Genomic DNA, 114,100 nt, shown 5'->3' on the forward strand with positions numbered 1-114,100 from the left:
TGCGTCCCCTGAGACACCTCCGATGACCCGCGGCCCCGCCGCGCTCGGCGATCGCAACTTCCGCTGGTTCTTCCTCGCACGGGCGATCACGCTGATCACGGGCTCGATGTCGTCGATCGCGCTGGCGTTCGCCGTGCTGGGGATCGACAACGACCCCGTCAGCCTGTCGCTCGTGCTCGCCGCGTTCACGGTCGCGAACATCGTGTTCGTCCTGTTCGGCGGGGTCGTCGCGGACCGGCTGCCCCGGGCTCTCGTCATCCAGGCGTGCTACGTGCTCGACATCCTCTCGATCGGCACGATCGCGGCGCTGCTGTTCACCGGCACCGCGAGCATCCCGGCGCTGATCGGACTGGCCGCGCTCAACGGCGCGTCGACCGCGTTCGTCATGCCCGCGATGCAGGGCCTCATCCCCCAGCTGACCACTCCGGCCCACCTGCAGCAGGCGAACGCGATGATCTCCTTCGTCCGCTCCGCGGTCACCATCGGCGGCCCGGTGATCGCCGGCGTACTGGTGGCAACGGTAGGACCCGCGTGGGCGATGGTGGTGCAGGTGATCGGCTGGCTCGCCGCGATCCCGATCCTGGCGCTGGTGAAGCTCCCTCCGCCCGCGGGTGACGGCGAGTTCTCGCTGTTCGCCGATCTGCGCGCCGGCTGGGGGAGTTCTGGAGCCGCTCCTGGCTGTGGACCATCGTGCTCGCCTTCATGATCATGAACGCGATCCACGTCGGCGCCTGGGGCGTCGTCGGACCGTACATCGCGAAGAACGACGACCGGCTCGGTATCTCCGGCTGGGGCTGGGTGGTCAGCGCGGAGGGGCTCGGCGTGCTGCTGATGACGCTGATCCTGATGCGCTACCCGCTGCGACGGCCGCTGCGGTTCGGCATGATCGGCATGTCGATCTTCGCGATCCCCCTCACGGTGCTCGGCGTGCACCCGGCCGTCGTGCTGCTCGCGATCGCCGCCTTCCTCGCCGGCACAGGTCATGAGATCTTCGGCACCGCCTGGAGCGTCGCAATGATGGAGAACATCCCGGGCGACAAGCTCTCCCGTGTCTCCAGCTACGACATGCTCGGCAGCTTCGTCGTGATGCCGATCGGCACGCTCGTCTACGGCTGGCTGATCACGCGCGCCGACCCGGCGACGGTGCTCGTGACCTCCGGCATCCTGTACGCCGTGATCGCGCTGTCGGCTCTCGCTGTGCCGAGCGTGTGGCGGATGGGACGTGCGGAGGGTGCGATCGCGCCACGTTCATAGGTAGCACGCGGGAATCCCAAAGGCCTCCGGGGTGCGATTCATAGCGAGGGCGCGCACACTGAGTGCATGACCTTCGATGCCCTCCGCCCGCTCGCCGCACGGGCGGCGCTCTTCTCCGCTCTCCGCCAGGACCAGTTCGTCATGGTCGTCGACGCCCTCGGCGAGCACCGCTGGGATGCGGATCTCCCGGCGGGGACCATCACGTTCGCGTCCGTGGCGGACCCGTCGCGAAGCATCACCGCGACCGCGCATCTGATCGCGTCGATCGCCCCGGAGGCGCACTCCGTGCTCTGGGGATGGGCGCACCCGATGGGCGCGGTCGACGGCATCGCCGCCAAGCTGCGCGACTACGGGTCGCAGTACGGCATGCCTGCACTCTCGGAGGGCGAGACCCCATTTCCCGAGGGCATCGCCGACGTGGACGCCTGGGTGATCGACGCCGCGCACGTCGTGGGCGGTGTCGCGGGCGAGCTCACCGGTCGCGCGCCGTACTTCGCCGCGGATGCCGGTGGCGGGACCCGCGCGGTCTTCGTCCTGGACGGCGTGCTGGGCCCGCTCACCGTGGCCGATGCCGTCGTCGCGCTGCCCCGCATCCTCGCCTCCGCCGAGCTGTCCGACCCGCGCACCTCGGTGTGGGATCTCGCCCGGCTCGCCGCCTGGAACCTGCAGTGGACGGATGAGGCGTTCACCGGAGCCACGGTGAACGACGCGAGCGGGTCGGCCACGTTCCGCTTCGACGAGTTCGCCCGGATCGCCGGCATCGAGAGCTCTCTCGCCCCGGCCTGACCTCCCTCGCGAGCACACGGTGTGCGAAGCTGGGCTCATGCGCAACGCCATCGTCCGTTTCGCGGCGCTCTACGTGTTCAACGTCGCCGTGCTGCTCGTGCTCGGGCTCGTGCTCCGCTCGGTGCACGTCGGGTGGAACGCCTTCTGGGCCGCGATCGTCCTCACCGCGGCCGCACTGGCGCTCAAGCCGGCGCTGCTGAAATGGTTCCGCTCCTCGGCGGCGAAGTCGTCCGATGAGCGGTCACGCTTCGGCGAGAAGCTCGTGCAGTACGCGATCGTGTTCGTCGTCGAGCTGATCATCTGGGCGGCCACCGTGCTGCTCAGCGGCGTGTCGGTGAGCGGGTTCTTCTGGGGCTGGATCGTGCCCCCGATCGTGCTGCTGATCGGCTGGGTGATCTACGACCGGTTCGACGACCGGCTGCGCGCGAAGGCGGGACAGGTGTACGACGCGACGTCGTCGAAGGTGACGGGCAGGCCCGCAGCGGGCTCGCCTGCGCCCGCCCCGGAGTCGCCGGCGACCACGGCCGCCCGCGAGGAGCTGTCCGACGGACTCACCCCGGAACAGCGCAGGATGCTCGACGACCTCTGAGCACGACGGCGCTCACGACGTCTCCGTCCGGGACGCGCGCCCCAGTCTCTGACGGGCGGTCTTGGCGCCGGGCCCGACCGGCACGTGCGCCGTCGCGGCCGCCAGGCCGAACACGGGCATGTCGACGTAGACGGCCTCGAGGTCTGCGACGGGAACCTGGTAGGTCTCATGCCAGACGCCCACGCTCCCCGTGCCCTGCAGGGTGCGCATGAAATCGCGCCAGGGCTGCAGGTGCGGCGCATCGCGGTCCGCGGCGAACCGCTGCAGGTGCTCCGGGCTCTCCCAGTAGGACAGCAGGAGCGTCGTCCGTCCGAACCAGCTGTGCGCCCGAGCATCCCGGCATCGGGATGCGTGGCGAGATGGCGCAGCATGGGCGCCATCCTGCTCGCCGTCCACCCGACCCTCCCGACCTGCCACCAGCGGTTGGCACGCATGCCGATCAGGAAGACGGTGACGTCCGTGCGGTCGGGTGCGGCGGTGAATCGACCGGGGTGTACCTGCTGAGCCATGGGCCTCTCCTCTTCCGAACAAGTTTTGTAACGTCGTTATGCAACAACGTTACGGTAACATCGTCACCATGGCAAGACCGATCGTCCACACCGCAGAGCTCCGCGACCGACTGCTCGACGTCACCGCCGCCATGGTCGACGCGAAAGGACCCGAACGCATCAGCCTGCGCGAGATCGCGCAGGCATCCGACACCTCGACCTCGGCGGTCTACGCCCTGTTCGGCGGCAAGGCGCAGCTGCTCGTCGCCGTGATCGATCACGGCTTCACATCGTTCGGCGCCGCCCAGGCCGAGACCGAGTCCGCCGGACTGCGCGCTCTCGGCCGGGCCTACCGCACGTGGGCGAAGGCGAATCCCGCGCTGTACCGGCTGATGTTCGGCGGAGCGATCACCGCCGCAGCGGACTGCGCGACCGATGCGGATGTCGCCACGGCTGCGATGACGCCCCTGGTGCGCGCCCTCGCCCTCCGAGTACCGGCTACGCAGGTGATGCCGGCTGCGATGACGGTGTGGGCCCAGGTGCACGGAGCGGTCAGCCTCGAGCTCGCCGACGTCGCCCCTCAGGTGAGCGATTGGGACGCGCTGTACGACGCCGTCCTCGACACCGTCGAGCGCGCGTTCCCGCTGCCCGCGCCCTCCTCCTGACCGCTCCCCCGGGAGCGGTCGGCCCGGTTCGGACTCAGCCCGGCGGTGCGGTCCCGCCCGCACCACGCATCCGCACGCCTGCCGAATGCCGACGCCCCTCCTGAATCACGTTGTTCAGGAGGGGCGTCGGCGACCGAGCGGGGCCTCGACGGTGGAGGTCGCGTCAGCCGAGCGTGCGCTCGGCGGCCTCCACCACGTTCGTCATGAGCAGCGCCACGGTCATCGGCCCCACGCCGCCGGGGTTCGGCGAGAGCCAGCCCGCCACCTCCGCGACATCCGGATGCACGTCGCCGTGGACCCTGTTCTTCCCGGTCTCGGGATCGACCTCGCGCGTGACGCCGACGTCGAGCACCGCGGCGCCCGGCTTCACGTCCTCGGCCCTGATGAGGTGCTTGACCCCAGCGCCCGCGACGATCACGTCCGCCGTCCGCAGGTACGGCGACATGTCGGGGGTGCCGGTGTGCACCTGCGTGACCGTCGCGTTGATGTCGCGGCGGGTCAGCAGCAGCCCGATCGGACGACCGATCGTGACGCCGCGGCCGACGACCACGACGTGCTTGCCCTTGAGGTCGTAGTCGTTGCGCAGCAGCAGCTCGATCACGCCGCGGGGTGTGCACGGCAGCGGCGTGTGGATCGGCGCATTGACGTTCAGCACCAGCCGCCCGAGGTTGGTCGGATGCAGGCCGTCGGCGTCCTTGGCAGGATCGATCCGTTCCAGGACGGCGTCGGTGTCGAGGTGCTTCGGCAGCGGCAGCTGCACGATGTACCCGTGGCAGGCCGGGTCGGCGTTGAGCTCGTCGATCAGCGCCTCGACCTGCTCCTGCGTGGCATCCGCCGGCAGCTCGCGCTGGATCGAGTTCATCCCGATCGCCTCGGACTGCCTGTGCTTCATCCCCACGTACAGCTGGGATGCCGGGTCGGCCCCCACCAGCACGGTTCCGATGCCCGGCACCACACCGCGCTCGCGCAGTGCGGCGACGCGCTCGGCCAGCTCGGTCTTGATCGCCGCCGCCGGCGGCCTTGCCGTCGAGGATCTTCGCGGTCATGTCATGTTCCTCTCATCGAGACTGCAGGCCCGCGCCGAGACCGAGGTGCTACGCCCCCGTCTCGGCGCGGGCCTGCAGATTCGAAACGATTACTGCTGCAGGTCGGGGTACAGCGGGAACGCGGCGGCGAGCGCGTCGATGCGAGTGCGCAGCGCATCGATGTCGGCACCGGGCTGCAGCGCAAGGGCGATGACGTCGGCCACCTCGGTGAACTCGGCGTCGCCGAAGCCGCGCGTCGCCAGCGCAGGCGTGCCGATCCGGAGGCCGCTCGTCACCATCGGCGGACGCGGGTCGTTCGGCACCGCGTTGCGGTTCACCGTGATGTGGATGTCGTGCAGCAGATCCTCGGCCTGCTTGCCGTCGATCTCGGCGTCGCGCAGGTCGACCAGCACCAGGTGCACGTCCGTGCCGCCCGAGCGCACGGCGATGCCGGCATCCTTCACGTCCTGCTGCGAGAGACGGTCCGCGATGATCGCGGCGCCGCGCAGCACGCGCTCCTGGCGCTCCTTGAACTCCGGGGTGCCGGCGATCTTGAACGCGGTCGCCTTCGCGGCGATCACGTGCATCAGCGGGCCGCCCTGCTGCCCGGGGAACACGGCCGAGTTGATCTTCTTCGCGATGTCGGCGTCGTTGGTGAGGATGAAGCCGGAGCGGGGGCCGCCGATGGTCTTGTGCACGGTCGACGAGACGACGTGGGCGTGCGGCACCGGGTTCGGGTGCAGACCGGCGGCGACGAGACCGGCGAAGTGCGCCATGTCGACCCAGAGCAGGGCGCCGACCTCGTCGGCGATCGCGCGGAAGGCGGCGAAGTCGAGGGTGCGGGGGTACGCCGACCAGCCGGCGATGATGACCTTCGGCTTGTGCTCGATGGCCAGGCGGCGCACCTCGTCCATGTCGATGGTCGACGTCTCGGGGTTCACGCCGTACGCGACGATGTCGTAGAGGCGGCCGGAGAAGTTGATCTTCATGCCGTGCGTGAGGTGACCGCCCTGGTCGAGCGACAGACCCAGCAGCGTGTCACCGGGGCGGGCGATCGCGTGCAGCACGGCGGCGTTCGCGGTGGCGCCGGAGTGCGGCTGCACGTTGGCGAACTCGGCGCCGAAAAGGTCCTTCGCCCGCTGGATGGCGAGCTCCTCGGCGACGTCGACCTCTTCGCAGCCGCCGTAGTAACGGCGGCCGGGATAGCCCTCGGCGTACTTGTTGGTCAGCACCGAGCCCTGCGACTGCAGCACCGAGACGGGCACGAAGTTCTCGGACGCGATCATCTCGAGGAAGGTCTGCTGGCGCTTCAGCTCACGATCGAGGACCTGAGCGATCTCGGGATCGACCTCGGAGAGGGGTGCGTTGAAGAAGCGGTCGGTCATGGCGGTTTCCTGCTTTCTCACGGGAAGAGGGGATGGTTTCGCATCGGCCCAGGCGCGCGGTCGATTCCCATGAGAAGTCGCTCCCCGGTGGTGACCCACCCAGACGCCAGTCGCGACGAGGAAGAGCCTACCCGATGGGCGCGCGCCGCGGATGCCGAAGATCCGAGCATTACGGGCCTCGGCCCCTCCCCTGCGGCGCGCCATCAGGATAGGTTTTGTTCATGGCCCTTCCTGATTCCCTGCCACTCGTCCCCTACCCCGTCGATGTCCGCAGAGAAGAGGGTGTGATCCCCCTGGCTTCCGCGCGCATCTCCGGCGACGCCGCCGTCGCCGGGCAGCTGCGCGACGCGCTGGTCACGCGGACCGGCATCCGGTCGCAGATCGTCGGCGGCGGAACGGATGCCGAGATCGCGCTGTCCGTCGATCCCGCCGTCGGCGGCCCCGAGGCGTACCTCCTCGACACGAGGGAGGACCGCGTCCTCATCACCGGCGCGGACGCCGCCGGGCTGTTCTACGGCACCCGCACGCTGCTGCAGCTGGTGCATGAATCGGATGCGGGATGGGTCGTCCCCGCGTGCGCATCGAGGATGCTCCGCGCTTCGCGTACCGCGGCGTGATGCTCGACGTCGCGCGGCACTTCTTCGGCGTCGACGATGTGAAGGCCTACATCGACCGCGCCGTCGACCTGAAGTTCAACCACCTGCACCTGCACCTCACCGACGACCAGGGCTGGCGTCTGGAGATCGACTCCTGGCCGCTGCTCACCGAGCGAGGGTCGGGCAGCGACACCACCGGCGGCGAGGGCGGGTTCTTCACGAAGGACCAGTACCGCGAGATCCTCGCCTACGCCGCCGACCGCCACGTCACGGTCGTGCCCGAGATCGATCTGCCCGGTCATACGCACGCGGTGGGCGTCGCCTACCCCGACCTCGTCGAGCAGCCCTGGCTCAGCGAGCAGTCCGTCGCCGAGCAGGCGGCGCTCGGCATCCCGCTGCCGGTTCACGGCGAGTTCTACCGTCGGCGCCGCGGTGGGGCACTCCTCGGTGCGCATCCACGAGGAGCGCACCTACGACTTCGTGGGCGACGTGCTGAGAGAGGTCGCGGAGATCACCCCCGGCCCGTACCTGCACATCGGCGGCGACGAGTGCCTCGGCACGCCCGCCGCGGACTTCGCGCTGTTCTTCGAGCGGGTCAGCCGTATGGCCGCCGACACCGGCAAGATCCCCGTCGCCTGGCACGAGGCGGGTGCCGTCGCCGGCATCGCCGAGGGCACGATCGGGCAGTACTGGGGCAGCGTCGAGCCGAAGGGCTCGCATGCCGAGGAAGCCGGGCACTTCGTGGAACGCGGTGGCTCGCTGATCATGTCGCCGTCCGACCGCACCTATCTCGACATGAAGCCCACTGCGGACTTCCCGCTCGGGCTGGTCTGGGCGGGGATCGTGCCGGTGCGCGCCGCCTACGAGTGGGAGCCGACCGCGGTCGTGCCGGGCCTTCCCGCCGAGGCGATCCTCGGGGTCGAGGCGCCGCTCTGGACCGAGACCGTCACCACCATCGCCGCGGGCGACGCGCTGGTCTTCCCGCGCATCGCCGCGCACGCCGAGACCGCCTGGTCGCCGAAGGACGGCGCCGAGCGCAGCTGGGAATCGTTCCGCACCCGAGTCGCGGGCCTGGCTCCCGCGTGGGAGGCTTCCGGTATCGACTTCACCCGTTCTGAGGAGATCGCATGGGCATGACCGACAGCTCGGCACAGGGTTCCCTGCTGATCCATTCCGCGCGGCTGGTGAACGACGGCCTCATCGTCGACGACGCCTGGGTCCTCATCGAGGACGGCCGTGTCGCCGAGCTGGGCGTCGGGCAGGACCGGGCCGATGCCGACACGATCGTCGACGCCACCGCCGTCGCCGGCAGCGGCGCGATCCTCACCCCCGGATTCATCGACATCCACGGTCACGGCGGCGCCGGTGTCGCCTTCGATGACGGCGTCGCCGCCATCCGCACCGCCCGTGACATGCACCGCACCCACGGCACCACCAGGGCCGTGGTCTCACTGGTGACGGGGTCGCTCGACGCGCTGGCGGCGCGGGTCGCCGAGATCGCGGACCTGCGCGAGACGGATGCCGACATCCTGGGCAGCCACCTGGAGGGCCCGTTCCTCGATCCCGGACACAAGGGCGCACACGATCCGGAGCTGCTCCGCGAGCCGACCGGCGGCGACGTCGAGCGACTGCTCGAGGCCGGCCGCGGCACCGTGCGGCAGATGACGATCGCGCCGGAGATCCCCGGCGGTCTCGAGGCGGTGCGCATCGTGGTCGCGAGCGGCGCGGCCGCCGCGATCGGACACACGGACGCCGACGACGACACCGTGCGCGCGGCGTTCGATGCCGGCGCATCGATCCTCACGCACGCATTCAACGCCATGCGGCCGATCCACCATCGCAACCCGGGGCCGGTGCTCACCGTCGGCGGCCGACCATCGCGTGACGCTGGAGGCGATCGTCGACGACATCCACCTGCATCCGCATGTGACGAAGCTGCTGTTCGACGAGGCCCCCGGCCGGGTCGCTCTCATCACCGACTCGATGGCGGCCGCCGGATCCGTCGACGGCGAGTACTCGCTGGGCGGGCTGCATGTGACCGTGCTCGACGGCGTCGCACGCGTCGACTCCGGGTCGATCGCCGGATCGACCCTCACCCAGGATGCCGCGCTGCGCAACGCGGTCGCCGCCGGCGCCACGCTCTCCGAGGCGGTGCGCGCGCTCACCGAGACCCCGGCGGCGGCGGTCGGATTCGGCGAGGAGCTCGGCGCACTGCGACCGGGGATGCTCGGCGACGCGGTGCTCCTGAACGCGGACCTGCAGGTCGTGCGGGTCTGGACCGGCGCGCGCACCGCGCGCTGATCCGCCACAGGACGGAACAGGCCGTCGCACCCCAGATGCGACGGCCTCGGTCCCTGTTTCGGGCAGTTTCCCCAGTTCCAGAGCCGGTGGGGCTCGGGAGCTCCTCCCCCGAGGATCCCGAGCCCACCGACCGGCGCATCGCTCTGCACCGGCTGTCGTCCGCGACCGCCCCCCGGTGGCGCGTGCGACATGCTCTACGGATGAGACGACGGTCGTCGTGATTCATTACGCGGGTTCTGCAGAAACTTTCCCGAGAGGTTGATCCGCAGTCGCCGGGAGTTGTGCACAGGGGCTTTCCGAATCATGGAGTTGGGGTGAGAATGGATGAGGCGCGTGACGAATCCGGAGTTCACGCGTCTCTTCTTGTGAGACCGCTCCCGCGGCCCTGGAAGCTCTATCAGCCTGGGAAAGATCTGTGCACGACGACACCACCGACGACCTGACGGCAGACGCCGATCTCGTCCTCCGCACCCGCTCGGGTGACGCCGCAGCGTTCGGCGAACTCTGGCGTCGGCACTACCCCTGCGGGGTCGCGGTCGCCCGCTCGGTCACCTCGACGATCGACGCCGACGATCTCGTGCAGGAGTCGTACGCCCGCATCTACCAGGCGATCCTCAAGGGCGGTGGCCCGAACGGTTCGTTCCGGGCGTATCTGTTCACCAGCATCCGCAACACCGCCGCCGCCTGGGGCCGTGCCCGCAGGGAGACCGCGATCGACGAGCTGGACACCGTCGTCGACCCGAGCAGCACCGACCAGGCTGCCGAGGAGGCCCTCGACCGGGGTCTGACCGCCCAGGCGTTCCGCAGTCTCCCGTCGCGCTGGCAGGAGGTGCTCTGGTACTCGGAGATCGAGCAGATGAAGCCGGCCGAGATCGCGCCGCTGCTCGGGATGAAGGCCGGTGCCGTCTCGCAGCTCGCCTTCCGCGCGCGCGAGGGTCTGCGCGAGGCGTGGATCCAGGCGCATCTGCGCAGCGCTGAGCCGGGCTCGGACTGCCAGTGGACGATCGAGCATCTCGGCGCCTACTCGCGCGGCAACCTCGGCGTGCGTGACCGCAAGCGCCTCGAAGCCCATCTGGACGACTGCGCGCGATGCATGATCGTCGCCGCGGAGGCGAAGGACGTGTCGAACCGGCTCGCCCTGGTACTGCTCCCTCTCGTGCTCGGAGTGGCCGGCGCGGGTGGCTACCTGGCTGCCCTGCAGGGCGGCGGAACCCCGATCGTGGCTCTCGCTGCGATGCCCTCCGACGTCGTCGAGGGCGCCGTGGTCGCCGGCAGCGCGACGGCCGGCGCCGCCGCAGGTGGCAGCCAGGCGGCAGGATCGGCGGCGGGCACCGGCGGCACGGCCGGTGGCTCGGCCGGCGGGGCGCTCACGGGTATCGGAGCGCTCGTCGGTGCGGGTTCGGCCGCGCTTCTCGTGGCCGGGGTTGTGGCCGCCGTCGCGGTCGTCCCCAGCATGCTGAGCGCCGCGCCTGCCACGTCGCAGCCTTCGGCCGGCGACGACGACCCGTCGTCGATCTCGTCGGAGGTCTCGCCCGACCAGTCGGTGCTCGACCAGCAGCCGGTCGTGATCGAGGTCGAGGACGAGCCGCAGCCGGATGCTCCGCAGCCGGAGGAGCCCCCGGCGACCGATGCCGATGCGCTGCCCGCTCCGGCGCCCGAGGCATCCTCCGCACCGTCGGCCGATGCGGTGAAGCCCGCTCCGCCGGCCGCTCCGACCGATCCGGGGACGGAGCCGGGCACCGATCCGGGGACGGAGCCGGGCACCGACCCCGGAACCGACCCGGGCACCGACCCCGGAACCGACCCCGGAACCGACCCCGGAACCGACCCGGGCACCGACCCCGGAACCGACCCGGGCACGAACCCCGGAACAGATCCCGGCACGGACCCCGAAACTGACCCGGGCACAGACCCCGAAACCGACCCCGGAACAGATCCCGGCACGGACCCCGAAACTGACCCGGGCACAGATCCCGGAACCGACCCCGGCGCCGACCCCGGCACCGACCCCGGCACCGACCCCGGCACAGACCCCGGCACAGACCCCGGCACAGACCCGGGAACCGACCCCGGAACGGACCCGGGAAGTGAAGTTCCGGCCGCACCGACGGTGACTTGGGGGCCGGCGAGCGTCTGGATCGACGGCAACTTGGTGACGCACGTATCGATCCCGCTCAGCGGTACCCCCGGCGCGACGGTCGAAGTGCGGGTCCTGCTGGACGGTGCCACGGAAAGCAGCACGGACATCACTCTGGACCAGTCCGGCAAGGGCACCGCCGAGTTGCGCCCCACGCTCGAGCAGATCTTTCGCAATGCGTCAGTGACATTCCGCGCCGTGATCGACGGCTCCGCCGGGGATCTGCACACCACGCGGCTGCGCGCCCTGGGTGCCGGATCGACACTGCAGTCCGCTCCAGCGGACACGGCGGCGCTGGCTGCTGCCACGCAGACCGATGCTCCCGCTGCTTCTGTCGAGTCGAAGGTCCCGGCGAACGAGACGGCGGCACCCGCGGCTCTCCAGTCAGAGGATGCCGCCGCGCCCGCTTCCAATGCCGAGCCGGCGCCGCCCGCCTCCGCTCCGGCTGCCGCGGCTCCGGCCGTGACCGAGGGATCCGCACCGAAGTCCGAGCCGTCAGAGGCTCCTGCCCCGTCCGACGCGCCCGAGTCGGACGACGCCACGTCGGCCGACTCGAGCCCCGTCGGCGATACTGCATCGACCGACGGCACAGCCGCCCTGGACTGATCCGATCGAGGGTCGGCATCCTCCGGACGTCGACGTGATCGTGCCGTACATCGTAGGGCTCCGGCATGAAATGATCGACGGCGCGTGCGCCTGACGAGCGCATCGAGTCCGCCGTTCGCGCGCGCCGGTGCGACAAGACCCCGCGGCAAACACCCCTGACGGACGGTCGTCCGAGACCCGCCTAGACTTGAGGCATGCCCCAGGACTCCACCGCCGTTCCGGGCGTGAACCGCCCGAACATCACCCCGCTCGACGTCGTCCGCGCGATCGTGCTGGTCGTCGCCCTGTTCTCCCTCGGGCTGTGGGGCTTCGTGTCGTGGCCGCTGCCGATGAACATCGTGTTCGGGATCGGCCTGCCTGTGGTCGTGCTGCTGGTGTGGGCGCTGTTCCTCTCGCCGAGGCCGGTGCTGCGGCTGCATCCGTTCCTGCGCGCCGTCGTCGAGCTGCTGATCTACGTCGGCGTGACCCTCGCCTGGTGGGCGATGGGGCAGGGCTGGGCGGGTATCGCCTTCGCCGTCGTCGCGGTGGGCGCGGGTTTGGTGGCCGGGCGCCGTTCGCTCTCATGACGGTGCTGGAGCGGCTCCGTGCCGAGCTGGGCGGGCTGGTCGACACCGGCGCCACCGTGCTCGAGGCGGCACGCTCCGATCGTTCCGGCCATGCCGCGCAGGGCCGCCCTCTGGCGGTGGTGCACGCCGAGACCGTCGAGCACGTGCAGCAGACCATGCGCATCGCCACCGCGACGGGCACGCCCGTCGTCGTCCGCGGCGCGGGCACCGGCCTCGCGGGCGCGGCGAACGCCGGCACCGGCGAGATCGTGCTCTCCACGGCGCGGATGATCCGCATCCTCGACGTGCGCCCCGATGATCTGCTCGCGGTCGTCGAGCCCGGCATCCTGAACGCCGATCTCAACGCCGAGCTCGTCCGGCACGGACTGTGGTGGGCGCCCGACCCGGCCAGCCGGGAGATCTCCACCGTCGGCGGCAACATCGCCACCGGCGCCGGCGGCCTGCTGTGCGCCAAGTATGGGGTGGTCCGCGACGCGGTGCTGGCCGTGGACGTCGTGCTCGCCGACGGACGTCTGCTGCACCTCGGGCACCGCTCTGTGAAGGGCGTCACCGGTCTCGACCTCACCTCGCTGGTGATCGGCTCCGAGGGCGTGCTCGGCGTGATCGTGGGGGCCACCCTGCGCCTGCGTCGCCGCGTCGAGGGCGAGGTCTGCACGCTCGCCGCGATCTTCCCCGGCGTGCGCGCCGCCGCTGCGGCATCGGCCGCAGTGACGGCCGCCGGCGTGCAGCCCGCGATCATGGAGCTGATGGACGCTGCCAGTCTCGAGGCCGTGCACGCCCTGCTCGCGCTCCCGGCGCCTGCGGATGGCGCCGCGCAGCTCACGATCCGCACCGACGGCCCCGCAGCCCGCGCCGAGGCCGAGCTCATCGCCGATCTGCTCCGCGCGGCCGGCGGCGAGGTGGCCTGGAGCGCGGATGCGGAGGAGGGTGAGCGGCTCCTGTCGATCCGCCGCTCGATGCATGCCGCGATGGCGAGCCTGGGCACGACGCTCATCGAGGACGTCTCGGTGCCGCGCAGCGCGATGCCGGCGATGTTCGACGAGATCGCCCGGATCGAGGCCGCCTACGGCATCCGCATCCCCACCGTGGCGCACGCCGGCGACGGCAACCTGCATCCGAACTTCATCGTCGACGGCGACGAGGTGCCGCCGCGCATCTGGGACGCCGCAGGAGAGCTGTTCCGCGCTGCGCTCAGCCTCGGCGGCACGCTGACCGGCGAGCACGGCATCGGCACGCTGAAGAGTCGCTGGCTGGCCGAGGAGCTCGGCGACGACCAGTGGGAGCTGCAGCGGCAGATCGTGCGCGTCTTCGACCCGCAGGGCATCCTCAATCCAGGAAAGGTGTTCGCTCCCCATGCCTGACATCCACGTGAGTGCGGCCGTCATCACCGACAGCGAGGGCCGCGCGCTGCTGGTGCGCAAGAACGGCACCGAGCGCTTCATGCAGCCCGGCGGCAAGCCCGAGACCGGCGAGACCGCCGCCGAGACGCTGGTGCGCGAGCTCCGTGAAGAGCTCGGCCTCGTCGTGTTCCAGGACCAGCTGCGCCCGCTGGGCACATTCGTGTCGGATGCCGCCAACGAGCCCGGTCACCGCGTCGTCGCGACCGTGTTCGCGATGACCGCCGAACCCGAAGAGGTGGTGGTGCAGGCCGAGCTCGCCGAACTGCGCTGGATCGCCGAGTCCGAGCAGGGCTCGCTTCCCCTCGCCCCGCTCAGCGAGGAGCACCTGCTCCCGATCGCCTGGGCCTGATCCTCCACCCCTTCGACAGGCTCAGGGACCCACTTCGACAGGCTCAGGGGCCCACTTCGACAGGCTCAGGGACCCACTTCGACAGGCTCAGGGGCCCACAGGACTGGGTCGCTGGGGCGTGGGGATCGAAGCGTCGTCAGATGCCCTGCCAGGCGGGCTTGTTCGCGTAGGTGTAGCGGTAGTAGTCGGCCAGCTTGAGCTTCGAGGCCGCGGCCTCGTCGACGACGACGGTCGCGTGCTCGTGCAGCTGGATCGCGGAACCGGGAGGATGGCCGACAGCGGTCCCTCGACCGCGTCGGCGATCGCCTGCGCCTTGCCCTCGCCGAAGGCGAGCAGCACGAGGTGCCGAGCGCGCAGGATCGTGCCCAGGCCCTGAGTGATGCAGTGCATCGGCACCTGATCGATCGAGTCGAAGAAGCGCGCGTTGTCCTCACGGGTCTGCTCGGTGAGGGTCTTCACCCGGGTGCGCGAGGCGAACGACGATCCCGGCTCGTTGAAGCCGATGTGCCCGTCGGTGCCGATGCCGAGGATCTGCAGATCCACTCCGCCGGCGGCGTCGATCGCCGCCTCGTAGTCGGATCCCGCGTGCTCGATGGTCGCCTCGGCGCCGTTCGGAACGTGCACCCGGGCCGGATCGAGACCGAGAGGCTCGACGACCTCGCGCGTGATGACCGACCGGTAGCTCTCGGGGTGCGCCGGGTCGAGACCGACGTACTCGTCGAGCGCGAAGCCGCGCACCTGCGACAGGTCACGGCCACGGACGCGCTCCGCGAGCGCCTGGTACACGCCGAGCGGCGTGGAGCCGGTCGCGAGCCCGAGCACGGCGTCGGCCTTGCGGTCGAGCAGCTCGACGATCTCCTGGGCGACCAGCGCGCCGGCGGCGGCCGCGCTCTTGACGATGACGACTTCAGCCATGAGCGGCGGTCTCCTTCTCGGTGATGGGGTAGCCGGCCGGCGCCGCAGTCAGCAGGGCGGCGCCGAGGGCCGCGACCGGAGAACCGATCGGCAGCAGTTCGATTCTCTCATCGAGGTGCAGCGATCGCATGAACGGCGAGTTCTCGGCGTCCGCGCGCAGCGCCCGCACGATGTCGTCCTCGAGGCGTGTTCCCAGCGCCGTCAGCCCGCCGCCGATGACGACGGTCTCGACATCGACCGAGAGCACCAGGATGCGCACGGCCGCGGCCGCTCCCCTGGCGAGATCGGCGCGGAGGGCCGCGGCCACGGGATCACCGGCCTCGGCGGCGTCGAAGATGTCGCGGACGGGCAGTTCGCCCGGGCGTCCCCACGCCCGGGCCAGTGCTCCGCCGCCGCACAGCGTCTCGACGCAGCCGCGCTGACCGCAGCCGCACACCCGGCCGTGGGGGTCGACCGAGATGTGCCCGACCTCACCGGCGCTGCCGTGGGTCCCGCGCCAGATGCGACCGCCCGCGACGATACCGGCTGCGACGCCTGTGCCGAGGTTGAGGTAGGCCATCGATGCGTCGTCTCCGCGCAGCGAGGCCGCGCCCAGCGCCGCGGCCTTGACGTCGTTCTCCACGGCGAACGGGGCGTCGATGACCGATCCGGCGCGTTCCGCGATGTCGAGCGACTCGACGCCGAGGTTCACGGCGTGCAGCACCCGGCCGCTGCCGCTGTCCACCATCCCCGGGATGCCGACACCGACCGAGCGGATGTCGGCGGTGCCGAAACCGGCCTCACCGGCGAGCGCGAGGGTGGTCTCGACGATGCTCTGCACGACGGCGTCGGGTCCCCAGCCGGTGGGCCGTCTGACCCGCCCGAGGATCTCTCCCGAGCCGTCGATCGCGACGGCATCCGTCTTCGTGCCGCCGACGTCCAGGCCCACTCGTATGGCCCGGCCTCCCGACCGGGCGCTCCCCGCCGTCATCTACGAGACTCCCAGCTGACCGGACAGGACCATCACAGCGGCACCGCGGAGCACGATGTCGTCCTGATGAGTGAGACGGATGGCGACATCGTCGAAGATCCCCTCCAGTGTGCGGGCGCGCAGCGTGTCGATCGCCGCCCCGATGAGGACGTCTCCGAGCAGCTCCGGCGGACCGGACAGCACGATGTCGGACAGGTCGAGCGCGGCGACGATCGGAGCGATGCCGATGGCCATCCGCGCGCCGGCGTCGCGGAGGATGTCGTCACGGTCGGACGGATTCTCCTCGATCGCGGCGGTGAGTCGCGTGCCGTTCAGCCAGGCCTCCAGGCAGCCGTCCTTGCCGCAGACGCAGCGCGGACCGCCGTCTGTGCCGACCACGACGTGGCCGATCTCCCCGCGGCGAAACGACTGCCCAGCAGCGGCTGGCTTCCGGTGATCAGCCCGGCGCCCACGCCGCGACCGATCTTGATCAGCATGAAGTCACTGCGCTCCTCGCCGAAGGTGTACTCGGCGAGCACTGCGGCGTTGGCGTCGTTGCGGACGATGACCGGCAGGTCGAGCTCCAGGCTGAGGCGCGACTCCAGGGGGAAGCCGTGCCAGCCGAGGTTGGGCGAGCTGAGCACGACGCCGTCGGGCCGGACGATGCCCTGTGCGCCGATGCCGACGCCGAGCAGCGGCCGGCTGGACGCGGCGATCAGCTCCCGGACGAGCTGCAGGGTCGCCGCGTAGGACGCATCACCGTCCTTCTGATCGGGCCGGGTGACGGTGCGCCGCTCCACCACGTCGCCGTCCAGGCCCATCACCGCACCCTCGAAATGGGTGGGTCCGGAGAGGTCGATGCCGATGATCTGATGTCCGCTGCGGTCGATGTCAACGAGGATCGGCGGCTTGCCCGGTCCGACGGTCTCGCGCACGCCGATCTCGACGACGATGCCGTCCGCGATGAACTCGGCGACGAGGTCGGAGATCGTCACCCTGGTCAGGCCGGTCTCGCGCGAGAGGTCCGCGCGGCTCATCGCCCCGGAGTGGTACAGGGTCTGCAGGACGAGGGCGCGGTTGTGACCGCGGGCGTGCTCGGGGAGAACCTTGGCGCGGGACCTCAGCCGCCGCACGGGTCCGAAGGCGTGCGACGGTGCGCCGATGTGTTCCATCGACGCCGACGCACGCAGTTCATCCGATTCGGACATGTTTGTTCAGTAGACCTTACGAACAAAATTTATGCAACCCACCCCGCCCTCAAGGGCGACCAGGTTACCGAAACGTTACTTTACTCCGCTCCTTCCGCGCCAGGGGTGCGACCGGCCGACAGACCAGCCACGAGCTCCGCCACGATCGACTCCCTCTGAGTGCGCGTGAGCGGCTTGCCCGGGATGCCGGGACGACGTTGCGCGGGCATCGGGCCGTCCAGCGGACGGTACCGCACGCCGGCCGTCGCCAGCCGGCGCAGCTGCACGGGGAGTCGCCGCGCGAAGCCGTCGAAAGACATCGCCTCTCCCCGTCCCAGAGTCGCTCCGCGATCGCCGACAGCCGAGGGAAGACGGCGAAGTCCACCCGTTCGCGCGTGGGCAGGTGCTCGCTCCACACGTTCGCCTGACCGCCCTCGGCGCCGTCGGGCACGCGCAGTGTGTAGGCGCGCTCGATCGGCAGCGGCGGGCCGACGCGGATCGGCTCGTCCTCGGAATCGGACTGCGGGTAGTCCAGGTAGACCTCGAGATCGGGGCAGGCGACGACCGGGATGCCCCGTCGCAGCGCCTCCTCCATCGCCACCGTGCCGCGCCAGGCGAGCAGCCGCACGCCCTCCGGAACGGGACCGGCGAGCGCCTCGTCCCAGGCCAGCGCGGTGCGCCCGCGCGACCGCACATGCGCCACGAACGCGCGCGTGAACCACGGCTGCACCTCCTGCGGCGACGACAGTCCGAGCTCCCGCATCCGCACCTGCGCCGCGGGACTCGCAGACCACTCATCGGTCGGCACCTCATCGCCGCCGATGCCGATCCACTCCGCGTCGAACAGGTCGCACAGCGCATCGATGGCGGCGCGTCCGAAGGCGAGGGACTCCTCCGTGGGCGCGAGCACCCGACGGTTCACGCCGAACCGCTCCCACGGGCCCGTCGGCGGCGTCGAGACATCGGAGTTGCCGAGCTCGGGATACGCGGCGAGCGCGGCCTGCACGTGCCCCGGCAGCTCCACCTCGGGCACGATCGTCACGAACCGGTCTGCGGCGTAGGCGACGAGCTCGCGGATCTCATCCGCACGGTAGAAGCCCGCATGCTCGCCCGGCTCGACCGTCGCCGTGGGGCCGTGTCCGAGCTGAGTGGCCTGCCGCACCGCCCCCACCTCGGTCAGCCGGGGATACCCCGGCACCTCGAAGCGCCAGCCCTGGTCGTCGGTGAGGTGCAGGTGCAGCACGTTCAGGTGATGCGTGGCGAGCAGGTCGATCATCCGGCGCACATCGGCCACGGGCCGGAAGTGCCTGGCGACGTCGAGCATCAGTCCGCGCCACCCGGCGGCCGGCTCGCCCCACCAGGTGCCCGCCGGGATGCGGCTGCCGAGCGGATGCTCCGGATCGCAGAGCTGCCGCAGGATCGTCGTCCCGCGGAAGACGCCCTCTGCAGAGCCGCCCGCGACATCGATGCCGGTGGGGCCGACGCGGATGCGGAACGCCTCCGGACCGCCGACCTCGGACTCGACGCGCAGCGCGACGGCGGGCGCCGCCGGCATCCGGTTCGCCCAGGGCGAGTGCGCCGCGCAGCAGTGCGGCGACCGATCCCAGCCCCTCCTCCGCGTGCACGGCGGCGCCCGGGCGCAGCACGAACGGCCCGGCGTCGGAGTCGATCTCACAGGCGGTCCGCGGCACTGTCGCGCGGTGCGGGGGTGGCGACATGCGCAGCGCCCGCCCCGGCGTCGCCCCGGTGACCTCGCCGCCCGACAGCACGGGCACGCCCGACACGAGCACGTCGACGATGCCGGTCGGCGCCGCACGCGGGTCGTCGAACGACGCCGCGCTGCCGATCGTCGCGGGGTCGAACAGTACCAGGTCGGCGGCGGCGCCCTCACGGACCACGCCGCGCGGACGATCGCCGCGGTGCAGCCCGAGTCTCGCGGCAGGAGTGCCGGACAGGTGCTGCACCGCCTGCTCCAGCGTGAGCACGCCCAGCTCGCGCACGTAGTGCCCGAGATAGTGCGGGAAAGTGCCGTAGCCGCGCGGATGCGGCTTCCCTCCGACCAGGATCCCGTCGCTGCCGGCCGTGTGCCGGGGGTGGCGCATGATCTGTCGCACGTTGCCCTCGTCGCCGATGTGCATCAGCACGCCGGTCGCTCCGCCGTCGGCGATCACGGTGTCGAGCACGATGTCGACGGGCCTGCGCCCTTCGGCCTCGGCGATCTCAGCGACGGTGCGACCGACCAGAGCGCGCAGCGCCGGGTCGCCGACACCCGAGATCTCGATCAGCGTCCAATCCGCTCGTTCGCCGTGGAACCCGTCGCAGCCGATCTCCTCGAGCTCGACCCGCACCTTCTCGCGGCCGTCCGCGTCGAGGGCGCGGAGCGCGCCGCCGAGGTCCCCGCCCTCCGCCAGGCGGCTGGGCAGCAGCGCCGAGAGCGTGGTGGCGCCGGGCAGGTAGGGATAGGTGTCGAGCGTGACCTCGACGCCGTCGGCGAGCGCGGCGTCGACGAGCGCGAGCAGCTCGCCGGCCCTGCCCCGGTTCGGCGCGAAGTTCATGGTCGCGTGGGTGAGATGGATCGGGCATCCGGTGCGCCGACCGATGTCGAGGGCCTCGCGGAACGCGTCGAGGGCGCCGGCACCGTAGCTGCGGGTGTGCGGAGCCCAGTAGCCGCCGCGCTCGGCGACGACCCGGCAGAGCGCCTCGAGCTCGGCCGTGTCGGCGTACATGCCCGGCGCGTAGGTGAGCCCGCTGGACATGCCCGTCGGCTCCGGCGTCCAGCGCCTCGCCGAGCATCCGCTGCATCTCGGCGATCTCGGCGGCCGTCGCCCGCCGGTTCGCGTGCCCGATCGCGAGCATGCGCAGATTGCCCTGCGGCACGAGCACGGCGACGTTGGCGACGGTCGCCGCATCGATCGCCGCGAGGAAGTCGTCCATCGTCCGCCACGGCAGGGCGGTCTCGGGCAGTCCGTTCCATCCGGCGATCTGCACCGGCACGGATGCCGCGATGCGGTCGTCCAGAGGCGCATAGCCGATGCCGTCCTGGCCGATCACCTCGGTCGTCACGCCCTGACGGATCTTGGCGTCGTGCGCCGCGCCGGTGAGCACGGCGAGATCGGAGTGCGCGTGCATGTCGATGAACCCCGGTGCGAGCACCAGGCCCGCCGCGGGCACCTCGATCGCCCCGTCGGGCAGCCCGAAGTCGTCGTCGCCCGGCCGGCGGACTCCGACGACCCGCGGTCCCTCGACCGCGACGTCCGCGACGTAGCGGGGCTGTCCCGTGCCGTCGACGACGGTGGCGTCGCGATACACCCGTACCTGGCCTTCGGCGGCGAGCGAGGGGCTCAGAAGCACGTGGCCACCGCTCCGATCACTCGAGGATCGGCGCCATCCGGGTCGTCGATGATCACCGCGACCCGCCATTTGTCGAACGCCGTGCACGGGTGCGACAGTCCCAGGCGCACCACCTGCCCGATCGAGACCTCCTGCTCCGGTGCGAGCGTCAGGAACGCGTGCTGATCGTTCAGCGCCGTGACTTCGCCGCGCACACCCTGCGGCACGGGCAGATCGAGGTCGAACGGCGCGTCCCTGCGGCCGGCGTCGAGCAGAGCGAGCGTGGGCTCCGGGTGCGAGACCACCCGCGCCCAGACATGCATCGCCGAGCGCAGCGGCCCGGTGCCGAGCACCTCTCCGAACGGCGAGATCCGACTGTAGAAGCCGTCGTCGTGGATCTGGAATGCACCCGAGCGCAGCACCACCTCGGCGCGCTCGCGCCGGGTCGCCAGCACGGCGGCCGCGCGGTCCGGGAAGGCGCTCCCCCGGCGCTCAGCACGGGGCGGAGGCCCGCCGCCTCGAGCTCCGGGTACTGCAGCAGGTCGTGCAGGGCGACGAGCGTGCCGAGATAGGCGTCCACCCGGGCGATCGACTCCTCGCCGCGTCCGGATCCGATCGCGCCCTCGTAGCCCGCGACACCGGCGAGCCGCAGCCCGTCCGTCGCCGCGATCGCGTCGGCGATCGCCTGTCCCTCCCCGACGGTGCGCGCACCGGTCCGACCACCGTGACCGCCGAGCTCGACGAGCACGTCCAGCGTCGCCCCCGAGCTGCGGAGGGCGCCGCCCAGCAGCTGCACCGTGTCGACGGAGTCCGCCCAGCACAGCACGCGCAGTCCGGCGTCGCGCGCCAGCGCGGCCCCGAGATCGGCCGCCGCCGCGGCATCCGTGACCGCGTTGGCGATGAGCACCCGCCGCACCCCGGCCTCGATGGCGACGCCCGCCTGCCACGGCGTGGCCACCGAGATTCCCCAGGCCCCGGCGTCCAGCAGCCGCTGCCAGAGCGCCGGCGCCATCGTCGTCTTGCCGTGCGGTGCGACCTGCACACCCTGCTCGCGCGGCCCATTCGAACATCGTGCGCTCGTTGTGGCTCAGCGCGTCGTGATGCAGGGTGAAAGCCGGTGTCGGCAGGTCGGAGAGATGCAGTCCGGCGCCGTCCAGCTCGGACAGCCGCAGGCCGTGCGCACGTGCCGGCAGGCCCTTCGTCCAGGCGCCGATGACCGGATCGGGGATAAGGAGAGGCATCTGACAAAGCTACGAGGGTGAACGCATGAGCCAGAAGACCCGCGTCGTCACCGACGCCGCCCCCGCACCCGCTCACACCTTCTCGCAGGGCGTGCGTCGCGGACCCCTCGTGCAGGTGTCAGGGCAGGGCCCCGTCGACCCGGTCACCGGTGAGTACCTGCACCCCGGCGACGTGGCCGCGCAGACCACGCGCGTGCTGGAGAATGTGAAGGCGATCGTCGAGGCCTCCGGAGCGACCTTCGACGACGTCGTGATGCTCCGCGTGTACCTCGCCAGCCGTGACGACTTCGGCACCATGAACGACGCCTACGGCGCTTTCGTCACAGCGAACACGCCGAGCGGCGTGCTGCCCTCGCGCACCACGGTCATCACCGGGCTCCCCCGCGAGGAGATGCTGGTCGAGATCGACGCTCTGGCCTTCATCGCCGACTGACCGGCGTCGCGTCCGGTTCTCGTTTCCCGCGCCTCCTGTGCTTGACTTGGCGCCGTTCGTTTTCGCGGGGAAGCGCCCCGCGAGGGAGGGAAACGTACAGATGAACCGCCGTATCGCCGCCATCACCATCGCCGCCGTCGCGATCCTGGGCCTCAGCGCCTGCTCCGGCCCCGCGTCCAGCGACTCGTCCGGTTCCGACACGTCGAATTCGGCGTCGAAGGATGCTCCGAAGACGTCCGAACAGTCGGTCGCGGACGCCTGCAAGGTCGCCGGAGAGAAGGTCTCCGCCGCCACCGGCGAACTGCAGAACATCGACATGTCGAAGGCCGCCAGTGACCCGCAGGGCACGATCGACGCGCTCAGCGCGCTCGTCGACGGTCTCGGCGAGGCGTCCGACACCGTGAGCAACGCCGACGTCAAGGCCGCTCTGACCGACTTCCACGACGACTACGCGAAGCTGCGCGACGTCTTCAAGAAGGTCGTCGTCGACGGCGACACCTCGGCCGCGTCCGACATCGGCACACTGACCTCCGACATGAACGACTCGGTGAAGGCGTTCACGAAGCTCTGCACGGCCTGAGCCGCCGGATCCCTCGAGGGCGGGCGTCGCACTGCGCGGCGCCCGCCCTCGACCGTTGCCCGCTCGTTATCAACCATCCTTTACCATGGAGTACGGAGGGTTCTTCGAAGACCGGGGTGAGTTCGTGACCGATCTCGTTTCTGCGCCGAACACAGGCGCGCAGGACGCGGTGACCGACGGCGCTGCGCCGACGGTGCCGCTGAGCGGTGCCCTGCCGCCGTCCGACGGCGGCCAGCCCCTGGCCTGGGCGCCCATGGAGCCCGCGCCGAAGAAGAAGCACCACGTCGGGCTGTGGATCGGCATCGGCGCCGGTGCGCTGCTGCTCGCCGCGGCCGGTGCGTCGACCATCCTCATCGCACCCGGCACCACCGTCGCCGGCATCCCGGTCGGCGGGATGACCGCGGGTATGGCGGCCGATGCGATCAGCACGCACCTCGCCGAGACCGAGATCGTGCTCGCCGGCGCCGGATCGGATGTCACGGTCAACGGCGCGTCCCTGGGCGTGACGGCCGATGCGAAGGCCCTCGCCGACGCGGCGTTCGCCGCGCACCCGATGTGGAACCTCGGCTCCTGGATGGGCGAGCCCCTGAAGGCCGACATCACCCTCGATCCCGTCGCGGCCGACCGCTCGCTGCGCGCCGCTGTGCCCGCGAGCTACAAGGACGGAGTCGACGCGGTCGTCGCCTTCGACGCGAAGACCGGCACCTACGCAGTCACCCCCGCGGTCGACGGAACCGGCCTCGACCTCGACGCGCTGAGCAAGACGTTCGTCGCCGCGGTCGCCGACGGCAAGCCCTCCGCGCAGTTCGACGCCACCGGCATCCCGACCGCAGCAGACATCACCACCGACGAGGCGAACGCCGCAGCCGAGAAGCTCAACACCATGCTCGGCACCATCGGCTTCTACGTGGGCAAGGAGCGCACCGTCCCGGTCGCACCCGCCGTCGCCGCCACCTGGCTGACCGTGGCGCCGGTCGACGGCGACCTGGTCATCGACGCCGACGCCGGCGCCATCCAGAAGACCGTCGCGACCCTGCCTGAAGCAGTGAACCGAGCGCCGGTCAATGCCACCACCGTCGTGGACTCCGACGGCAAGGTGCTGCGCACCGAGACCGCAGGGCGCACCGGTCGTGCACTCGGCGACACCGCCGGCATCGCCGCGGCATTCGCGGCCCAGCTCGGCCAGGGCGACAGCGCCTTCGCGCTGACGGTCGACGAGACCCCGTTCACGACCACGCCGCTGTACCGGCACGCGGTCGTCGACCTGTCGAAGCAGCACGCCTACTTCTACGAGAACGGCAGGCTCGTCCGCGACTGGGCGGTCTCGACCGGACGGCCCGGATTCGACACGCGCCAGGGCCACTTCCGGATCCGCGCGCACGTGGCGAAGCAGGACATGGTCGGTGAGACCTACGTCACGAAGGACGTGCCCTGGGTCACGTACTTCAACGGCAACCAGGCCTTCCACGGCACCTACTGGCACAGCAACTTCGGTCATGTCATGAGCCACGGCTGCGTGAACATGCCGATCTCGGCGGCCAAGTGGGTGTACAACTGGGCGCCGGACGGCTTCCAGGTCACTGTCCAGCAGTAGCCCCGGCAGCGTCCGTCCCGTTCGAGCGGACCGGCTGCTGGTGTGTGCTCGGCCGCCGTGCGCATCTCCGGATGCCGCGCGCGACGCGCCGCTGCATCCGGCCTGCTTGCGGCGTGTCGCGCCGCGCGCTCCGAAGCCGAGTACGGAGAAGGGCGGGGATGCCTGGCATCCCCGCCCTTTCTCCTCTGCGATCAGAGCGAGTCGATCACGGCGTTCAGCGTCGAGGAGGGGCGCATCACAGCGTCGACCTTCGCCGCGTCGGGTCGGTAGTAGCCGCCGATGTCGGCGGCCGACCCCTGAGCGGCGTTGAGCTCGGCGACGATCGTCGCCTCTTCGGCCGCCAGCTTCTCCGCCACAGGGGCGAACGCCGCAGCCAGCTCGGCGTCCTTCGTCTGCTTCGCCAGTTCCTGCGCCCAGTACAGGGCCAGGTAGAAGTGGCTGCCGCGGTTGTCGATCGTGCCGAGCGCGCGACCGGGCGACCGGTCCTCCTCGAGGAACGTTCCCGTCGCAGCATCCAGCGTCTCGGCCAGGACGCGGGCCTTCTCGTTGCCCTCCGCGTCGGCGAAGTGCTCGAGCGAGGCGGCGAGCGCGAAGAACTCGCCCAGCGAGTCCCAGCGCAGGTAGTTCTCCTGCACCAGCTGCTGCACGTGCTTCGGAGCCGAGCCGCCCGCGCCGGTCTCGAACAGGCCACCGCCGGCGAGCAGCGGGACGATCGAGAGCATCTTGGCGCTGGTGCCGACCTCGAGGATCGGGAACAGGTCGGTCAGGTAGTCGCGCAGCACGTTGCCGGTCACCGAGATGGTGTCCAGGCCGTGACGCATGCGAGCGAGCGTGTAGCGCGTCGCCTCCTCGGGGGCGAGGATGGTCAGCGTGAGGCCGTGCGTGTCGAGCGTGGCGAGACCCTGGTGCACCTTGGCGATGATCTGGGCGTCGTGCGAGCGGTTCGCGTCCAGCCAGAACACGGCCGGAGCGCCGGTGGCGCGGGCGCGCGTCACCGCCAGCTTCACCCAGTCCATGATCGGGATGTGCTTGGTCTGCGTGGCGCGCCAGATGTCGCCCCTGCCGACCTCGTGCTCGATGAGCACGGTGCCCTCGCTGTCGAGCACCTGCACGATGCCGTCCGCCGCGATCTCGAACGTCTTGTCGTGGCTGCCGTACTCCTCGGCCGCCTGCGCCATCAGGCCCACGTTCGGCACGGTGCCGATGGTCGCGGGATCGAGGGGCCCGTTGGCGATGACGTCGTCGATCACGGCCTGGTAGACACCGGCATAGGACGAGTCCGGGATGACGGCCAGCGTGTCGGCCTCGCCGCCGTCCCTGCCCCAGAGCTTGCCGCCGTTGCGGACCAGCGCCGGCATCGAGGCATCCACGATCACGTCGCTGGGTACGTGCAGGTTGGTGATGCCCTTGTCGGAGTTCACGTACGACAGGCGGGGACCCTCGGCGATCGCCTTGTCGAAGGCCGCGGCGATCTCGTCGCCGCCGGCGACGCCGGACAGGCCGTTCAGGATCGAGCCGAGGCCGTCGTTCGCGCTGAGGCCGGCGGCGGCGAGCTGCTCGCCGTACTGGGCGAAGACGTCCGTGAAGAACGCCTTCACCACGTGGCCGAAGATGATCGGGTCGCTGACCTTCATCATCGTGGCCTTCAGGTGCACCGAGTAGAGCACGTCGTCGGCCTTGGCGGTCTCGAGCGTCTCGGCGAGGAAGGCGTCGAGGGCCTTCGCCGAGAGGAACGTGGCGTCGATGATCTCGCGCGGCAGGACCTTCAGGCCCTCCTTGAGCACGGTGACGGTGCCGTCGGTCGCCGTGTGGCGGAAGCTGAGGACGTCGTCGTGCGCGGCGACCCACGAGCGCTCGTTGTTCTTGAAGTCGTCGTGCCCCATGGTCGCGACGCGGGTCTTCGAGCCGTCCGCGAACGGCTTGTTGCGGTGCGGGTGCTTCCTGGCGTAGTTCTTCACCGCGAGAGGTGCGCGGCGGTCGCTGTTGCCCTCGCGCAGCACCGGGTTCACCGCGGAGCCCTTGATGCGGTCGTAGCGGGCGCGGACGTCTTTCTCCTCGATCGAGGACGGCTCGTCCGGGTAGTCCGGCACGTCGTAGCCCTGCTGCTGCAGCTCGGCGATCGCGGCCTTCAGCTGCGGGATCGATGCCGAGATGTTCGGCAGCTTGATGATGTTCGCCTCGGGCAGCGTGGCGAGACCGCCGAGCTCGGCCAGTGCGTCGCCGACCTGCTGCTCGGGCGTGAGCTTCTGCGGGAACGCGGCCAGGATGCGGCCGGCCAGCGAGATGTCGCGCGTCTCGACCTCGACGCCGGCCTTGCCGGTGAAGGCGGAGATGATCGGCAGGAACGAGGCCGTTGCCAGTGCCGGCGCCTCGTCCGTGTAGGTGTAGATGATGGTGGAGTCAGTCACCGCATGCCTCTTCGTTCGTCACTGGTATGGGTCGATTCAGCTTACCGTGTGCGGAGAGATATCTTGATATCGAGATATCTGGGCCTGTGGCCGCGAGCATGGACCTGCCCCGATTCTGCCGAGGAGCAGACGAATGGGACTAGCCTGGGGTCATGTCGGAACTGAGCCTGGTCGAACTCTCGGCCGCGACGATCGTCGCGGTCAACAACCTGTCCCTCAAGCCCGGGCAGGAGCAGTTCCTCGCGCCTGTCTCGTACGGCATCGCAGCAACCGTCATCAACCCGCAGACCTCATGGCAGCGGGTGGTCCTCGATGGCGATCAGGTCGTCGGTTTCGTGAGCGCGAGCTTCGACCCCGAAGCTCCCGAGGAGCACTTCCGCAGCGTTCTCTGGCGGATCAACGTCGACGCCGACGACCAGGGTCGCGGCGTCGGCCGATTCGCCGTCGAGGCGCTTCTCGAAGAAGCGCGAAACCGTGGCGTGGATCACCTGGATGTGATCTATGAAGCCGGAGAAGAGGGCCCGGAGGCGTTCTTCCGCCGGGTGGGCTTCCTCCCCGTCGGCGAGACCGAGTACTCCGAGGTCATCGCCGAGATCCGGATCGCCGACTAGAACGGCGGCGGGGCCTCGAATCCCCTCCCCCATCGAGGTCTCGTCGCCCCCTTCTCCGGTCGGCGCAGCGGTCGGCGCGCGCTCTGCGGTGTACGGATCAGCGCGGGTCCTCACGGCGGCGGGCCGTGCGATCGGTCACGGAGCGGATGGCCTCGGCGCCGAGCTCGATGACCTGATGCGCGGTGTCCTGCCAGGCCGGGCGGGGTTCGCGCACGGCGCCCGCCGCACGCTCGGCGTCGACGAACGCGCGCTCCAGCTCGGTCACGGCATCGCGGTAGGCCGCGAACTCGGCGGGCGTCACGCGTCTGGCATCCGCCGCAGGTCTGGCATCCCTCGCCCGCAGCTGCGCGGCGAAGAACGCCGCGGTCGCGGGCGCTTCGACATCGCTCATCTGCGGGAAGGCGATCGCTCGCGCCGGATCGGTCTCGTACTCCATCCACCGCACGTTCAGCGCATCGTGCGCAGCCCACAGCCGCTCGAGCGGGTCGCCCGGTGCGGCGAGCTCGGCGCGTGACGCCGCGACGCGTGCGCGCCGAGCGCGCACCAGAGCGGATGCCGCCTTGGCGTGCTGCTCGGCCTCGCGCAGCGCGCGTCGTGCGCGGGTGACGTCGATGTCCGACGCGCGTCCCGCCCCGCGCTCCGCGTTGGCGTGCGCGACCTCCGCCCTGGCCGCCTTCAGCGCTGCAGTCGTCGCGACGGCCGCGTTGCGGGCCTCGGCGAGCTGCATCCGGGCGGCGTCGAAGCCGAGGCGCCTGCGGCGGCGACCACCGCTGCGCGCGCCGATCACGGCCGCGCCCGCCCCGCCGGCCACGACCGGCAGGACCCACCAGAGCTCGAGGAGCATGTCCACTCCTTCATGCTAGATCTCCGCCGCCGAGAAACCACGTCCCGCTCGAGGAACCACGTGTGCGATGGTTCCTCGAGCAGGAGATGATGTCTCGCTGAGGAGGTCAGACCAGCGTCTCCTGCCAGGCGGCATGCAGCTGGGCGAACTTGCCCGTGCCGCCGATGAGAGCGGCCGGGGTGTCGTCCTCGATGATGCGGCCGTGCTCCATCACCAGCACCCGGTCGGCGATCGCGACCGTCGACAGGCGGTGCGCGATGATGATCGCGGTGCGGTCGGCGAGCAGAGTCTGCAGCGCGTCCTGGATCAGCCGCTCCGAGGGGATGTCCAGCGACGCGGTGGCCTCGTCGAGGATCAGCACCGCCGGATCGGCGAGGAAGGCGCGCGCGAACGAGATCAGCTGACGCTGACCCGCCGAGACGCGACCGCCGCGCTTGTTCACGTCGGTGGCGTAGCCGTCCGGCAGGGACTCGATGAACCCGTCTGCGCCGACCGCACGCGCGGCGGAGCGGATCTCCTCGAGGGTGGCATCCGGCCTGCCCAGCGCGATGTTGTCGGCGACCGTGCCGCTGAACAGGTAGGCCTCCTGCGTGACCATCACGATCGCGCGGCGGAGGTCCTTCGGATGCAGCATCCGCAGATCGACGCCGTCCAGCGTGACCCGACCCTCGGTCGGGTCGTAGAACCGCGAGACGAGCTTGGCCAGCGTGGACTTGCCGGCACCGGTGGTGCCGACCAGCGCGATCGTCTGCCCGGCGGGGATGTCGAGCGAGAAATTCGGCAGGATCGTCTTCTCGCCGTTGTACCCGAAGGTCACCTCGTCGAAGCGGATGCCGCCGCGCGACTCCCACAGATCGACCGGCTTCGCGGGGTCGGGCACCGTCGGCACCTCTTCGAGGACGCCCGACACCTTCTCCAGCGCCGCCGTGGCGGACTGATAGGAGTTCAGGAACATCGCGATCTCCTGCATCGGCGCGAAGAAGTTGCGCACGTAGAGCACCGCGCTGAGCAGCACGCCGACGCCGAGAGCGCCGGTCGAGACCCTGATGCCGCCCCACAGCACGACGAACGTGGTGGTGAGCGCCGCGACCGCCATGAGCCCCGGCTCGAACGTGCCGAACAGCACCATCGAACGGCGGTTCACGTCGCGGTAGTCACCGGCGAGCTTCTGGAACGTCTCGTCGTTGCGCGGCTCCTTGCGGAACGACTTCACGGCGCGGATGCCGGTCATCGTCTCGACGAACTGCACGATCACCTTCGCGCTGATCACGCGCGACTCGCGGTACACCAGCTGTGAGCGCTGGTAGAACCAGCGCATCAGGAACGCCAGCGGGACTCCCGCGATCAGCAGGATCACACCGGACTGCCAGTCCGCGATCACGAGTGCGATGAACGTGAAGATGCCGAACAGCACTCCGGAGACGAGGTTGTTCAGACCGCCGTCGAGCAGCTCGCGGATGGAGTCCAGGTCGCTGGTCTGCCGCGAGATGATGCGGCCCGACGTGTACGACTCGTGGAACTCGAGGCTGAGCCGCTGAGTGTGCAGGAAGATGCGCTTGCGCAGGTCGAGCAGCACCGCCTGGGTGATGCGGGCCGCGACGACGACGTACCAGCCGATCAGGGCCGCGGCCGTCGCACCGGCCAGAAGGTAGACCGCGCTGACCATCAGCGCCGGCATCCAGTCGCCCTGTTCGAGCAGCACCGGCAGCGCCCTGTCGATCGCCACGCCGATGAGGATCGGGCCGGCGACCTGCAGCGCGGTCGAGACGACCAGCACCACCGCGGCGAGCGCGATGCGCGCGCGCAGCGGCGAGATCAGTGAGCCGAGCAGCCGCAGCGAGCGCTGCCGGATGGCACGGCTCTCCTCGCGGGTGTAGTTCGAGCGGTCCTCGCCCTGGGTTCCCGTGATGGTCATGCCTGCACCTCCTCTTCCTCTCCCCGGGTCGCTGAGTCCGTCGAAGCGTCGTCCGGCGGCCCTTCGACGGGCTCAGGGTCCCATCCGCTGTCGGTGATCACCGGGATCGCACCCGTGCGCGCCGCTTCCTCGGCCTCGAGGCTCGAGATCACGTGGCGGTAGTGGCTGCTGGTCTTCAGCAGCTCGGTGTGGGTGCCGACCGCGGTGACCCGCCCGCCCTCGAGCAGCGCCACCCGGTCGGCGAGCGCGACGGTGGACGGCCGGTGCGCCACGATCAGCGCCGTGGTCTCGGCGAGGACGTGCCGCAGCGCCTCCTCGACGAGAGCCTCGGTGTCGACGTCCAGCGCCGACAGCGGGTCGTCCAGCACGAGCACCTTCGGCGCGGCGGCGACCGCACGGGCCAGCGCCAGGCGCTGCCGCTGGCCGCCGGAGAGACTCAGCCCCTCCTCGCCGATGATCGTCTCGGTGCCCTCCGGCAGCGAGTCGACGAAACCGGCCTGCGCCACGTCGAGCGCCTCCCGCATGACGCGCTCGCCCTCTTCGCTGTGCAGGTCGAGGTCGGCGCGGCCGAGCAGCACGTTCTCGCGCACGGTCGCGGAGAACAGCGTGGCGTCCTCGAAGGCCATCGCGACGTGCCGGCGCAGCTCCGCCAGGGGCAGGTCGCGCACGTCGACACCGTCGAGGGTGACACGACCGCCGGTGACGTCGTACAGACGCGCGGGAAGCGTGGTGAGCGTCGTCTTGCCGCTGCCGGTCAGGCCGACGAGGGCCATGGTCTCGCCGGGGCGCAGCACCAGGTCGATGCCGTCCAGCAGATCGCGCTCCGCCGCACCGGCATCCTGATACCGGAAGTGCGCGCCCTCGAAGGCGAGCTCGCCGCGCGGCTCTGCGATGTGCAGCGGCTTCTCGGGATCGGTGATGCTGTTCGTCTCCTGGAAGATGTCGAACACGCGGTCGGTCGCGGTGCGGGCGTCCAGCATGAACGAGAACAGGAACCCGATCGACTCGATCGGCCAGCGCAGCACGGTCGCCATCGCGAAGAACGCGAACAGCTGGGCCTCGTCGATCGCCCCCTGCCAGATCAGCCAGATGCCGGTGAGCAGGCTGAGGCCGAACGCGATCTGCGGCATGAGGTCGAGCCAGAACCAGATGGTCCCGACCGCGCGGGCCTTGCTCAGCTCGGTCTCGCGCAGCGTCTCGGCCTGCGAGCTGAAACGCCGCAGGGCGTGCTTGCCGCGCCCGAAGGCCTTCAGCACGCGGATGCCGTGCACGCTCTCCTCGACGCTGGTGGCGAGGTCTCCGGCCTGGTCCTGGCTCTGCCTGGCCAGCACGCCGTAGCGCTTCTCGAAGAGGTAGCCCTGGATCCACATCGGCACGCCGGTGACGAGGAAGATCGTGCCAAGCATCCAGTGCCACTGGAACAGCAGCACCGCACCGATGATGATGGTCAGCAGGTTGACGACGAGCAGGATCAGGCCGAACGCGATCCAGCGGCGGATGAGGCCGATGTCCTGCATCATGCGGCTGAGCAGCTGGCCCGAGCCCCAGCGGTCGTGGAAGGCGACGGGCAGGGTCTGCAGACGCGAGTAGATGTCGGCGCGCATGCGGTACTCGACCTCGGTGGCCGGGGTGAGCACGAACCAGCGCCGCAGCCACACCATGGCGGCCTCACCGAGTCCGAGCAGCAGCACGATGGCCGCGCCGCCGACGATCGCAGTGATGTCACCGGACTTGATCGGGCCGCGGATGATCTGCTCGAGCACGATGGGCACCATCAGGGCGAGCACCGCGGCGGCGAGCGCGCTGGCGGCGCCGCCGGCGAGGCGGCCGATGATCGGCTGGACGAACGGCTTCAGCCGCCACAGCGCGGCAGGAGTGGAGAGAGACGAGGAAGGAGTGGGGGACGCAGACATGTGAGGTATCGATGATTCTCGAGAGAGGGTGGAACGGCGACGATGAGGGGCGGATGCCCAGGGGCACCCGCCGGTCGGTAGACGGTGACTGCGGTGTGGACTAGCTCAGACGAGGAGCGTAGACCGAGCCGGGGACATCCGTGACGGCCGGCAGTGCGGTGGTCGTGAACATGGCGTCCTCCTCGAAACTCGGCGATGTCGGCCGATCGGCGCGACAGCCCACCAGCCTATTCCTGTGAACCAGCTGATTGCAAGCGTATTCCCGAACGTCGTGGTCGTCGAGCGAGCGATGGTCGTTGCGCGAGCGGAGCGAGACGAAACGCCTTCCGCCATCCGGGGCATTCGTCTGCGTTCCGTCTCAGTCGCTCCGCTCCCTCGCTCAACGACCGGGGACGGCGGCCTCCCGCGCGAGCAGCGACTTCTTGACGTCGACACCCCACGCGAAGCCGCCCATGCTGCCGTCACCGCGCAGCACCCGATGGCACGGCACGAACAGCGCCGGTGCGTTGCGCGCGCAGACGGATGCCGCCGCGCGCACCGCCCTCGGATTGCCGAGCTCGATCGCGAACTCGGAGTAGGTCAGCGGTTCTCCCGGGGTGATCCGCCGCAGCGCGTCCCATCCGCTGCGCTGCCGGTCGGTGCCGAACTGACGCACGGGAACGCTGTCGATGGCGGCGAGGTCGCCGTCGTAGTACGCGAGCACGGCGGATGCCGCATCCGTCTCTCCCTCGGCGATGTCGGCCGGACGGTGCGCTGGAGCCAGCCGCGCGATGATCTCGTCGCGGGAGTCGGTCCAGCCGGATGCCAGCACGCGCTGCTCATCGTCGGCAAGGATCGTGAACGGTCCGTCAGGGGTCTGGACGGTCTGGATTGTGGCGGTCATGATGCGCGTTCTCCTTCTCGTTCTTCTTCGAAGTTTGGGGCGGATCCTCGCGTTCGGGGCGCCACTTTCCCGCCCCGAACGCGGGAAGACGCCCCAAACGCGGCGTTGCGCCACAGGTGCGCGGTGAGGTAGCTGCGCCAGGGGGCGGTGCGCGCCGCCCAGGAGTCCAGCGGGCGGGCGTCGGCGGGCAGACCCGCGGCGGCCGCACCGGCGCGGGCCGCGACATCGCCGGGAAGGAACACGTCGGGGTCGCCGATCACGCGCATCCGCACGTAGTCTGCGGTCCACGGCCCGATGCCCGGCATCGCCAATAGCGCTGCCCGCTGGTCGACGGCGTCATCCCCCACGGTGAGCGTCAGCTCGCCGCTGGCGAGTGCGGCGGCGGCCCCGGTGATCGCCCGGATGCGGGCGGCGGGGCCGCGCAGCACATCCGCGCCGTGCTCGGCGATCGCCGTCATGGTCGGGAACAGCACTCCCCGGTCTGCGGTGCGCTCGCCGAGCGCGTCGGCGAGCGCGGCGAGCGCGGTGCGTGCCGCGACCACCGTGATCTGCTGGCCCACCATCGCCCGGATCAGCATCTCGTGCGGGTCGACGGCGCCCGGCACGCGGATGCCGGGCACCCGAGCCACGAGTGGTGCGAGCTCCGGATGCGCGGCGAGCGCGGCATCCACCGCGTCCGGATCCGCATCGAGGTCGAACAGCCGTCGCGACCGCGTCACCAGCGGGGCGAGATCGCCGAGCCTGGCGAGCCGCGCGCGCAGGTGCAGTCGGGTGCCGTCGTGCCGCAGCCGGAACCAGGCCGGTCCGCCGTCCAGGCGCAGGTGTCGCTCGAAGAACCGCTCGCCGGCGGCCTCGACCCCGGGAAGCGCGCGGGCGGCCATCCAGTCGAACAGCCCGTCCAGGTCGATCGGGGCGCGGTACGGCAGCACCAGGTCGATCGTGCCGGGGACGGCCTCGCCGACCGGGGTCGCGCCGGCGCGGCGCCGCGCGCGCAGCTCGGTCGGGGTCATGCCGAACACCTCGCGCACGGTGTCGTTGAACTGCCGCAGGCTGGCGAAGCCGGCCGAGAACGCGGCATCCGCGACCGGCAGATCGGTGCCGACGAGCAGCATCCGAGCCGTGTGCGCGCGGTGCGCGCGGGACAGTGCGAGCGGACCGGCGCCGAGTTCGGCGACCAGCATCCGGTTCAGATGCCGCGGCGAGTACCCGAGCCGGCGTGCGAGACCGGGGACGCCCTCACGATCGACGACGCCGTCGCCGATCAGGCGCATGGCCCTGGCCGCCGCATCGCCGCGCAGGTTCCAGTCCGGCGAACCGGGTGCCGCCTCGGGCAGGCACCGCTTGCACGCCCGGTACCCCGCCTCGTGCGCGGCGGCGCTGGTCGGGTAGAACGTGACGTTCGCGGGCTTCGGCGTGCGGGCGGGGCAACTCGGCCGGCAGTAGATGCCGGTCGAACTCACCGCGGTCACGAACTGCCCGTCGAAGCGGGTGTCCCGCGCACTGATCGCGCGGTACCGCTCGTCGAAGGTCATCGTGGGGCTGCTCATGCCCCTACTCTGTCACGCCCCCGAGCACCGGGCTCGCGGAAATCGGACATGACCCTCAGGTCGTTGAGCGAGCGGAACTCGCTCAACGACCGGGACACCCGGGTCAGTGGAAGAAGTGGCGCTCCCCGGTGAAGAACATCGTCACGCCGGCCTTGCGGGCCGCATCGACGACCTCGCCGTCGCGCACCGATCCGCCCGGCTGCACGATCGCCGTGACACCGGCGTCGATGAGCACCTGCGCGCCGTCGGCGAACGGGAAGAACGCGTCGGATGCCGCGACCGATCCGGCCGCGCGGTCACCGGCGCGCTCCACGGCGAGGCGGCACGAGTCCACCCTGTTGACCTGGCCCATGCCGACGCCGACCGTGGCGTTGTCCTTGGCCAGCACGATCGCGTTCGACTTCACGGCGCGGCACGCCTTCCACGCGAAGATGAGGTTCTCCATCGCGGCCTCGTCGGGGCGCTCGCCGGAGACGAGCTCCCAGTCCTTCGCGACCGAGACGATGTCGTCCGGGAAGCGGTCCGCATCCTGCAGCAGCAGGCCGCCCGACACCAGGCGCACGTCCATGCGCTCCTGCTGCCAGTCCTCGGGAAGCTTCAGCAGGCGCAGGTTCTTCTTCGCCCTGAACACCTCGAGCGCGGCGGGCTCGAAGTCGGGGGCGACGATGACCTCGGTGAAGATGTCCTTCAGGTTCTCGGCCATCTTCAGCGTGACGGTGCCGTTCGCGGCGATCACTCCGCCGTATGCCGAGACCGGGTCGCACTCATGTGCACGAAGGTGCGCGCTGGCGATCGGATCGAGGGCGTTCGGCGCGGTGGTGGCGATGCCGCACGGGTTGGCGTGCTTGATGATCGCGACCGACGGCAGCACCATGTCGTAGGCGGCGCGCAGCGCGGCATCCGCGTCGACGTAGTTGTTGTACGACATCTCCTTGCCCTGCAGCTGCGTCGCCTGTGCGATGCCGTGGCCCCCGGCGCGGGTGTAGATCGCCGCGCGCTGGTGCGAGTTCTCGCCGTAGCGCAGGGTCTCCAGGCGCTCCGCCTTGATGGTCAGGTGCGCGGGCAGGTCCTCGCCTTCGCTGAGGGTGCCCTCGGCGAACCATGCCGCCACGGCGGTGTCGTAGGCGGCGGTGTGCGCGAAGGCGCGGGCGGCGAGTTCGCGACGCTGCACCAGCGTCGTGCCGCCGGCGCGCACGGCGTCGATGACCGCCGGGTACGACTCCGGCGAGACGACGATCGCGACGTTCGCGTGGTTCTTCGCCGCTGCGCGCACCATGGCGGGGCCGCCGATGTCGATCTGCTCGACGATGTCGTCGCCCTCGGCACCGGATGCCACGGTCTCGACGAACGGATACAGGTTGACGACGACGAGCTCGAACGGCTCGATGCCGAGGTCCTGCAGCTGGCGCTCGTGGTCCTCCAGGCGCAGGTCGGCGAGCAGGCCGCCGTGGATCTTCGGATGCAGCGTCTTGACGCGTCCGTCGAGCATCTCTGCGACGCCGGTGACGGCGGCGACATCGGTCACCGCGTGTCCGGCGTCGCGGATGGTGGCGGCGGTGGACCCCGTCGAGACGATCTCGACGCCGGCTTCGACGAGCGCCGAGGCGAGCTCGAGCAGGCCCGACTTGTCGCTGACGGAGACGAGCGCACGGCGGATCGGGACCGTGTCGCGGTGGCGGTAGAGCGAGGGGTCCTGACGGGGGCCGGCCATGATGATGCTCCTTGGGGGTGCGGTGTCGGGTATCGGAGAGGTGGTTCAGGGCGTGAGTGAGAGCTCGCCTGTGGCGATGCGGTGCACGACGTCGATGAGCAGCCGGCGCTCCACGGGCTTGATGCGCTCGTGCAGGCTGTGCTCGGTGTCGCCCGGCAGCACGGGTACGCGCTCCTGAGCGAGGATCGGTCCGGAGTCGACCCCGTCGTCGACCACGATGACACTGGCTCCGGTCTGGGGGACACCCGCCGCGAGCGCGGCGCGCACGCCGTGCGCGCCGGGGAACTCGGGCAGGTAGGCCGGATGCGTGTTGATGATGTGGGGCGCGTACTGCGCGACCAGTGCGGCGGGCAGCAGACGCATGAGGCCGCTGAGCACGATCAGGTCGGGCGACCAGACCGCCAGCTGGCGGCCGAGCTCCGCCCCCCAGGCATCCCGGTTCTCGTGCTCGTGCCAGGGCACGGTGAAAGTGGGGACGCCGAACTCCTCGGCATGCGCGAGGCCGTCGGCATCGCGATCGGCGCCCACGACGACCACCCGAGCCGGGAAGTCGGGGTGGCGGGCGGCTTCGAGCAGGGCACGGAGGTTCGAGCCTGTGCCCGAGATCAGAACGGCGACCGTCAGCACCCGGTCAGTCTACTGGGGTGCGCGGGGTGTCCTGACCCGATGACCGCTCATCCTCCAGCGAGGCTCCGAGTCCTGCCATCCGCTCGTTCCAGCGATCGGTGCGCTCCTCGGCGAGTTCGTCGCGGTGCCGCGGTGCGAGCAGCAGGATGGCGGCGCCCACGAGCACCTCGAGGCCGATCGCGAGCGCGAGCGCCCCCGGCTGCGGACCGGTCTCGGCGAGCCGTCCCGGTCCGATCGACCCGGAGGCCAGCACCGCCGCGAGAGCGGCGACCCCGGCGGAGAGCAGTGCGATGCCGGCGGCGATCACGATGCGAGGGCCGTACCCCTTCGCCGTGCCCTCCCAGACCAGCTTTGATCGCACCATCCAGCCGGCGAACGCACCCACCGCGATCGGGACCAGCACCACGACGAGCATCCAGAACGAGTCGACCGGCGGCAGCAGCCCGAGCACGGGGATGCCGGGCACCACGCCCAGCTGGGTGCCCGCGGGCGAGACCGCGGTGCCCGCGCCGACGGCGAACCCTGGACCGGCGATCCAGGCCACTGCCCAGACCACGAGCGTCGGCAGATAGGCGAGCTGACCGAGCGTGATCACCGTCGCCCCGAGCGCGTCGACGTGCGCGCTCTCGAACAGCGCGATCACCTCTCCCCCGCGCAGAACGGTCATGACCGCCAGGCCGAGCGCGCCTGATGCGGTGAGTGCCAGCACCACGACGGCCGTGCCGCGAAGCGCCTCGGCCGGAACCGGCGCCCAGTCGCCCCAGCCGTCCACGGCGTCCTGCACGCGGTCGACCAGTCCGCCGTCGCCCTCGGACCAGGCGTGCCGGACGGCGCCCGCGAGCAGGCCGGCGAGATAGACGGCGACGGGCAGCAGCGCCCCGGCCCAGAAGGGGACTCGGGCCGCCGTCGTGGCCGCGGTGACGGCGACCAGCAGCGAGATCGCTGCGAACGAGACCGCACCTCCGATGACGCCGGAGAGCCAGGCGCCGGCCGCAGAGGCGCGTCGTCCCGATCGCACCGCGAAGAGCAGAGTGAAGAGCAGCAGCGCGAGTGGTGTCAGCGAGAGCACGAACCGCGCAGCGTCGGGGGCGATGCCGGTCGCGCGGACGACCTGGTCGGGGATCTCGATCTGCATCGCGGCGCCGTGTCCGAACTGCCAGAGCGTGCCGCTGGCCGGCCACAGGGAGCCCCAGTCCGCGGCGGCGCCGAACGCGATGGTCCACAGCAGTGTCAGCGGCGCCAGAAGCACCGCGAGCCCGACGGCAGCGGCGATCGCGGCGTCGAGTGCGGCGAGAAGGGCGACGGTGAGGCGTTGCATGTCGTGAAAAGCCTACGATGCCGCTCGATCGCGCCCGCGCACCCGCCCGGCACACGATAGATTCTCCTGCGGAGGTCCACGATGACTACAGCCCCTGCAACCCCCGGCACCGAGCAGAAGGAGCCGACGAACGCCGTCGATCGCTTCTTCGAGATCACCAAGCGCGGATCCACCTTCGGCGCGGAGATCCGCGGCGGCGTGGTCACGTTCGTGACGATGGCGTACATCGTCATCCTCAACCCGATCATCCTCTCGTCCAGTCCGGACATCGCGGGGAACGTGCTCGACTTCGCTCAGCTGAGCGCCGTCACCGGCCTCACAGCCGCTGTGATGACGGTGCTGTTCGGCCTGGTCGCCCGCCTGCCGTTCGGCTTCGCGGCGGGCCTCGGCATCAACGCCTTCCTGGCGTTCTCCGTGGTCGGCGAGGTCACCTGGCCCGAGGCGATGGGCCTGGTCATCATCAACGGCCTCATCATCGTGCTCCTGAGCGCCACCGGTCTGCGGCGGATGATCTTCGACGCGGTGCCGATGCAGCTGAAGATCGCGATCACGGTCGGTATCGGTCTCTTCATCGCCTTCATCGGAATGGTCAACGCCGGGTTCGTGACCTCCACCAAGAGCGACTCCCCGCCGGTGGGCCTCGGCATCGCCGGCTCGGTCGCGACCGTGCCGACGCTGATCTTCGTGTTCACCCTGCTGCTGACGGCGGTGCTCGTGGCCAAGAAGGTCAAGGGCGGCATCCTGATCGGGCTGGTCACCGGCACGGTCGTCGCGGTCATCGTCGAGGCGATCTGGCACATCGGGCCGAAGGTCGCCGGCGACACGATCAACCCCGGAGGATGGGGCCTGACCGAGCCGAAGCTGCCCGAACAGCTCATCGCGGTGCCCGATCTCTCCCTGGTCGGCCAGTTCGATCTGTTCGGCGCATTCGGGCGCATCGGCGCGCTGGCCGCGCTGATGCTGGTCTTCACCCTCGTCTTCACGAACTTCTTCGACGCGATGGGCACGATGACCGGTCTCGCCAAGGAGTCCGGCCTCGCCGACGACCACGGCAACTTCCCGCGGCTGAAGTCCGCGCTGATCGTCGAGGGCGTCGGCGCCGTCGTCGGCGGAGCGACCTCCGGGTCCTCCAACACGGTGTTCATCGAGTCCGGCGCCGGCATCGGCGAAGGCGCCCGCACCGGATTCGCCAACCTCATCACCGGTGCGCTGTTCCTGATCGCGATGTTCTTCACGCCACTGGTCTCGATCGTGCCGACTGAGGTCGCCGCCGCGGCTCTGGTCATCGTCGGGGCACTGATGATGAGCCAGATCCGGTTCATCGACCTCACCGACTTCTCGGCGCTGTTCCCGGTGTTCGTCACCGTCACGGTGATGCCGATGACCTACTCGATCGCCAACGGCATCGGCGCCGGCTTCATCAGCTGGGTGGTCGTGCGGGCACTCTCGGGCAAGGCCCGCGAGATCAGCCCGCTGCTCTGGGTCGTCACGGCCGGCTTCGTGGTCTACTTCGCCCGCGGTCCGATCGAGGCGCTGCTGGGCGGCTGAGCCCCGCCATGCCGAAGGGGATGGATGCCGCCGGCATCCGTCCCCTTCGGCGTCCCAGGCTCGTTGTGCCCACACGTGGCGGACGAATCGACGCATGGCGGCGGGTTCATCGGCGTGTCGTCCCCCATCTGCAGATCCGTCCGCCAGGTGCGACGAATGCCGCACAGCTGGATGCCGGTCAGGCGTAGGCTCAGCGAACTCCGCCGACGGCTCGATCGGTTCGATCACGTCGAAAAGCACTCCGCCGGGCGCCTCGACGATGAAGTGACGCTGCCCGAAGGCCTCGTCGCGCAGAGCGAGACGCTCCGACAGTCGGAGGTCGCCGACGAGACGTGCGTGCTCGGCCGCGGCATCGGCCACCTCGACGTTCAGCAGCAGACCGGTGACCGGCCTGCGGAAGCCGTGCGGGATCGTCTCGTGCATGCTGTCCAGGATGGCCAGCTCGCCACCGTCGAACCGCAGACTGACGCACCAGCCCGCCTCGAAGGCGGTCTCGAAGCCCAGCGCCTCGGAGCGGCCGGACGACGAGGCAGCGCGCCGGACGGTGCACCAGGTGCTCGACCGGCACCTGGACGCGGTCGCGGTCGCGCTCCCGTGCATCCGCTCGGGTACGGGCCGCAGCGGTCAGGCGATCGCGCGGCCTTCGATGAGCGGCTCGACGGTGCCGAGCACGCCCGGCGCCTCCATCCGCCGCACCTCGACGGACGCGAAGCCGGCGGAGCGGATCGAGACTGCGGTGTCGCGGTGCGGATCGCATCCGTGGTCGATCATCCGCGAGATCGGCGCGTAGGCGGCCTGCAGCGCCGAGGTCCAGGTGCCGCGCTCTGCGGCGACGTGCTCGAAGAACACCAGGATGCCGCCGGGGCGCAGCACCCGCCGTGCCTCGGACAGCGCCAGGGCGGGGCGCCGCACCGAGCAGAGCACGGTCGAGGCGATCACGGCGTCGACGGATGCTGCTTCGAGCGGGATCGACTCAGCGGGCGCGGTGAGCAGCCGGGAGCCTGGGCGCCGATCGAGACGCTCGTGCAATGCAGGTTCGATGCGCCGCCGCGGCTCCAGTGCCATCCATTCGACGCCCGCGGCCAGATGGTCGGCGGCGATCCCCGACCCGGCGCCGAGGTCGAGGACGGCGCCGCGCAGATCCGGCAGCACCGAGGCGCGCCAGCGTCGGCGCAGCTCCATCGTCGACACGTCACCGGGCATCCGCCCAGGGTAGGTCCGATCCGAGGATCGCGGAAGGCCCCGGCTCAGCGGCGCTCGAGCAGGAACAGCGCGATCAAGCGGTCGGTTCGGGTCTGGTAGTCCGCGTACGCCGGCCAGGCCTCGACCGCGCGGTCCCACCACACGGCGCGCTCGTCGCCGGTCAGCTCGCGAGCTGTGTAGTCGTGGCGCTCCGGACCGTCCTGCAGCTCGACGTGCGGCTGGCGGCGCATATTGCCGGCCCACTTCGGCTCGTCGGGCGCACCGCCCTTCGACGCCACGACTACGTAGTCGCCGTCGTGCTCGACGCGCATCAGCGCGGTCTTGCGCAGTGCGCCGGTCTTCGTGCCGACCGTGGTCAGCACGATGATCGGCTTGCCCTGCATGTCGTTGGCCTCGGCGCCGGCCGTGGCCTCGAACCTCTCGGCCTGTTCGCGGGCCCAGGACGACGTGGACGGAAGATACTCTCCGGTAAGCGGCATGACTCCACCCTAAGCGCGCTCGGCGGGTGGCGGACCGATCTGCAGATGGCGACCGGACACGACGAAGGGCTCGGATGCCGGGCATCCGAGCCCTTCGAGGGCAGTGCTTACAGGCCTGCCACGATCTCGCGCATCAGCGCGGCGGTCTCGGAAGGCGTCTTGCCGACCTTGACGCCGGCGGCCTCGAGGGCCTCCTTCTTGGCCTGAGCGGTGCCGGCCGAGCCCGAGACGATGGCGCCGGCGTGGCCCATCGTCTTGCCCTCGGGAGCGGTGAAGCCCGCCACGTAGCCGACGACCGGCTTGGTGACGTTGGCCTTGATGTAGTCGGCCGCGCGCTCCTCGGCGTCGCCGCCGATCTCGCCGATCATGACGATCGCCTTGGTATCGGGGTCGGCCTCGAACGCGGCGAGCGCATCGATGTGCGTGGTGCCGATGACCGGGTCGCCGCCGATGCCGATGGCGGTCGAGAAGCCCAGGTCGCGCAGCTCGAACATCATCTGGTAGGTCAGCGTGCCCGACTTGGAGACCAGGCCGATCGGGCCCTTGCCGGTGATGTTCGCCGGCGTGATGCCCGCGAGCGCCTCGCCCGGGGTGATGATGCCGGGGCAGTTCGGACCGATGATCCGGGTCTTGTTGCCCTTCTCGATCGCATACGCCCACGCCTCGGCGGAGTCGCCCACCGGCACGCCCTCGGTGATGACCACGAGCAGCGGGATCTCGGCGTCGATGGCCTCGATCATCGCGTCCTTGGTGAACGCCGGCGGCACGAACGCGACGGACACGTTCGCACCGGTCTTCTCGATGGCCTCGGCGACCGAGCCGAACACCGGCAGTTCCACCTCGCCCTCGTGCGCGGTCTCGTGCGTGACGGTGGTGCCGGCCTTGCGCGCGTTGACGCCGCCGACGATGTTGGTACCGGCCTTCAGCATCAGCGCGGTGTGCTTGGTGCCCTCGCCGCCGGTGATGCCCTGGACGATGACCTTGGAGTCGTTGTTGAGGTAGATCGACATGTCTCTTCCTTGAAAATTGGGTCCGTGAGCCTGTCGAACGGTCAGGCGTTGGCCAGCTCGGCGGCCTTGTCGGCGCCCTCGTCCATGGTGGCGGCGAGCGTGACGAGCGGGTGGTTCGCCGCCGCGAGGATCGCACGGCCCTCATCGACCTGGTTGCCGTCGAGGCGCACGACGAGCGGCTTCGTGGCCGAGTCGCCGAGGATCTCGAGGGCCTTGACGATGCCCTCCGCGACGGCGACGCAGGAGGTGATGCCGCCGAAGACGTTCACGAAGACGCTCTTGACCTGCTCGTCGCCGAGGATGACGTCGAGGCCGTTGGCCATGACCTGCGCGTTCGCGCCGCCGCCGATGTCGAGGAAGTTGGCGGGCTTCACGCTGCCGTGGTTCTCGCCGGCGTAGGCGACGACGTCGAGGGTGGACATGACCAGGCCCGCGCCGTTGCCGATGATGCCGACCTCGCCGTCGAGCTTGACGTAGTTGAGACCGGACGCCTTGGCCTTGGCCTCCAGCGGGTCCTCGCTCGACTTGTCGGCGAGCTCCTCGTGCTCGGGGTGACGCACCTCGGAGGCGTTGTCGTCGAGGGTGACCTTGCCGTCGAGGGCGATGATGTCGCCGTCCTCGGTGCGGACCAGCGGGTTCACCTCGACGAGCGTGGCGTCCTCGCCCTTGTAGACGTCGTAGAGCTTCACGAAGACGTCGGACACCTTGTCGACGAGGTCCTCGGGGAAGTTCGCGGCCTTGGCGATCTCGACGGCCTTGGCCTTGTCGATGCCGGTCAGGGCGTTGACCTCGACCCGGGCGAGCGCCTCGGGCTTCTCGACCGCGAGCTGCTCGATCTCCATGCCGCCCTCGACCGAGCACAGGCTCAGGTACGAGCGGTTGGCGCGGTCCAGCAGCACGGAGAAGTAGAACTCCTCGGCGATGCGGGCGCCTGCGGCGACCATGACGCGCTGGACGACGTGGCCCTTGATGTCGAGCCCGAGGATCGACTTGGCCGCCTCGTACGCCTCGTCGGGGTTCTTGGCGACCTTCACGCCACCGGCCTTGCCGCGGCCGCCGGTCTTCACCTGCGCTTTGACGACCACGACGCCGCCGAGCTTCTCGGCCGCTGCCTTCACCTCCTCAGGGGTGTCGGCGACGATGCCGGCGAGAACCGGCACTTCGTACTTCTCGAAAAGGTCTCGTGCCTGGTACTCGTAGAGATCCACAGTGCAGTCCTTCGCTGGTTGCGGCGGTTGGGACGCGACAAGATTGTCGGGTGTCGATATCATTCGACCCGGTTGACAAGCGTACTACCGCGGAACACGGCCCCCTGACCGCGGCGTTAGGCTCTCGCTATGCACGAATCGGTACAGCCCCCCAACGGCGTCGTCGGGGCAGCGCTCGAGCTGTTCGCACAGCAGGGCTTCGAGCAGACCTCGGTCGAGCAGATCGCCAAGGCCGCCGGAGTCTCGCGCTCGACGTTCTTCCGCCAGTTCGGCGGCAAGGAGGACGTGGTCTTCGCCGACCACGAAGCGCTGATCGAGCAGCTGCGCTCGTTCCTCGACGAGCCGCACGACGACCCCTGGCAGGCGGTGTGCGAGGCATCCGAGCGGGTCTTCTCGTACTTCGCGCGGGATCCCGAGCTCGCGCGCCGCCGGTACCAGATCGTGCGCGACGTGCCCGTGCTGCGCGAGCGCGAGATCATCACGGTGTTCCGCTACGAGCGGCTGTTCGACGACTACCTGCGGCAGTCGCTGCCCGGCATCGACCCGCTGGATGCCGTCGGCTTCGCCGCCCTGGTCACCGCCGTGCACAACCACGTGCTGCGCCAGCTGCTGCGCGGCAGGAAGGTGCCGGTGTCGGTGCTGCAGAAGGCGCTCGCCGACGTGCGACGCCGGTACGGCGTGCTGGAGGACGCGACGGATGCGGCATCCGACGATGTGGTCGTCGCGGTCTTCCCGCGCTCGATGCCGATCGCCGAGATCACCCGGAGGATGCAGGCCGAGCTGAGCTGAGATGGATGCCTCATGGTCGCCCCGCGAGGGAGCCTGCGACCGAGACGAAACGCCCACAGGTCCGCCAAGAACATCACGACGTTTCGTCTCGCTCCTTCGTCGCTCGCTCAACGACCGAGATGCGCGCCCGTCGCGCAGCGCTTTCGCTCAGTCGCAGCCGCAGCCGCCGGAGGGCGTCCTGACCATGAAGCAGACGTCGCAGACGCCGTAGTCGCGATCCTCCTTCGGGGTGACCTTCGGAGCCTTGGGCGCGGCGGGAGCCGAGCTGCGCGGGGTCGTGCTGCGCTTGGCCTTCGCCGGAGCGAGCGGAACGTACTCGCTCGGATGCACGACGTAGAAGTACGGCGGTCGTCCCTCGCTGGGCTGCAGTCGCTGCGGGGCGGATCCCACGACGACGATCTCGTCCTCGGTGAAGCCGTTGGTGTAGGTGCGGCCGATGTGCAGCGCGGCACCCGGCCCGCGACGGATCGCCTCGATGTACCGGCCGCGGTCGATGAAGCTCGAGATGCCGACCGCCTCGACGATTTGAGTGATGAACGCGTGGTTCTCCTCTGGGATGCGCTGCGCGCGGAGCGCTTCGGCGAGATTGCGGTAGGGGCGGGAGGTTCCGGCCGGCGTGGGGCCCTGCACTTCGTTCATCACTTCAAGGATCCCACGGCTCGGCTATGGCCGGGATGCAGCTTCAGTAGGCTGGCCGCATGGCGCGCGCGACGGTGATCGGAAGCGGACCCAACGGTCTCGCCGCCGCGGTGGCCCTGGCCCGCGCGGGCTACGCCGTCGAGGTGATCGAGGCCGCCGAGACGGTGGGCGGCGGCGTGCGCACGCTCGACGGCCCGCTGCCCGGATACCGGTACGACGTGTGCTCGGCCGTGCATCCGGCGGCGCTGACCTCTCCCTTCTTCCGGGCGTTCGGGATGGCCGACCGGGTGGACTGGATCCGCCCGGAGATCTCGTACGCGCATCCCCTCGACGGCGGATGCGCGGGCATCGCCTGGCACGACCTGGAGCGCACGGCCGACGGCCTCGGCGCCGACGCCCGCGCCTGGAACGCGCTGCTGCGCCCGCTGGTGCGCCGACTCGACGAGGTGGTCGAGTTCACCGGCGGGTCGATGCTGCGCGTGCCGCGGCATCCGGTCACCGGCATCCGTTTCGGGCTGCGGATGCTGGAGCAGGGCTCCGCCCTCGGTCCGCGCGCGTTCCGCAGCGACGAGGCGAACGCGCTGCTGGCGGGGGTGCTCGCGCATGCGAACACGCCGCTCCCCTCACCGTCGTCCGCCGCGGCAGGGCTGCTGCTGGCGGCTCAGGCGCACGGAGAGGAGGGCTGGGCGTATCCTCGGGGCGGCGCGCAGCGCATCGCCGACGCCCTGCAGGCCGATCTGGAGGCGCACGGCGGAACCGTCCGCACCGGCGAGCACGTGCACGACCTGGCCGACCTCGACTGGGGCGATCCGGCCCGCGGCGACCTGCTGGTGCTGAACAGCTCCCCTCGGCTGGCACTCACTCACCCCGGCATCCCCTCCGGCTACGCCAGAGCGCTGACCGCCTACCGGTACGGTCCTGCGGCGGCGAAGGTCGACTTCGCGCTGAGCGGCCCGGTGCCGTGGACGAACCAGACGGTCGCCCTGTCACCGACCGTGCATCTGGGCGGCACCCGGGCCGAGATCGCCGAGAGCGAGAACGCGGTGGCGCGCGGCGCGGTGTCTGATCACCCCTACGTTCTCACTGTGCAGCCGTCGGTGCTGGATGACACCAGGGCGCCGGACGGCGGAGCCGCGCTGTGGGCGTACATCCACGTTCCCGCAGGATCGGATCTCGACCCCACCGAGCTGGTCACCCGGCAGGTGGAGCGCTTCGCCCCGGGATTCCGCGACCTGATCCTGGGCAGTCGTGCCGTGCCGGCATCCGCTCGCGAGGCGCTGAACCCGGCCGAGATCGGCGGCGACATCTTCGGCGGCTCGTTCACGATCGCGCAGGCGCTCCGTCGCCCGGTGCTGGCGGCGGCCCCGTGGCGCACGCCGATGAGCGGGGTGTACCTCGCTTCGGCGTCGACGCCGCCGGGCCCCGGCGTGAACGGCATGGCCGGCTGGCATGCCGCTCGCACGGCGCTGGAGGATGCCGGCGCCCCGGCGTCCCTGGATGAGCTGTTCCCCGCTTCCGGTCGTTGAGCGAGCTCCTCCGGTCGCCCCGCGAGCGACGAAGGAGCGAGACGAAACGCCCCGAGGTCCGCCACGCAGGTCGCCCCGTTTCGTCTCGCTTCGCTCGCTCAACGACCACGGAGCGCTCGCTCAACGACCCGAATGGCGCTCGCGGGGCGACCGCGGGACGAGCAGGATGGACCCATGTACGACATTCCCGCGCCGATGCTCGCCAAGGCCGCTGCGGCCATCCCCGATCCGGCCAAGACGCCGATGCTGTTCGAGCCGAAGTGGGACGGATTCCGCGGGCTCATCGCCTGGGACGGCGAGAGCCTCGAGATCGGATCACGCGGGGCGAAGCCGCTCACGCGCTACTTCCCCGAGCTGGTCGAGCAGCTCCCCGGCATCCTGCCCGGCCCCTGTCTGCTCGACGGCGAGATCGTCGTGGCGACCGGACCAGCCGGCGCGCAGCGCCTGGACTGGGAGGCGCTCAGCCAGCGCATCCACCCCGCGGCTTCGCGGGTCGCCAGGCTCTCCGTGGAGACCCCGGCGATGTTCATCGCCTTCGACCTGCTCGCCGAGGGCGATGACGATCTGCAGCAGCTGCCGTTCCGTGAGCGCCGCTCCCGGCTCGAGCGGATGCTGGCGGATGCCGCGCATCCGCTGCACCTCACCCGCGCCACGGACGACCGGGCGACCGCGCAGCGCTGGCTCGCCGAGTTCGAGGGGGCCGGGCTCGACGGCGTCGTCGCCAAGCCTTTGGAGGACCCGTACGCTCCGGGCAGGCGCACCCTGATCAAGATCAAGCACGCCCGCACGGCCGATGTGGTCGCGCTCGGGTACCGGGTGCACAAGAGCGGATCGGGCGTCGGCTCGCTGCTCGTCGGGCTGTACTCGGATGACGGCGTGCTGCGCCAGGTCGGCGGCGTGGCCGCCTGGAGCGATGCCATGCGCCAGCAGCTGGTCGAGGACCTCGATCCGCTGGTCGAGCGGGATGCCGACGGTGCGGCGGTCACCGCGGAGGGCGAGCGCTCCCGGTTCAGTGGTGCGAAGGACGTGTCGTTCGTGCGGCTTCGTCCCGAGCGCGTGCTCGAGGTGAGATACGACCAGCTCGAGGGCGCCCGATTCCGGCACACCGTGCAGTTCGCGCGCTGGCGCCCCGACAGGGACGCCCGCTCCTGCACGTACGATCAGCTGGACACCGTCGCCGGTTACGACCTGGCCGACGTGCTGACCTGAGCGGCGGCGGCCGCACCGGTCACACGGCGTCGACGGGCTCCGCGCCCAGCCGCCATCCCGCCGCCGCACGCTGCTGCGCATGGAACTCGGCGAAGCGCCCGCCGGCCGCCAGCAGTTCGTCGTAACCGCCCTGCTCCACCGCTTCTCCGTCGTCGATGAAGATCACACGATCTGCTGCGCGGATGCTGCTGAGCCGGTGCGCCACGATCACCCGGGTGCGGCTGACCGGATCACCGGACAGCGCCGCCGCGACGGCGGCCTCGTTCTCGGTGTCCAGCGCGCTGGTCGCCTCGTCGACCAGCAGCAGCGGCGCCGGCTTCAGCAGCGCCCTCGCGATGGACACGCGCTGCCGCTCGCCGCCGGACAGCGCTGCCCCGCCCTCCCCGCTCTGCTGGACCATCCGTCGGGGAGCCTCTCGACGATCCGGTCGGCCCTGGCGAGCGCGGCCGCCGCCGTGACGGCATCGTCGGTCGCCTCGGGATCGCCGACCAGCAGATTGTCCCGCAGCGTGGTGTCGAACAGATACGGCTGCTGGAACACGAAGGTCGACAGGCGACGCCGGGCCTCGGGGTCGAGCATCGCGGCATCCGCCCCGTCGATCTCGACGGTTCCCTCCGTCGGGTGATGCAGGCCCGCGAGCAGGGCGAGGATCGTGCTCTTCCCGGATCCCGACGGCCCCACGATCGCGGTGGTCGTGCCCGGCTCGAACACGAGGTCGAGGTTCCGCAGCACGTTCCTGCCGCCCGGGCCGTCGTAGCCGAACCGCACGCCGCGCAGCGCGACGCGCGGGGCTCCCGAGGCCGACCGCACGGCCGCACCGGAGGGCACGGTCGGCGCATCGAGCACGGTGCGCACCCGCCGCAGCGTGGTCAGTGTGCTCTCCATTCCCGCGGCGAGACCGGCCAGGGCGGTGAACGGCTCCAGGTAGCGCGCGATCACGACGATGAGCGCGATCGCCTCGGGAGCCGAGACCTCGCCGCGCACCGCCAGCCACACGGTCGTGCCCGCCAGCAGCACCAGCGCGACCTGACTGGCCAGGCTGAAGATGATCTGGCCGGGCACCTGCATGCTCAGCAGCCGCAGCGTCGCGCCGTGCTGGGCCTCCAGTGCTGCGCCGACGTGACTGCGCTCCGGCTCGACCCGGCGGGCGGAGCGCAGCGCCTGCTGCGTGCGGGCGAACTCCAGCACACGCTCGGTGAGCAGGCTGTTCGCATCACTCGCCTCCCGATCGGCCGCGCGGCCGATCCTGCTCGAGAGGGCGTACGCGCCGAGCAGCACGGGCACGCCCGCGAGCGCGGCCAGTCCGAGCAGCGGCGAGATCGGGATCAGCGCGAGCGCGATCATCACCGGCAGCAGGAGGCCGGTCAGCACCGGGGTGGCCAGGTAGACGATGAGGCCGACCAGTTCGGGCCCGATCGCGGCCACTGCCTGACGTGCGTCCGCAGTGCGGTCCGCGTCGAACCAGGTGAGACGAATGCGGTCGATGCGCTCGGCGACCCCGCGCTGCCCGGTGCGCAGCAGCCCGAAGCCCAGGTCGAACGCGATGCGGGCGACCAGCCAGTCGACCAGCCAGCCGGCGGCGACCACGAGGACCAGCGTCCATGTCCAGGGCCATGCCGCGGACGGATCGTCGCTGAACAGTGCCGCGACGAGGGGCACGAGCAGCACGGCGCTCGCGGCGCGGAGCACGACGCTCACGAACGTCAGCGCGAGGTGGGCGACGACACGCGGACGGCTGCCTGCCGGCAGCAGCGCGAGAACAGTTCCGATCACCGAGCATCCTCCGTCTCGATCGCGCTTTCGCCGGACGGATGACCGCCCGCCTCCCAGAGCTGCCGATAGCGGCCGTCGCGGGAGAGGAGCTCGTCGTGCGCGCCGGACTCGACGACCTCGCCGTGATCGAGGACCACGATCCGGTCCACCCCCGTGACGGTGTGCAGCCGATGCGCGATGACGAGCACGGTTCGCCCCTCGGTCAGCCGGCTCAACGCGCGCTGCACGAGGAACTCGGATTCGGGATCGGCGAAGGCCGTCGCCTCGTCGAGGACGAGCACGGGTGTGTCGGCGAGGATCGCACGGGCGATCGTGAGGCGCTGCCGTTCTCCGCCCGACAGCGCGGCATCCGGCCCGAGCACCGTGTCGTACCCGTCCGGCATGCGAACGATGCGGTCGTGGATCTGCGCGGCACGCGCCGCCTGCTCGATCCGGGCGTCATCGGCGCCCGGAACGGCCAGTGCGATGTTCTCCCGAACGGTGCCCCGCACGAGCTGGGTCTCCTGGAACACGAAACCGACCCTGGCGTACAGTTCATCGGCTGTCAGGTCGCGGATGTCGTCGCCGCCGATGCGGATCGTGCCGCGCTGCACGTCGTGGAACCTCGCGAGCAGCGCCGCGAGGGTCGACTTGCCGGAACCGGATGGCCCGACCAGAGCGGTCACCGTGCCGGGCGCGAGTGCGAGCGACAGATCGGTGAAGACCGGGGAGCCGGGGCGGTAGGCGAACTCGACGTGCTCGAACCGCACGTGCCCGTCGCCCTCCGTCTCGCGCCGCGGTTCCGGCTGCGGCGCAGACGGTTCGAGCTCATCCTCCTCGAGGACGACCTGCACCCGCCGGGCGGCGAGCAGGCCGTCGCGCAGACCGGAGAGGCCGTACCCGATGCCCAGCAGCCGGGAGCCGAATGTCGTTCCGAGCAGCAGGAACGCCAGCAGATCGACCGGCTCCATCGATCCGCCGGTGATCCACAGGGTGCCGAAGACGCAGATGAGCACGAGGAACGTGGCGGGCCTGGTCGCCAGGTCCATGAACGTCTTCAATCCCGTGAACGGCCGCTGCCAACCGTCCAGGAACCGCACGTACTCATCAAGGCGGCTGCGGAACGTGGACGCGGCGGCACCGCCGAACACGCGCACGACCGGCTGGCCCTCGAGGTAGGCGCCCGCCTCGGTCTGCATCCGCTCGGCCCATTTCAGCGCCTTCGGTGTCGCATCGTACGACCGCAGGATCATCAGGTACATGGTGACCGCGTAGACGAGCACCGGCAGCAGCATGAGCAGCGCCATCCGCCAGTCGACCGCGAACAGGTAGACGAGCACGGCGACCGGTGCGACCACCGCGGCCACCGCATCGCCGACGGCGTGCGTGACCAGGTAGTGCAGGGCCAGGGTGTCGTCCTGCACCACCTGCTTGACCTGCGCGGATCCGCGGGCGCCGAACCACCCGAGCGGCAGGCTCGCCATCTTCGTCAGGAGCCGTCGGCGCAGATCGCGTTCGAAGCGGGCGTCCACGGCATGCAGCCAGAGCAGCAGCAGCGCGCCGAGCAGCGCCCCGACTCCCACGAGGACGATCGCCCAGACACCGAGCGGCCACAGCTGCTGCCCGGTCGCGCTGCCCGAGACCAGTCGCCGCGCCAGCTCGACAAGCAGGAAGTACGGCGCGAGCTCGATCAGCGTGACGATGCCCTGCAGGATGCCCGCGACGATGAACGTCGGCTTCAGCCGGGCGAGCAGGCGAGATCCCGCGGCTGCCTTCCATGCGCCGCGTGAGGACGCGGTGTCCGACGCGGCTGCAGTCGCGGCGACCCGCGGGCCCGGATCGTCCGAGGCGGATGCTGTCGCGCCGGATGCTTCCGGTGCGGCATGCTCCTCCGGCGGCATCCGCCGACGCCTGCTCGCCGCGGTGCTTTCCCATCGCCTTGCCCTCGACCCAGTACGCCTGTGCGTGGATCTCGCTGCGCGGGAAGCCGAAGTCGTCGCGCAGACGAGTGCGCAGGCGCTTGAGCGACGCGCTCTCGGGCGTCATCCAGACGTACCAGTCCGACCAGTCGCGATCCTCGATCGCGCCGGCGAGCGATTCGGGGCCGCTGCGCGGCACCCAGTGCGTGGTCATCATCGGATGCTCGGGGAACGGGATGAGGCGGTCGTCGGGCTGATGCTCCTCGAGGTAGAGCTCGACGGGGACGTCGGCCGGGAGCGCCTCGATCAGCCCGGCCAGGCCGGGGATGCCGGCGGAGTCGCCGACGAGCAGATACCCGGCCGGACGCTCCTCGGGAAGCTCGAACTTCGATGAGCCCAGTGTGTTGACGGAGAGCTCATCGCCGGGCTCGCAGCGCTGCGCCCAGGCCGACGCCGGACCGGCCGGTTCATGCAGCACGAAGTCCAGCGAGAACTCGCCGTCCTCAGGGGTGCCGCCGCTCAGCGTGTACCCGCGCTGGTGCTCGGTGACGCCGTCCTCGTCGGGGAACCATCCGCGCAGCCAGGAGGTCGGCGCGAACTCGGCGTCGTCGAAGAACGTGTCGGACGAGAAGTGCACCCGCAGGAACTGCGGCGCCAGCAGCTCTTTGGAACGGACCACCGCAGTGTGATCGCGTGCCTGCGTCATGCGCATCATCGCGCCCTTGAGACCGCGCTTGGCCAAAACCGTCCTCACCGTCCGGGCGACGCCATGACGCCCTAGGTAAGGATAGCCTCACTTCATCTCAGAGTGCGCGGCGGGGTGAACTCGACGATCGGGATCTCGGCGCCTCCCCCGGCGGCGAAGTCCATCGCCGCGCTGAGATGCTTCCACGCCTCCGGATGCTCGGACGCGTAGACCTTCAGCCGCGCGGCGGACTCCTCGGCATCCAGCATCCGGACGGCCGCGCGCGCCCGGCGCGCGTGTCCGGTGCTGAGGTACGCAACGCCGTTCGCCTCCAGATTGCGGTACCACTGCGCCTTCCTGCCGAACCCGGATGCCACGCGGATCACGTTGCGCTCGCGCTCCGCCACCTCGACGACGACGAACCGTCGCTCGTGCGACTTCCGTCCGAGATGCTCGATCATCACGAGGCGGTCGCCGAAGATCCAGCCGAAGCCCGCGCGGTAGAGTCCGATCGGCGCGCGGACCAGCCACGGCGTGGCCAGCAGACGGGCGACGAGCCGGTCGACGAGTCCGGTGCGCTCAGTCATCGTTCTCCCAGTTCGCCGCCACCTTCTTGCTCGGCTGAACCCGTGGCGGCTCTCCGGGCATCTTGGGGAACTCCGGCGGGAACGGCAGCTCGCCGAGCCCGTTCTCCACGTCGCGCTCCCACCACTCGAGCAGTTCGTCGATCCTGCCGGGTGCGTCCTGCATCCCGGCCCACGGGTCGCCGATCTCCGCCAGCCGGGCGGGGATGCTGCGCACGGTGAAGCGTTTCGGATCGAGGTCGTCCAGCTCGTCCCAGTGCACCGGGGTCGACACCGGCGCTCCCGGAAGGGCGCGCGGACTGTACGCGCCGGCCATGGTGCGGTCGCGGTTGGCCTGGTTGAAGTCTACGAAGATGCGCTCGCCACGCTCCTCCTTCCACCAGTTCGTGGTCACCGCGTCCGGCATCCGCCGTTCGAGTTCGCGTCCGGCGGCGATCACCGCGTGCCGCACCGTGAGGAACTCCCAGACCGGAACGATCGGGCAGAACACGTGCAGACCGCGGTTGCCGCTGGTCTTGATGAACGGCTCGAGCCCGGCCTCCCGCAGCACCGAGCGCAGCTCCCGAGCGGCCGGGATCGCCTGCGCCATGCCGGTGCCCGGCTGCGGATCCAGGTCGATGCGCAGCTCGACGGGGTTGTCGGTGTCGGCGGCGAGCGAGGCCCACGGGTGGAACACGATCGTGTTCATCTGCACGGCCCAGACGATCGCACTGGTGCGGTTCAGCACGATCTGCGGATGCTTGCGGCCGCTGTTGTACGTGCACATCACGGAGTCCACGAAGTCGGGGGTGCCCTTCGGCGGGTTCTTCGAGAAGAAGCCCTCCCCGCCGATGCCGTCGCGGAACCGCTCCAGCGACACCGGACGGTGACCGTTCGCCGCCAGGAACGGCGTCGACACGGTCTGCGCGTATTCGGCGTACTCCGCCTTCGTGATGCCGCCGCCGTCGGCCGGCCAGACGACGCGATTCGGGCTGGACAGCCCGATCTCGCGTTCGACGTCCTCGCCGGAGTCGGTGTCGGTCACGGTCAGCGTCACGCGCTCAGAGGCCATGCTTCGAGCGTAGGCGGTCCGTGTGCCGAGGCACAGGCCCCTTCGACGCGCGGTCTCAGACGGCCGCGCGCTCCCGGTCGAGGTCGACGAAGACCGCGGTGTTGTGGTGGTATGCGGCGCGCACCTCGTCCAGCATCCGCTGCTGCTCGTCGGCCGTCAGCATCGCGCCGAACGCGTCGAGCACCTCTCGGTAGCGGTTCTTGAACGCGTCGATCCCGCCGAGGCCGGAGAAGTCGTAGAACGCCACCCCGTCCGCGTCGAATCCGAACTGCTTCGCAACCCGCCTGGCGATCACCTGTCCACCGGAGAGGTCGCCGAGATAGCGCGTGTAGTGGTGCGCGATGATGCCGGCGACCCAGCGCTCTCGGGCGATCTCGTTGATGCGGGCCGCGTACGCGGCCGTCGCCGGGGTCGCGCCGGCGGTGTCCCGCCAGGCCGGGCCGCTCAGGTGCACCAGATCCTGTTCGAGAGCCGCCATGCGCCGGAGGGCCTCCGGATGCAGCTCTGCCAGGACCGGATCCTCGAGCAGCTGCGCCGATGCCGCTTCGAGCGCCTCGTACATGAAGTAGTGCTGGATGACGAGGGCGGTGTAGTCGAGGATGGTGCCCTTGCCCCGCATGATGTCGGCCATGAACGACGCGCCCTCGCTGTCGCCATGGTCGCCCCAGGTCGCCTCGCGGAGTCGCCGTGCGAAGCTCTCGTCGTCGGTCGCGTGCGCACCGTGAGCACCGTGAGGGCCGTTGCCCGCCGGTGCATGCTCCTGACGCGCCGGCACGCCGAGCTGCTCACAGGCCTGGCGGTAGAGCATCACGACGGCCCGGCGGATCTGCGGGCGCTCGGTGACCTCGCCTCCCGGCCAGAGCAGTGTCAGATCGTGGACGCCCGAGTCATCCGTGACCCGCCAGGTTCCTCCGCGCGCGTCGAGCGAGCTCATCACGACGGCGGTCGCGCCCGGGTGGCCGAAGGCGCGTGCGATGAGCAGATTGTCGTCGGTGTGGTCGCCGTTCATGTGCGCGGTGACCGCGCCGATCACAGTGTCGTCGATGATCATGGGTCCGCCGTTCGGGTTTAGGTAAGGCTGACCTACATTCAACCATGCGTGAGCGGCGATGTCGCCCTCTCGATCAGTCCTCCAGGTCGACGGCGAGCACCATCACCGGCGCGAGCGCGTCCCGCTCCACCGCGATCGAGGGACCGGCGGAGTCCACGATCACTCCGGCCAGCTCAGAGTGGCTGCTCAGCACCTTCGCGAGCTGCTCGGGCTCGAACGGCATCGGCCGGTCGTCCCGGCCGAGGGCGACGACCTCGAGCGGGTGCGAGAACACCTGCAGGAACCGCTTGCCGTCGGCGGTGTGCGCCTCGGCGATGCCGACCGGTGCTCCCGTGCTGCCGTCGCTCACCGCGACCCACACCTTCTTCTTCGCGAGCACCTCGCCGATGCGCGCCGCGGTGTCGGACTGACGGGGCGCGGAGACGAGGCCCTTGATCGTCATCTCGGAATCGCCCTGATCGAGGGCCTGCTGCAGCAGCTCGGTGGGGAAGACGACCCGATGGGGCGCGGACGCGTTGTCGATGATGATGCCGGTGAAGCCGCCGTCGATGACCTGCTGGTAGATGAGACCGACGGGCTGTGCCATCGCCGACGTCGCGGCCGGGTCCTCCTCGGCATCGACTGCGGCACGCAGCGCCGCCCCCGAACTGAAGGCGAGCAGGAAAGACTTCTCGTCCTCGCGGATGACGGCGACCGACAGCGCCTGCCCGGCGCCGATCTGCTCGCCCGCGTCGCCGTGCACCCGCAGGTACAGGTGTCCCTGCATCGACTGACGCATGACCCCGAGCAGCTCCTCGTTGCTCGCGCCCTCGACGATCTCGGCGAGGGCCTCGCGCAGCAGCACGTTGTCCTTCAGCCCCTCGATCGTGTGCGTGTCCTCGGGCGGCAGAGCCGAGGCGAGCGGCAGGCGCGGCTTCTCGTCCTCGACGACGTTGATCGTGGGCTCGCGTCGCGGCCGCGGGGGCGCGACGACGGGCTCCTCCTGATCCGGGGCTGCGGGCTCGTCGACCGGAGCCGCGACCTCGGGACCGGCATCCGCGCCGACGCCTCGGAACGCCTGCACCGAGATGCCGACGCTGGGAACGGCGTCCTCCGCCTGTTCCTCGGCTGGGGCGTCCTCGACGGGAGCGTCGGCGACTGCGGCATCCTCTTCGACGGTGGAGGGATCTGCGGTCTTCTTGCGGCGGGAGAACAGGGCCATATGTGTCAGCCTAACCGCCCTCACCCCGGGTCGTTGAGCGAGCCCGGGTCGTTGAGCGAGCGAGGAACGAGCGAGACGAAACGCTCCAGGTCGCGTGAGAGCGTTTCGTCTCGCTTCGCTCGCTCAACGAGCAACGGGGTGTCAGAGCTTCGGGTGACCTGAGAGCGTTTCGTCTCGCTTCGCTCGCTCAACGAGCAGCGGGGGTCAGAGCTTCGTGATCGGCGCGATCTTGATCAGCAGCTTCTTCTGTCCGGCGGTGTCGAAGCGCACGTGCGCGATGCGCTTCGCGCCTTCGCCGGTGACGGCCTCGACGCGCCCCTCACCGAAGTCGTCGTGCCGGATGCGATCACCGGCTGCGAGCTCGAGGTCGCCGTTGTCGCGCACCTTCGCCGTGACCTTGTTCGGGAACTTGTCCATCGCGGTGGACAGCGGCGCGAGGCGCTTCTCCAGCGGCTGTGCGGCGAAGCGGTCGCGGCTGCCCCCAGCGCCCTGGCGGCGCGCATTCAGGGCGCGGGACTGCATACCGCCGCGGGAGTTCACATCGCCCGGCGACTGCCGCCAGTCGATGAGGTCGGCGGGGATCTCCTGCAGGAACCGGCTCGGCATCGCCACCGACACCTCGCCGAACTGCGCGCGGGTCATCGCCAGCGACAGGTGCAGCCGCTTGCGGGCGCGGGTGATGCCGACGTAGAACAGCCGGCGCTCCTCCTGCGGCCCGCCGGGCTCGCCCGCAGAGATGCGATGCGGAATGAGGTCCTCCTCGACGCCGGTGACGAACACCGCGTCGTACTCCAGGCCCTTCGCGGTATGCATCGTCATCAGCGACACCGTGCCCGACTCGTCGTCGAGGTCATCGGCATCCGACACCAGCGCGACCTCGGTGAGGAAGTCGACCAGCGTGCCGTCGGGGTTGTTCCGCGCGAAGTCGCGGGTGACCGCGACGAACTCGTCGAGGTTCTCGAGACGCGCCTCGTCCTGCGGGTCGCGGCTGCGGCGCAGCGCGTCGAAGTAGCCGCTCTTCTCGAGCAGCAGCGACAGTCCCTCGGCCACCGACGTCGCCGAGGGCACCTCGCCGGAAGCCGGCAGCATGATCGCCGTCGCCTCGCTGAGCACCTGGTCGAGCTGCCCGATCGCGGCCTGCAGCTTCGGACCGACCCCCAGCTGCGTCGGGTGCGACAGCGCCTCGCGGAACGTGATCCCCTGCTCCTCGGCGAAGCGCGCGATCGCCGTCTCGGTGACGTCGCCGATGCCGCGCCGGGGCTTGTTCAGGATGCGGCGCAGCGACATCTCGTCGGCGGGGTTGGCGACCGAGACGAGATAGGCCAGGGCGTCCTTGATCTCGGCGCGCTCGTAGAACTTGGTGCCGCCCATGATCTTGTACGGCACGGCGGCGCGGATGAAGATCTCCTCCAGCGCACGCGACTGCGAGTTGGTGCGGTAGAACACCGCCATCTCGGAGTACGGCATGCCCGCACGGCGCAGCGACTCCACCTCGTCGGCCACGAACTGCGCCTCGTCGTGCTGGGAGTACCCGGTGAAGCCGACGATCTTCTCGCCGTCGCCTTTGTCGCTCCAGAGCTTCTTGTCCTTGCGGTCGAAGTTGTTGCCGATCACCGAGTTGGCGGCGGAGAGGATGTTCTGCGTCGAGCGGTAGTTCTGCTCGAGCAGCACCACCTTCGCCCCGGGAAGTCGCGCTCGAACTCGCTGATGTTGCGGATGTCGGCGCCGCGGAAGGCGTAGATCGACTGGTCGGAGTCGCCGACGACGGTGAGCGACGCGCCCGGTTCGGATTCCCCGGTCGTTGAGCGAGCGGAGCGAGACGAAACGTCCTCCACGAGCACGAGAGGCCGGTCATCGCGTTTCGTCTCGTCGCTGCGCTCCTCGCTCAACGACCGGAAAACGCCTTCGCCCTGCACGGGCCGCGTGAGCTCGTGGATGAGCGCGTACTGGGCGTGGTTGGTGTCCTGGTACTCGTCGACGAGGATGTGCCGGAACCGTCGCCGATAGGTGTCGGCGACGTGCGGGAACGCCCGGAACAGGTACACCGTCTGCCCGATCAGATCGTCGAAGTCGAAGGCGTTCGCCTTCTGCAGCCGGCGCTGGTAGTCGGCGAAGATCTCGGCGAACAGCCGCTCGGCCGGGTCGTTCATGTTCGCGTCTCGGGAGTACGACTCGGCATCCTGCAGCTCGTTCTTGAGCTTCGAGATGCGCCCCTGCACGGATGCCGGGGTGAGACCGTAGGCATCGGCCTCGTGCTCCTTGACGAGTCGCTTGATGAGGGCGCGCGAGTCGCCGGAATCGTAGATGGTGAAGTTCTGCGTGAACCCGAACTGCCCGGCCTCGCGGCGCAGGATGCGCACGCAGGCGGAGTGGAAGGTCGAGATCCACATGCCGCGCGCTGCGTCACCGACCAGCCCCTGAACGCGCTCGCGCATCTCACCGGCCGCCTTGTTGGTGAAGGTGATCGCCAGGATCTGGCTCGGCCAGGCCTCACGGTTTCGCAGCAGCAGCGCGATGCGGCGGGTGAGCACGCTGGTCTTGCCCGAGCCGGCGCCGGCCACGATCAGCAGCGCCGGGCCGCGGTGCGTCACCGCGTCGAGCTGCTGCGGGTTGAGTCCGGCGAGCAGGGCGTCGGTCCCCTGCGGGCCGGCGGATGCGGGGACGATGAGGGGCGCTTCTGTCATGGCCCTTCGAGTCTAGATCGCCCCTCCGACGCTCTCGCCCGCCGGGTAGGATCGAGAAGACGAAGCGGTTCCGCTGTGCGGAGGTGACGACATGATCCGTGTTCTCGACGAAGACCAGTGCTTCAGCCTGATGGCGTCCACGACCGTTGCGCGGATCGGGTTCCTGCACGACGGACGCATGGAGATCATTCCCGTCAACTTCCTGGTCCGTGATCGTCTCCTGACCTTCCGGGTCAGCGAGGACGGCATCCTCGCCTCGCTGCCGGAACAGCCCGATGTCGCCTTCGAGGTCGACCATCTCGACGACCTCGCCGGCGCCGCGTGGAGCGTTCTGATGAGCGGACGCGTGGAGCCGATCGATCCCAGCGAGGTGAACAGCGGCGACGCCGCCCGCACCCGCCCCTGGGCCGGCGGGACGCGCGAGCTCTGGCTGCGCTTCGTCCCCGAGCGCGTCTCCGGCCGCTCGGTGCGCCGCGACTACGACTAGCGGCGGAAGAACGCGACGCCGAGGTCGGGATGGTCGACGAACACGCCGTCGACGCCGGTGCGGGCGATCGCGTCCCACTCCGCCTCGTATTCGCCGAACGCCGCCTTGCCGCCGTGGCCGCGATAGGCGGCGTCCAGGAAGTGGTTCTCGGGGCGGCAGGTCCAGGTGAACACGCGCAGCCCCCGAGCATGGGCGTGATCCACCAGAGCGGTGCCCTTCGACAGGCTCGGGGCCCCGGGCAGCAGCATCTTCTTGTTCACGCTGATCCCGTCGACGGTGCCGGCCAGCCGGTCGAGACCTGTCGGCTCCATCTCGGACCGGTAGGTCGGCGCCGCTCGGCCCAGTGCGGCGACCTGATCGAACGGCTTGCCCGCCGCCTCGACGAGGTAGATGTACGACGCGGAGACGCCCTGCTGACGCAGTCGGTGCAGCACGGTCTGCTCGAAGGACTCGACGATCAGCGGCAGTTCGCCGTCCGCCCATCCGGCGGCACGCAGGTCGCGCACGATCAGCGGCACCAGGTCGAGCCCGATGCCCTCGAAGTAGGTGGCGTGCTTGATCTCGAGCACCACGCCGATCTCGCGGCCGTGCTCGACCGAGCCGGCCCGCACCAGGTCGAGCAGATCGGTCAGGCGCAGGATCGGCTGGGCACCGTCGAAGCTGGCGCTGGACGGGCGCAGTTTCGGCAGCCGCTCCCTGGTGCGCAGCGTGCTCAGCTCGGCCCAGGTGAAGTCCTCGGTGAACCAGCCGGTGTGCGCCTCGCCGTCGACCCTCTTCGTGGTGCGGCGATCCGCGAACTCGGGATGCTCCGCGACATCCGTCGTGCCGGAGATGTCGTTCTCGTGCCGGATGACGAGCACGCCGTCGCGGGTCGCGACGATGTCGGGCTCGACGGCGTCGACCCCCATCGCGAGCGCGAGCTCGTACGAGGAACGGCTGTGCTCGGGGCGGTAGCCGGGGGCACCGCGATGCCCGATGACGAGCGGAGATCTCCTGGCCACGCTTTCAGCGTAAAGCACCCCGTTCATAGAGAACCTCCGTAGACTTGTCGGACACTGACCGATCCCCCGGGACCGATCCCCTCAGGAGTGATCCGCACCATGAGCAGCAACTTCGCTTTCAACAACCCGGCGTTCCAGCAGCAGGACCCGCGCAAGGCCGCGACGTATCCCGGTGCGCCTCAGAACGGCACGTACGCACCGCCGCCCGCTCCGACCGCGGCCCAGGCCGCCGCCGTGAACGCGAATCTCGAGGGCATGTACGCCGCCCCCGCGGCCGGCGCGATCGAGACCGACCGGATGACGGTCGAGGACACGATCTGGAAGACCGTCGGCCTGTTCGCGATCCTCGTGGCCACCGCCGTCGTCGGCTGGATCTGGACCGCGACGAGCTTCTACAACACGGGCGAGGCGAACCTCGTGCCGTGGATCGTCGGCGCACTGGGCGGCTTCGTCCTCGCGCTGGTCGTCATGTTCACCTCGCGCAAGAAGGTGCGTCCGGCGCTCATCTTCGGCTACGCGGCTTTCGAGGGTCTGTTCATCGGCGCGATCTCGGCCTGGTTCGAGATCATCTGGCCGGGCATCGTCATGCAGGCCACGCTCGCGACCCTCGCGGTCGTCGGTGTCACGCTCGCCCTGTTCGCCAGTGGCAAGGTGCGGGCATCCGCGAAGATGACCAAGATCGTCATGATCGCGATGTTCGGGTACCTGGCCTTCTCGCTCCTGAACCTCATCCTGATGTGGACCAACGTCCTGCCGCAGGAGCTGATGTTCGGCATGCGGAGCGCGCCCAGCCCGCTCTTCGGCATCCCGTGGGGCGTCATCATCGGCATCCTCGTCGTCTTCATGGCCGCGTACTCGCTGGTTCTCGACTTCGACCAGATTCAGCAGGGTGTGCGCAACGGGGCGCCCCGCAAGTACGGCTGGCTCGGCGGCTTCGGCATCATGGTCACCGTCGTGTGGCTGTACGTCGAGATCCTGCGCATGCTGGCCATCCTGCGCGGCAACAACTAGACACGACATCGCGAAAGGGCCGCTCTCCTCGGAGGGCGGCCCTTTCCGCATCCTCAGCCGCGCGCCTTCGCCTCGAGCAGGGCGCGCTCGCGGTCGTTGCCGGCCAGGCGCGCGGCGACGGCGAACTCGCTGCGCGCCTCCTCGTCGCGCCCCAGGCGCAGCAGCAGCTCGGCACGGGTCGCGGGCAGCAGGTGGTAGCCGCGCAGCGCCCCCTCCTCCGCGAGCCGGTCGATGATGCGCAGCGCGTTCGCGGGGCCGGTGGCCATCGCCACCGCCGCAGCACGGTTCAGCTCGACCACCGGCGACGGCGCGATGCGCCCCAGCGCCTCGTAGAGCAGCACGATGCGCTCCCAGTCGGTCTCGTCGACGGATGCCGCCACCGCATGGCATTCGGCGATCGCGGCCTGCAGGGCGTAGGGGCCGCGACCGCGGCCGAGTGCGTCGGTGCGGGCCAGCGCCGCTCGCCCGCGCATGATCGCGCCTCGATCCCAGCGACGGCGGTCCTGGTCGGCGAGCAGGATCGGGTCGCCGTTCGGATCGACGCGGGCGGGGAAGCGCGCGGCGGTCAGCTCCATGAGCGCGACGAGTCCGTGCGCCTCCGGTTCACGGGGTGTGAGCTCAGCCAGCACGCGCCCCAGCCGCACGGCTTCACGGGCCAGATCCGGTCGCATCCAGTCGTCCCCCGCACTGGCCGCGTGCCCCTCGTTGAAGATCAGATAGAGCACGCCGAGGACGGCGCCCAGCCGCTCCGGGTACTCCTCGCGCGGCGGCACCTCGAACGGCACGTTCGCCGCGCCGAGGGTCTTCTTCGCGCGCACGATGCGCTGCTGCACCGTCGCGACCGGCACGAGGAACGCCCGCGCGATCTCCTCGCTGGACAGGCCGCCCACCACCCTCAGGGTGAGGGCCACGCGCGCTTCACGGGACAGCACGGGGTGGCAGGCGACGAAGATGAGGCGGAGCACGTCGTCGTCGATCGCGTCCGGATCCCACGGCACGCCCTGCGCCGACTGCTCCTGCTGCTCCCGCTCGAGGTCGTGCGCGATCACCACCAGCCGCTCGTCGTAGCGCTCTCTGCGCCGCCAGCCGTCGATCGCGCGACGCTTGGCCACGGTGGTCAGCCAGGCCGCGGGACTGCTCGGGATGCCGGCAGCCGGCCACTGCACGAGCGCCTCGGCGAGGGCGTCCTGTGCCAGATCCTCGGCGAGGGCGAAGTCTCCCGTCATCCGGGTGAGAGTCGCGACGATCTTCGCCGACTCGATGCGCCAGACGGCGGCGACGGCGCGCTCCGCGGATTCACGGGAGCGCGCCGTCGCGGCATCCTCAGCTCTGGGCACGGCGCTCGTTCTCCTCGCGCCAGCCCGCTTCCTTCTGGATCCACTCGTTGTCCTGCGGGAAGTCCGACAGCTCGGTGACGCGACGCACCTCGAGGTACGAACCCGGTCCGAGCGGCGCGCGCTTCGCCCACTCGGCGGCCTCCTCGCGGGTGGACACCTCGATGATCCAGAAGCCGTTGAACAGCTCCTTCGTCTCGCCGTAGGGACCATCGGTGACCAGCGGCTCCTCGGCCGAGAAGTCCACGACGAAGCCCTCCTCGGCCTCGGTCAATCCCTCGCCGCCGATCATCACGCCGGCCTTGAGCATGGACTCGTTGTACTTCCCCATCGCCTCGATGACCTGCTCGAAGGGGACGTCCTGATATGCCTCGACACCCGCATCGTCCGCGCGCATGATGAGCATGTACTTCATGATGATCTCCTCGATCTCGGGGTCGTCTCTCGACCCTGTCATTCAGGACGTCGAACGAGAAGAGAGCCGATCGACATCGGCGCGGAACTTTTTCTAGGATTTCTGCATGGATCCCTCGGAGGCCCTCGTCGATGAGGTGCGCGCTGTGCTGCGGGACGCCGCAGACCCGGCGCTCGCGCCCGGGCAGCAGGCGTACATGAAGTCGGCGATGCCGTTCCTGGGCGTGCGCGTGCCGGAGGTGCGACGGCACGTGGTGGGGACAGCCCGGGCCGAGAAGGATGCCTGGACGCTGCGTGAGGCGGCCCTGACGCTGTGGCGAGAGGCCTCGTACCGCGAGGAGCGCTACGCCGCGCAGGCGCTGATGGCGCTGCCGCCGCTGCGTGGACGGCTCGACCAGCTGGACGTGCACGAGGAGATGGTGCGCACCGGAGCGTGGTGGGACCACGTCGACGAGGTGGCGCATCGGCTGGCCGAACTGCTCGACGCGCATCCGGCCGAGATGGCCGTCGAAATGCGCGTGTGGTCAGGCGACGAGGACTTCTGGATGCGACGGGTGGCGATCATCTCGCAGCTCGGGCGGAAGGACCGGGTGGACCGGATGCTCCTCGTCGATGCGATCGAGCCGAACATCGCCGATTCCGAGTTCTTCATCCGCAAGGCCATCGGCTGGGCGCTGCGCGACCTCGGCAAGAGTGATCCGGACTGGGTACGGGGCTTCGTCGCGGAGCATCCGGGTCTCTCGCCCCTCTCGCGCAAGGAGGCTGTCAAGCACCTCGCCCCCGGTCGTTGAGCGAGCGTCGGTCGTTGAGCGAGCGCAGCGAGACGACCACCTTCGTCGCTCGCTCAACGACCCGCGTGTGGCTCCAGCGCGTCGAGGGACGCGCGGATGGCGGCGGCGGATGCCGCGAGCTTCGCCTCTTCGCCGGGCGTCATCGGCGTGCCCGCGACGGCGAGCGCACCCGACGCCGAGACGACGGACGGCAGCGACAGCGCGACGCCGTCGATCCCGTGCTCGCCGTTCAGCACCGTGGACACCGGCAGCACGGCGTGCTCGTCGCGGATCACGGCCTCGGCGATGCGCGCCGCGCTCACGCCGATCGCCAGGTTGGTCGCACCCTTGCCGCGGATGACGGCGTACGCGGCATCCCGCACCTCGACGGCGATGCGGTCGAGCTCCTCGGTGGTGAAGGGCTCGTCCGCAGGCCAGTCCAGGATCGGAACCGGACCGATGGTCGCGTTCGACCACACCGGGAACTGGCTGTCGCCGTGCTCGCCCACGATGTCGGCGTGCACGCTCGCGGTGCTCACGCCCGCCCGCTGCGCGAGCCGCCAGCGCAGCCGCGAGGTGTCGAGCACCGTGCCCGATCCGAAGACGCGGGCGGCGGGCAGCCCGGTGATGCGCTGCGCGACGACCGTCATCACGTCGGCAGGGTTGGTGACGATGATGAACACCGCGTCGGGGGCGTGCTCGAGCAGACCCGGCATCAGGCTCTGCAGGATCCGCACGTTCGTGCCGGCCAGCTCCATCCTGGTCTGCCCCGGCTGCTGCTTCGCCCCGCGGTGACGATCACCACGTCGCTGTCGTCCACGACCGAGAGGTCGGAGCCCCCGCTCACCGATGACGAGGTGAACTGGGTGCCGTGTGCGAGGTCGAGCACCTCCGCCTCGACCTTCTCCGTGGCGATGTCGTACAGCGACACCTCGGCCGCGCTCCCCGGATCAGCGCCGCGTAGGCGACGCTGACTCCGACTCCGCCCGCACCGACCACTGACAGCTTCGTGCGTCCTCTGCTCATGGCACCATCCTGCCGGAGTCGCCGACGGCCGCGCAGCCCGATGTCCCGTACCATGATGGGCCGGGACAGCGGACAGCCGGAGGGGGCGCGATGAGGAACCGGAGACGACACGGTGCGATTCTGGGAGCGGCAGCTCTGCTCGGCGCACTCATCGCCGGGCCGGCGATGTCGGCGGCCGGCCAGACCCCGCCCGATCTCGAGCCGGGGTATGTCAGCGACTACTCCGATGTGCTCTCGGATGCGGACGAGGCCCGACTCGAACAGCGCCTCGGAGACCTCGCCTCCGCCGACGGACTCCCCGAGCTGTACGTCGTGCTGGTGCCCGACTTCGACTCCCCCGGCAACGCCCTGGCCTGGGCGGATGCGACCGCGCTGCGCAACAACCTCGCGGCCGACCAGTACCTGCTCGCGATAGCCACCGACGGACGCTCTCTCGCGATCTCTGCGGAGTACGGCGACGGTGGGGTCGAAGCCGGTCCGCTCTCCGAGAGCCGGGTGCTCGAGATCGAGGACGACCTCGGCTCCCGCTACCTCGCCGACGACGACTGGGCGGGCGGCATCGAGTTCGTCGACGACGAGTTCTCGAAGGTTCCACTGCCCTGGTGGGTGTGGCTGCTCGGGGCGGCGGCACTGGCGCTGCTCATCTTCGTTGTCGCCAGGATCATGGTCGTGCTGCGTCGCCGGGCGGCCCGTGTCGCCGAGCTGCGGACATTGGAGGGGCAGAAGAAGAGCGCTGCACGACGGCTGGTGCAGACCGACGAGGCCGTGCGCACCAGCGAGCAGGAACTCGGATTCGTCACGGCGGAGTTCGGTGAGGAGACCACGGGCGAATTCACCACCGTCCTTGCCGAGTGCCGTTCGCTGCTGCAGCAGGGGTTCGGGCTGCTCGAGAAGCTGGAGGATGCCGAGGAGGACACGCTTCAGCAGACCAGGGAGTGGACGAACGAGATCCTCCGGCTGTGCCGGCAGGTCGACGACGCCCTGGACGGCCGCACGCACGAGCTCGCCTCTCTGCGGGCGCTCGCCGAGGGCGCCGTGGACACGCTGGCGCGACTGAAGACGGCTCGCGCAGAGGCGACCGCGCTGCAGAGTGAGGCCGCGGATCGTCTCGAGTCCCTCGCCGCCGCCTTCGCGCCGGCGGATCTGATCGGCGTGGTCGACAACGACGATCAGATCGGCAGCCGGCTGCGCGCGGCGGATGCGCAGCTCGAGGCGCTGCAGAAGGCCATCGACGCACGCCGCCCGAAGGCCATCACCGATGCCGTGCACGAGGTCGAGCGCCTGCTCGCCGAGGCACGGGACCTGCGTGACGCGATCGAGGCCCAGGCCGACGCCCTCGCCGCACGGTCCGCCGCGCCCGCGACCGGTTCCGCCCTGGAGCGGGCCATGGCCGCTGTGCGAGCTGCGGAGACCTCGATCGGGGCGAGACCGGGCGGGGTGAGCGCGTTCGCGCTGGCCCGGCTGCACTCGGCCCAGCGACAGCTCGACGCGGCCGTCTCCGCGGAACAGCCCGAGGATGCCGAGCGCCTGGCGGCATCCGCCCTGGCTCTCGCCGAGCAGGTGCAGGGTCTCGTCGGTGCTCCTGCGGCGCCCGAGCGCCGCCGGTTCATGAGGTCCTCCGCTCACCCGTCCGACGCCGGCGCGGTCATGTACGACACGCCGGCGACGAGTTCTGCGCGCAGCTCGGACTGGCGCCGGGTCTCCGCGCGCGACGACGACGAAGGACGAGGCGGCAAGGCCGTCGCCGGCGGCCTCAGCGGCGGGGTCATCGGGCTCTTCAGCGGCATCGGCGTCACTGCCGATGAGCCCGGCGGGGTCGTGCTCTTCGTGCTCCTCGGCGCCGGAATCGGCGCGCTGGCCGGAGCATTCGGCGGCTCAGGCGGAGGCGGCGGCTCGTCCTCGGGCTGGGGCGGCTCGTCGAGATCCTCGTCGCGGGGCGGCTCGTCGCGCTCGTCGCGCAGCCACTCGTCCAGCCGTTCCTCCAGCCGTTCCTCCAGCCGTTCCTCCGGCGGCAGCCGCTCGTCCGGCCGTTCCGGCGGCCGCCGCTTCTGACCGCCCTTCTTTCCGCCCTCTCTTCCCGCAGGCGGCGGACGATTCTGCAGATGGCGGACGACACGCCGCTTTCTGCTCCGCCATCCGCAGATCCGTCCGCCATCCGCAAGGCACGCCATCCGCTGCGCGCACGGTCCCCCCTCCGTCAGCCAGGTCGAGGCCCTCGCACGCGCCGGCCCGTCCGTCTGCAGGCGGCGGACAGAACGACGGATGGCGGAGCCCGCGCCGGTGTGTGCGCCGCCATCCGCAGATCCGTCCGCCATCCGCAAGGCCCCTAGGCTGGGCCCGTGGCGACGGGCGATCGGCGAGTGGTGTTCTGGGACTTCGACGGCACGCTCGCCGTGCGCGAGGGCATGTGGTCAGCGGCCGTCGCCGACGCGCTGCGATCGGTGGATGCCACGATCGCGGTCGATCCGGAACTCGTCCGGCCGCATCTGCGCAGCGGGTTCCCCTGGCACGAGCCCGAGGTCATGACCTCTCCCCCGCCGTCGGCGGATGCCTGGACCGCGCGCCTCGCGCCGGTCTTCACCCGTGCGCTGAGTGCGCAGGGCGTTCCCGAAGACGTCGCGTCGGCGGCATCAGCTCGGGTGCTCGACGAGTACTACCGGCACGAGCCCTGGCGGGTGGTCGACGGCGCCACAGAAGCGCTGCGGCTGGTCGCGGATGCCGGCTACGACAACGTCATCCTGAGCAACCATGGGCCGGGCCTGCCGACGCTCGTCGACGCCCTCGGCCTGTCACCGCTGATCACCCTGACGATCACCAGCGCGGCGGTCGGCATCGAGAAGCCGAACCCGCTGCTGTTCACGCATGCGCTGCGCGTGACGGATGCCGGCGCCGACACCTGGATGGTCGGCGACAACCCCGTCGCCGACGTCGAGGGGGCTCAGCGCGCCGGCATCCGCGCTCTCCTCGCCGACGGGATCTATCCCGACTCGCGCGGCCTGACCGTCCTGCAGGCCGCCCGCCACATCGCCGCCGCAGCATCCTGACCCGGCAGAATCTCGGAGATCTGCACCGTCCCGGACCAGATCCGCCTCATCCCTCAGCGATCCCGCAGATCTCCGAGATTCTTCTCCCCTGACCAAAGCTCTCCATCCCTGCGTCCCCTCGCAAAGCTCTCCGCCCCCACACCAGAGGCATGAGGGCGGAGGGATCGTCGCGGAGCGAGCATCGGGGAGGAGCGAAGCGGAGAGGCTTGGACCGCGGTTCCTGAGCGAGCGGAGCGAGTCGAAGGGCTGCGAGCGCAGCGACGATCCCGCAGTCCGCACCCCGTTTCGTCTCGCTCCGCTCGCTCAACGACCGGGCAGTCGGAAGCCCGCCCCTATCTCACTCCCACTCGATCGTTGCCGGCGGCTTCGACGTGACGTCGAGCACGACCCGGTTGACCTCGCTCACCTCGTTGGTGATGCGGTTCGAGATCTTCGCGAGCACGTCGTACGGCAGGCGGGTCCAGTCCGCCGTCATGGCGTCCTCCGACGACACCGGGCGCAGCACGATCGGATGCCCGTAGGTGCGGCCGTCGCCCTGCACGCCCACCGAGCGCACGTCGGCGAGCAGCACCACGGGGCACTGCCAGATCTCCTGGTCGAGGCCGGCGAGGCTGAGCTCCTCGCGGGCGATCGCGTCGGCCTCGCGCAGCACGTCGAGACGCTCGCGCGTGACCTCGCCGATGATGCGGATGCCGAGGCCGGGGCCGGGGAACGGCTGGCGGCCGACGATCGCCTCGGGGATGCCGAGCTCGCGGCCGATCGCGCGCACCTCGTCCTTGAACAGGGCGCGCAGCGGCTCGATGAGCTCGAAGTCGAGATCGTCGGGCAGTCCGCCGACGTTGTGGTGCGACTTGATGTTCGCGGTGCCCGCTCCGCCGCCGGACTCGACGACGTCGGGGTAGAGCGTGCCCTGCACCAGGAACGAGACCTTCTCGCCCGAGGCCTTCGCCTCTTCGACGAGGTCGCGCTGCACCTTCTCGAACGCGCGGATGAACTCGCGGCCGATGATCTTGCGCTTGGTCTCGGGGTCGGTGACGCCCTCGAGGTGGCCGAGGAACGTGTCGGCAGCGTCGACGGTGATCAGACGCACGCCGGTGGATGCCACGTAGTCGCGCTCGACCTGCTCCCGCTCACCCTTGCGCAGCAGGCCGTGGTCGACGAAGACCGCGGTGAGCTGGTCGCCGATGGCCTTGTGCACGAGCGCCGTGGAGACGGCGGAGTCGACGCCGCCGGACAGCGCCGAGATGACCCGTGCGTCGCCGACCTGCTCACGGATGCGCTCCACCTGCTCGGCGATGACGCTGTCGCTGTTCCAGTCGGCCGCCAGCCCCGCGCCCTTGTGCAGGAAGTTCTCGATCACGGCCTGGCCGTGGTCGGAGTGCCGCACCTCGGGGTGCCACTGCACGCCGTACAGGTGACGCTCCTCGTTCGCGAACGCCGCGACTTTGGTCGCCGGCGTGGTGGCCAGCACCTCGAAGCCCTCGGGGGCGCGCGAGACCTGATCGCCGTGACTCATCCACACGTTCTGCTCGGTCGGCTCACCGCCCAGCAGCGTGCTGTCGTTCAGCGGGATCATCGCGTCTGTCGCGCCGTACTCGCGCAGGCCGGTGTTCGCGACCTCGCCACCGAGGGTGCGCGCCATGTACTGGAAGCCGTAGCAGATGCCGAGCGTCGGCACCCCGAGCTCGAGCACGGCCGGGTCGAGCTGCGGCGCACCCTCCTCGTAGACCGACGACGGACCGCCGGAGAGGATGATCGCCACGGGGTTCTTGGCTGCGATCTCGTCGGCGGACGCGGTGTGCGGCACGATCTCGCTGTAGACGCCGGCTTCGCGGACGCGACGGGCGATGAGCTGCGCGTACTGCGCGCCGAAGTCGACGACGAGCGCCGGGCGCTGCGCGGTGTCGGGGGTCTGGTCGGTCACCGGATGCCTTCCGTGGTGGATGTCGATGTGGGCTGAGCCTCCGACTCGGCCGGGCTCTGGGTCCCTGAGCCGGCCGAAGGGTCGCGCGCCGCGAGGTAGGACTTCACGTCGCGGGCGACGCGGGTCTCCATGAAGAACGAGAGCAGCGGCACGACACCGCCGAGGGCGAGCATGATGAGACGCGGGAAGCGCCAGCGCATCAGGCTCCACATGCGGAAGCACGAGAACAGGTAGACGACGTAGAACCAGCCGTGCGCGACCAGGATGCCGAGCGACAGGTTGAGGCCGTCGCCGGTGGACTCCAGGCCCTCCGGCCCCTCGACGACGGGGGCGAACCACAGGAACCCGCCTGAGCCCCCCAGGAAGAGTTCGAGATGGATCGGCGTGTACTTCAGCACCATCTCGGTGACCAGCAGCAGCAGCATGACGCCGGTGATGATGGACGCGATCTGGTAGAACTTCAGCGCACCGCGGATCGCCGGGAAGCTGGCGACTTTCGGTTCGGGCATGCGTCCATTCTACCGGCGGCGCGAGGTGCGACGGAGGGCCGCCGGATGCTGCGTACAGCACCCGGCGGCCCTCCGTCGGGCGATCAGCCGAACAGCCCCTTGAGGAAGTCCAGCAGCGCGTCCACGATGTCGCGGATCACGTCGACGATCCCGCCCCCTCCGGCCCGGTTCACGTGCACGGTGGCGGTGGCCTCGTCGCCGTCGGCCTGCGACACCGCGAGGATGTACTTGCCCGGCTGGGTCTTCTTCGGCACCGTCACCGAGGCCGAGAACTTCCCGTCGTTGCCGACCTTGACAGTGCCGAGCGAGACGGGAGCGCCCTTCTTGGCGCGCAGCTCCACGGTCACGGTCTCACCCGGCTCGTAGCCCGAACCGGTGATCGCGAGCTTCTTGCCCGCGGCGACCTTGCCCGATCCGGCATCGATCGTTCCCGCGAACACCGGCGGCTCGCCGCCGTCATCCGCGAAGGTGATCGGCAGCTGTGCCGTCGTCCCGGTGCCCGCCACGCTCACGGTGAGCAGCTGCGCGCCATGCGCGCCCTCCGGAACCGTGAAGGTGAGCGTCGCGCGACCCGCCTCGTCGCCGGCGTCGATGACCGTCGGGTCGACGGCGCCGGTGGCCAGGACGGCATCGCCCAGCGAGAGGCTGACCTCGCCCGGCGCCTGCTCCCCCGCGCTGAACGCGAGCGACGAGAGAGCCACAGTCACCTGGTCGCCGGCGGCGTAGCCGCCCTCGGGCGCCGACGGGAGTGACCGTCGCACCGACGGCGCGCTGCTTCAGATCGGGCGTGGCCGTCTCGTTCGCGGAGAACCAGTCCACCATCGACTGCAGGTCGATCTTGCCGGTGTCCTTCTTGTTCGCGCCGTCGGCGAGGGTGAAGAAGTTGTCACCGCCGGCGGCGAGGAACGAGTTCGCCGCGACCAGGTAGGACTGCGCCGGATCGATCGCGGTGCCGTTCAGCGTCATCGAGGTGATGCGCTCACCGGTCGCCGCAGCCGGATCGTAGGTGTACTCGAAGCCCTGCGAGACGCCCAGCTTCAGGAACGGACGGCTCGCGCCGGCCGGCTGCCACTGCTCCTCGAGCACGCTCTTCAGCTGCGCGCCGGTGAGCTCGAGCGTCACCAGGGTGTTCGCGAACGGCTGCACCGTCGCCGCCTCACGGTACGTCAGGTTGCCGTCGGGGTCGCTCGCCCCGCTCGACGCGTACGTGAGGTTGGTGCGGATGCCGCCCGGGTTCATCAGTGCGATCTCGGCACCGGTGGACCACTGCTGCACGTCGGCGACGAAGTTGCCGATCGTCGACTCACCGCCGCGGTTCTCGGTCTTGCCGTCGCTCTGACGCGCGCGGTTGAAGTCCGCCGTGATCTCGCCCACCTTCTCGGCGCCGATCACGTCGGCCTCCTCCTTCGCCGCGTCGACGATCGCCTGCACCTCGGGAACGGCCGGGTAGTTGCCCACCCAGATCTTCGTGCCCGGCTTGTCCGGGTCGTCGATCTGACGCGCGAGCGGCTTGATCTCGTTCGAGATCGACAGCAGCTCGTGGGTCTTCGGATCGACCTTCAGATTCATCAGCCCGAAGTTCTCGCCGTACTGCCCCGCCGACACGACCGGACGGCCGTCGATGACGTGGTTGTACGCCAGGTGCGTGTGCGCAGACACGATGGCGTCGACGTCGGAGTCGACTCCGTAGACGATCTGCCCCAGGGGCGAGTCGGGCGTGATGCTCGACAGCTCGGTGGTCGCGGTGCCCTCGTGGACGAGCAGGATGATGACATCCGCCTCGCCGTTGGACGCGTCGCCGTCGCTGAGCGCGTCGGCCGCCTTGTTCACCGATTCGGCGATGTCGCGGATGTCGAGGTCCTTGATGCCGTCCGGCGAGACGAGCGAGTCGAGCTCTTCCGTCACCGCACCGACGAATCCGACCTTGACTCCGTCGACGTCCTTGACCCAGCTCGGAGCCAGAGCGGTCGGTGCGTCCTCATCGGTGCCGAGGAACACGTTCGAGCTGATGTACTCCCAGTCGGCCCGGTCCTGGATGCGATCGCGCAGATCCTCCCAGCCCTGATCGAACTCGTGGTTGCCTGCGGCGCTCACCTCGAGACCGGCGGCGTTCAGCGCGTCGATCGTGGGGTTGTCGTCGAGGATGAACGACGTGAAGGTCGACGCGCCGACGAGGTCGCCCGCCGCGGCGAACACCGTGTTCGGGTTCTCGGCCCGCACCTGATCGATCGCACCGGCGAGCACGGCCGCGCCGCCGGCGGCGCCGTCCGCCTCGATACGACCGTGGAAGTCGTTGATCGTGGCGATGTCGATGCTGATCGGCGGCTGCGTGCTGGACACGCCCACGACGATCGGATCGTGGTCGCTGGAGCGGTACGGGGTGCCCGACTCGGTGGCGCCGAACGCGTAGCCGCGGTCGCTCCACTCCGGCGAGTTGATCCCCAGACACCGGCGCCCGTGACGGATGCCTTCAGCGACGGCGACGCGATCACGTGGTCGAGCGATCCCAGCTCACCGTCGAACGAGTAGGTGTACTGCCCGTCGGTGGTGTCGGCCACCATGTCGGACCACCCGGCCGAGGTGAACACGTCGATCGGGTCCTCTTCGCTGTACGCGTTGAAGTCGCCGACGAGGAACACGTCGTCGCTGCCCGAGGACTCCTGCACGTCACCTGCGAGCGTCAGCACGGACTGCGCCTGCTTGACGCGGTCCGCGTTGAACTGCCCCTGTCCGTCGGCCGGCTCCGCGCCGTCGCCCGACTTCGACTTGAAGTGGTTGGCGATGACGCTGAACGTGCGACCGTCGGCCTCGAAGGTCTGCGCGATCGGCTCGCGGGCGTTGCCCCACACCGTCTCGTCGGTGACTGTCGTGGCGTCGCCGACCGTCTTGACGGCGGCCTTGCGGTAGATGATCGCGCTGGTGATGTAGTCGGTCGTCGCCGCGTCCTGCAGCGCGGCCGGCGTGGGCACGTAGCCCCACACGTCGGAACCCGCCGCGGCATTCAGACCGGACACGAGATCCTTGAGGGCGGTGTCGACCGGTTCGCCGAGCTTGACCGAGTTCTCGATCTCCATGAGGGTCACGACCTCGGCATCCAGGCCGTTGATCGCCGAGACGATCTTCGACTTCTGGATCGCGAACTGCGCGGCATCCTTCGCGCCGCGCGCGTTGGAGTTCTCGCTGCTCAGCGTCGTGAAGTAGTTGTACACGTTGAACGAGGCGACCTGGAAGTCGCCGCCGACGGCCGGCGGAGCCGCCGGGCGCGGGTTCTTCGTGTCGAACGTGACCTTGTACGACGCGTCGCTGGAGTCGTCGATCGGCACGACCGGCTGCAGGCGCCAGTCGTCGAAGCCGTACTGCAGCACGTAGCCGTGATCGGAGAAGTTCACCGCGTCGCCGTTGCGGACCACGGTGTCCTTCGTGAAGTACGGCTGGTCGCCGGGGTGCCCGCTGCTGGTCACCTGGGTCGACCATCCGTCGTCGAGCAGGATGCGGCTGGCGCGGTTGGCCTTCGCGATGGCGTCGGCCTCGGCGCCGGGGCGCTTCACCTCGGTGCTCTTGACGTTCAGCTCGTTCGGGTTCAGCCACAGCGTGCCGAAGTTGTAGAGCTGGTGCGTGGAGGCCAGCGCGTACGTCCCCGAGGGGGCGACGAGCATGTTCTCGTAGGCCTCGCGGTCGCCGCCCACCACGGATGCCGGCAGCGGGGTCGCCTCCGGCACGCCGACGCCGGCGGTGACCAGCTCGACACCCGACTCGGATGCCGGGGTGATCTGGGTCTGCCCGAAGTACTCGCTGACCACGCCGGTCACCGAGACCAGGTCTCCGATCTTCACCCCGGACGCCGTCAGGGCGTTCAGGTAGACGAAGACGCCGTCGGATGCTCCGGGCGTCGCGTCCTCGGCGCCGCCGGAGCCCTCGGTCTGGATGCTGATGCCCTTGTAGCCGCCGGTGCGGTAGTCGCCCGTGACGACGCCCTCCACCGTGACCGTCTGCCCGTCCATCGCGGCCTTGTCGGCGGCGCCCTGCACCTCGGCGATCGTGGCCTTCACCGGGTCGGTGCCCGGATCGGGATCGGGATCGGTCTGCCCGCCGGACGCCTGCGGGGTGATCGTCGCCGAGAGCGAGAAGTCCTTGCTGTTGTCGTCCGTGTCGGACCCGTTCGTGCGGTTCAGCGACTTCACGTCGGTGTTGCTCGACGGCGCGGCGGCGACCTTCGTCTCGAAGGTGTTCGAGGTGCCGTAGCCGAGCAGGTCGACGATGTCGCCGCCGGTCGCCGACCCGGTCGGCAGGGTGACGGCGCTCGTGCTCTTCACGAGCGCGATCGTTCCCGTGGTGCCGCTCGGGTTCAGGTTGCCGGTGGCGTCGGGCGCGGGCAGTTCGGCGCCGTTCGCGCCGTTGCTGCCGCCCTTGACCAGGTAGTACCCCTTGGCCGGGATGCTGCCGGTCAGCGGCACGACGCCGTTGGAGTTGCCGGAGCCGGTGGCCGATCGGTACTGCAGCGACATGCCGTCGAGCGTCACCGCTGCGGAGGTCGGGTTGTAGAGCTCGACGAACTTGTTCGTGAACGCCGCGCCCGCGCTGCCGCCGGACAGGTAGGCCTCGTTGATGACCACCCCCGTCCCGGTGGTGTCGGCGAAGGCGGGGGTCGCGGCGATCGAGCCGAAGCTCAGCGCGACCGCGGCGGATGTGACGAGGGCGCAGGCGCGCCCCCTTCTGCGCGGGACGGGAACGGCGCGGTTCCCATCATCAGGGGCGGACATCATCAGTGCTGTCTCCTCGGGTTCTGGTGGCGGTTCGCGGGAACCTCCGAGACGCGCGCCGGGTGGCGCACGCGCATGTCAGAGACATTAGGCGTTTCCTGAGACATTCCTCAATGGTGTTCGCGATCCGGTCATCGAATCGTCACCGGCGCGACGGCTCAGGATGCGGCGGACGCGTCCGCGCGGTCGTCGAACTCCTCGACCTCGCGCTCCCAGGCATCCTTCGCGAGGCGGTACCAGAGGTAGAACGCGAATCCGGCGAAGATCGCCCATTCGATCGCGTAGAAGATGTTCAGCCAGTTCACCGAGGAGCGCTCCTCCGGTGCCGGCGACGAGATGTCCGCGAGTCCTGCGGTCGCCTCGGAGGACGCCAGATAGGGGCGGTACACGTCCAGCCGGTCGACGTCGTGCCAGCGGCTGAGCAGCGCGGCAGGCGAAATCCGGTTCAGATCGAACGGGTCCCTGGTGACGACGGGACCCTCGTCCGAGATCACGCGACCGGTGATCTCGGCCTGCGCGGATCCGCGCGCGGCCAGTGCGGATGCCGGCGGCATCCGCCTTCTCGCGCGTCGGTGCGAACCCGATCGCGACGGCGATCGAGGTGCGCTCGGCGACGCGCAGCTGACCGGTGACCCAGTAGCCGGCGGCTCCGTCGTTGAAGCGTCCGGAGACGACGATGAAGTCCTCGGGCACCCAGGTGCCGCTGGTCTCGACCTTCTGACCGACCAGCGGCTCGGCGAGGTAGTCGCCGGGCTGGACGACCTCGGTGAGCGGCTGCACCTTCTCGGTCATCCCCGGCTCGGGCGGCGCCGTGTCGATCGCGCGGCCGAGCTGCCACTGCCCCAGCCAGGCGAAGACTCCGGCGACCACAAGGCAGAGCGCGAGCATGCCCAGCCAGCGCCCGCGCAGCATCACCTCCCGCAGCGTGGGAGGGAAGTCCTGCGTATCGGTCATCCGGCCTCGTAGGGCGCCAGGACGACCTCGACCCGCTGGAACTCCTTCAGGTCGGAGTACCCGGTGGTCGCCATGGACTTGCGCAGCGCGCCGATGAGGTTCGCGGTGCCGTCCGCCACCGGAGCGGGGCCGTACAGCACCTCCTCGAGCGTGGCGACGCCCTCGACCTGCACCCGGCGGCCACGCGGCAGCTGCGGGTGATGCGCCTCGGCTCCCCAGTGGAAGCCGCGACCCGGGGCATCCGTGGCGCGTGCGAGCGCGACCCCGAGCATGACGGCGTCGGCGCCCATGGCGAGCGCCTTGACGATGTCGCCCGAGGTGCCCACGCCGCCGTCGGCGATCACGTGCACGTAGCGGCCGCCGGACTCGTCGAGGTAGTCGCGTCGCGCGGCGGCGACGTCGGAGACGGCCGTCGCCATCGGGGCGTGGATGCCGAGGGTGGCGCGCGTGGTGGACGCCGCGCCCCCGCCGAAGCCGACCAGCACGCCGGCCGCGCCGGTGCGCATCAGGTGCAGTGCGGCGGTGTAGGTGGCTGCGCCGCCGACGATCACCGGCACGTCGAGGTCGTAGATGAACTTCTTCAGGTTCAGCGGCTCGGCGACGCTCGAGACGTGCTCGGCCGAGACGGTGGTCCCCCGGATGACGAACAGGTCGACACCGGCTTCGACGACCGTCTGGTAGAACTCCTGGGTGCGCTGCGGCGTGAGCGAGCCGGCGACGGTGACGCCGGCCTCGCGGATCTCGGCGAGACGCGCCTTGATGAGCTCCGGCTTGATCGGCTCGGAGTACAGCTCCTGCATCCGCACCGTCGCACGATCGGCGGGCAGACCCGCGATCTCCGCGAGCAGCGGCTCGGGGTTCTCGTAACGGGTCCACAGGCCCTCGAGATCGAGCACGCCCAGACCACCGAGACGGCCCAGCATGATCGCGGTCTGCGGGCTGACGACCGAGTCCATCGGCGCGCCGATGACCGGGATGTCGAACGAGAACGCATCGATCGTCCACGCCGTCGAGACGTCCTCCGGGTTACGCGTGCGCCGGGAGGGCACCACCGCGATGTCGTCGAACGTGTACGCGCGACGAGCGCGCTTGCCTCGGCCGATCTCGAAGTCCATGGTCACCCCTTCAGACTACCCGGGTCGCACGGAGGTCATCGGGCGCGTGCCACACGACGCTCATCCCAGACCGGGGCATCCGACTCGTACACCTCGCCGTCCTCGCCGAAGACGAGGAACCTGTCGAACGAGCGCGCGAACCAGCGATCGTGCGTGACCGCCACGACCGTGCCCTCGAAGCGCGCGATCGCGTCCTCCAATGCCTCGGCCGACTCCAGGTCGAGGTTGTCGGTCGGCTCGTCGAGCAGCAGCAGGGTCGCGCCGGACAGCTCGAGCAGCAGCACCTGGAAGCGCGCCTGCTGACCACCGGAGAGCTGCGCGAACTCCTGCTGCGCCTGGCGCACCAGGCCGTAGCGATCCAGCGCAGAGCTCGCGGCGTCGCGCGGCATCCCCGCCCTGCGGTCATCGCCGGCGGTGCAGGATCTCGAGCAGCGTGCGACCGGCGAACTCCGGATGCGCGTGCGTCTGCGCGAACAGTCCGGGCACCACGCGGGCGCCGAGCACGGCCGCGCCGGTGTGCGCGACCTCGTCGAGCCGCTCCCCGGCGCCGGTCAGGTGCCCGAGCGTCGGGTCGGGATCGCTGCCGCCGCGCGCCAGCAGGCGCAGGAAGTGCGACTTGCCCGAGCCGTTCGAGCCCAGCACGGCGACGCGGTCGCCGAACCAGATCTCCGCATCGAACGGGCGCATCAGCCCGGTGAGCTCGAGCCCGGTGCACACGATCGCCCGTTTGCCGGTGCGCGATCCGCGCAGCCGCATGTCGAACTCCTGGGCGGGCGGACGCTCCTCCGGAGGCCCGGCCTCCTCGAACTTGCGCAGCCTGGTCTGCGCGGCACGGTACCGCGAGGCGAAGCCGTCGTTCGCCTCGGCCTTGACCTTGAGGTTGGCGACCAGGGTCTTCAGCTTCTCGTGCTGCTCGTCCCAGCGCCGGCGCAGCTCGTCGAGCCGGTCCATCCGGTCGATCCGGGCCTGATGGTAGGTCGCGAAGCCGCCGCCGTGCACCCAGGCCGTCGCTCCGGCACCGCCGGGCTCGAGCGTCACGATGCGGTCGGCTGCACGCGCCAGCAGTTCGCGGTCGTGCGAGACCAGCAGCACCGTCTTCGGGGTCTCGCGCAGCCGCTCCTCCAGCCAGCGCTTACCCGGCACGTCGAGGTAGTTGTCCGGCTCGTCGAGCAGCAGCACGTCGTCGGGTCCGCGCAGCAGGGCCTCGAGGGCGAGGCGCTTCTGCTCGCCACCGGAGAGCGTGGAGAGATCGCGGAACCTGGCGCGCTCGAACGGCACGCCGAGGGCCGCCACGGTGCACTGGTCCCACACGGTCTCGTGCTCATAGCCGCCGGCATCCGCGTACTCCGCGAGCGCCGTCGCGTACCGCATCTGGGTGCGCTCCGTATCATCCTCGATCAGCGCGTTCTCGGCGCTCTCGAGGGCTTCGGCCGCCTGCCGGATGCGGGCGGGCGCGACCGAGATCAACAGGTCGTGCACGGTCTGGCCCTCGCGTCCGTGACCGACGAACTGGTCCATCACGCCGAGCGATCCGTCGATGGTCACGACGCCGTCGTCCGGGGCGAGATCGCCGCGGACGATGCGCAGGATCGTGGACTTGCCGGCCCCGTTGGGGCCGATCAGGGCACTGGTCGATCCGGAGCCGACCCGGAAGGTCGCCTCGTCGAGCAGCGGGCGGCCGTCGGGCAGGGTGAACGAGACGCCGGCGACGTCGATGTATCCCACAGTGGTGGTCCTTCCGCCCGCCGCATCCTTCGCGAAGGCGAGCCGACCAGGCTATCAGTTCGGCGCGATCCGGGTCAGCGCACCTGGATGATGCGATCCGACTCGCCCCAGGCGCGATCCGCCGTCAGCGCGGACGCATCCAGCCGATCGGAGAGCGCCAGACAGAGCCGATCGCCGAGGGACAGTCCGGATCCGCGGCGCCAGGCGGCGGCCGCTGCTTCGGCGTCTGCGATGGTCACCGGCTCGACGCGGAGGTCATAACTCAGCAGCAGGCTGCGCGCCACGCCCCAGTCAGCACCGGCCGCGCGGATCTTCTGCGCGATCTCGGACCAGTTCGCGGCGCCGACAACGCCTCCGTCGAGCGCCGACTCGACCAGATCCGCACCCGGCTCGCCCTGCAGGAATGCCAGCACGGCCGACGCGTCGAGCACGCTCACGCAGCGTCCTCCCGGCCTGCGGCAGCTCGACGCTCGGCGAGCAGATCACCGACCAGATCGGTGCCGGACAGCTGTGCTCGCAGGATGCGCTTGGCCTGATCCCTCGTCGCGAGCACGACACCGTTGTCGGTCTCGATGAAGAGCAGCGGCGTGCCGGATTCCCAGTGCTGCCGCGTGCGGAGAGCTGCGGGCACCACGAGGCGGCCCCGATCTCCCATCGATGCAACAAAGGTGGTATCCATGTCATCAAAGTACCACTCAAGCACACAGGATGGGCCAGAACGGATGGGTCAGCGCGGGTCGGACATCCTCGCGAGCAGCTCGATGAGCAGGGCCTCGGCGACCGGGGCGGGCAACTCCTCGATCAGCGCCATCAGGGTCGACATCGGCTGCTCGGGCTTGACGCTGCCGGCGCCGGCGATGCGCAGCAGACGCCAGGACGCCGCGGGGCCCGGCACCCGGTCGGCGCTGTAGCCGAGCGCGCGCACGGCGCCGGCCAGCACCCTGCCGTCGGCGGGCGGGCGCCCGCGCACGGCGTCGGCGGCCGTGGAGAGCGCGCGGCGGAACTCGCCGAGATTCCGCTCCAGCACAGGCGTCAGCGTGAGGTGCGCACTGCGGGGCAGACGCGATCCATCGGCCTGCAGGAAGCCCGGCTGATGCTGGATCCGCCACCGTGCCGCACCATCTCGTCTGCGAGCCGGTGCGGGTCGACACGCTCCGCCGCGGGCAGCGAGACGTCCGAGATCAGAGCGATCGCCGGTCCCACCGGATCACCCATGACTGCCAGCCCGCTGATGCCCGCCACCTCCGACCGGATGCCGCGGGCGACCCGCGCGATCGATGCGGTGAGCTCGGCGAACCCGGCATCCCCGAGCCGCTGCACGATGGCCCAGGCGGCGGCCAGCGGAGACGCCGACTTCGAGCCGAGCAGGGTCGGGTTCACGACCGGATACCCCGGCCAGCGCGTGGTCGCGAAGAACTGCGCGCGGTGCTGGCGGCGGCCCCTCCCGCCATGCCCGCCGTGCAGCAGCACCGAGACGCCCTTCGGCGCGTACCCGAACTTGTGCAGGTCCACTGAGACGCTGGTCACGCCCGGGACCCGGAAGTCCCACGCCGGGGCATCCGGCCACCACGGCAGCACCAGCCCGCCGAAGCATGCGTCGACATGGCAGCGGATGCCGCGCGCCTTCGCCGCCGCGGCCACCGGCCGGATCGGGTCGAGGGCGCCGCTGGGATAGGCGGGGGCGGAGACGACGACGAGCGCGACGTCGTCGTCCATCCGGGCGATCAGGTCGTCCGGGTCGACGGCGCCGTCCGGCCGGCACGGCACCGCGTCGTAGTCCAGGTCGAACATCCGCGCGGCCTTCTGGAACGCGGCGTGCGCGGTCGCCGGCGCGAGCAGCCTCGGCCGGCCGGCACCGCCCTCGGCCCGCCACAGGTCGCGCGCGGTCTTCACGGCGAGCAGGCAGCTCTCGGTGCCGCCGCTGGTCACCGATCCGACCACGTCCCGTCCACCGTGCACGGCGTGCCGCACGAAGCCGAGCACGTCGCGCTCCATCGCGGCGACCGAGGGGAACACCGTCGGGTCGAGTCCGTTGACGGGTCGTGCGAGAGACGCCGGCGGCATCCGCGAGCTCGTCGAGCTCAGGCATCCCGGAGTCGTAGACGTACGCGAGCACGTGCCCGCCATGCGTGGGCGCATCGCCGGCGCGCAGCTGCCGCAGCCGGTCGAGGATGCCGGTCACCGGGCCACCGCCCCGAGCATCAGCCGCGGGCTCGTGCGCCTCCTGCGGACGCAACCGCATGTTTCATCCGCGTGAAGCGCACAACCCCGCGCGAAGCGCCCGGTGACGCCCGGGGTCATGCGGATGTCCCGACGATGTCGTGCTCGCGCAGACGGTAGCGCGACAGCGTGACCAGGCTCAGCACCATGAGCACCGCGGGAAGGGCGCTGAACGCCACGGCGATGCCGGCCACCGCCGCGGCCGGCTGCTCGACGGCGACGCCGGCGGTCGACTCGACGTACCCGGTGAGCGCGAGCACGATGGACAGCACGGTCGCGCCGAGGGCCATGCCCGTGGTCTCGCCCGCGGTCCACACACCGCTGAACACGCCCGATCGGTTGCCGCCCTCCGACGTCGACCGGTCGTGCGCGATCACGTCGGGAAGCATCGCCATCGGAAGGGTCTGCATGCCGGCGTACGTGGCACCGGCGAGCGCAACGGGCGCGAGGATCCACCATCCTGGCAGCCAGACCATCACCAGGAGCACGAGTGCCGCGAGCAGGAAGACCAGGCTGGCCAGACGGAACGCGCGTTCCTTGCCGGTGCGGTCGGCGATGAGCTTCCACACCGGCGCCATCAGCAGCGCCGGCGCGATGAGTGCGACGAACAGCGGCGTCACCGCCCCCTCGTCGTGCAGCACCCAGCGCGCCACGAACTGCGCCGCGGCGAGCATGAGCCCGGTCGCCAGCCCCTGCAGCATGAACGTCAGCAGCAGTGCGCGGAACGGCTGACTCTGCCGCAGCACCCGGATGCCGTCGTGGTAGTGCGTGCCGATCGTCGCCCCCGGCACCACCGGCAGCGCGGGCCGCCGCGGTGCGACCGTCGCGGAGATCAGCATGCCGACGCCGAGCACTGCGCCGGCGATGATCGCCATCACCAGGTAGCCGCGCAGCGGGTCGTCGGGGAACATGCCGCGCAGCTCGGGCCCGCCCGCCCCGAACAGCAGGATCGCGAGGGTCAGCACCACGACGCGCCACGTCAGCAGGCGGGTGCGTTCGCGATAGTCGTCCGTGAGCTCCGCGGGCAGGGCGATGTACGGCACCTGGAACAGGCTGAAGCAGGTCGCCGCGAGCACGAAGGCCACGAGCACCCAGAGCCCGGCCGACAGCGGCGAGAAGGATGCCGGCACCGCGAACGTGAGCACGAACGCGAGCGGCAGCCCGATGCCGCCGACCACCATGAACCAGCGCCGCGTTCCGGTGCGCGCGTAGGAGCGGTCGCTGAGACCGCCGATCACCGGGTCGATCAGCACGTCCCACACCTTCGCCGCCGTGACGATGGCACCCGCGGCGAGAGCGGTCACCCCCAGCGAGTCCGTCAGGTAGTAGACCAGGACGAGTCCGGGCAGGGTGGCGAAACCGCCCGTGCCGAGTGAACCGATCGCGTACCGCGCGATCTGTCCGCGATCCAGTGTCGACGCTGACCTCATGCGCTCACACTCAGCGAGCGGACCGGTCGGGCCGCGTACCGCTCAGGCCGCGTACCGCCCTGAGGCGATCGCCCTGGCGCGCTTCTTCTCGGCCTCCTCCTCGCGGTTCTTCGGCGGCACCGTGGCGACGAGATCGTCGAGCAGATGCTGCGTGATGTGCGCGATCTCGGCGACGGCACGGTCGAAGGCCTCCTGGTTGGCCCTGGACGGCTTGGTCGTGCCCGCGATCTTGCGCACGTACTGCAGGGATGCGGCGTGCACCTCTTCCGAGGTCGCGGCGGGCTCGAAGTTGTGGAGTGTGTGGATGCTGCGGCACATGCCGTTCACGCTACGCCGGGCATCCGACGCCCACCAGGCCCCGACCGATGCCGCTACCAGCGCTCGTCGCCGCGCGGCAGCACCTCGAGCACGTGCGGGAGCTCGCCGGGGAAGCACGAGCGGAACAGCTCGGTGATCTGCGGGTCCGAGCCGTAGTCGTCGACGATGCGCATGCCGATCATGGTGGAGATCAGCATGCCCTCCGCCATGAACGTGCGCGCGTCGTCGGCACTGAAGCCCATCTCGTCGCGCACGAAGCGCCACACCTCGGCGAACCCGCGCCGTGCGGCCGGGCCGATCACGGGATGGCCGCCGAGCAGGTATCCGTGGGACAGCGTCTGGTGCAGGCCACGCACCGAGATGAGGTCGACATAGGCCTCGCCCACCAGCTTCGGACCGGCCTCCCCCTCGGCCGTCGCCCGGATGAGTGCCGCCCGGAACGCCGCGAGCAGTCGCCCCTTGGCATCATCGAAGGTCGCCAGGAACAGGTTCTCCTTCGAGCCGAACAGCCGCACGACATAGGGCTGGCTCACACCGGCAGCCTGGGCGACCCCGTCGGTGGTCGCTCCTTCGTACCCACGCGCACCGAACACCGCCATGGCGGCCTCGAGGATCTGGCGGCGCCGCTCCTCAGAGGACAGCCGCCCGCCGGAGAGCACATCGGAACTCATTTCGCCAGGTTATCAGCGATCACTTGACTTTGTAATCATTCGATTACTACAGTTCCTTCGAGCAAGTAATCATTCGATTACAACCAACGGAGAACCCATGACCGAGACCGCATCCCCGCCCACGTCCGCGCGGCGCAGCCGCCCCGTCGCCCTGATCATCGCGGCATCCGCTCTGCCGATGTTCATGGCCACCCTCGACAACCTCGTCATGACCAATGCCCTGCCCGTACTGCACCGCGAGATGGGTGCCAGCGTCGAGGAGCTGCAGTGGTTCATGAACGCCTACGCGCTCGCCTTCGCCGGCGCGATCCTGATCGCCTCCGCGCTCGGCGACCGCTTCGGCCGGCGCACGGTCTTCGCCCTCGGCATCCTGCTGTTCGGCGCCGGCTCACTGTTCGCCGCGCTCAGCACCGATCCGGGTCAGCTGATCATCGCACGCGCCGTGCAGGGACTCGGCGGTGCGGCGATCATGCCGCTCTCGCTCGCCCTCCTCACCGGTGCGGTCCCCGCGACCCGTCGTGCCCTCGCCATCGGGATCTGGGGCGGCGTCTCCGGCCTCGGCGTCGCCGTCGGCCCGCTCGTCGGCGGCGCGATCATGGAGGGCTGGAACTGGCAGGCGATCTTCTGGATCAACGTGCCGATCGCCATCCTCGCCGTGCCGTTCGCCCTGCTGGTGCTGAACAACGACTTCGGCGCACGAGTGCGCATCGACGTGCCAGGCGCCCTGCTCGCCGCCGGCGGCGTGCTGGCACTCGTGCACGCGATCGTCCGCGGCAACGACGACGGCTGGGACTCCCTCGATGTGATCGTCGAGATCGCGCTGGGCACCGTGCTGCTGATCGTCTTCCTGATCTGGCAGGCCAGAGCGCAGCATCCGCTCGTCCCGCTGCGGCTGTTCCGCGACCGCTCCTTCTCGATGACCAACGTCGTCGGCTTCGCGTTCAGCTTCGGCACCTTCGGTGCGGTGTTCATCCTGATCCAGTATCTGCAGGTCGTACAGGGAGCGACCCCGCTCGAAGCCGCCGTGCAGACGACGCCGTGGACGATCGCGCCGATGTTCGTCGCGCCGCTGGCCGGCATCATCACCCCGCGCGTCGGCACGCGGGCGCTGATCGTGACGGGTCTCGCGCTGCAGGGCCTCGCACTGGCCTGGCTGGCGATCATCATCGCCCAGGACACGCCGTACGCCGCGATGATCGTCCCGTTCGTGCTCGCCGGCATCGGCATGGGGCTCGTCTTCGCCCCGTCGACGACCGCCCTGCTCGCCACGCTCGGCCTGATCGATCACGCGAAGGCATCCGGCGTGAACGCGACCATCCGCGAACTGGGCGTCGCGCTCGGCACCGCCGTCATGACGGCGGTCTTCGTCGGCGCCAGCGGTCAGCTCGCCCCCGACCTCTACGTCGACGCTGCTCGCCCCGCCATCCTCACCGGCGTCGCTGTGCTCGCGCTCGGCACATTGCTCGCGCTGCTGATGCCACCCGGTCGAGCGACGGATGCCGCCGGTGCCCGCCGAGCTCGCGACCGTCGCCTGACGGCGAGAGGACGTCGAGTTCCCCACCGACTTTCCGCCGAGGTCCCCACTTCTGCATGAGACCTGTGTTCAGATCGCGGGCCTCATGCAGCGGTCAGGAGGTCACGCGGAAGTCGCCGGCGGCCCCTGCCGCGGCTGCCACGGCGTCGGGTGACCGGATGCCGGAACATCTGCACGACCACGGAGCGCATGCACGACCGCATCCCGCGTCCGGCCGTGCAGGTGTTCCCGCGTCGTGCAGATGTCCCCGCGGACGCCGAACGCGGCACCGAACACGACGAAGGGCGGATGCTGCGCAGCATCCGCCCTTCGTCGCCGCCGAGGTTTCGACTCGCTGCGCTCGCTCAACCTGAGCCGGCCCGCGTCAAGTCCGCTCCGCGGCCGTGACCCGCTGCCGACTCACTTCTTGTAGTTGGGGGCCTCGACGACGATCTGCACGTCGTGCGGGTGCGACTCCTTGAGGCCCGCCGCGGTGATCCGCACGAACTTTCCGCGCGTCTTGAGCTCTTCGACGGTGCGTGCCCCGACGTAGAACATCGACTGGCGCAGGCCGCCGATCAGCTGGTAGGCCACGGCCGACACCGGCCCGCGGTAGGGCACCTGGCCCTCGATGCCCTCGGGGATCAGCTTGTCGTCGCTGGGGACGTCGGCCTGGAAGTAGCGGTCCTTCGAGTACGAGGTCTGCTTGCCGCGGGTCTGCATCGCGCCGAGCGAGCCCATGCCGCGGTACTGCTTGAACTGCTTGCCCGCCTGGAAGACGATCTCGCCCGGCGACTCGTCGGTGCCGGCCAGCAGCGAGCCCAGCATCACGGCATCCGCTCCGGCGACCAGCGCCTTGGCGATGTCACCGGAGTACTGCAGGCCGCCGTCGGCGATCACCGGCACGCCGGCTGGACGCGCCGCGAGCGATGCCTCGTACACGGCGGTGACCTGCGGCACGCCGACGCCGGCGACCACGCGGGTGGTGCAGATCGATCCGGGGCCCACGCCCACCTTGACGGCGTCGACGCCCGCGTCGACGAGCGCCTGGGCGCCCTCGCGGGTCGCGACGTTTCCGCCGATGACGTCGATGTGGGCGAACGACTCGTCGGCCTTCAGCCGCCTGACCAGATCGATCACGCCCTGGGACTGCCCGTTCGCGGTGTCGACCACGAGCACGTCCACGCCCGCGTCGCGCAGCGCCTCCGCGCGCTCCCACGCGTCTCCGAAGAAGCCGATCGCGGCGCCGACGCGCAGGCGACCCTGCTCGTCCTTCGTGGCCAGCGGGTACTTCTCGCTCTTGTCGAAGTCCTTGATGGTGATCAGGCCTGCGAGCCTGCCGTTCTCGTCGATCAGCGGCAGCTTCTCGACGCGGTGCTTCGCGAACAGGGCGATCACCTCGCCGGCCGCCACGCCCACCGGCGCGGTGACGAGGTTCTCGCTGGTCATGACATCGCGCACCAGGGTGGTCTGGCGCTCGAAGCCCGAGACGAAGCGCATGTCGCGGTTGGTGATGATGCCGATCAGCCGGTCGTCGGCGTCGACGACGGGCAGGCCCGAGATGCGGTACTTCGCACACAGGCCGTCGACCTCTTCGACCGTCGCGTCCGCCGTCGTGGTGATCGGGTCGGTGATCATGCCGGACTCGCTGCGCTTGACGCGGTCGACGTCAGCGGCCTGATCGGCGATCGACAGATTGCGGTGCAGGATGCCGATGCCGCCCTCACGGGCGATGGCGATGGCCATGCGCGCCTCGGTGACGGTGTCCATCGCGCTGGAGAGAAGCGGTGTGGCCACTGAGATGCGCCGGGTGACCCGTGACGAGGTGTCGGCCTCGCTGGGGATGACATCGGTATGCCCCGGCAGCAGCAGAACATCGTCGTAGGTGAGTCCGACGAAACCGAACGGGTCGTGCTGCTCCATGAATGGCTCCTCTGCGCCGGTGGCGCGGTCGATGGGGGATGCGCGGGGACGACGGCGGCCAGGCGGGACACGCCCGCCTATAGAGATTCTAAGCGCGCGCGGCTGAGCAGTATTCCAGGTTGGTTCCGAGTTCATCACGCAAGGTGCGATGATGCCTCTCCGCGGGTTACGCTCAGTGCGACGTCCGTCACCCGAGCGGCGTTGCTGCCTGCTCGGACGCTCTCGATGTGGAGGCCCTGTGGGACTCAGAACCCCGGCTCTCAGCCGACCCCGGCGCGGGCTGATGGCGCTGCTGGCGATCCTGGCAGCACTCATGCTCACGATCCTGATCACTCCTCCTGCGCACGCCGCCCCCGGCGACGACCAGGAGAAGACCGACTTCTACTTCGGCGGGGTGATCACGAACAAGGACGAGCCCGTCGGCGGGGTCGTCATCGGCGTCGACGGCGACGGCTTCAGCGCCGAGACGAAGACGGACGACGACGGCAGGTGGCGCCTCTACGTGCCGAAGAAGGGCTCGTACACGCTCATCGTCGATGAGGACACGCTGCCCGACGGCGTGATCATCGATCCCGCCCAGCTGCCGGCCGGCATCTCGGCGGTGCAGGGCAAGACCGGCGAGTTCGAGGCGGAGTTCGGCCTGACCGGCACGAAGATCGTGAACCTGTTCCTCGGCGCCGGAGAGCGGCAGACGACCTCCTTCTTCGACCAGCTGCTGAACCGCACGATCGGCGGCATCAACTTCGGACTGCTGCTCGGCCTTGCCTCGATGGGCGCCGCCCTGATCTACGGCACGACGCGCCTGTCGAACTTCGCGCACGGCGAGATGGTCACCTGGGGCGGCGTCGTCGTCGTGATCGTCACGTCGTTCTGGCAGCTTCCGCTGTGGCTCGGCATCGTCGTCGCGATCGTCGCCGGCGGTCTGCTGGGCTGGGCGCTGGATGCCGGGCTCTGGCGTCCTCTGCGCAGACGGGGCCTCGGCGTGGTGCAGCTCATGATCGTGAGCATCGGGCTCTCCCTGGCCCTGCGATACGCACTGCAGTACGTCATCGGCGGGAAGACGTACCAGCTGCCCGGTGCGAGCCCGGCGCCGATGACGTTCGGGCCGATCTCGCTGTCCTACATCGACCTGGTCGGCATGGCGGTCAGCCTGGTGGTCATCCTGGGCATGGCGGTGTTCCTCACCCGCACCCGGATCGGCAAGGCCACCAGGGCCATCTCCGACAATCCGCAGCTCGCCGCCGGCATCCGGAATCGACGTCGACAAGGTGATCCGCATCACCTGGATCCTCGCCGGCGTGCTGGCCGCGATCTCCGGCATCCTCTGGGCGTACTTCCGCCCCGGCGTGAAGTGGGACATGGGCATGCAGATGCTGCTGCTGATGTTCGCCGCCATCACGCTCGGCGGCCTGGGCTCGGCGCTCGGCGCGCTGATCGGATCGATCGTCGTCGGCATCGCCGTCGAGATCTCCACGCTGTGGATCCCGTCCGACCTCAAGTACGCCAGCGCGCTCGCCGCACTCATCATCGTCCTGCTGGTGCGCCCGCAGGGCCTCTTCGGCCGCAAGGAAAGGTTGGGCTGACATGGACTTCGGCACCATCTTCGGCAACACCCTCGCCTACCTGCTCAGCCCCGTCACGATCGCCTACGCGCTGGCTGCGACGGGCCTGGCGGTGCACTTCGGCTACGCCGGCCTGCTGAACTTCGGCATGGCGGCCTTCATGGCCGTCGGCGCGTACGGCTACGCGATCTCGATCCTCACCTTCGGGGCGCCCTGGTGGCTGGGCATGATCATCGGCCTGCTCGCGGGCGCGGTCTTCGCGCTGATCCTCGGTATCCCGACCCTGCGGCTGCGCGCCGACTACCTCGCCATCGCGACCATCGCGGCGGCCGAGATCGTGCGCCTGATGTTCCTCACCGAGCTGTTCAAGGACTGGACGAACTCCGCCGGCGGTCTCAGCGGCTACAGCAGCGGCTTCCGCGACATCAATCCGTTCCCCCGGGACAGTACGGCTTCGGTCCCTGGACGTTCAACGAGGTCGGACTGTGGAACCGCGTGTTCGGCATCGTCATGCTGGCGCTCGCCATCCTGCTGGTCTGGGCCCTGATGCGCAGCCCGTGGGGCCGCGTGCTCAAGGGCATCCGCGAGGATGAGGACGCCGTCCGCTCGCTGGGCAAGAACGTCTTCGCGTACAAGATGCAGGCGCTGGTCGTCGGCGGTGTGATCGGCGCGCTCGGCGGGATCGTGTTCGTGCTCCCCAGCGCCGTCGTGCCGGGCAGCTACTCGACCTCGCTCACCTTCTTCCTGTGGACGATCCTGCTCCTCGGCGGCGCGGCGACCGTCTTCGGCCCGACCCTGGGCGCGGTGCTCTTCTGGATGGTGTTCGCGTTCCTCGGCAACCTGCTTCCGCAGATGGCCTCGGCGGGCTACCTGCCGATGAGCAGCACCCAGGCCGATGTCGTGCGCTACATCCTGGTCGGCATCGTGCTGATGCTGATCGTGATCTTCCGCCCTCAGGGCATCCTCGGAGACAAGAGGGAGATGACCTTTGTCAAGTGACGAGAACCGGGTCCCTGAGCCCGTCGAAGGGCCCACGACCGGCAGCATCCGCCGTCCGAAGACCACCGGACTCGCCAAGGGCCCCGCGGCCCCCGGCGTGGCGAAGGTCGATCCGATCCTGGTGGCGGATGCCGTGCAGCGGCGCTTCGGCGGCCTCGTGGCCGTCGACGTGGACCACCTCGAGATCCCCGCGGGGCGATCACGGCTCTGATCGGCCCGAACGGCGCCGGCAAGACCACGCTGTTCAACCTGCTCTGCGGCTTCGACAAGCCGAACACCGGCACCTGGTCGTTCGACGGCCGCAACCTCGCCGGCGTGCCGTCGTTCAAGGTCGCTCGGATGGGCCAGGTGCGCACCTTCCAGCTGACCAAGTCGCTGTCGCTGCTGACCGTGCTCGAGAACATGAAGCTCGGCGCCCCCGGCCAGAAGGGCGAGCGGTTCTGGCAGAGCCTGTTCCCCGGTTCGTGGCGCAAGCAGGAGAGCGAGATCGAGGAGCGTGCGCGCGAGCTGCTCGCCCGGTTCAAGCTCGACGCGAAGGAGAAGGACTTCGCGGCCTCGCTGTCGGGCGGCCAGCGCAAGCTGCTCGAGATGGCGCGTGCGCTGATGAGCGACCCGACGCTGGTGATGCTGGACGAGCCGATGGCGGGGGTGAACCCGGCGCTGACGCAGTCGCTGCTGGACCACATCCTCGACCTGAAGGACCGCGGCATGACCGTGCTGTTCGTCGAGCACGACATGCACATGGTGCGGCACATCGCCGACTGGGTGGTCGTGATGGCCGAGGGGCGCGTGGTGGCCGAGGGGCCGCCCGAGGACGTCATGGAGGATCCGGCCGTGGTCGACGCCTATCTCGGCGCCCACCAGGACCTCGATCTCGGTGTCGTCACCGGTCGCCTCACCGTCGTCGACGAGGCGACCGCAGAGCGCGCGGCGCAGCTGCGCGAGAAGATCGAGACCGAGGCGGAGGCCGAGATCGAGGCCGAGGACGCCGCTGAGGAGGAAAAGTCATGACGGATACTGCTTCGACGGGCCCTTCGACGGACTCAGGCCCTTCGACAGGCTCAGGCCCTTCGACAGGCTCAGGGACCCAGAGTGACGACCGCGAGGTCATCGTCCAGCTGACCGACGTGCACGCCGGCTATCTGCCCGGGGTGAACATCCTGAACGGTGCCAATCTCGTCGCCCGGCAGGGCGAGCTGATCGGCATCATCGGCCCGAACGGCGCCGGCAAGTCGACGCTGCTGAAGTCCATCTTCGGCATGGTGCACGTGCGCTCCGGCGACATCACCGTCAACGGCGAGAGCATCGTCGGTCTGAAGGCCGACAAGCTCGTCCGGCGCGGCGTGGCCTTCGTGCCCCAGACGAACAACGTCTTCCCCTCGCTGACGATCGCGGAGAACCTGCAGATGGGGCTGTACCAGAACCCCAGGATCTACACCGAGCGCCTGGAGTTCGTCACCGGCATCTTCGCCGAGCTCGGCAAGCGCCTGAACCAGCGCGCCGGTTCGCTCTCGGGCGGCGAGCGGCAGATGGTGGCGATGTCGCGCGCCCTGATGATGGACCCGTCGGTGCTGCTGCTCGACGAGCCCTCGGCGGGTCTCTCCCCGTCAGGCAGGACGACGCGTTCATCCGCGTCTCCGACATCAACAAGGCCGGCGTGACCACCATCATGGTCGAGCAGAACGCGCGCCGATGCCTGCAGATCTGCGACCGCGGCTACGTGCTCGATCAGGGTCGCGACGCCTACGAGGGCACCGGCCGCGACCTGCTGAACGATCCGAAGGTCATCGGCCTGTACCTGGGCACGCTGGGCCAGGAGGATGCCGCGTAGCATCCGCTCCGGCACGAAGAAGGGGCTCGGATGCCGCCGGCATCCGAGCCCCTTCTTCTCTGCGGGTTACTTGATTCGCTTGATGGTGTTGCCGGACTCGAACTCGTAGACGCCCATCGCGGCGCCCTGCGGGTCGTGGTCCTCGTCGAACGTGACCTCGCCGGACATGCCGTCGTAGTCGATCTTCTTGCCGTCGTTGATGAGCTTGGCGCAGTCGGCGAAGCTGGTGCACTTCTCACCGTCGCCCGAGCCGCCCGAGATCTCGATCAGTTCGCCGGCGATGTCGGCGCCCTTGTCGGAGTTCGCCTGCAGCGCACCCAGCGCCATCAGGATGACGGCGTCGTACGCCTCGGCCGAGTAGGTCAGCGCGTCGATCTTGTCGTGACCCAGGCCGGTCCAGACGTCGTTGAGCTGCTTCACGAAGTCGTCCGACAGCTCGGCTCCGGCACGGGTGCCCTTCGACCCGGTCAGGTCGACCGACAGGTCGGGCCAGTCCTTCAGGTTGCCGTCGACCAGGTACAGCGCGCTGGTGTCGACGCCGGCGTTGCCCAGCAGCGGCGCGATCGTAGAGAACTGGTCGTACGAGACGATGGCGACGGCGTCGGGCTTAGCTGCCGCGACCTCACTCACCTGGGCGTTGAACTGCCCGTCGCCCTGGTTGTACGACGACTCGGCGACGACCTTGCCGCCGGTGCCCTCGAAGACCTCCTTGATGGCGCCGGCCAGGCCCTGGCCGTACGGGTCGTTCTGGTAGATGATGCCCAGCGACTTGTGCTCGTCCTCGGCGATCGTGTTCGCCAGCACTTCGCCCTGCAGGTAGTCGCTCGGCGCGGTGCGGAAGTACAGGTCGCTCAGGCCTGCGAAGTCGACACCGGTGTTCGACGGCGAGATGGCCAGGATGCCGGCGCTGGTGTTGCCGTCGACGATCAGCTTGGTGACGCTGGATGATGCGGCGCCGACGAGCGTGGTGATGCCCTCGCTCTGCAGCTTGGCCATCGAGGTCTCGTACGCCTTGTTGTCGAGGTCGCCCTCGTCGGCGGTGCTGAGGTCGATCGTCACGCCGGCCTTGGCGTCGTTGACCTGCTGCACGGCCAGCTGCACACCGGCCTCCATCGGCGCGCCGAGGAATGCCAGGGTTCCCGTGGCTGGAAGCAGCGACCCCATCTTCAGAGTGACGTCCGCGGCGGGCTTCTTGCCGCCGTCGTCATCGCCGCCGCTGTTGCTCGGCGTGCTGCAGCCGGCCAGGACGAGCGCGGTGGCGCTGGCCAGCGCGATGCCGGCGAAGACCCGCGTCTTTCGCGAGCGCTTCAGTGCGTTCATGGTGCTCCCTTGCTAAATGAACGTGGTCGACCCACCTTCGGGTGTCTCCACCCTAGGCGGTCGCACTGCGCACGACGACGAGATTCGGTTTCAGTGCGTTAACGATCCGTCAGACCAGCTCGACGGGTCCGGTGGGGGTCGCGGCCCGTCCGCGTCGCGACTGCACGGCGATGTCCACGAGGAACACCGCGATCGCGAGCCACACCAGCACGAACCCGGCCCAGCGCTCCGGCGGCATCGGCTCGCCGAGCAGCAGCCAGCCGACCAGGAACTGCATCACCGGGGTGATGAACTGGATCATGCCGACCAGGGTCAGGTCGACCCGCCGGGTGCCCGCTGCGAACAGCAGCAGCGGGATGGCCGTGGCGACGCCGGCGAAGGACACGAGCACTGTGTTCAGGGCACCGGATGAGCCGTAGGTGATGCCGCCGTCCTGCGCGACGAAGAACAGGATCACGGCGGCGATCGGGATGAGCCAGAACGACTCCAGGGTCAGTCCGCTGGTGGCATCCACCGCCGGGCCGATCTTCTTCTTGACCAGGCCGTAGACACCGAACGACCCGGTGAGCGACAGTGCGATCCACGGGAAGGTGCCGTGCGCGACGATGATCACGATCACGGCGAGCGCGGCGATCCCGATCGCCACCCACTGCAGGCGCCGGATGCGCTCGTGCAGCACGAGCACCCCCAGCAGCACCGTGGTGATCGGGTTGATGAAGTACCCGAGGCTGGTCTCGACCACCTGGTCGTTCAGCGTGGCGAGCACGAAGACCTGCCAGTTGATGTAGATCAGCACGCCGGCGAGAGCCGTGAGCGCGAGCAACTTCGGCTGCCGCGCGATGGCCATCAGTGCGGGCCAGCCGCGAGTGACGGTGAGCAGCAGGATGCAGAACACCAGTGACAGCAGCACGCGCCAGGCGACGAGCTCCCAGGGGCCGATGGGCTTGAGCGCGATGAAGTACAGCGGAAGCACGCCCCAGATCAGGTACGCGCCGACCGTGTACAGCACCCCCGAGGTCTTCGTGTTCACCGATCAAGACTACGGGTACGACGAAGGGCCCGGATGCCAGGCATCCGGGCCCTTCGCTGAGCTTGTCGAAGCGTCGTCAGCGGACGACGACCGCGAGCACGTCGCGAGCCGACAGGACGAGGAACTCGTCCGCGCCGAACTTGACCTCGGTGCCGCCGTACTTGCTGTAGAGCACACGGTCGCCGACGGCGACGTCGAGCGGAACGCGGTTGCCGTTGTCGTCGATGCGGCCGGGGCCGACGGCCACGACCTCGCCCTCCTGGGGCTTCTCCTTGGCGGTGTCGGGGATGACCAGGCCACTCGCGGTGGTCTGCTCGGCCTCGACCTGCTTGATGACGATACGGTCCTCGAGCGGCTTGATGGAAACCGACACGGTCTACCTCTTTCTCGGCTGAACAATCAGAAGACTGGTTCGCACTCTCAGGGGAGAGTGCTAATGCCAGTGTAGGCGGTCGGCTGGCACTCACGCAATGCGAGTGCCAGTTGCCCGCCTTCGAATCGCCCGACTTGCGGCATCCGGCGGTGGAACGCAGCACGTTGCGCGATTCGAAACAGAATGGATCCGTAGGCTGGGGTGGTGGAGATGACCGAGCTGACCGCACTGCTCACCCTCGACGGGCTGTCGCTCCTCGACGAGCTGGGGCCGATCACCTCGGCCGCAGAGGTCGCGAAGGCCGTCTCCCGGCTGCGCGCCGCCGGGCACTCCCCCGACCTGGTGTCCGCCGTGGTCGGTCAGGCGCACCTGCGGACGAAGGCACGGGCGAAGTTCGGCGAGTTCGCCGGCCGGATGCTGTTCACCCGGGCCGGCCTCGAGCAGGCGACGCGCCTGAACGTCGCGACGCTGCACGCGGTGCGGATGCGGCAGTCCGGCATCTCGCACGTCTCGGACCTCGGATGCGGCATCGGGGGCGACTCGCTCGCGTTCGCCGGTGCGGGCCTCGCCGTGCACGCGGTGGACGCCGACGACGTGACCGCCGCCATCGCCGCCTACAACCTCGCGCCGTTCGGCGATGCCGTGTCGGTGTCGCACGGCACGGCCGAGGAGCACGCCCCCTCCTCCCCGGTCGTTGAGCGATCCTCCTCCCCGGTCGTTGAGCGAGCCTCCTCCCCGGTCGTTGAGCGAGCCTCCTCCCCGGTCGTTGAGCGAGCCTCCTCCCCGGTCGTTGAGCGAGCCTCCTCCCCGGTCGTTGAGCGAGCGACGAAGGAGCGAGACGAAACGGTCCCAGGCGCCGAGGAAGCTGAAGGCGTTTCGTCTCGCTCCGCTCGCTCAACGACCGATGGGGATGACGGCGTTTCGTCTCGCTCCGCTCGCTCAACGACCGATGGGGATGACGGCGTTTCGTCTCGCTCCGCTCGCTCAACGACCGATGGGTATGAAGGCGTTTCGTCTCGCTCCGCTCGCTCAACGACCGATGGGGATGAAGGCGTTTCGTCTCGCTCCGCTCGCTCAACGACCGAGGGGTATGAAGGCGTTTCGTCTCGCTTCGCTCGCTCAACGACCGAGGAAGCTGAAGGCGTTTCGTCTCGCTCAGCGACCACGGATCACGCCGTCTGGCTGGATCCGGCCCGCCGCACGGCGGGGCACTCCGAGACGCAGCGCGTCGCGGCATCCGACTGGTCGCCCTCGCTGGACTGGTGCTTCGATCTGGCCGCACGGGTGCCCACCGGGATCAAGCTCGGGCCGGGCCTTGACCGCGATCTGATCCCCGACGACGTCGAGGCGCAGTGGGTGAGCGCCGACGGCAGCGTCGTCGAACTGGTGCTGTGGAGCGGGGCGCTCGCGCGCGCAGGCATCCGTCGTGCGGCGCTCGTCGTGCGCGGCGACGCCGTGCACGAGCTGACCGGCGCGGCGGATGCCGAGGACGCACCGGTGCGCGAGCTCGGCGCGTTCCTGCACGAGCCGGACGGCGCGGTCATCCGCGCCCGCCTCATCGGCGACGCCGCCCGGATGCTGGATGCCGGCATGCTCGACGAGAGGATCGCCTACCTCACCGGCGACGCGGCGGTCACCAGCCCGTTCGTGCAGTCCTTCCGGGTGCGCGAGACGATGGCGGTGCATCCGAAGACGATCAATGCCGCGCTGCGCGCGAACGGGATCGGCCGTCTCGAGATCAAGAAGCGCGGCATGGACGTCGACCCGGCGGCGTTCCGGAAGAAGCTCACGCTGAAGGGGTCGGAGGAGGCGACGCTGATCCTCACGCGCACGACGGCCGGACGGGTCGCGATCCTCGCCGACCGGGTGTGAACGTCACTGCGACTTCTTGCCGGTCGTGTCGTCGATCGCCGGGTCGGACGGCTCGCCGCCACGGATGACGGTCAGGAACTGCCCGTTCGGCGTGTTCCGCAGTTCGTACGTCACACCCGGCATCGTGAGCCTCGTCCCCGGGATGTCCGCCTGGATGTCGCAGCCCTTCGCGATCAGGTGCGTCGTGTCGGCCACGAGCAGGCAGTTCGCGGAGTCCTCGTACCAGATCGGCGTCTCCCCGTCGTAGCCGACGATCCGCAGATAGTTGCCCTCGTACCCGGCGGCGACGATCGTCTTCGCGATGTCGAGCTCGGTGCCGGTGAAGTTCGCGGTCCAGTCGTCGTCCCCGAACGTCATCCCCCACTTGTTCATGATCACGGTCAGGTCGCCCTGGATGTCCCTGGCCACGATCGCCTGAACGATGCTTCCCTGCTCGTCGCGGAGCCGCGTCTGTGCGGAGAGCTGTCCCCAGCCGTCCTGGTCGTCGTCCGTGTTCTTCGGATCCGGGGCCGGCGCGCAGCTGATCGTGTTGTCGGTGTCGGGAGTCAGAAGCAGGCACTCCAGCTTCGTCTCGCCCTGCGTCGCGTACCAGGCCGTGATCCCGTACTTCTCCCCCAGCATGCGGATCGAACCGGCGTCGTAGTCGCCGGAAGCCTCGAGCTGCGCCCAGGCCTCCTGCTGCTCCGCGTCCATCGCGGGGCCGGTGCCACGGCCGAACAGCAGCCAGCCCGCGCCGAGACCGATGAGAAGAGCGGATGCCGCGGCCACGACCGTCAGGAGGATGCGGTGCCCTCTGGTCGTTGAGCGAGCGGAGCGAGACGAAACGCCCTCACCCCCATCGGTCGTTGAGCGAGCGGAGCGAGACGAAACGCCGTCAGCCTCCCCGACATCTGAGACCGTTTCGTCTCGCTCGTTCCTCGCTCGCTCAACGACCCCGGAGGGAAGATCGGCCGTTGAGCGAGGGACCGGGGGCCGCGCGGCGTCCTGCAGCTCGGCGAGCTCCTGCGCCTCGGCCGGGCTCAGCCCTCCGCCCGGCCCGTAGGCGCGGCGCTGCAGATCCCGGATGCGCTGTCGCTCGTCTTCCGTCATGCTCACTCCGGCGTCTGGCCCGCGGCGTCACCGGTCGCGGGAGCCTCGTGCCCGACCATGGTCGTGAGTCGAGTCCCCTGATTCGTGTCCAGCAGTCCGTACGTGGCATTCGGCAGTTCGATCACGACGTCGCCGGAGTCAGGCTCACAGGACTGCTGGGTGATGCCGCCGAGATCGGCGACATACAGACAGGTCTCCTCGCCCTGGGACATCCAGATCGGCGTCCCTCCGTCGTATCCGGCGATCTGCATGGATGTACCGTCGATCCCCGTCTCCGCCACGATGTTCTTCGCGATCTGGAGTTCATCGCCGACGTACATCTGCGTCCAGTCCCACGTCTGGGACTGGTCCCATCTCGACAGCACCGCCGTCGGTGCGCCCCGCACGTCTCGCACGACCACGCCGCCGACGACGGTGCCCTCGTCGTCATCGAAGTCGACCTGGGTCGACAGCGGCATCTGCTGGCCGTGCTCGTTCTCCTCTGCGTGCCGGTCGGTCGGCAGGCATCCGATTGACGTCTGCTTCGAGGGGGTGAGCATGACGCATTCGGTCTTGGCGTCGTCCTGCGTCGCGTACCAGGCAGTGATCCCGTACTGCTCGCCGAGCATGCGGATGGACCCGGCGTCGTACTTTCCGGATGCCTCGAAGTCCGCCCATGTCTGCTGCTGCTTCGCGTCCAGCACCGGTCCGGTGTCACGACCGAACAGCAGCCAGCCTGTGCCGAGACCGATGAGAAGAGCGGATGCCGCGGCCACGACCGTCAGGAGGATGCGGCGACTTCTGGTGGTCGTTGAGCGAGCGACGCGAGACGAAACGGTCTCACCCCGATCGGTCGTTGAGCGAGCGGAGCGAGACGAAACGGTCTCACCCTTCCCGACACCTGAGAGCGTTTCGTCTCGCTCGTTCCTCGCTCGCTCAACGACCCCGGAGGGAAGCTCACCGCCAACGACCTCACCCTCCCCGGCACTTGGGGAAGGGGGCTGCGCGGCGTCCTGCAGCGCGGCCAGCTCGTCCGCCTCGGCGGCGCTCAGCCCGCCGCCCGGGCCGTAGGCCCGGCGCTGGAGCTCGCGGAGGCGCTCGCGCCCCGGCATCGTCACCCCAGCCTCTCGAACTGCGTGACCGCCCAGATCAGCCAGCCGGAGCTGAACACCGTGGCCGTGATCCCGAGCACCAGTGCCCAGATCGCGACAGCCCGGCTCTCGACCGGCCGGCGGATCGACATGATCGCGGCGATCACGGCGATGATCGCGACCGGGATGCCCCAGCCGACGAACAGTGCGGTGCACAGTGCGACGATCGCGGCGAACAGCGCCCACGGCGCCAGTCTGGTCCTGTCCTCGGCGTAGGTCTCGCCCGCGGCGGGCTCCCACTCGGCACGGAGTCCTCCCGTGTCGGCATCCGGTCCTGTCATCACCGGCTCGACGCTCACCGGGCCGGTGGGCAGCTTGCTGTAGGTCTTGCGCGCGCCGGGCAGGGCCGCCGACCCCGTCGGGCGCTCGACCTCGGGGCTGGGCTCTTCGACGTGCGGATCGCTCATGCCGGGCTCACCTGGATCTCGGTGACGGGCAGCGTGGAGTCTGCGCCGAACGCGAGGGTCGAGGGTCCGCGGCCCGAGGCGATCAGTTCAGCGGCGAGCGCCGCGATCATCGCACCGTTGTCGGTGCACAGACTCAGCGGCGGGATGCGCACGGTCACGCCGGCGGCCTCGGCTCGCTCGAGGGTCACGTCGCGCAGCCGGCGATTGGCGATCACGCCGCCGCCGAGCAGCAGGCGCGGCACCCCCAGGTCTTCGCAGGCGGCCAGGGCCTTGGTGACCAGTACGTCGACGACAGCCTCGCGGAAGCTGGCCGCGACATCGGCCACCGGGATCTCCTGCCCTTCGGCCTGCGCGCGCTCGATCCAGCGGGCGACGGCCGTCTTCAGACCCGAGAACGAGAAGTCGTAGCGGTGCTTCGCCATGTCGGATGCCCGGGACAGCCCCCGAGGGAAACGGATGGCGCTCGGGTCGCCCTCGGCCGCGGCGCGGTCGATCTGCGGCCCGCCGGGATAGGGCAGCCCGAGCAGCCGGGCGACCTTGTCGAAGGCCTCCCCGTCGGCATCGTCGACGGTCTCGCCAAGCAGCTCGACGTCGGTGGTCAGGTCGCGCACGTGCAGCAGCGACGTGTGCCCGCCGCTGACCAGCAGGGCGATCGTCGGGTATTCGAGGGGTTCTGAGTCGGGCGTGAGGATGTCGGCGGCGATATGACCGACCAGGTGGTTCACCGCGTACAGCGGCTTTCCCAGCGAGACCGCGAGCCCTTTCGCCGCTCCGACCCCCACCATGAGCGCCCCGGCGAGACCGGGTCCGCTGGTCACGGCGACGGCGTCGAGGTCGCCGAGCGCGACGTCCGCTTCGGCGAGCGCGGCCTCGAGCGACGGCTGCAGCGCCTCGAGGTGAGCACGGGCGGCGACCTCGGGAACGACGCCGCCGTAGCGGGCGTGCTCGTCCATGCTCGACGCGATGGTGTTCGACAGCAGCGTGCGGCCGCGCACGATCCCGATGCCGGTCTCGTCGCAGCTCGTCTCGATGCCGAGGACCAGAGGTTCAGGCATCCATGCTTCCTTCCAACGGGGTTCGTGGCTGGGTCCCTGAGCTCGTCGAAGGATCCTCCGGGGACGCTTCGACAGGCTCAGCGACCCAGTCTGTCGAAGGCTCAGCGACCCAGCCTGTCGAAGACTCGATGGCCGAGGCGGCCCGCCCCGCCAGCCCGATCTTCATCACGATGGCGTCGATCCCGCCCTTGTAATACCGCGGGCGGCGTCCGATCTCGACGAAGCCCTCGGCGAGGTACAGCGCCTGTGCGACCTCGTTGTCGTCGCGCACCTCGAGGAACGTGTCGCGCGCGCCGCGCTCGCGTGCCTGGTCGAGCAGCAGGCGCAGCATCCGCCGCCCTCGGCCCTGTCCGCGGAACGCGGGGTCGAGTGCGATGGTCTGGATGTCGGAGTCGGGGGCGCCGGGCAGCGCCCGCACGCCGCCGTAGCCGACGACGCGGCCGTCCTCGTCGTCGACGAAGTACCGGTTGTGCGCGCTGGTGATCTCGGTGGCCATGGTCTGCTCGCTCCACGCGTCATCGGGGAAGGACGAGTTCTCCAGTGCCATGATCGCGCCGAGGTCGTGGATCGTCGCGGGGCGGATCACAGCCGCACCTGCCGCGGCACGCTGACATCCGGATGCCGCAGGTACAGCGGCTCGTCGCCGGCGAGCGTGCGTCCGGCGGCGAGTGCGAGGGCGCCGACCCGGGCGAGAGCCGATGCGTCGATCGTGGTCACCGTGACCGCGGGGACGGCGAGCTGCGCATCCTGCGGTTCGAGACGGGTCGGCTCGACGAGGAGCGGGATGCCGTCGGCATCCGTTCCCTCGAAGACGCTGACGGCGACCTCCCGGCGACGCGCGTCGGTGACGATCGCGAAGCGATCCGTCCGCCCCAGCGCGAGGGCGGCGGCGTAGTGACTGGGCACGGGGACCACGGGAACCCCGCGCCCGAGCGCGAACGCGCGCGCTGCGGCGACGCCGATGCGCAGTCCGGTGAAGGGACCGGGCCCCATGCCGGAGACGACGTGCGTGATGCCGGGACGGGCCACGCCCTGCAGCAGGTCGCCGATGACCTCGGCGTGTCCGAGGGGTTGGCGCTGCCCGCGTCGGCGACCGTCGTGCCGTCATCGGCGACGACGGCGACGGCCGAGCCCAGTGAGGTGTCGACGGCGAGGATCACGCTCACCAGCGTAGTCGCGGCCCGGCGCGAGGGCCCTCATCGGGCGTCGTTCAGCCTCCGTCCGCCACCCTCCGCTGACGCGCGGCGACGACCTCCCGCACGGCGGGCCGCAGCGGATGCCCGGGCTCGAGGCCCGTCACCTCCGCCACGAAGGCGTCGGCGTCCTGATCCCGCAGCAGCTGCTGCAGCTGAACGGATTGGGCATCGTCCGGGTCGTCGAATGCCAGCGCCGCGGAGACCGCCTCGATGAGGGCGGAGATGGGCAGCCCGCGCTCGGCGGCCTCGGCGGCCGGGCCGATGAACCTCTCGTGCCGGGACAGCTTGCGCAGCGGCTGCCTGCCGACCCGCCAGACGGTGTCCGGCAGTGCGGGATTGCGGAACCGGTCCAGGATCGCGGCGCGGTACGCGGCGAGGTCATCCGGATCCAGGCCGTGCTTGGCGGCGAGCAGTGCCGACGTCTCCTCGAGCGCGGCCGCCACCCGGCCCGCGATCCGCGGGTCGGCCAGCGCGTCCGAGATCCGCTCGACCCCGCTGGCCGCGCCGAGATACGCGGTCGCGGCGTGCCCGGTGTTGACCGTGAACAGCTTGCGCTCGATGTACGGCGCGAGGTCGTCCACGAAGTGCGCGCCGGGGATGTGCGGGGGCCGTTCGCCGAACGGCCCCCGCTCGATCGCCCACTCGTAGAACGGCTCCACGGTGACATCGAGGCCGGCGTCGGCGGGCTGGCCGGGCACGATCCTGTCCACGGCCGTGTTGGCGAACACCGCCCGCTGCGACAGGTCCGGCCACTCGTCCCCGGCCGCCGCGGCGATCTCGTCGCGCAGGACATCGGTCGCGTTGATCGCGTTCTCGCAGGCCATGACCTGCAGCGGCGGCGATGAAGCATCCCTGCGTCGCAGCCCTTCGAGGATGAGCGGCGCGATGAACCGCAGCACGGTGGGGCCGACCGCGGTGGTCGCGACGTCGGCATCGGCGACCTCCGCAGCCACCGGCGGCCGGGTCGGCGGCGCTGTTCAGAGCCCGGAAGCCCGTGATCACCGTGTCGCCGCCGCCCTCCCCCACTTCGTGAACGGTGTACGAGTCGGCGGCCGAGAGCGCGTCCACGAGCGGGGCGGCGACGTCGGAGAACACCAGGTCGTAGCCGCCCTCGTGCAGCAGCAGTCCGACGAAGCCGCGTCCGATGTTGCCCGCGCCGAAGTGGACGGCCTTCATGAGTCGTTCACCGCCGACATCAGGTCGAAGAGCTCCTCCGGCGTCGCCGCGGCCTTCAGCCGCGCGACATCGTCCTCGTCGGAGAACAGGATCGCGATCTGGGACAGGATCTCGAGGTGCTCGTCCCCCCGGCCGGCGATGCCGATCACGAACGTCACCGGCTCGCCGTCCCAGTCCACGCCGCCGTCGTACCGCACCACCGAGAGGGCGGATGCGAGGATCGCGTCCTTCGTCTCGTTGGTCCCGTGCGGGATCGCCAGCTCATTCCCCATGTAGGTCGACACCGTCTGCTCGCGCGCCTGCATCGCGTCGTAGTAGGCGTCTGTGACCGCCCCCGCCGCCTGGAGGAGCCCGGCCGCTTCGCGCATCGCGTCGTCGCGGCTCGCGCCGTCCCGGTGGATGCGCACCTGCCCGATGCTCAGTACCTCGCCCGCCATGTCCTTGTCCTTTCGTCGTTACTCGTCGTCCTCGTGCTGCTGTCGCACCAGGTCGACGACCTCCTCGTACTTCGGAGAGTTCATGAAGTTGTCCACGGAGACATGAATCGCGTCCGGGGCCTTGGCCCTGGCCCGATCGGTCAGCTGGTTCTGCGTGATGATCAGATCGGCCGTCCCGTCGAGATTGGCGATCGCCTGGTTCACCACGGTGACGCCTTCGACGCCGGCCTTCTTCATCTTGTTGCGCAGCACGCTCGCGCCCATCGCGGACGAGCCCATGCCCGCGTCGCAGGCGAAGACGATGCTGCTCACCCTCTTGTCGGCGAGCACCGCCCCTGCGGCAACGTTCACCCCGGCGACCTCATCGGCGATCGTCGTCTGCTCACCTGCCGCGTTCGCCTCGGCCTGTTCGCGCAGACCCGACAGCGCCTGGGACGACTTGCCCTTGTTCGCCTCGGTCGCGGCCACGGCTGCGGCGAGATCGCCGGCCCCCTCGGTCGCGAGGTCGCGCTTCCTGGTGCGGAGCAGGAAGAGCGCGGAGACCAGGAACGACACGGTCGCCGCCAGCACCACCGAGAGCGTCACGCCGACGTATCCCCAGCCGGGTCCGAAGTTGCTGTCTCCCGAGGTCTGGATGAGCACCGCGATGATCGAGCCGGGCGCCGCCGGCGCCCGCAGACCGCTGCCGAAGACGGCGTTGGTCGCGACCCCCGTCATGCCGCCCGCGATCGCCGCGAGCACCAGGATCGGCTTCATGAGCACGTACGGGAAGTAGATCTCGTGGATGCCGCCGAGGAACTGGATGATGATCGCTCCGGGGCGGAGGCCCGTGCGGCGCCGACGCCGAAGAACGTGAACGCCAGCAGGATGCCGAGTCCCGGGCCGGGGTTGGCCTCGACCAGGAACAGGATCGAACGGCCGAACTCGAGCGACTGCTGGGTGCCGATCGGAGTGAACACGCCGTGGTTGATCGCATTGTTGAGGAACAGGATCTTCGCCGGTTCCACGATGATCGACAGCAGGGAAGAAGCCCGTACTGCACGAGGAAGTCCACGATCGCGCCGAGGCCGTCGCTCAGCCAGGTCATGACCGGGCCGAACACGAAGAATCCGACGATGGCGAGGATCATGCCGAGGATGCCGGCGCTGAAGTTGTTCACCAGCATCTCGAACCCTGGCCTGATCTTGCCGTCCCAGATCCGGTCCATCCACTTGGTCAGCAGAGCGGCGAGCGGCCCCATGACCATCGCGCCGAGGAACATCGGGATGGTCGTTCCCACGATCACTCCGACGGTGGCGATCGCGGCGACCACACCGCCGCGTTCGCCGTAGACCATGCGGCCTCCGGTGTTCGCGATCATCAGCGGCAGCAGGTACGTGATCATCGGTCCGACGAGGCCGACGTACTGCGGGAAGGTGGCGCCGCCCTCGGAGGCCTGCGCCAGCGCGGTCATCGCGTGGCTCCAGCCGATCTCGTCGGCATTGCCGAAGCCGCCGAGGATCGGCGCGACGGGGGTCCACCAGCCCAGCCAGCCGGTGGCGATGAACAGCGCGGTGATGAATCCCCAGGCGATGAAGGCGGCGATGTTCGGCATGATCATGCCGGACAGGAAGGTGCCGAATCGTTGTATGGCGACCTGTGCCTTCTTGCCGCCGCTCGGTGCGACGGCCGGTGACGTCGTTGTCATGGTGATCTCCTCTTGTCAGGGTCTGTCAGTGGTTCGGGTCTGTCAGTGCTTCGGGTCCGTGCCTGCGCGTGATGCGGCCGTCGCGGCGGCGCGTGCCGTCCCGGCGCCGTCGGCGGCGAGCGCAGCATCCGCCATCCGTCGCGCGTCCTCGAGGCTGTGCGCGTGCAGGGCGGCGCGCACGTCGGCGAGCGCCGCCGGCGCCATCGAGAGCGAGGTCGCGCCGAGGCCCACCAGCACCAGCGCGAGCATCGGATCGGCGGCGGCCTCGCCGCAGATGCCGACCGGCTTGCCGTGGGCGCGGCCGGCCGCGCCGATCTCGCGGACCAGACGCAGCACCGCCGGATGCCACGGGTCCTGATACTGGGCCACTGTGCCCAGCACTCGGTCGGCCGCCATCGTGTACTGGGTCAGGTCGTTGGTTCCGACCGAGACGAAGTCGGTCTCGGCGAGCAGATGGTCGGCGAGAAGCGCCGCCGACGGCACCTCGACCATGATCCCGACCGTGCGGATGCCGTGCTCCCTGGCGAGGGCGGTGAACCAGCGGGTCTCCTCGACGGTCGCGACCATCGGGGCCATCACCCACAGGTCGGCTCCGTGCCCCTGCTCCGTGGTCGAGGCGTCCGCCTCGGCCAGGGCGGTGAGCTGGTCCCGCAGCACGTTCTCGTGTGCGCGGAGTGCACGGAGACCGCGCAGCCCGAGCGCGGGATTCTCCTCCTCCGCGTCGTTGAGGAAGGACAGCGGCTTGTCGGCTCCGGCATCCAGCAGCCGCACGACCACCTTCGTCCCGGCGAACCCGGTCAGCAGCTCCTCGTACGCGGCCCGCTGCGCGGCCACGGACGGGGCCTCGTCGGCGCTGAGGAACAGGAACTCGGTGCGGAACAGCCCCACCCCTTCGGCGCCCAGGGCGCGGGCGTCGGCCGCGCCCTCCGGCTTGCCCAGGTTCGCCAGCAGCGGGATCGGGGTGCCGTCCGAGAGCGCACCCGGCCCGACAGGGACCGTGGCGGAGTCCCGAGCGCGCATCCGCTCGTCAGCCGCGTCGATGTCGGCGCCGGACGGATCGACGAGGACGGTGCCGGCGGATGCGTCGACGATCACTGTCTGGCCGTCGGTCAGTCCGGTGGCCTCCACCGCGCCCACGACCGCGACGATCCCCTTCTCCCTGGCCAGGATGGCCGTGTGCGAGGTCGGGCCGCCGTCACTGGTGACGAGCGCCAGGACCTGACCGAGATCGAGCAGGGCCGTGTCGGCCGGGGCGAGGTCGCGGGCGACCAGTACGAACGGATGACCGGGCTCGGGCACCCCGGGGCGGGAACCCCCTGCAGCCGCGCGATGATCCGCTGCGCGACATCGTCGAGATCCGCGGCGCGCTCGCCGAGATAGCCGCCCATCGCCGTCAGCATGTCGCGGAACACCGCGAAGGCCTCGTGGATCGCGCGCTCGGCGGTCCTGCCCGCGACGATCCGCGCCTCGATCTCGTCCGCCAGTGACGGGTCCTCGGCCATCATGGCCTGGGCCTCCAGCACCTCCTGCGCCGAGCCGCCGGCCCGCTCCCGCGGTCCTCGAGCTCGCGCGCGACCGCGCTCAGCGCCTCTGCGGCCCTGGCGCGCTCCTGCTCCGCCCCCAAGGCGCTGGGCGTCTCGGCGGGCGCGGGCAGCGGAGCGGCCATCCGCGCCACAGGTCCATGCGCGATGCCCTGCCCGATTCCGACTCCCGCGAGCTGCGTCATCTCCTCTGCCCCCACGGTCAGGCGTCGTGATCGGTGGTCAGCAGCGCGTCGAGCTGATCGATGACGGCGTCCGCGCCGTCGCCGTCGGCCGTCAGCGTGACCTCGTCGCCCTGTTCGATGCCCAGGGCGATCACGGAGAGGATGCTCGCCGCGTTCACCGGCGACCCTTCGCCCTTCGCCAGTGTCACCGGGATCCCGGCATCCTTCGCGGCCTGGGCGAACAGCTTCGCCGGACGTGCGTGCAGTCCGTGGGCGGATCCGATCCGCACCGTCCTCGTCACCGTCATCGGGTCTCCTCTCGTCGGTCCGCGCGAACGCGGTGATCGTCATCGGTCTCGGCGGTGAGTGCCTGGCGCACGATCTCCAGTGTCCGCGCGCCGTCCAGATCGCCGTAGATGTCCGGGGGCAGCACCGCGACCCTTGTGCCGCGCGCGGCCGCGTCGACCAGCAGGTCGTCCTGCCGGTCGGCAAGGTGCGGGCCGAGCAGCAGCAGATCTGCGCCGTCCAGGCATCCCGGCAGTGCGGACAGCGATGCGGGCTCCGCGGTGTGCGCGATCGCGCGCGCATCCAGGGCCGTCCGCAGCCGCTGCGCCACGAACGTGCTGGACGCACCTGCGCCGCACAAGACCACGATCCTCATCGACCCGCCTCCTCCAGGTCATTCTGACCGCCGGGCGAGCGGGCCTGCCAACAGATCTGTTTCCGGTGGGGCGGAAAGACCTCGGACCCGGACCGCCATGGTTGACTGGTCCCGTCGTGCGTCGATGCCGGCGGAAGGAGCGACGGTGACCAGATCGAGACAGGACCGTCTGCTCTCCCTGCTGATGCGCGATGGCGGGTGGCTCACGGCCGCGCGGCTCGCGGACGCCCTGGGTGTGACGCCGCGCAGCATCCGCTCCTACGTCACCGCCCTGAACTCCCGCGCCGGCGGCGTCGCCGTGGAGTCCGGCCCGCAGGGCTATCGGATCGGCCCCGCAGCCGGAGCGCTCCCCGCCGGAAACGGTGACGGCGACACGCCGCGAGACCGGCTGCACACCCTGGTGCGCGACCTCCTCACCGCCGACGACGGCATCGACGTGCATGACGCCGCTGCGCGGCTGCACGTGTCGGATGCCACGCTCGAGGCCGACCTCGCTCGGGTGCGCAACCTGATCGCCGACCCGTCGCTGGTCCTCTCCCGTGCCGGCTCGCGGGCGCGTCTGAGCGGTCCCGAGAGCGCACAGCGCCGTCTGCTGAGCGTGCTCGTGCACGACGAGATGGATGCCGGGCCGTTCGACGTGGTCTCGCTGCGCAGGGCCCTCGGCGAGACCGTGCCCCGGGCGGATCGTTTCGACGCCTTCGCCGAGGCGCTGCGCACCGCGCTGGGAGAACACGGCTACTACATCAACGAACTCGGCATCTCGGACGTGCTCGCCCATATCGCGATCGCGGTCGACCGGGTCGCGCACGGACGGCCACTCGAGATCGCCGGAGCGTCGGCCGGTCCGGCCGCCGACGACATCGCCGAACTGCTCGCGACGCTCGTCTGGGAGCAGCTCGGGGTCGCCCTGGGAGCCGGCGACCGCCAGCACCTGGCGATGCTGCTCCTGACCCGGGTGGTCACCCCCGGACCGGCGGCGAGGCCGACCGCCGCGCCCGAGATGGAGGAGACGGTGCGCGACCTCGTCACCGCCGTGGCCGAGGAGTTCCTCGTCGACCTGGTGCACGAGGAGTTCATCCGCCGGCTGGCGCTGCACGTGCAGAATCTGCAGAGCCGCGCCAGGGAGGATGCCTGGTCGCGCAACCCGCTCGCCCGATCGCTGAAGTCCTCGTATCCGATGATCTTCGACATCGCGGTGTCCATCGCCAGCGGACTGCAGCGCCGCCTCGGCTTCACGATCCCGGATGACGAGATCGCGTACATCGCGATCCACGTCGGCGGGCGGCTGGAGCGCAGCAGGCGCCGTGCCAGTCTGCTGACCGCGACGATCGTGTGCCCGGGCTACTACGAGATGCAGGATCTGCTGCGCTCGAGCGTGGCGCAGTCCCTCGGGCAGTCGATCGAGGTCGTCGACCTGCAGACGCGGATCGACCCGGACTGGGCCGCGATCGACTCCGACCTGATCCTGACGACGGTGAGCGCTCCCCCGCTCGGCGACCGCGTCGTGCGCATCCAGCCGTTCCTCACCGAGGCCGACGTGGATCGCGTACAGCTCGCTGCCTCCCGCATCCGGCGCAGCAGAAGACTGGCCGGGCTGCGCGGCGAGCTCGAGCGGTACTTCGACGAAGCGGCGTTCGTCTCGCCGCTCCCGGCGGACACCGAGGAGGAGGTCATCCGGCGACTGGGCGGGCTGCTCGTCGCGCGCGGGGTGATCGATGACGACTACGTCACGAGGGCGATCGAACGGGAGCGGCTGTCATCGACCGCCTTCACCGACGATCTCGCCGTTCCGCACGCCATCGGCATGACCGCGTCGCGGACCATGATCGCGATCGGCGTCGCCGACCCGTCGATCCGGTGGGGCGACGCGCGGGTGCACGTCGTGGCGCTGGTGGCGTTCTCAGAGGATGACCGGGAGGCCTTCCAGACGGTGTTCGAGCAGCTCGTGGAGGTGTTCGGCGAGCGCGAGTCCGTGCAGCGGCTGCTCGCGAGGAAGGCGGACTTCTCCTCCTTCCTCGACGAGCTGGTCGCGGTGATCGACGGCTGAGCGGCGCTCAGTCCCCGATCCGGGCGATCGTGACGATCCGCGGGGCGTCGGCGTCGAGGTCCTCGTCGGCGAGGTCGTCATCGCCCCCGACCGGGCGCTCGAGCTCGATGTCCCACCAGGCATCCGTCACGGCGGCGGCCATCGGCCGCCCCCACTCGATCACCGTGACCGAGTGCGCGATGTCGAGGTCGAGGTCGTCCAGCTCGTCGGCCGAGCCCAGGCGGTAGGCGTCCACGTGCACGAGCGGCGCGCCGCCGACCAGCGAGGGGTGCGTGCGGGCGATCACGAAGGTCGGGCTCTGCACTGGGCCGCGCACGCCGAGGCCCTCGGCCAGGCCCCGTGTGAACGTCGTCTTCCCCGCGCCGAGGGGCCCGGTCAGCACCAGCACGTCACCGGCACGCAGCCGGGTGCCGATGCGGTGCCCGAGCGACTCCATGTCGTCCGACGTCGCGATCTCGCGTCGCCCGACGAATTCCCCGAGCCCGCTCATCGCCATCTCTCCGCACCTCGCCGCGCACTTCGCCGAGACCCCGTCTCCGCGTCGACACCCCGCCTGGCCGACGCCGCTGAGACGGCGTCTCGGCGGTAAGACGGGGTCTCGGCGAACGAGCGGACGGCGGTCATCGCACGCTCCGGCGCGGCACGCGCGGCCCGATGCGGGTGACGATCTCGTAGTTGATCGTGCCAGCGGCATCCGCCCAGTCGGTGGCGGAAGGCTGGCCGAGCGTGGGGTCGCCGAACACGATCACCTCGTCGCCGGGCGCGACCTGCGCATCGCCGACGTCGACGACGAACTGATCCATCGCGATGCGCCCGGCCACGCGGAAGCGCTGCCCGCCGATCTGCACCGGACCTCGGTCGGATGCCTGCCGCGGAATGCCGTCCGCGTAACCGAGAGGTACGAGCACCAGCGTGGTCTCGCGCTCGGTGCGATAGGCGTAGTCGTACGAGACGCCGGTGCCGGCGGGCACTCTGCGCACGGCATCCACTGCGGCGCGCAGCGTCATCGCGGGCCGCAGGCCGAGGTCGGCCGAGCTGCGATCGGCGAACGGCGACAGCCCGTACAGGCCGATGCCGATCCGCACCGCATCCAGACGGGTGTCGGGGCGGTCGATCGCGGCCGCAGTGGCGGCGAGGTGCCGGATCTCGGGGCGGATGCCGAGAGACGCCGCCTGCTCGACCGCCGCGTCGAAGTCCGCGAGCGCCGCGGCGTCGTCGGCGGCGGAGGCGTTCGAGAGATGGCTGAAGATGCCGACGACGCGGATGTGCCCGATCCGCTCCAGACGGGCGGCCTCGGCGAAGGCCCGCTCGCGGTCTGCGGGGGCGAGCCCGTTGCGGCTGAGCCCCGTGTCGAGCTTGAGGTGCACGGCGGTCGTGCCCGGAGCGGATGCCGCGGACTGCAGCTGCGGCATCGACGAGACGCCGATCTCGATGCCGGCATCCGCGGCGTCGTCGAACCGGCGGTCGGCCGGATGCAGCCAGGCCATCAGCGGCGCGTTGATGCCGGCGCGACGCAGTTCGAGCGCCTCCTCGATCGTGGCGACCCCGAGCCGGGACGCACCTCCGGCGAGGGCGGCGGTCGCGGCATCCACCGCGCTGTGGCCGTATCCGTTCGCCTTGACCACGCCGATCACGTCGACGCCGGTCAGCCGCCTCAGGTGCCGGACGTTGTCGGAGATCGCGTCGAGGTCGATCGTGGCCTCGCGGAAAGGCGTGCTCATGCGGTGTGCTCCCCTTCTGCTCCTCGCCGAAGCCCCTCCTGATCGCCGAGACCCCTCCTGGGTGACGTCGCTGCGGCGGGGCCTCGGCGGCAGAAGGGGGTCTCGGCGGAGAAGGAACGGGTCATGCGGCATCCGGTCCTTCTGCGATGACCTGCGCGATCGCAAGGCCGGCGTCGTGGCTCAGGCTCAGATGCAGCGTGCGGATGCCGCGCCGCGATACGACCTCGGATGTCGTGCCGGTGAGCACGAAGTAGGGCTTGCCGGAGGGCTCGGAGGCGATCTCGATCTCGGTCCAGTGCACCCCGTCCGAGCCGCCGAGCGCCTTGATCAGCGCCTCCTTCGCCGCGTATCGCGCGGCGAGCGATCGCAGGGGCAGCTGCTGCTCGGATGTCGTGAACAGACGCTCCAGCAGCCGAGGCGTCCGCGCGACCGAGCGCTCGAACCGCGGGATGTCGACGAGGTCGATTCCGGTCCCGATGATCACCGGATCAGCCTACCGGGGCGGGGTCGATGAGCTCTCTGCGGTGCAGGATCCTCTGCGGGTGGCGGAGGTTTCTGGGGATGGCGGCAGATCCCGCCGCGATTCGTCCGCCGGGTGCAGATCCTGCCGCCAGCTGCACGACACGACGACGCCCACGGTGTCCGCAGATCTCGGGCATCCGCCCTTGCAGGCGGCGGACGAATCTACGGATGGCGGAGATTCCGCCGGTGTGTCCACCGCCGAACGCAGATCGATCCGCCACCTGCAGGTCAGGCCAGGGTCAGAGGGCCCCGAACCGGGCCTCGTATTCCGGCGAAAGTTCTGCGAACCGGTCATCCCATTCCTGCTCGAAGGACTCTCCGGCGAGATGAGCCCTGAGCCGCTCCAGATACGTCTGCCAGCCGGCACCGTAGAAGATCGAGCGGATGCCGGTGTGCACGAGGCGCATCCGGGTGCCGCCCTCGACCTCTTCGAGGGTGACGACGACCTCGGTGGGCTCCTCCTCGATGGCGTGCCAGGTGGTGGTGAATGACCGCGGGGCGTCGCAGGCGGTGATGGTGCCGGTGGCCCAGGAGGGCTCGTCGCCGTTCGCAGCGACGGCCCAGGTGCCGCCGAGACGCAGGTCGCCGGTGTACTCGACCATCCAGCGCGACAGGCGCTCCGGCGTGGTGATGGCCTGCCAGAGGTCGTCGATGCCGGTGGCGTAGACGTCTTCGTAGACCAGCCGGTAACCGGACGGATGCTTCTCGATGACGGGACTGGTGATGCTCATGAGATCTTCCTCTCCCTGTTCTCGGATGCCGCGCGGCGACCCCGCGCGACCTCGGTGTGCAGGGCGTCGAGGCGCTGCGCGAGCGGATCGGTCAGCTGCGCGAGGGCTCGGGATGCGGCATCCACTCCCGCGCGATCCAGCGCGTAGATCCGGCGCGTGCCCTCGGCGCGCACGGTCGCGAAGCCGTTCTCGCGGAGCACCCGCAGGTGCTGCGAGACCGCCGGCTGCGAGATGCCGAACTCGTCACGGGCGATGTCGGTCAGCACGCCGGCCGGCTGCTCGCCCAGGGCGAGCACCGCGAGCAGGCGCCGCCGCACGGCATCCGCCAGGACCTCGAACTCATGCACGGCTTCATTATATAAGTCTATTCTTATATGCGCCAGAAGCTCTTCGCCCGGCGGACCGATCTGCGGATGGCGGAGGATTCCGCGGAGTGTCCGTTGCCGGATGCAGAATCGTCCGCCATCTGCGGTAGTGCCACTCACCCTCCACAACGAGGCTCTCCCAAGATCCATCCACATCGCGGCTTTTCGATGTCCGGCGTCGCTCTGAGATCGACCAGGATCACCAGCATGATCTCGGCCCGCCAGCTCGTCGACCACTTCGGTGGCATCGCCCGCAGCAAGCAGCTCGCTCCATTCGGATTCAGCCGTTACCGGCTGGACCGCGCCGCGCGGACCGGCGAGATCGACCGCATCCGCCCTGGAGTCTTCGCCACCGCGTCTGCCTCACCCTCCGCCCGCTCGGCGGCTGCCCACGGAGGTGCGCTCACGTGTTCTGCGGCGCTGCGGCACCGCGGCGTGTGGGTGCTGACCGATGACACCACACCGCATGTGTGGATGGGACGCGCGGGACGCACGCATCCCCACGACCGGTGCAGTTGCACCGCGCACTTCCGCCCCGGTCGAATGACCTTGGGCGTCGCCGAGGTCGAGCACGCGCTCGTCCACGCCTACGAGTGCCACGGCGACGAGTTCTTCTTCGCCGCGTTCGAATCCGCCTGGAACAAGCGACTCATCGGGGCCGGCGAGCGATCCCGCATCCGCGCTGCGCTCCCGGCATCCGCCCGCTGGCTGGTCGACTTCGCACGCGGCGACGCCGAGAGCGGGCTCGAATCGCTCGTGCGCCTGCGTCTGCACCTCTTGGGCATCAGCGTCGAGACGCAGGTCGACATCCCGGGCGTCGGGCGCGTCGATTTCGTGATCGACGGGCGGCTGATCATCGAGGCCGACGGCCGGGAGAACCACGAAGGTGAAGGGAATCGCCAGAAGGACCTGAGGCGGGATGCCGCCGGCATCCGCCCTCGGCTACGAATCACTGCGATTCGACTACTGGCAGATCATCGACGAGTGGGAGCGGGTGCTCCCCGCGATCCTGGCTGCGCTGGCTCGAGCTCGAGCCTGACGCCCGATCCGTGCTCTGCGGACGGCGGACCGATCAACAGACGGCGGACGATCCCCGGCGTGTCCCCCGCCGGACGCAGAACGGTCCGCCAACCGCAAGCGACACGACGACGGATGCCCCGGAGGCTCCGAGGCATCCGAACGTCCGAACGAGACTCACTCCACGGTGACGGACTTGGCCAGGTTGCGGGGCTGGTCGACGTCGAGGCCCTTCGCGGTGGCGAGCGCCATCGCGAAGATCTGCAGCGGCACGACCGCGAGCACCGGCTCGAAGAGCGCACCGGCCAGCGGAATCCGGATGACCTCGTCGGCGAACGGCAGCACCGCGGCATCCCCCTCCTCGGCCACCACGATCACGCGGGCGCCGCGAGCGCGGATCTCCTGGATGTTCGAGACGACCTTCGAGTGGATCAGCGACGAGTGCCGCGGCGACGGCACGATCACGAACACCGGCTGCCCGGCCTCGATCAGGGCGATCGGACCGTGCTTCAGCTCGCCGGCGGCGAAGCCCTCGGCGTGGATGTACGAGATCTCCTTGAGCTTGAGCGCACCCTCGAGCGCGATCGGGTAGCCCACGTGGCGGCCGAGGAACAGCACCGAGCGGGTGTCGGCCATCCAGCCGGCCAGCTGCGAGACGTGCTCCTGCTCCTCTGACAACACCTGCGCGATCTTGTCCGACAGCGACTGCAGCTCGGCGACCTCGGTCGTGGCATCCGCGTGCGTCCCGCGGACGCGACCCATGTGCAGGCCGAGCAGCAGCAGCGCGGTGATCTGCGCCGAGAACGCCTTGGTCGACGCGACCGCGACCTCGGGGCCGGCGTGGGTGTACACGACGGCGTCCGATTCGCGCGGAATGGTCGCGCCCTGAGTGTTGCAGACCGACAGCGTGCGGGCGCCGCGCTCGCGGGCGTACTTGACCGCCATCAGCGTGTCCATGGTCTCGCCGGACTGGCTGATCGAGACGACGAGGGTGTCGTCGCCGATCACCGGGTCGCGATAGCGGAACTCGTGCGCGAGCTCGACGTCGACCGGCACGCGGGCCCACTGCTCGATCGCGTACTTGCCGACCAGGGCGGCGTACGACGCTGTGCCGCACGCGGTGATGATCACGCGATTGATGCCGGTGAACAGGTCGTCCGACCCGTCGAGCTCCGGGATGATGACCTGACCCTCCTGGATGCGACCGCGGATGGTGTTCGCCACGGCCTCGGGCTGCTCGGCGACCTCCTTGGCCATGAACGACGACCAGCCACCCTTCTCGGCAGCGGCGGCGTCCCACGACACCTCGAACGGCTGCGCCTCGACC

General features: G+C 70.1%; 92 protein-coding genes, 24 pseudogenes and 1 riboswitch (1 of these 117 running past the window's edge). Of the genes and pseudogenes, 37 read left to right on the forward strand and 79 right to left on the reverse strand.

The features are described 5' to 3' along the window. Positions 1-22 precede the first annotated feature (22 nt). The 4 genes from L2X99_RS09705 to L2X99_RS09720 all read left to right on the forward strand — a co-directional run bounded on the left by L2X99_RS09705 (position 23) and on the right by L2X99_RS09720 (position 2,629). Positions 23-706, forward strand: coding sequence for an MFS transporter (locus tag L2X99_RS09705; RefSeq protein ID WP_236135028.1), 684 nt, complete (start codon positions 23-25; stop codon positions 704-706). Continuing rightward, on the forward strand, positions 703-1,254 hold the full coding sequence (locus L2X99_RS09710; protein WP_236135029.1) for an MFS transporter: 552 nt from the start codon (positions 703-705) through the stop codon (positions 1,252-1,254). Before L2X99_RS09705 ends, L2X99_RS09710 begins: the two co-directional genes overlap by 4 nt. 66 nt (positions 1,255-1,320) lie before the next feature. Beyond that, complete coding sequence (locus tag L2X99_RS09715) at positions 1,321-2,040, forward strand: DUF6882 domain-containing protein (RefSeq protein WP_236123787.1); 720 nt, start codon at positions 1,321-1,323, stop codon at positions 2,038-2,040. A 37-nt stretch (positions 2,041-2,077) separates the two neighbouring features. After that, a complete protein-coding gene (locus L2X99_RS09720) occupies positions 2,078-2,629 on the forward strand; it encodes a hypothetical protein (protein WP_236123786.1) in 552 nt (183 codons plus the stop codon). 12 nt (positions 2,630-2,641) lie between these two features. Here L2X99_RS09720 and L2X99_RS09725 read toward each other — a convergent pair. Next, positions 2,642-3,138, reverse strand: a pseudogene (locus L2X99_RS09725) (DUF4188 domain-containing protein). Positions 3,139-3,206: 68 nt separating this feature from the next. Here L2X99_RS09725 and L2X99_RS09730 point away from each other — a divergent pair. Then, entirely contained in the window at positions 3,207-3,782 is a 576-nt protein-coding gene (locus L2X99_RS09730) for a TetR/AcrR family transcriptional regulator (RefSeq protein ID WP_236123785.1), read from the forward strand. Between the two features lie 163 nt (positions 3,783-3,945). Here L2X99_RS09730 and L2X99_RS09735 read toward each other — a convergent pair. Together L2X99_RS09735 and glyA are read right to left on the reverse strand one after the other, a co-directional pair. Further along, a pseudogene (locus L2X99_RS09735) lies at positions 3,946-4,828 on the reverse strand (bifunctional methylenetetrahydrofolate dehydrogenase/methenyltetrahydrofolate cyclohydrolase). A gap of 89 nt (positions 4,829-4,917) precedes the next feature. Further along, complete coding sequence (glyA, locus tag L2X99_RS09740; RefSeq protein ID WP_236123783.1) at positions 4,918-6,192, reverse strand: serine hydroxymethyltransferase; 1,275 nt, start codon at positions 6,190-6,192, stop codon at positions 4,918-4,920. Positions 6,193-6,231: 39 nt separating this feature from the next. Continuing rightward, a riboswitch (ZMP/ZTP riboswitch) is annotated at positions 6,232-6,316 on the reverse strand. A 97-nt stretch (positions 6,317-6,413) separates the two neighbouring features. On the opposite strand from glyA, the gene L2X99_RS09745 reads away from it, so the two are divergent. The 3 genes and pseudogenes from L2X99_RS09745 to L2X99_RS17880 all read left to right on the forward strand — a co-directional run bounded on the left by L2X99_RS09745 (position 6,414) and on the right by L2X99_RS17880 (position 7,925). Next, entirely contained in the window at positions 6,414-6,809 is a 396-nt protein-coding gene (locus L2X99_RS09745) for a glycoside hydrolase family 20 zincin-like fold domain-containing protein (RefSeq protein WP_236135030.1), read from the forward strand. Further along, positions 6,809-7,105: pseudogene (locus tag L2X99_RS17875) on the forward strand (family 20 glycosylhydrolase); the annotation flags it as partial. The gene L2X99_RS09745 and the pseudogene L2X99_RS17875, both read left to right, overlap by 1 nt. A 115-nt stretch (positions 7,106-7,220) precedes the next feature. Continuing rightward, positions 7,221-7,925 (forward strand): family 20 glycosylhydrolase, encoded by a 705-nt coding sequence (locus L2X99_RS17880; protein WP_268928499.1) that lies wholly within the window; start codon positions 7,221-7,223, stop codon positions 7,923-7,925. A gap of 311 nt (positions 7,926-8,236) precedes the next feature. Here L2X99_RS17880 and L2X99_RS09755 read toward each other — a convergent pair whose 3' ends face one another. Next, positions 8,237-8,698 carry a hypothetical protein gene (locus L2X99_RS09755; protein WP_236135031.1) on the reverse strand — a complete coding sequence of 154 codons (462 nt, stop codon included), beginning with the start codon at positions 8,696-8,698 and terminating at the stop codon, positions 8,237-8,239. Here L2X99_RS09755 and L2X99_RS09760 point away from each other — a divergent pair. The 5 genes from L2X99_RS09760 to L2X99_RS09780 all read left to right on the forward strand — a co-directional run bounded on the left by L2X99_RS09760 (position 8,670) and on the right by L2X99_RS09780 (position 14,147). Then, on the forward strand, positions 8,670-9,089 hold the full coding sequence (locus L2X99_RS09760) for an amidohydrolase family protein (protein WP_236135032.1): 420 nt from the start codon (positions 8,670-8,672) through the stop codon (positions 9,087-9,089). The genes L2X99_RS09755 and L2X99_RS09760 overlap by 29 nt on opposite strands. Positions 9,090-9,504: 415 nt before the next feature. Then, a complete protein-coding gene (locus L2X99_RS17885; RefSeq protein WP_268928500.1) occupies positions 9,505-11,832 on the forward strand; it encodes a sigma-70 family RNA polymerase sigma factor in 2,328 nt (775 codons plus the stop codon). Between the two features lie 194 nt (positions 11,833-12,026). Beyond that, positions 12,027-12,398, forward strand: a complete 372-nt coding sequence (locus L2X99_RS09770) for a YrdB family protein (RefSeq protein WP_236123780.1) — start codon at positions 12,027-12,029, stop codon at positions 12,396-12,398. Further along, on the forward strand, positions 12,395-13,759 hold the full coding sequence (locus L2X99_RS09775) for an FAD-binding oxidoreductase (RefSeq protein ID WP_236123779.1): 1,365 nt from the start codon (positions 12,395-12,397) through the stop codon (positions 13,757-13,759). Before L2X99_RS09770 ends, L2X99_RS09775 begins: the two co-directional genes overlap by 4 nt. Next, on the forward strand, positions 13,752-14,147 hold the full coding sequence (locus L2X99_RS09780; protein ID WP_236123778.1) for an NUDIX hydrolase: 396 nt from the start codon (positions 13,752-13,754) through the stop codon (positions 14,145-14,147). The genes L2X99_RS09775 and L2X99_RS09780 overlap by 8 nt, the downstream gene beginning before the upstream one ends. A 136-nt stretch (positions 14,148-14,283) precedes the next feature. On the opposite strand, the pseudogene nagB reads toward L2X99_RS09780, so the two are convergent. The 8 genes and pseudogenes from nagB to L2X99_RS09810 form a co-directional block, all read right to left on the reverse strand. Further along, positions 14,284-15,062: pseudogene (gene nagB / locus L2X99_RS09785) on the reverse strand (glucosamine-6-phosphate deaminase). After that, positions 15,055-16,032: an ROK family protein gene (locus tag L2X99_RS09790; RefSeq protein WP_236135033.1), complete on the reverse strand. Its 978-nt coding sequence runs from the start codon at positions 16,030-16,032 to the stop codon at positions 15,055-15,057. Before L2X99_RS09790 ends, nagB begins: the two are co-directional and overlap by 8 nt. Further along, positions 16,033-17,219 (reverse strand): annotated as a pseudogene (locus L2X99_RS09795) (ROK family transcriptional regulator). It lies immediately after the preceding gene. A gap of 64 nt (positions 17,220-17,283) precedes the next feature. Further along, positions 17,284-18,474 carry a beta-N-acetylhexosaminidase gene (locus tag L2X99_RS18280; RefSeq protein WP_329608178.1) on the reverse strand — a complete coding sequence of 397 codons (1,191 nt, stop codon included), beginning with the start codon at positions 18,472-18,474 and terminating at the stop codon, positions 17,284-17,286. A gap of 147 nt (positions 18,475-18,621) precedes the next feature. Then, positions 18,622-18,753, reverse strand: a pseudogene (locus L2X99_RS18285) (hypothetical protein); the annotation flags it as partial. A 271-nt stretch (positions 18,754-19,024) separates the two neighbouring features. Then, positions 19,025-20,224, reverse strand: a pseudogene (locus L2X99_RS18290) (N-acyl-D-amino-acid deacylase family protein); the annotation flags it as partial. A 315-nt stretch (positions 20,225-20,539) separates the two neighbouring features. Further along, a complete protein-coding gene (locus L2X99_RS09805) occupies positions 20,540-20,833 on the reverse strand; it encodes a hypothetical protein (protein WP_236123776.1) in 294 nt (97 codons plus the stop codon). Further along, complete coding sequence (locus L2X99_RS09810; RefSeq protein ID WP_236135034.1) at positions 20,719-21,570, reverse strand: hypothetical protein; 852 nt, start codon at positions 21,568-21,570, stop codon at positions 20,719-20,721. The genes L2X99_RS09805 and L2X99_RS09810 overlap by 115 nt, the downstream gene beginning before the upstream one ends. A gap of 224 nt (positions 21,571-21,794) precedes the next feature. Between L2X99_RS09810 and L2X99_RS09815 the strand changes: the two genes are divergently transcribed. The 3 genes from L2X99_RS09815 to L2X99_RS09825 all read left to right on the forward strand — a co-directional run bounded on the left by L2X99_RS09815 (position 21,795) and on the right by L2X99_RS09825 (position 24,376). Next, positions 21,795-22,202, forward strand: a complete 408-nt coding sequence (locus L2X99_RS09815) for a RidA family protein (protein WP_236123774.1) — start codon at positions 21,795-21,797, stop codon at positions 22,200-22,202. Between the two features lie 100 nt (positions 22,203-22,302). Then, the gene (locus L2X99_RS09820) at positions 22,303-22,782 is read left to right on the forward strand and encodes a hypothetical protein (RefSeq protein ID WP_236123773.1); all 480 of its coding nucleotides are present in this window, start codon (positions 22,303-22,305) and stop codon (positions 22,780-22,782) included. A gap of 124 nt (positions 22,783-22,906) precedes the next feature. Further along, positions 22,907-24,376, forward strand: a complete 1,470-nt coding sequence (locus tag L2X99_RS09825; RefSeq protein WP_236123772.1) for a L,D-transpeptidase — start codon at positions 22,907-22,909, stop codon at positions 24,374-24,376. Between the two features lie 191 nt (positions 24,377-24,567). On the opposite strand, the gene L2X99_RS09830 is transcribed toward L2X99_RS09825, so the two are convergent. Further along, on the reverse strand, positions 24,568-26,784 hold the full coding sequence (locus L2X99_RS09830) for an NADP-dependent isocitrate dehydrogenase (protein ID WP_236123771.1): 2,217 nt from the start codon (positions 26,782-26,784) through the stop codon (positions 24,568-24,570). Positions 26,785-26,936: 152 nt separating this feature from the next. Here L2X99_RS09830 and L2X99_RS09835 point away from each other — a divergent pair, with 152 nt between their 5' ends. Next, positions 26,937-27,395 (forward strand): GNAT family N-acetyltransferase, encoded by a 459-nt coding sequence (locus L2X99_RS09835; RefSeq protein WP_236123770.1) that lies wholly within the window; start codon positions 26,937-26,939, stop codon positions 27,393-27,395. Positions 27,396-27,492: 97 nt separating this feature from the next. On the opposite strand, the gene L2X99_RS09840 is transcribed toward L2X99_RS09835, so the two are convergent. The 8 genes from L2X99_RS09840 to L2X99_RS09875 all read right to left on the reverse strand — a co-directional run bounded on the left by L2X99_RS09840 (position 27,493) and on the right by L2X99_RS09875 (position 38,153). After that, the gene (locus tag L2X99_RS09840; RefSeq protein WP_236135035.1) at positions 27,493-28,239 is read right to left on the reverse strand and encodes a hypothetical protein; all 747 of its coding nucleotides are present in this window, start codon (positions 28,237-28,239) and stop codon (positions 27,493-27,495) included. A 106-nt stretch (positions 28,240-28,345) separates the two neighbouring features. Beyond that, on the reverse strand, positions 28,346-30,154 hold the full coding sequence (locus tag L2X99_RS09845; protein WP_236123768.1) for an ABC transporter ATP-binding protein: 1,809 nt from the start codon (positions 30,152-30,154) through the stop codon (positions 28,346-28,348). Next, a complete protein-coding gene (locus L2X99_RS09850; RefSeq protein WP_236123767.1) occupies positions 30,151-32,067 on the reverse strand; it encodes an ABC transporter ATP-binding protein in 1,917 nt (638 codons plus the stop codon). The genes L2X99_RS09845 and L2X99_RS09850 overlap by 4 nt, the downstream gene beginning before the upstream one ends. A 379-nt stretch (positions 32,068-32,446) precedes the next feature. Beyond that, positions 32,447-32,950 carry a methylated-DNA--[protein]-cysteine S-methyltransferase gene (locus tag L2X99_RS09855; protein ID WP_236123766.1) on the reverse strand — a complete coding sequence of 168 codons (504 nt, stop codon included), beginning with the start codon at positions 32,948-32,950 and terminating at the stop codon, positions 32,447-32,449. Beyond that, positions 32,947-34,497 carry a DNA-3-methyladenine glycosylase 2 family protein gene (locus tag L2X99_RS09860; RefSeq protein WP_236123765.1) on the reverse strand — a complete coding sequence of 517 codons (1,551 nt, stop codon included), beginning with the start codon at positions 34,495-34,497 and terminating at the stop codon, positions 32,947-32,949. Before L2X99_RS09860 ends, L2X99_RS09855 begins: the two co-directional genes overlap by 4 nt. Before the next feature lie 103 nt (positions 34,498-34,600). After that, the gene (purH, locus tag L2X99_RS09865; RefSeq protein ID WP_236123764.1) at positions 34,601-36,208 is read right to left on the reverse strand and encodes a bifunctional phosphoribosylaminoimidazolecarboxamide formyltransferase/IMP cyclohydrolase; all 1,608 of its coding nucleotides are present in this window, start codon (positions 36,206-36,208) and stop codon (positions 34,601-34,603) included. 45 nt (positions 36,209-36,253) lie between these two features. After that, positions 36,254-36,835, reverse strand: coding sequence for a phosphoribosylglycinamide formyltransferase (purN, locus tag L2X99_RS09870; RefSeq protein ID WP_236135036.1), 582 nt, complete (start codon positions 36,833-36,835; stop codon positions 36,254-36,256). A 4-nt stretch (positions 36,836-36,839) separates the two neighbouring features. After that, a complete protein-coding gene (locus L2X99_RS09875; protein WP_236135037.1) occupies positions 36,840-38,153 on the reverse strand; it encodes a cell division protein PerM in 1,314 nt (437 codons plus the stop codon). Between the two features lie 81 nt (positions 38,154-38,234). Between L2X99_RS09875 and L2X99_RS09880 the strand changes: the two genes are divergently transcribed. Next, positions 38,235-39,701 carry an NCS2 family permease gene (locus tag L2X99_RS09880; RefSeq protein WP_236123763.1) on the forward strand — a complete coding sequence of 489 codons (1,467 nt, stop codon included), beginning with the start codon at positions 38,235-38,237 and terminating at the stop codon, positions 39,699-39,701. Positions 39,702-40,325: 624 nt separating this feature from the next. Here L2X99_RS09880 and L2X99_RS09885 read toward each other — a convergent pair. The 4 genes from L2X99_RS09885 to sucC form a co-directional block, all read right to left on the reverse strand. Next, positions 40,326-40,904 carry a class I SAM-dependent methyltransferase gene (locus L2X99_RS09885; RefSeq protein ID WP_236135038.1) on the reverse strand — a complete coding sequence of 193 codons (579 nt, stop codon included), beginning with the start codon at positions 40,902-40,904 and terminating at the stop codon, positions 40,326-40,328. A gap of 44 nt (positions 40,905-40,948) precedes the next feature. Beyond that, the gene (locus L2X99_RS09890) at positions 40,949-41,383 is read right to left on the reverse strand and encodes a nitroreductase family deazaflavin-dependent oxidoreductase (RefSeq protein ID WP_236123760.1); all 435 of its coding nucleotides are present in this window, start codon (positions 41,381-41,383) and stop codon (positions 40,949-40,951) included. A gap of 107 nt (positions 41,384-41,490) precedes the next feature. Beyond that, positions 41,491-42,393: a succinate--CoA ligase subunit alpha gene (gene sucD, locus L2X99_RS09895; RefSeq protein WP_236123759.1), complete on the reverse strand. Its 903-nt coding sequence runs from the start codon at positions 42,391-42,393 to the stop codon at positions 41,491-41,493. A 41-nt stretch (positions 42,394-42,434) separates the two neighbouring features. Further along, positions 42,435-43,601, reverse strand: coding sequence for an ADP-forming succinate--CoA ligase subunit beta (gene sucC / locus L2X99_RS09900; RefSeq protein WP_236123758.1), 1,167 nt, complete (start codon positions 43,599-43,601; stop codon positions 42,435-42,437). Between the two features lie 129 nt (positions 43,602-43,730). Here sucC and L2X99_RS09905 point away from each other — a divergent pair, with 129 nt between their 5' ends. Continuing rightward, positions 43,731-44,390: a TetR/AcrR family transcriptional regulator gene (locus tag L2X99_RS09905; protein ID WP_236123757.1), complete on the forward strand. Its 660-nt coding sequence runs from the start codon at positions 43,731-43,733 to the stop codon at positions 44,388-44,390. Between the two features lie 147 nt (positions 44,391-44,537). Here the strand turns inward: L2X99_RS09905 and L2X99_RS09910 are convergent, their stop codons facing one another. Continuing rightward, positions 44,538-45,029 (reverse strand): hypothetical protein, encoded by a 492-nt coding sequence (locus tag L2X99_RS09910; RefSeq protein WP_236123756.1) that lies wholly within the window; start codon positions 45,027-45,029, stop codon positions 44,538-44,540. A gap of 59 nt (positions 45,030-45,088) precedes the next feature. Here L2X99_RS09910 and L2X99_RS09915 point away from each other — a divergent pair, with 59 nt between their 5' ends. Both L2X99_RS09915 and L2X99_RS09920 read left to right on the forward strand, forming a co-directional pair. Then, entirely contained in the window at positions 45,089-46,555 is a 1,467-nt protein-coding gene (locus tag L2X99_RS09915; RefSeq protein ID WP_236123755.1) for a phytoene desaturase family protein, read from the forward strand. A 174-nt stretch (positions 46,556-46,729) separates the two neighbouring features. After that, positions 46,730-47,764, forward strand: a complete 1,035-nt coding sequence (locus tag L2X99_RS09920; protein ID WP_236135039.1) for an ATP-dependent DNA ligase — start codon at positions 46,730-46,732, stop codon at positions 47,762-47,764. 19 nt (positions 47,765-47,783) lie between these two features. On the opposite strand, the gene L2X99_RS18295 is transcribed toward L2X99_RS09920, so the two are convergent. The 9 genes and pseudogenes from L2X99_RS18295 to L2X99_RS09955 form a co-directional block, all read right to left on the reverse strand. Further along, on the reverse strand, positions 47,784-48,107 hold the full coding sequence (locus L2X99_RS18295; RefSeq protein WP_236126937.1) for a hypothetical protein: 324 nt from the start codon (positions 48,105-48,107) through the stop codon (positions 47,784-47,786). Then, on the reverse strand, positions 48,083-49,537 hold the full coding sequence (locus L2X99_RS09925) for an ABC transporter ATP-binding protein (RefSeq protein ID WP_329607975.1): 1,455 nt from the start codon (positions 49,535-49,537) through the stop codon (positions 48,083-48,085). Before L2X99_RS09925 ends, L2X99_RS18295 begins: the two co-directional genes overlap by 25 nt. Continuing rightward, entirely contained in the window at positions 49,534-51,417 is a 1,884-nt protein-coding gene (locus L2X99_RS09930; protein ID WP_329607976.1) for an ABC transporter ATP-binding protein, read from the reverse strand. Before L2X99_RS09930 ends, L2X99_RS09925 begins: the two co-directional genes overlap by 4 nt. A 103-nt stretch (positions 51,418-51,520) precedes the next feature. Next, positions 51,521-52,150, reverse strand: a pseudogene (locus tag L2X99_RS18300) (siderophore-interacting protein); the annotation flags it as partial. Between the two features lie 83 nt (positions 52,151-52,233). Beyond that, positions 52,234-52,707: a nitroreductase family deazaflavin-dependent oxidoreductase gene (locus tag L2X99_RS09935; protein WP_236123754.1), complete on the reverse strand. Its 474-nt coding sequence runs from the start codon at positions 52,705-52,707 to the stop codon at positions 52,234-52,236. Beyond that, positions 52,700-53,755, reverse strand: a complete 1,056-nt coding sequence (gene ligD, locus L2X99_RS09940) for a non-homologous end-joining DNA ligase (protein ID WP_236123753.1) — start codon at positions 53,753-53,755, stop codon at positions 52,700-52,702. Before ligD ends, L2X99_RS09935 begins: the two co-directional genes overlap by 8 nt. A gap of 55 nt (positions 53,756-53,810) precedes the next feature. Continuing rightward, complete coding sequence (locus L2X99_RS09945; protein ID WP_236123752.1) at positions 53,811-54,806, reverse strand: biliverdin-producing heme oxygenase; 996 nt, start codon at positions 54,804-54,806, stop codon at positions 53,811-53,813. 73 nt (positions 54,807-54,879) lie between these two features. Beyond that, positions 54,880-56,007, reverse strand: coding sequence for an SseB family protein (locus tag L2X99_RS09950; protein ID WP_236135040.1), 1,128 nt, complete (start codon positions 56,005-56,007; stop codon positions 54,880-54,882). Between the two features lie 204 nt (positions 56,008-56,211). Next, a pseudogene (locus tag L2X99_RS09955) lies at positions 56,212-58,691 on the reverse strand (ATP-dependent helicase). Positions 58,692-58,782: 91 nt separating this feature from the next. Here L2X99_RS09955 and L2X99_RS09960 point away from each other — a divergent pair. Beyond that, positions 58,783-59,178 carry a pyridoxamine 5'-phosphate oxidase family protein gene (locus L2X99_RS09960; RefSeq protein WP_236135041.1) on the forward strand — a complete coding sequence of 132 codons (396 nt, stop codon included), beginning with the start codon at positions 58,783-58,785 and terminating at the stop codon, positions 59,176-59,178. Here L2X99_RS09960 and L2X99_RS09965 read toward each other — a convergent pair. Further along, entirely contained in the window at positions 59,175-60,179 is a 1,005-nt protein-coding gene (locus tag L2X99_RS09965; protein WP_236135042.1) for a glycerophosphodiester phosphodiesterase family protein, read from the reverse strand. The genes L2X99_RS09960 and L2X99_RS09965 overlap by 4 nt on opposite strands. 99 nt (positions 60,180-60,278) lie before the next feature. On the opposite strand from L2X99_RS09965, the gene L2X99_RS09970 reads away from it, so the two are divergent. Further along, positions 60,279-61,190 carry a Bax inhibitor-1/YccA family protein gene (locus L2X99_RS09970; protein WP_236135043.1) on the forward strand — a complete coding sequence of 304 codons (912 nt, stop codon included), beginning with the start codon at positions 60,279-60,281 and terminating at the stop codon, positions 61,188-61,190. A gap of 53 nt (positions 61,191-61,243) precedes the next feature. Here the strand turns inward: L2X99_RS09970 and L2X99_RS09975 are convergent, their stop codons facing one another. Together L2X99_RS09975 and L2X99_RS09980 are read right to left on the reverse strand one after the other, a co-directional pair. After that, a complete protein-coding gene (locus L2X99_RS09975) occupies positions 61,244-62,416 on the reverse strand; it encodes an RNA polymerase sigma factor (RefSeq protein ID WP_442923525.1) in 1,173 nt (390 codons plus the stop codon). A gap of 97 nt (positions 62,417-62,513) precedes the next feature. Then, a complete protein-coding gene (locus L2X99_RS09980; RefSeq protein ID WP_236126857.1) occupies positions 62,514-62,939 on the reverse strand; it encodes a YciI family protein in 426 nt (141 codons plus the stop codon). Between the two features lie 106 nt (positions 62,940-63,045). Here L2X99_RS09980 and L2X99_RS09985 point away from each other — a divergent pair, with 106 nt between their 5' ends. Beyond that, positions 63,046-63,729, forward strand: a complete 684-nt coding sequence (locus L2X99_RS09985; RefSeq protein WP_236123748.1) for a DNA alkylation repair protein — start codon at positions 63,046-63,048, stop codon at positions 63,727-63,729. A 53-nt stretch (positions 63,730-63,782) separates the two neighbouring features. Here the strand turns inward: L2X99_RS09985 and L2X99_RS18560 are convergent, their stop codons facing one another. Both L2X99_RS18560 and L2X99_RS18565 read right to left on the reverse strand, forming a co-directional pair. Next, entirely contained in the window at positions 63,783-64,358 is a 576-nt protein-coding gene (locus L2X99_RS18560; protein ID WP_442923526.1) for a hypothetical protein, read from the reverse strand. A 6-nt stretch (positions 64,359-64,364) separates the two neighbouring features. After that, positions 64,365-64,882 (reverse strand): annotated as a pseudogene (locus L2X99_RS18565) (lactate/malate family dehydrogenase); the annotation flags it as partial. Between L2X99_RS18565 and L2X99_RS09995 the strand changes: the two are divergent. Beyond that, positions 64,825-66,786 (forward strand): TPM domain-containing protein, encoded by a 1,962-nt coding sequence (locus L2X99_RS09995; RefSeq protein WP_236123747.1) that lies wholly within the window; start codon positions 64,825-64,827, stop codon positions 66,784-66,786. The pseudogene L2X99_RS18565 and the gene L2X99_RS09995 sit on opposite strands and share 58 nt — an antisense overlap. Before the next feature lie 287 nt (positions 66,787-67,073). After that, complete coding sequence (locus tag L2X99_RS10000; protein WP_236135044.1) at positions 67,074-67,778, forward strand: HAD family hydrolase; 705 nt, start codon at positions 67,074-67,076, stop codon at positions 67,776-67,778. 337 nt (positions 67,779-68,115) lie between these two features. Here the strand turns inward: L2X99_RS10000 and guaA are convergent, their stop codons facing one another. From guaA to L2X99_RS10075, 16 genes and pseudogenes are all read right to left on the reverse strand, one after another. Continuing rightward, on the reverse strand, positions 68,116-69,702 hold the full coding sequence (gene guaA / locus L2X99_RS10005; protein ID WP_236135045.1) for a glutamine-hydrolyzing GMP synthase: 1,587 nt from the start codon (positions 69,700-69,702) through the stop codon (positions 68,116-68,118). Continuing rightward, complete coding sequence (locus tag L2X99_RS10010; protein ID WP_236123746.1) at positions 69,699-70,211, reverse strand: DUF3817 domain-containing protein; 513 nt, start codon at positions 70,209-70,211, stop codon at positions 69,699-69,701. The genes guaA and L2X99_RS10010 overlap by 4 nt, the downstream gene beginning before the upstream one ends. 83 nt (positions 70,212-70,294) lie before the next feature. Then, the gene (locus L2X99_RS10015; RefSeq protein WP_236135046.1) at positions 70,295-70,717 is read right to left on the reverse strand and encodes a hypothetical protein; all 423 of its coding nucleotides are present in this window, start codon (positions 70,715-70,717) and stop codon (positions 70,295-70,297) included. Then, the gene (locus tag L2X99_RS10020; RefSeq protein ID WP_236135047.1) at positions 70,668-72,551 is read right to left on the reverse strand and encodes a bifunctional metallophosphatase/5'-nucleotidase; all 1,884 of its coding nucleotides are present in this window, start codon (positions 72,549-72,551) and stop codon (positions 70,668-70,670) included. Before L2X99_RS10020 ends, L2X99_RS10015 begins: the two co-directional genes overlap by 50 nt. Before the next feature lie 113 nt (positions 72,552-72,664). Then, a pseudogene (locus tag L2X99_RS10025) lies at positions 72,665-74,974 on the reverse strand (ExeM/NucH family extracellular endonuclease); the annotation flags it as partial. A 155-nt stretch (positions 74,975-75,129) separates the two neighbouring features. Continuing rightward, the gene (locus L2X99_RS18305) at positions 75,130-75,525 is read right to left on the reverse strand and encodes a hypothetical protein (RefSeq protein WP_329608193.1); all 396 of its coding nucleotides are present in this window, start codon (positions 75,523-75,525) and stop codon (positions 75,130-75,132) included. A 28-nt stretch (positions 75,526-75,553) separates the two neighbouring features. Beyond that, a pseudogene (locus L2X99_RS18310) lies at positions 75,554-75,925 on the reverse strand (SURF1 family cytochrome oxidase biogenesis protein); the annotation flags it as partial. Beyond that, the gene (locus L2X99_RS10035; RefSeq protein ID WP_236126855.1) at positions 75,922-77,040 is read right to left on the reverse strand and encodes a GuaB3 family IMP dehydrogenase-related protein; all 1,119 of its coding nucleotides are present in this window, start codon (positions 77,038-77,040) and stop codon (positions 75,922-75,924) included. The pseudogene L2X99_RS18310 and the gene L2X99_RS10035, both read right to left, overlap by 4 nt. Positions 77,041-77,075: 35 nt before the next feature. Next, a pseudogene (locus L2X99_RS10040) lies at positions 77,076-78,765 on the reverse strand (ABC-F family ATP-binding cassette domain-containing protein). Between the two features lie 74 nt (positions 78,766-78,839). After that, positions 78,840-79,202 carry a PIN domain-containing protein gene (locus L2X99_RS10045; RefSeq protein ID WP_236123741.1) on the reverse strand — a complete coding sequence of 121 codons (363 nt, stop codon included), beginning with the start codon at positions 79,200-79,202 and terminating at the stop codon, positions 78,840-78,842. Beyond that, positions 79,199-79,444 carry an AbrB/MazE/SpoVT family DNA-binding domain-containing protein gene (locus tag L2X99_RS10050; protein ID WP_236123740.1) on the reverse strand — a complete coding sequence of 82 codons (246 nt, stop codon included), beginning with the start codon at positions 79,442-79,444 and terminating at the stop codon, positions 79,199-79,201. Before L2X99_RS10050 ends, L2X99_RS10045 begins: the two co-directional genes overlap by 4 nt. Positions 79,445-79,492: 48 nt before the next feature. Next, a complete protein-coding gene (locus L2X99_RS10055; protein WP_236135048.1) occupies positions 79,493-79,792 on the reverse strand; it encodes a hypothetical protein in 300 nt (99 codons plus the stop codon). Positions 79,793-79,797: 5 nt separating this feature from the next. Beyond that, positions 79,798-80,829, reverse strand: coding sequence for a pyridoxal phosphate-dependent decarboxylase family protein (locus L2X99_RS10060; protein WP_236135049.1), 1,032 nt, complete (start codon positions 80,827-80,829; stop codon positions 79,798-79,800). A gap of 233 nt (positions 80,830-81,062) precedes the next feature. Further along, on the reverse strand, positions 81,063-82,415 hold the full coding sequence (locus L2X99_RS10065) for an MFS transporter (protein WP_236123738.1): 1,353 nt from the start codon (positions 82,413-82,415) through the stop codon (positions 81,063-81,065). Between the two features lie 42 nt (positions 82,416-82,457). Further along, entirely contained in the window at positions 82,458-82,733 is a 276-nt protein-coding gene (locus tag L2X99_RS10070) for a DUF2277 domain-containing protein (RefSeq protein WP_236123737.1), read from the reverse strand. Between the two features lie 53 nt (positions 82,734-82,786). After that, a complete protein-coding gene (locus L2X99_RS10075; protein ID WP_236123736.1) occupies positions 82,787-83,404 on the reverse strand; it encodes a TetR/AcrR family transcriptional regulator in 618 nt (205 codons plus the stop codon). 97 nt (positions 83,405-83,501) lie between these two features. Between L2X99_RS10075 and L2X99_RS10080 the strand changes: the two genes are divergently transcribed. Then, positions 83,502-84,998, forward strand: a complete 1,497-nt coding sequence (locus tag L2X99_RS10080; RefSeq protein ID WP_236135050.1) for a DHA2 family efflux MFS transporter permease subunit — start codon at positions 83,502-83,504, stop codon at positions 84,996-84,998. Between the two features lie 129 nt (positions 84,999-85,127). Beyond that, a complete protein-coding gene (locus L2X99_RS10085; RefSeq protein ID WP_236123734.1) occupies positions 85,128-85,325 on the forward strand; it encodes a hypothetical protein in 198 nt (65 codons plus the stop codon). A gap of 12 nt (positions 85,326-85,337) precedes the next feature. On the opposite strand, the gene guaB is transcribed toward L2X99_RS10085, so the two are convergent. Further along, positions 85,338-86,840: an IMP dehydrogenase gene (gene guaB, locus L2X99_RS10090; RefSeq protein ID WP_236123733.1), complete on the reverse strand. Its 1,503-nt coding sequence runs from the start codon at positions 86,838-86,840 to the stop codon at positions 85,338-85,340. 769 nt (positions 86,841-87,609) lie between these two features. Here guaB and L2X99_RS17890 point away from each other — a divergent pair. The 5 genes and pseudogenes from L2X99_RS17890 to L2X99_RS10110 form a co-directional block, all read left to right on the forward strand. After that, positions 87,610-88,023, forward strand: a pseudogene (locus L2X99_RS17890) (branched-chain amino acid ABC transporter permease); the annotation flags it as partial. 115 nt (positions 88,024-88,138) lie between these two features. Continuing rightward, positions 88,139-88,423: an ABC transporter permease subunit gene (locus tag L2X99_RS17895; RefSeq protein WP_268928574.1), complete on the forward strand. Its 285-nt coding sequence runs from the start codon at positions 88,139-88,141 to the stop codon at positions 88,421-88,423. 1 nt (position 88,424) lies between these two features. Then, a pseudogene (locus tag L2X99_RS10100) lies at positions 88,425-89,401 on the forward strand (branched-chain amino acid ABC transporter permease). A gap of 46 nt (positions 89,402-89,447) precedes the next feature. Beyond that, a pseudogene (locus L2X99_RS10105) lies at positions 89,448-90,412 on the forward strand (ABC transporter ATP-binding protein). Continuing rightward, positions 90,409-91,232: pseudogene (locus L2X99_RS10110) on the forward strand (ABC transporter ATP-binding protein). The pseudogenes L2X99_RS10105 and L2X99_RS10110 overlap by 4 nt, the downstream one beginning before the upstream one ends. Before the next feature lie 66 nt (positions 91,233-91,298). Here L2X99_RS10110 and L2X99_RS10115 read toward each other — a convergent pair. The 3 genes from L2X99_RS10115 to groES all read right to left on the reverse strand — a co-directional run bounded on the left by L2X99_RS10115 (position 91,299) and on the right by groES (position 93,955). Next, positions 91,299-92,552, reverse strand: coding sequence for an ABC transporter substrate-binding protein (locus L2X99_RS10115; RefSeq protein ID WP_236123731.1), 1,254 nt, complete (start codon positions 92,550-92,552; stop codon positions 91,299-91,301). 109 nt (positions 92,553-92,661) lie between these two features. After that, on the reverse strand, positions 92,662-93,582 hold the full coding sequence (rarD, locus tag L2X99_RS10120) for an EamA family transporter RarD (RefSeq protein WP_236123730.1): 921 nt from the start codon (positions 93,580-93,582) through the stop codon (positions 92,662-92,664). 76 nt (positions 93,583-93,658) lie between these two features. Further along, on the reverse strand, positions 93,659-93,955 hold the full coding sequence (groES, locus tag L2X99_RS10125) for a co-chaperone GroES (RefSeq protein ID WP_017203655.1): 297 nt from the start codon (positions 93,953-93,955) through the stop codon (positions 93,659-93,661). 204 nt (positions 93,956-94,159) lie between these two features. Between groES and L2X99_RS10130 the strand changes: the two are divergent. Then, a pseudogene (locus L2X99_RS10130) lies at positions 94,160-94,627 on the forward strand (SAM-dependent methyltransferase); the annotation flags it as partial. A 501-nt stretch (positions 94,628-95,128) separates the two neighbouring features. After that, positions 95,129-95,827, forward strand: a pseudogene (locus L2X99_RS10135) (THUMP-like domain-containing protein); the annotation flags it as partial. Between the two features lie 3 nt (positions 95,828-95,830). On the opposite strand, the gene L2X99_RS10140 reads toward L2X99_RS10135, so the two are convergent. The 12 genes and pseudogenes from L2X99_RS10140 to L2X99_RS10205 form a co-directional block, all read right to left on the reverse strand. Beyond that, positions 95,831-96,916 carry a hypothetical protein gene (locus L2X99_RS10140; protein WP_236135051.1) on the reverse strand — a complete coding sequence of 362 codons (1,086 nt, stop codon included), beginning with the start codon at positions 96,914-96,916 and terminating at the stop codon, positions 95,831-95,833. 2 nt (positions 96,917-96,918) lie between these two features. Beyond that, positions 96,919-98,007 (reverse strand): hypothetical protein, encoded by a 1,089-nt coding sequence (locus L2X99_RS10145; protein ID WP_236123724.1) that lies wholly within the window; start codon positions 98,005-98,007, stop codon positions 96,919-96,921. Positions 98,008-98,009: 2 nt separating this feature from the next. Next, entirely contained in the window at positions 98,010-98,453 is a 444-nt protein-coding gene (locus L2X99_RS10150; RefSeq protein ID WP_236123723.1) for a hypothetical protein, read from the reverse strand. Then, a complete protein-coding gene (tsaD, locus tag L2X99_RS10155; RefSeq protein WP_236135052.1) occupies positions 98,450-99,508 on the reverse strand; it encodes a tRNA (adenosine(37)-N6)-threonylcarbamoyltransferase complex transferase subunit TsaD in 1,059 nt (352 codons plus the stop codon). Before tsaD ends, L2X99_RS10150 begins: the two co-directional genes overlap by 4 nt. Continuing rightward, positions 99,501-100,094 (reverse strand): ribosomal protein S18-alanine N-acetyltransferase, encoded by a 594-nt coding sequence (gene rimI, locus L2X99_RS10160; RefSeq protein ID WP_236135053.1) that lies wholly within the window; start codon positions 100,092-100,094, stop codon positions 99,501-99,503. The genes tsaD and rimI overlap by 8 nt, the downstream gene beginning before the upstream one ends. Continuing rightward, positions 100,091-100,668, reverse strand: a pseudogene (gene tsaB / locus L2X99_RS10165) (tRNA (adenosine(37)-N6)-threonylcarbamoyltransferase complex dimerization subunit type 1 TsaB). Before tsaB ends, rimI begins: the two are co-directional and overlap by 4 nt. Positions 100,669-100,718: 50 nt before the next feature. Continuing rightward, positions 100,719-101,880, reverse strand: a pseudogene (locus L2X99_RS10170) (mannitol-1-phosphate 5-dehydrogenase). Beyond that, complete coding sequence (locus tag L2X99_RS10175; RefSeq protein ID WP_236135054.1) at positions 101,877-102,317, reverse strand: PTS sugar transporter subunit IIA; 441 nt, start codon at positions 102,315-102,317, stop codon at positions 101,877-101,879. The pseudogene L2X99_RS10170 and the gene L2X99_RS10175 overlap by 4 nt, the downstream one beginning before the upstream one ends. Before the next feature lie 18 nt (positions 102,318-102,335). Beyond that, positions 102,336-104,004, reverse strand: a pseudogene (locus tag L2X99_RS18315) (PTS mannitol transporter subunit IICB). A 42-nt stretch (positions 104,005-104,046) separates the two neighbouring features. Beyond that, positions 104,047-105,730 (reverse strand): annotated as a pseudogene (gene ptsP, locus L2X99_RS10195) (phosphoenolpyruvate--protein phosphotransferase). A gap of 17 nt (positions 105,731-105,747) precedes the next feature. After that, positions 105,748-106,017 (reverse strand): HPr family phosphocarrier protein, encoded by a 270-nt coding sequence (locus L2X99_RS10200; RefSeq protein ID WP_236123720.1) that lies wholly within the window; start codon positions 106,015-106,017, stop codon positions 105,748-105,750. After that, a complete protein-coding gene (locus L2X99_RS10205; protein ID WP_236123719.1) occupies positions 106,014-106,370 on the reverse strand; it encodes a PTS sugar transporter subunit IIB in 357 nt (118 codons plus the stop codon). The genes L2X99_RS10200 and L2X99_RS10205 overlap by 4 nt, the downstream gene beginning before the upstream one ends. Positions 106,371-106,494: 124 nt before the next feature. Between L2X99_RS10205 and L2X99_RS10210 the strand changes: the two genes are divergently transcribed. Beyond that, the gene (locus L2X99_RS10210; protein ID WP_236135926.1) at positions 106,495-108,417 is read left to right on the forward strand and encodes a BglG family transcription antiterminator; all 1,923 of its coding nucleotides are present in this window, start codon (positions 106,495-106,497) and stop codon (positions 108,415-108,417) included. 7 nt (positions 108,418-108,424) lie between these two features. On the opposite strand, the gene tsaE is transcribed toward L2X99_RS10210, so the two are convergent. The 5 genes from tsaE to L2X99_RS10235 form a co-directional block, all read right to left on the reverse strand. Next, complete coding sequence (tsaE, locus tag L2X99_RS10215; RefSeq protein WP_236123718.1) at positions 108,425-108,907, reverse strand: tRNA (adenosine(37)-N6)-threonylcarbamoyltransferase complex ATPase subunit type 1 TsaE; 483 nt, start codon at positions 108,905-108,907, stop codon at positions 108,425-108,427. Positions 108,908-109,037: 130 nt separating this feature from the next. Then, positions 109,038-110,138, reverse strand: coding sequence for an alanine racemase (gene alr / locus L2X99_RS10220; protein ID WP_236123717.1), 1,101 nt, complete (start codon positions 110,136-110,138; stop codon positions 109,038-109,040). Between the two features lie 121 nt (positions 110,139-110,259). Then, positions 110,260-110,622, reverse strand: coding sequence for a holo-ACP synthase (locus tag L2X99_RS10225; protein ID WP_236123716.1), 363 nt, complete (start codon positions 110,620-110,622; stop codon positions 110,260-110,262). A 277-nt stretch (positions 110,623-110,899) separates the two neighbouring features. Next, on the reverse strand, positions 110,900-111,391 hold the full coding sequence (locus L2X99_RS10230) for an SRPBCC domain-containing protein (RefSeq protein ID WP_236123715.1): 492 nt from the start codon (positions 111,389-111,391) through the stop codon (positions 110,900-110,902). Next, positions 111,388-111,738, reverse strand: a complete 351-nt coding sequence (locus L2X99_RS10235) for an ArsR/SmtB family transcription factor (RefSeq protein ID WP_236123714.1) — start codon at positions 111,736-111,738, stop codon at positions 111,388-111,390. The genes L2X99_RS10230 and L2X99_RS10235 overlap by 4 nt, the downstream gene beginning before the upstream one ends. Positions 111,739-111,963: 225 nt before the next feature. Between L2X99_RS10235 and L2X99_RS18320 the strand changes: the two are divergent. Next, positions 111,964-112,056, forward strand: a pseudogene (locus L2X99_RS18320) (hypothetical protein); the annotation flags it as partial. A 63-nt stretch (positions 112,057-112,119) separates the two neighbouring features. On the opposite strand, the gene L2X99_RS10240 reads toward L2X99_RS18320, so the two are convergent. Next, positions 112,120-112,638, reverse strand: coding sequence for a hypothetical protein (locus L2X99_RS10240; protein WP_236135056.1), 519 nt, complete (start codon positions 112,636-112,638; stop codon positions 112,120-112,122). Positions 112,639-112,950: 312 nt separating this feature from the next. After that, on the reverse strand, positions 112,951-114,100 hold the 3' portion of the coding sequence (gene glmS / locus L2X99_RS10245; RefSeq protein WP_236135057.1) for a glutamine--fructose-6-phosphate transaminase (isomerizing). It continues 695 nt past the right edge of the window; 1,150 of the gene's 1,845 nt are visible here — the last part of the coding sequence; its start codon lies beyond the right edge, outside the window; the stop codon is at positions 112,951-112,953.

It is taken from the genome of Microbacterium sp. KUDC0406 (assembly GCF_021582875.1).
Lineage (GTDB): Bacteria > Actinomycetota > Actinomycetes > Actinomycetales > Microbacteriaceae > Microbacterium.

What these genes read in the sequence shown, in the direction of transcription:
- L2X99_RS09705 (WP_236135028.1), top strand. Translation starts at nt 23, where the DNA reads ATGACCCGCGGCCCCGCCGCGCTCGGCGATCGCAACTTCCGCTGGTTC.
- L2X99_RS09710 (WP_236135029.1), top strand. Translation starts at nt 703, where the DNA reads ATGATCATGAACGCGATCCACGTCGGCGCCTGGGGCGTCGTCGGACCG.
- L2X99_RS09715 (WP_236123787.1), top strand. Translation starts at nt 1,321, where the DNA reads ATGACCTTCGATGCCCTCCGCCCGCTCGCCGCACGGGCGGCGCTCTTC.
- L2X99_RS09720 (WP_236123786.1), top strand. Translation starts at nt 2,078, where the DNA reads ATGCGCAACGCCATCGTCCGTTTCGCGGCGCTCTACGTGTTCAACGTC.
- L2X99_RS09730 (WP_236123785.1), top strand. Translation starts at nt 3,207, where the DNA reads ATGGCAAGACCGATCGTCCACACCGCAGAGCTCCGCGACCGACTGCTC.
- glyA (WP_236123783.1), bottom strand. Translation starts at nt 6,192, where the DNA reads ATGACCGACCGCTTCTTCAACGCACCCCTCTCCGAGGTCGATCCCGAG.
- L2X99_RS09745 (WP_236135030.1), top strand. Translation starts at nt 6,414, where the DNA reads ATGGCCCTTCCTGATTCCCTGCCACTCGTCCCCTACCCCGTCGATGTC.
- L2X99_RS09755 (WP_236135031.1), bottom strand. Translation starts at nt 8,698, where the DNA reads ATGTCGTCGACGATCGCCTCCAGCGTCACGCGATGGTCGGCCGCCGAC.
- L2X99_RS09770 (WP_236123780.1), top strand. Translation starts at nt 12,027, where the DNA reads ATGCCCCAGGACTCCACCGCCGTTCCGGGCGTGAACCGCCCGAACATC.
- L2X99_RS09775 (WP_236123779.1), top strand. Translation starts at nt 12,395, where the DNA reads ATGACGGTGCTGGAGCGGCTCCGTGCCGAGCTGGGCGGGCTGGTCGAC.
- L2X99_RS09780 (WP_236123778.1), top strand. Translation starts at nt 13,752, where the DNA reads ATGCCTGACATCCACGTGAGTGCGGCCGTCATCACCGACAGCGAGGGC.
- L2X99_RS09790 (WP_236135033.1), bottom strand. Translation starts at nt 16,032, where the DNA reads ATGACGGCGGGGAGCGCCCGGTCGGGAGGCCGGGCCATACGAGTGGGC.
- L2X99_RS18280 (WP_329608178.1), bottom strand. Translation starts at nt 18,474, where the DNA reads ATGATCGACCTGCTCGCCACGCATCACCTGAACGTGCTGCACCTGCAC.
- L2X99_RS09815 (WP_236123774.1), top strand. Translation starts at nt 21,795, where the DNA reads ATGAGCCAGAAGACCCGCGTCGTCACCGACGCCGCCCCCGCACCCGCT.
- L2X99_RS09820 (WP_236123773.1), top strand. Translation starts at nt 22,303, where the DNA reads ATGAACCGCCGTATCGCCGCCATCACCATCGCCGCCGTCGCGATCCTG.
- L2X99_RS09835 (WP_236123770.1), top strand. Translation starts at nt 26,937, where the DNA reads ATGTCGGAACTGAGCCTGGTCGAACTCTCGGCCGCGACGATCGTCGCG.
- L2X99_RS09840 (WP_236135035.1), bottom strand. Translation starts at nt 28,239, where the DNA reads ATGCTCCTCGAGCTCTGGTGGGTCCTGCCGGTCGTGGCCGGCGGGGCG.
- L2X99_RS09845 (WP_236123768.1), bottom strand. Translation starts at nt 30,154, where the DNA reads ATGACCATCACGGGAACCCAGGGCGAGGACCGCTCGAACTACACCCGC.
- L2X99_RS09850 (WP_236123767.1), bottom strand. Translation starts at nt 32,067, where the DNA reads ATGTCTGCGTCCCCCACTCCTTCCTCGTCTCTCTCCACTCCTGCCGCG.
- L2X99_RS09855 (WP_236123766.1), bottom strand. Translation starts at nt 32,950, where the DNA reads ATGACCGCCACAATCCAGACCGTCCAGACCCCTGACGGACCGTTCACG.
- L2X99_RS09860 (WP_236123765.1), bottom strand. Translation starts at nt 34,497, where the DNA reads ATGAGCAGCCCCACGATGACCTTCGACGAGCGGTACCGCGCGATCAGT.
- purH (WP_236123764.1), bottom strand. Translation starts at nt 36,208, where the DNA reads ATGGCCGGCCCCCGTCAGGACCCCTCGCTCTACCGCCACCGCGACACG.
- L2X99_RS09875 (WP_236135037.1), bottom strand. Translation starts at nt 38,153, where the DNA reads ATGCAACGCCTCACCGTCGCCCTTCTCGCCGCACTCGACGCCGCGATC.
- L2X99_RS09880 (WP_236123763.1), top strand. Translation starts at nt 38,235, where the DNA reads ATGACTACAGCCCCTGCAACCCCCGGCACCGAGCAGAAGGAGCCGACG.
- L2X99_RS09885 (WP_236135038.1), bottom strand. Translation starts at nt 40,904, where the DNA reads ATGCCCGGTGACGTGTCGACGATGGAGCTGCGCCGACGCTGGCGCGCC.
- L2X99_RS09890 (WP_236123760.1), bottom strand. Translation starts at nt 41,383, where the DNA reads ATGCCGCTTACCGGAGAGTATCTTCCGTCCACGTCGTCCTGGGCCCGC.
- sucD (WP_236123759.1), bottom strand. Translation starts at nt 42,393, where the DNA reads ATGTCGATCTACCTCAACAACGACTCCAAGGTCATCGTCCAGGGCATC.
- L2X99_RS09905 (WP_236123757.1), top strand. Translation starts at nt 43,731, where the DNA reads ATGCACGAATCGGTACAGCCCCCCAACGGCGTCGTCGGGGCAGCGCTC.
- L2X99_RS09910 (WP_236123756.1), bottom strand. Translation starts at nt 45,029, where the DNA reads ATGAACGAAGTGCAGGGCCCCACGCCGGCCGGAACCTCCCGCCCCTAC.
- L2X99_RS09915 (WP_236123755.1), top strand. Translation starts at nt 45,089, where the DNA reads ATGGCGCGCGCGACGGTGATCGGAAGCGGACCCAACGGTCTCGCCGCC.
- L2X99_RS09920 (WP_236135039.1), top strand. Translation starts at nt 46,730, where the DNA reads ATGTACGACATTCCCGCGCCGATGCTCGCCAAGGCCGCTGCGGCCATC.
- L2X99_RS09930 (WP_329607976.1), bottom strand. Translation starts at nt 51,417, where the DNA reads ATGCCGCCGGAGGAGCATGCCGCACCGGAAGCATCCGGCGCGACAGCA.
- L2X99_RS09935 (WP_236123754.1), bottom strand. Translation starts at nt 52,707, where the DNA reads ATGACTGAGCGCACCGGACTCGTCGACCGGCTCGTCGCCCGTCTGCTG.
- ligD (WP_236123753.1), bottom strand. Translation starts at nt 53,755, where the DNA reads ATGGCCTCTGAGCGCGTGACGCTGACCGTGACCGACACCGACTCCGGC.
- L2X99_RS09945 (WP_236123752.1), bottom strand. Translation starts at nt 54,806, where the DNA reads ATGATCATCGACGACACTGTGATCGGCGCGGTCACCGCGCACATGAAC.
- L2X99_RS09950 (WP_236135040.1), bottom strand. Translation starts at nt 56,007, where the DNA reads ATGGCCCTGTTCTCCCGCCGCAAGAAGACCGCAGATCCCTCCACCGTC.
- L2X99_RS09960 (WP_236135041.1), top strand. Translation starts at nt 58,783, where the DNA reads ATGATCCGTGTTCTCGACGAAGACCAGTGCTTCAGCCTGATGGCGTCC.
- L2X99_RS09970 (WP_236135043.1), top strand. Translation starts at nt 60,279, where the DNA reads ATGAGCAGCAACTTCGCTTTCAACAACCCGGCGTTCCAGCAGCAGGAC.
- L2X99_RS09975 (WP_442923525.1), bottom strand. Translation starts at nt 62,416, where the DNA reads ATGACGGGAGACTTCGCCCTCGCCGAGGATCTGGCACAGGACGCCCTC.
- L2X99_RS09980 (WP_236126857.1), bottom strand. Translation starts at nt 62,939, where the DNA reads ATGAAGTACATGCTCATCATGCGCGCGGACGATGCGGGTGTCGAGGCA.
- L2X99_RS09985 (WP_236123748.1), top strand. Translation starts at nt 63,046, where the DNA reads ATGGATCCCTCGGAGGCCCTCGTCGATGAGGTGCGCGCTGTGCTGCGG.
- L2X99_RS18560 (WP_442923526.1), bottom strand. Translation starts at nt 64,358, where the DNA reads ATGACGGTCGTCGCGCAGCGCATCACCGGGCTGCCCGCCGCCCGCGTC.
- L2X99_RS09995 (WP_236123747.1), top strand. Translation starts at nt 64,825, where the DNA reads ATGAGGAACCGGAGACGACACGGTGCGATTCTGGGAGCGGCAGCTCTG.
- L2X99_RS10010 (WP_236123746.1), bottom strand. Translation starts at nt 70,211, where the DNA reads ATGCCCGAACCGAAAGTCGCCAGCTTCCCGGCGATCCGCGGTGCGCTG.
- L2X99_RS18305 (WP_329608193.1), bottom strand. Translation starts at nt 75,525, where the DNA reads ATGCCGCCGGCATCCGCACTGGCCGCGCGCGGATCCGCGCAGGCCGAG.
- L2X99_RS10035 (WP_236126855.1), bottom strand. Translation starts at nt 77,040, where the DNA reads ATGGACTTCGAGATCGGCCGAGGCAAGCGCGCTCGTCGCGCGTACACG.
- L2X99_RS10050 (WP_236123740.1), bottom strand. Translation starts at nt 79,444, where the DNA reads ATGGATACCACCTTTGTTGCATCGATGGGAGATCGGGGCCGCCTCGTG.
- L2X99_RS10060 (WP_236135049.1), bottom strand. Translation starts at nt 80,829, where the DNA reads ATGCCGCCGGCGTCTCTCGCACGACCCGTCAACGGACTCGACCCGACG.
- L2X99_RS10065 (WP_236123738.1), bottom strand. Translation starts at nt 82,415, where the DNA reads ATGAGGTCAGCGTCGACACTGGATCGCGGACAGATCGCGCGGTACGCG.
- L2X99_RS10070 (WP_236123737.1), bottom strand. Translation starts at nt 82,733, where the DNA reads ATGTGCCGCAGCATCCACACACTCCACAACTTCGAGCCCGCCGCGACC.
- L2X99_RS10075 (WP_236123736.1), bottom strand. Translation starts at nt 83,404, where the DNA reads ATGAGTTCCGATGTGCTCTCCGGCGGGCGGCTGTCCTCTGAGGAGCGG.
- L2X99_RS10080 (WP_236135050.1), top strand. Translation starts at nt 83,502, where the DNA reads ATGACCGAGACCGCATCCCCGCCCACGTCCGCGCGGCGCAGCCGCCCC.
- L2X99_RS10085 (WP_236123734.1), top strand. Translation starts at nt 85,128, where the DNA reads ATGCACGACCGCATCCCGCGTCCGGCCGTGCAGGTGTTCCCGCGTCGT.
- guaB (WP_236123733.1), bottom strand. Translation starts at nt 86,840, where the DNA reads ATGGAGCAGCACGACCCGTTCGGTTTCGTCGGACTCACCTACGACGAT.
- L2X99_RS10115 (WP_236123731.1), bottom strand. Translation starts at nt 92,552, where the DNA reads ATGAACGCACTGAAGCGCTCGCGAAAGACGCGGGTCTTCGCCGGCATC.
- L2X99_RS10140 (WP_236135051.1), bottom strand. Translation starts at nt 96,916, where the DNA reads ATGACGGAAGACGAGCGACAGCGCATCCGGGATCTGCAGCGCCGCGCC.
- L2X99_RS10145 (WP_236123724.1), bottom strand. Translation starts at nt 98,007, where the DNA reads ATGCCGGGGCGCGAGCGCCTCCGCGAGCTCCAGCGCCGGGCCTACGGC.
- L2X99_RS10150 (WP_236123723.1), bottom strand. Translation starts at nt 98,453, where the DNA reads ATGAGCGATCCGCACGTCGAAGAGCCCAGCCCCGAGGTCGAGCGCCCG.
- tsaD (WP_236135052.1), bottom strand. Translation starts at nt 99,508, where the DNA reads ATGCCTGAACCTCTGGTCCTCGGCATCGAGACGAGCTGCGACGAGACC.
- L2X99_RS10175 (WP_236135054.1), bottom strand. Translation starts at nt 102,317, where the DNA reads ATGGCGGGCGAGGTACTGAGCATCGGGCAGGTGCGCATCCACCGGGAC.
- L2X99_RS10200 (WP_236123720.1), bottom strand. Translation starts at nt 106,017, where the DNA reads ATGACGGTGACGAGGACGGTGCGGATCGGATCCGCCCACGGACTGCAC.
- L2X99_RS10205 (WP_236123719.1), bottom strand. Translation starts at nt 106,370, where the DNA reads ATGAGGATCGTGGTCTTGTGCGGCGCAGGTGCGTCCAGCACGTTCGTG.
- L2X99_RS10210 (WP_236135926.1), top strand. Translation starts at nt 106,495, where the DNA reads ATGCCGGCGGAAGGAGCGACGGTGACCAGATCGAGACAGGACCGTCTG.
- tsaE (WP_236123718.1), bottom strand. Translation starts at nt 108,907, where the DNA reads ATGAGCGGGCTCGGGGAATTCGTCGGGCGACGCGAGATCGCGACGTCG.
- alr (WP_236123717.1), bottom strand. Translation starts at nt 110,138, where the DNA reads ATGAGCACGCCTTTCCGCGAGGCCACGATCGACCTCGACGCGATCTCC.
- L2X99_RS10230 (WP_236123715.1), bottom strand. Translation starts at nt 111,391, where the DNA reads ATGAGCATCACCAGTCCCGTCATCGAGAAGCATCCGTCCGGTTACCGG.